Source organism: Aeromonas sp. ASNIH1 (assembly GCF_002934285.1).
In the GTDB taxonomy this organism is placed as follows: Bacteria; Pseudomonadota; Gammaproteobacteria; order Enterobacterales; family Aeromonadaceae; genus Aeromonas; species Aeromonas caviae.
On record NZ_CP026228.1, the window covers coordinates 57672 to 171524 of the forward strand.

General features: G+C 62.9%; 99 protein-coding genes, 5 tRNA genes, 1 pseudogene, 1 riboswitch and 1 other annotated feature (2 of these 107 running past the window's edge). Of the genes and pseudogenes, 57 read left to right on the top strand and 48 right to left on the bottom strand.

Going from position 1 to position 113853, the window contains the following annotated elements:
- The 11 genes from C2U37_RS00235 to pgl all read left to right on the top strand — a co-directional run.
- A protein-coding gene (locus C2U37_RS00235; RefSeq protein WP_102948715.1) for a GNAT family N-acetyltransferase crosses the window boundary here: on the top strand, positions 1-171 show its 3' portion. The gene continues 297 nt to the left of window position 1, outside the view; the window shows 171 of its 468 coding nt (coding positions 298-468); its start codon lies beyond the left edge, outside the window; its stop codon occupies positions 169-171.
- An 83-nt stretch (positions 172-254) separates the two neighbouring features.
- Complete coding sequence (locus C2U37_RS00240) at positions 255-1163, top strand: pseudouridine synthase (protein WP_104451705.1); 909 nt, start codon at positions 255-257, stop codon at positions 1161-1163.
- A 64-nt stretch (positions 1164-1227) separates the two neighbouring features.
- Complete coding sequence (locus C2U37_RS00245; protein ID WP_039039255.1) at positions 1228-1695, top strand: NUDIX hydrolase; 468 nt, start codon at positions 1228-1230, stop codon at positions 1693-1695.
- Positions 1696-1853: 158 nt separating this feature from the next.
- Positions 1854-2960, top strand: a complete 1107-nt coding sequence (gene mnmA / locus C2U37_RS00250) for a tRNA 2-thiouridine(34) synthase MnmA (protein ID WP_102948717.1) — start codon at positions 1854-1856, stop codon at positions 2958-2960.
- Positions 2961-3063: 103 nt separating this feature from the next.
- The gene (gene hflD, locus C2U37_RS00255; RefSeq protein WP_010673618.1) at positions 3064-3675 is read left to right on the top strand and encodes a high frequency lysogenization protein HflD; all 612 of its coding nucleotides are present in this window, start codon (positions 3064-3066) and stop codon (positions 3673-3675) included.
- A 30-nt stretch (positions 3676-3705) separates the two neighbouring features.
- Positions 3706-5076: an adenylosuccinate lyase gene (gene purB / locus C2U37_RS00260; RefSeq protein WP_042014264.1), complete on the top strand. Its 1371-nt coding sequence runs from the start codon at positions 3706-3708 to the stop codon at positions 5074-5076.
- Positions 5077-5228: 152 nt separating this feature from the next.
- Positions 5229-6359: a ribosomal protein uL16 3-hydroxylase gene (locus tag C2U37_RS00265; RefSeq protein WP_102948718.1), complete on the top strand. Its 1131-nt coding sequence runs from the start codon at positions 5229-5231 to the stop codon at positions 6357-6359.
- 404 nt (positions 6360-6763) lie between these two features.
- The gene (gene pykF / locus C2U37_RS00270) at positions 6764-8176 is read left to right on the top strand and encodes a pyruvate kinase PykF (protein ID WP_010673615.1); all 1413 of its coding nucleotides are present in this window, start codon (positions 6764-6766) and stop codon (positions 8174-8176) included.
- A gap of 149 nt (positions 8177-8325) precedes the next feature.
- Positions 8326-11643, top strand: coding sequence for a mechanosensitive channel MscK (gene mscK / locus C2U37_RS00275; protein WP_102948719.1), 3318 nt, complete (start codon positions 8326-8328; stop codon positions 11641-11643).
- Between the two features lie 121 nt (positions 11644-11764).
- Positions 11765-12373 (top strand): LysE family translocator, encoded by a 609-nt coding sequence (locus C2U37_RS00280; protein WP_102948720.1) that lies wholly within the window; start codon positions 11765-11767, stop codon positions 12371-12373.
- Positions 12374-12430: 57 nt separating this feature from the next.
- Complete coding sequence (gene pgl, locus C2U37_RS00285; protein WP_102948721.1) at positions 12431-13429, top strand: 6-phosphogluconolactonase; 999 nt, start codon at positions 12431-12433, stop codon at positions 13427-13429.
- Positions 13430-13492: 63 nt separating this feature from the next.
- On the opposite strand, the gene C2U37_RS00290 is transcribed toward pgl, so the two are convergent.
- Positions 13493-14233 (bottom strand): dienelactone hydrolase family protein, encoded by a 741-nt coding sequence (locus C2U37_RS00290; RefSeq protein WP_049636645.1) that lies wholly within the window; start codon positions 14231-14233, stop codon positions 13493-13495.
- 144 nt (positions 14234-14377) lie between these two features.
- Complete coding sequence (locus C2U37_RS00295; RefSeq protein ID WP_041213272.1) at positions 14378-15616, bottom strand: uracil-xanthine permease family protein; 1239 nt, start codon at positions 15614-15616, stop codon at positions 14378-14380.
- A 317-nt stretch (positions 15617-15933) separates the two neighbouring features.
- Between C2U37_RS00295 and C2U37_RS00300 the strand changes: the two genes are divergently transcribed.
- Complete coding sequence (locus C2U37_RS00300; RefSeq protein WP_049636644.1) at positions 15934-17133, top strand: Hint domain-containing homing endonuclease; 1200 nt, start codon at positions 15934-15936, stop codon at positions 17131-17133.
- A gap of 117 nt (positions 17134-17250) precedes the next feature.
- Here the strand turns inward: C2U37_RS00300 and C2U37_RS00305 are convergent, their stop codons facing one another.
- Positions 17251-18960: an NAD-dependent malic enzyme gene (locus tag C2U37_RS00305; protein ID WP_102948722.1), complete on the bottom strand. Its 1710-nt coding sequence runs from the start codon at positions 18958-18960 to the stop codon at positions 17251-17253.
- A gap of 221 nt (positions 18961-19181) precedes the next feature.
- On the opposite strand from C2U37_RS00305, the gene mobA reads away from it, so the two are divergent.
- From mobA to C2U37_RS00320, 3 genes are all read left to right on the top strand, one after another.
- Positions 19182-19796, top strand: a complete 615-nt coding sequence (gene mobA / locus C2U37_RS00310) for a molybdenum cofactor guanylyltransferase MobA (RefSeq protein ID WP_045523963.1) — start codon at positions 19182-19184, stop codon at positions 19794-19796.
- Positions 19793-20542: a molybdopterin-guanine dinucleotide biosynthesis protein B gene (gene mobB, locus C2U37_RS25320; protein ID WP_102948723.1), complete on the top strand. Its 750-nt coding sequence runs from the start codon at positions 19793-19795 to the stop codon at positions 20540-20542. The genes mobA and mobB overlap by 4 nt, the downstream gene beginning before the upstream one ends.
- An 81-nt stretch (positions 20543-20623) precedes the next feature.
- The gene (locus tag C2U37_RS00320) at positions 20624-21703 is read left to right on the top strand and encodes an FUSC family protein (RefSeq protein ID WP_045523960.1); all 1080 of its coding nucleotides are present in this window, start codon (positions 20624-20626) and stop codon (positions 21701-21703) included.
- Positions 21704-21772: 69 nt separating this feature from the next.
- Here C2U37_RS00320 and C2U37_RS00325 read toward each other — a convergent pair whose 3' ends face one another.
- The 8 genes from C2U37_RS00325 to C2U37_RS00360 all read right to left on the bottom strand — a co-directional run bounded on the left by C2U37_RS00325 (position 21773) and on the right by C2U37_RS00360 (position 28440).
- A complete protein-coding gene (locus C2U37_RS00325; protein ID WP_104451706.1) occupies positions 21773-23146 on the bottom strand; it encodes an HD-GYP domain-containing protein in 1374 nt (457 codons plus the stop codon).
- 84 nt (positions 23147-23230) lie between these two features.
- Entirely contained in the window at positions 23231-23788 is a 558-nt protein-coding gene (locus C2U37_RS00330; RefSeq protein WP_102948725.1) for a DUF3332 domain-containing protein, read from the bottom strand.
- Positions 23789-23932: 144 nt separating this feature from the next.
- The gene (locus tag C2U37_RS00335; RefSeq protein ID WP_104451707.1) at positions 23933-25228 is read right to left on the bottom strand and encodes a methyl-accepting chemotaxis protein; all 1296 of its coding nucleotides are present in this window, start codon (positions 25226-25228) and stop codon (positions 23933-23935) included.
- Between the two features lie 202 nt (positions 25229-25430).
- The gene (locus C2U37_RS00340) at positions 25431-25895 is read right to left on the bottom strand and encodes a GNAT family N-acetyltransferase (protein WP_010673599.1); all 465 of its coding nucleotides are present in this window, start codon (positions 25893-25895) and stop codon (positions 25431-25433) included.
- A 60-nt stretch (positions 25896-25955) separates the two neighbouring features.
- Positions 25956-26411 carry a DoxX family protein gene (locus tag C2U37_RS00345; protein ID WP_102948728.1) on the bottom strand — a complete coding sequence of 152 codons (456 nt, stop codon included), beginning with the start codon at positions 26409-26411 and terminating at the stop codon, positions 25956-25958.
- On the bottom strand, positions 26408-27160 hold the full coding sequence (locus tag C2U37_RS00350; protein ID WP_102948729.1) for an HvfC/BufC N-terminal domain-containing protein: 753 nt from the start codon (positions 27158-27160) through the stop codon (positions 26408-26410). Before C2U37_RS00350 ends, C2U37_RS00345 begins: the two co-directional genes overlap by 4 nt.
- A gap of 114 nt (positions 27161-27274) precedes the next feature.
- Positions 27275-28117 carry an MNIO family bufferin maturase gene (bufB, locus tag C2U37_RS00355; RefSeq protein WP_102948730.1) on the bottom strand — a complete coding sequence of 281 codons (843 nt, stop codon included), beginning with the start codon at positions 28115-28117 and terminating at the stop codon, positions 27275-27277.
- 59 nt (positions 28118-28176) lie between these two features.
- Entirely contained in the window at positions 28177-28440 is a 264-nt protein-coding gene (locus C2U37_RS00360) for a BufA1 family periplasmic bufferin-type metallophore (RefSeq protein ID WP_041213284.1), read from the bottom strand.
- A 446-nt stretch (positions 28441-28886) separates the two neighbouring features.
- On the opposite strand from C2U37_RS00360, the gene C2U37_RS00365 reads away from it, so the two are divergent.
- On the top strand, positions 28887-30911 hold the full coding sequence (locus tag C2U37_RS00365; protein WP_104451708.1) for a BCCT family transporter: 2025 nt from the start codon (positions 28887-28889) through the stop codon (positions 30909-30911).
- 160 nt (positions 30912-31071) lie between these two features.
- Here the strand turns inward: C2U37_RS00365 and C2U37_RS00370 are convergent, their stop codons facing one another.
- On the bottom strand, positions 31072-31452 hold the full coding sequence (locus tag C2U37_RS00370) for a hypothetical protein (protein WP_049636634.1): 381 nt from the start codon (positions 31450-31452) through the stop codon (positions 31072-31074).
- Positions 31453-31895: 443 nt separating this feature from the next.
- Between C2U37_RS00370 and C2U37_RS00380 the strand changes: the two genes are divergently transcribed.
- Positions 31896-32876 carry an IS5-like element IS5 family transposase gene (locus C2U37_RS00380; protein ID WP_026141915.1) on the top strand — a complete coding sequence of 327 codons (981 nt, stop codon included), beginning with the start codon at positions 31896-31898 and terminating at the stop codon, positions 32874-32876.
- A 487-nt stretch (positions 32877-33363) separates the two neighbouring features.
- Here C2U37_RS00380 and C2U37_RS00390 read toward each other — a convergent pair whose 3' ends face one another.
- The 6 genes from C2U37_RS00390 to C2U37_RS00420 all read right to left on the bottom strand — a co-directional run bounded on the left by C2U37_RS00390 (position 33364) and on the right by C2U37_RS00420 (position 40370).
- The gene (locus C2U37_RS00390; protein ID WP_042015800.1) at positions 33364-33630 is read right to left on the bottom strand and encodes a hypothetical protein; all 267 of its coding nucleotides are present in this window, start codon (positions 33628-33630) and stop codon (positions 33364-33366) included.
- Positions 33631-34129: 499 nt separating this feature from the next.
- A complete protein-coding gene (locus C2U37_RS00395; RefSeq protein WP_102948732.1) occupies positions 34130-34552 on the bottom strand; it encodes a YybH family protein in 423 nt (140 codons plus the stop codon).
- Between the two features lie 125 nt (positions 34553-34677).
- The gene (thrC, locus tag C2U37_RS00400) at positions 34678-35952 is read right to left on the bottom strand and encodes a threonine synthase (protein ID WP_104451709.1); all 1275 of its coding nucleotides are present in this window, start codon (positions 35950-35952) and stop codon (positions 34678-34680) included.
- Complete coding sequence (gene thrB / locus C2U37_RS00405) at positions 35949-36929, bottom strand: homoserine kinase (RefSeq protein WP_010673589.1); 981 nt, start codon at positions 36927-36929, stop codon at positions 35949-35951. The genes thrC and thrB overlap by 4 nt, the downstream gene beginning before the upstream one ends.
- Positions 36930-36942: 13 nt before the next feature.
- Entirely contained in the window at positions 36943-39402 is a 2460-nt protein-coding gene (gene thrA, locus C2U37_RS00410; RefSeq protein WP_104451710.1) for a bifunctional aspartate kinase/homoserine dehydrogenase I, read from the bottom strand.
- 57 nt (positions 39403-39459) lie between these two features.
- Positions 39460-39593 (bottom strand) — a sequence feature (Thr leader region).
- Between the two features lie 69 nt (positions 39594-39662).
- On the bottom strand, positions 39663-40370 hold the full coding sequence (locus C2U37_RS00420; RefSeq protein WP_039039357.1) for a tRNA/rRNA methyltransferase: 708 nt from the start codon (positions 40368-40370) through the stop codon (positions 39663-39665).
- Between the two features lie 195 nt (positions 40371-40565).
- On the opposite strand from C2U37_RS00420, the gene aceK reads away from it, so the two are divergent.
- On the top strand, positions 40566-42293 hold the full coding sequence (gene aceK, locus C2U37_RS00425) for a bifunctional isocitrate dehydrogenase kinase/phosphatase (RefSeq protein WP_010673586.1): 1728 nt from the start codon (positions 40566-40568) through the stop codon (positions 42291-42293).
- 101 nt (positions 42294-42394) lie between these two features.
- Here aceK and C2U37_RS00430 read toward each other — a convergent pair whose 3' ends face one another.
- Positions 42395-42784 carry an META domain-containing protein gene (locus tag C2U37_RS00430; RefSeq protein ID WP_039039356.1) on the bottom strand — a complete coding sequence of 130 codons (390 nt, stop codon included), beginning with the start codon at positions 42782-42784 and terminating at the stop codon, positions 42395-42397.
- Positions 42785-42950: 166 nt separating this feature from the next.
- On the opposite strand from C2U37_RS00430, the gene C2U37_RS00435 reads away from it, so the two are divergent.
- A complete protein-coding gene (locus tag C2U37_RS00435) occupies positions 42951-43427 on the top strand; it encodes a hypothetical protein (protein ID WP_102948736.1) in 477 nt (158 codons plus the stop codon).
- Between the two features lie 3 nt (positions 43428-43430).
- On the opposite strand, the gene C2U37_RS00440 is transcribed toward C2U37_RS00435, so the two are convergent.
- Positions 43431-43910, bottom strand: coding sequence for a putative 4-hydroxy-4-methyl-2-oxoglutarate aldolase (locus C2U37_RS00440; RefSeq protein ID WP_102949235.1), 480 nt, complete (start codon positions 43908-43910; stop codon positions 43431-43433).
- A 107-nt stretch (positions 43911-44017) separates the two neighbouring features.
- The gene (locus C2U37_RS00445; RefSeq protein WP_102948737.1) at positions 44018-44416 is read right to left on the bottom strand and encodes a DUF3293 domain-containing protein; all 399 of its coding nucleotides are present in this window, start codon (positions 44414-44416) and stop codon (positions 44018-44020) included.
- 385 nt (positions 44417-44801) lie between these two features.
- Between C2U37_RS00445 and arcA the strand changes: the two genes are divergently transcribed.
- A complete protein-coding gene (gene arcA / locus C2U37_RS00450) occupies positions 44802-45521 on the top strand; it encodes a two-component system response regulator ArcA (RefSeq protein ID WP_010673581.1) in 720 nt (239 codons plus the stop codon).
- Between the two features lie 147 nt (positions 45522-45668).
- On the opposite strand, the gene C2U37_RS00455 is transcribed toward arcA, so the two are convergent.
- Positions 45669-45743 (bottom strand) — tRNA-Gly (locus C2U37_RS00455).
- Between the two features lie 94 nt (positions 45744-45837).
- A tRNA-Gly gene (locus C2U37_RS00460) sits at positions 45838-45911 on the bottom strand.
- 201 nt (positions 45912-46112) lie between these two features.
- Here C2U37_RS00460 and cydD point away from each other — a divergent pair.
- From cydD to C2U37_RS00480, 4 genes are all read left to right on the top strand, one after another.
- The gene (gene cydD, locus C2U37_RS00465) at positions 46113-47888 is read left to right on the top strand and encodes a heme ABC transporter permease/ATP-binding protein CydD (RefSeq protein WP_104451711.1); all 1776 of its coding nucleotides are present in this window, start codon (positions 46113-46115) and stop codon (positions 47886-47888) included.
- Complete coding sequence (gene cydC / locus C2U37_RS00470) at positions 47881-49626, top strand: heme ABC transporter ATP-binding protein/permease CydC (protein WP_104451712.1); 1746 nt, start codon at positions 47881-47883, stop codon at positions 49624-49626. Before cydD ends, cydC begins: the two co-directional genes overlap by 8 nt.
- A 107-nt stretch (positions 49627-49733) precedes the next feature.
- Complete coding sequence (gene rcsF / locus C2U37_RS00475; RefSeq protein WP_010673578.1) at positions 49734-50105, top strand: Rcs stress response system protein RcsF; 372 nt, start codon at positions 49734-49736, stop codon at positions 50103-50105.
- Between the two features lie 8 nt (positions 50106-50113).
- Positions 50114-50500: a DUF488 domain-containing protein gene (locus C2U37_RS00480; protein ID WP_039039351.1), complete on the top strand. Its 387-nt coding sequence runs from the start codon at positions 50114-50116 to the stop codon at positions 50498-50500.
- Between the two features lie 71 nt (positions 50501-50571).
- Here C2U37_RS00480 and C2U37_RS00485 read toward each other — a convergent pair whose 3' ends face one another.
- Positions 50572-51567, bottom strand: coding sequence for an NAD-dependent epimerase/dehydratase family protein (locus C2U37_RS00485; protein ID WP_104451713.1), 996 nt, complete (start codon positions 51565-51567; stop codon positions 50572-50574).
- Between the two features lie 316 nt (positions 51568-51883).
- Here C2U37_RS00485 and tsaA point away from each other — a divergent pair, with 316 nt between their 5' ends.
- On the top strand, positions 51884-52588 hold the full coding sequence (gene tsaA, locus C2U37_RS00490) for a tRNA (N6-threonylcarbamoyladenosine(37)-N6)-methyltransferase TrmO (RefSeq protein ID WP_104451714.1): 705 nt from the start codon (positions 51884-51886) through the stop codon (positions 52586-52588).
- Positions 52589-52659: 71 nt separating this feature from the next.
- Here the strand turns inward: tsaA and C2U37_RS00495 are convergent, their stop codons facing one another.
- Genes C2U37_RS00495 through C2U37_RS00505 form a run of 3 tightly spaced genes read right to left on the bottom strand, consistent with a single transcriptional unit; the run spans position 52660 to position 55843 of the window.
- A complete protein-coding gene (locus tag C2U37_RS00495) occupies positions 52660-53781 on the bottom strand; it encodes a beta-ketoacyl-ACP synthase III (protein WP_102948743.1) in 1122 nt (373 codons plus the stop codon).
- A 55-nt stretch (positions 53782-53836) separates the two neighbouring features.
- Positions 53837-55000 carry a vWA domain-containing protein gene (locus tag C2U37_RS00500; RefSeq protein WP_102948744.1) on the bottom strand — a complete coding sequence of 388 codons (1164 nt, stop codon included), beginning with the start codon at positions 54998-55000 and terminating at the stop codon, positions 53837-53839.
- Positions 55001-55843 carry an AAA family ATPase gene (locus tag C2U37_RS00505; RefSeq protein WP_045523915.1) on the bottom strand — a complete coding sequence of 281 codons (843 nt, stop codon included), beginning with the start codon at positions 55841-55843 and terminating at the stop codon, positions 55001-55003.
- Positions 55844-56006: 163 nt separating this feature from the next.
- Between C2U37_RS00505 and cysK the strand changes: the two genes are divergently transcribed.
- From cysK to C2U37_RS00530, 5 genes and pseudogenes are all read left to right on the top strand, one after another.
- Positions 56007-56975, top strand: a complete 969-nt coding sequence (gene cysK / locus C2U37_RS00510; RefSeq protein WP_010673571.1) for a cysteine synthase A — start codon at positions 56007-56009, stop codon at positions 56973-56975.
- Between the two features lie 443 nt (positions 56976-57418).
- The gene (locus C2U37_RS00515; protein ID WP_005303128.1) at positions 57419-57676 is read left to right on the top strand and encodes an HPr family phosphocarrier protein; all 258 of its coding nucleotides are present in this window, start codon (positions 57419-57421) and stop codon (positions 57674-57676) included.
- 44 nt (positions 57677-57720) lie between these two features.
- The gene (ptsI, locus tag C2U37_RS00520) at positions 57721-59448 is read left to right on the top strand and encodes a phosphoenolpyruvate-protein phosphotransferase PtsI (RefSeq protein ID WP_102948745.1); all 1728 of its coding nucleotides are present in this window, start codon (positions 57721-57723) and stop codon (positions 59446-59448) included.
- A gap of 43 nt (positions 59449-59491) precedes the next feature.
- A complete protein-coding gene (crr, locus tag C2U37_RS00525) occupies positions 59492-60001 on the top strand; it encodes a PTS glucose transporter subunit IIA (RefSeq protein ID WP_010673569.1) in 510 nt (169 codons plus the stop codon).
- A 254-nt stretch (positions 60002-60255) separates the two neighbouring features.
- Positions 60256-60800, top strand: a pseudogene (locus tag C2U37_RS00530) (cytochrome b).
- Positions 60801-60881: 81 nt separating this feature from the next.
- On the opposite strand, the gene C2U37_RS00535 reads toward C2U37_RS00530, so the two are convergent.
- The 3 genes from C2U37_RS00535 to C2U37_RS00545 all read right to left on the bottom strand — a co-directional run bounded on the left by C2U37_RS00535 (position 60882) and on the right by C2U37_RS00545 (position 66399).
- Entirely contained in the window at positions 60882-64637 is a 3756-nt protein-coding gene (locus C2U37_RS00535) for an AAA family ATPase (RefSeq protein WP_102948746.1), read from the bottom strand.
- On the bottom strand, positions 64634-65860 hold the full coding sequence (locus C2U37_RS00540) for an exonuclease SbcCD subunit D C-terminal domain-containing protein (RefSeq protein ID WP_102948747.1): 1227 nt from the start codon (positions 65858-65860) through the stop codon (positions 64634-64636). The genes C2U37_RS00535 and C2U37_RS00540 overlap by 4 nt, the downstream gene beginning before the upstream one ends.
- 110 nt (positions 65861-65970) lie before the next feature.
- Positions 65971-66399, bottom strand: coding sequence for a GNAT family N-acetyltransferase (locus tag C2U37_RS00545; protein ID WP_010673565.1), 429 nt, complete (start codon positions 66397-66399; stop codon positions 65971-65973).
- Positions 66400-66578: 179 nt separating this feature from the next.
- On the opposite strand from C2U37_RS00545, the gene rdgC reads away from it, so the two are divergent.
- Complete coding sequence (gene rdgC / locus C2U37_RS00550) at positions 66579-67490, top strand: recombination-associated protein RdgC (protein ID WP_102948748.1); 912 nt, start codon at positions 66579-66581, stop codon at positions 67488-67490.
- A 168-nt stretch (positions 67491-67658) separates the two neighbouring features.
- On the opposite strand, the gene C2U37_RS24960 is transcribed toward rdgC, so the two are convergent.
- Positions 67659-68015, bottom strand: a complete 357-nt coding sequence (locus C2U37_RS24960; RefSeq protein WP_223920367.1) for a GDSL-type esterase/lipase family protein — start codon at positions 68013-68015, stop codon at positions 67659-67661.
- A gap of 9 nt (positions 68016-68024) precedes the next feature.
- Complete coding sequence (locus C2U37_RS24965) at positions 68025-68276, bottom strand: hypothetical protein (protein ID WP_223920366.1); 252 nt, start codon at positions 68274-68276, stop codon at positions 68025-68027.
- 112 nt (positions 68277-68388) lie between these two features.
- On the opposite strand from C2U37_RS24965, the gene ggt reads away from it, so the two are divergent.
- The gene (gene ggt, locus C2U37_RS00560) at positions 68389-70170 is read left to right on the top strand and encodes a gamma-glutamyltransferase (RefSeq protein WP_102948749.1); all 1782 of its coding nucleotides are present in this window, start codon (positions 68389-68391) and stop codon (positions 70168-70170) included.
- A 374-nt stretch (positions 70171-70544) separates the two neighbouring features.
- On the top strand, positions 70545-72176 hold the full coding sequence (gene ybaL, locus C2U37_RS00565) for a YbaL family putative K(+) efflux transporter (RefSeq protein ID WP_039039338.1): 1632 nt from the start codon (positions 70545-70547) through the stop codon (positions 72174-72176).
- 98 nt (positions 72177-72274) lie between these two features.
- On the opposite strand, the gene C2U37_RS00570 is transcribed toward ybaL, so the two are convergent.
- The gene (locus C2U37_RS00570; protein ID WP_042864209.1) at positions 72275-73576 is read right to left on the bottom strand and encodes a sigma-54 dependent transcriptional regulator; all 1302 of its coding nucleotides are present in this window, start codon (positions 73574-73576) and stop codon (positions 72275-72277) included.
- Positions 73577-73922: 346 nt separating this feature from the next.
- On the opposite strand from C2U37_RS00570, the gene C2U37_RS00575 reads away from it, so the two are divergent.
- From C2U37_RS00575 to C2U37_RS00595, 5 genes are all read left to right on the top strand, one after another.
- The gene (locus C2U37_RS00575) at positions 73923-74501 is read left to right on the top strand and encodes a hypothetical protein (RefSeq protein WP_223924172.1); all 579 of its coding nucleotides are present in this window, start codon (positions 73923-73925) and stop codon (positions 74499-74501) included.
- A 187-nt stretch (positions 74502-74688) separates the two neighbouring features.
- The gene (locus C2U37_RS00580) at positions 74689-75648 is read left to right on the top strand and encodes a hypothetical protein (protein WP_010673558.1); all 960 of its coding nucleotides are present in this window, start codon (positions 74689-74691) and stop codon (positions 75646-75648) included.
- 52 nt (positions 75649-75700) lie between these two features.
- The gene (locus C2U37_RS00585) at positions 75701-76378 is read left to right on the top strand and encodes a C39 family peptidase (RefSeq protein WP_039039335.1); all 678 of its coding nucleotides are present in this window, start codon (positions 75701-75703) and stop codon (positions 76376-76378) included.
- A 7-nt stretch (positions 76379-76385) separates the two neighbouring features.
- Positions 76386-77045 carry a hypothetical protein gene (locus C2U37_RS00590; protein ID WP_039039334.1) on the top strand — a complete coding sequence of 220 codons (660 nt, stop codon included), beginning with the start codon at positions 76386-76388 and terminating at the stop codon, positions 77043-77045.
- Positions 77046-77108: 63 nt separating this feature from the next.
- Entirely contained in the window at positions 77109-78302 is a 1194-nt protein-coding gene (locus C2U37_RS00595) for a transporter (RefSeq protein WP_102948750.1), read from the top strand.
- Between the two features lie 101 nt (positions 78303-78403).
- Here C2U37_RS00595 and C2U37_RS00600 read toward each other — a convergent pair whose 3' ends face one another.
- Positions 78404-79681, bottom strand: a complete 1278-nt coding sequence (locus tag C2U37_RS00600; protein WP_102948751.1) for an NAD(P)/FAD-dependent oxidoreductase — start codon at positions 79679-79681, stop codon at positions 78404-78406.
- A gap of 49 nt (positions 79682-79730) precedes the next feature.
- Positions 79731-80339, bottom strand: coding sequence for an HTH-type transcriptional regulator PuuR (gene puuR / locus C2U37_RS00605; RefSeq protein WP_102948752.1), 609 nt, complete (start codon positions 80337-80339; stop codon positions 79731-79733).
- Positions 80340-80648: 309 nt separating this feature from the next.
- On the opposite strand from puuR, the gene C2U37_RS00610 reads away from it, so the two are divergent.
- The 5 genes from C2U37_RS00610 (at position 80649) to C2U37_RS00630 (ending at position 87162) form a co-directional block, all read left to right on the top strand.
- On the top strand, positions 80649-82112 hold the full coding sequence (locus tag C2U37_RS00610; protein ID WP_102948753.1) for an NAD-dependent succinate-semialdehyde dehydrogenase: 1464 nt from the start codon (positions 80649-80651) through the stop codon (positions 82110-82112).
- Positions 82113-82344: 232 nt separating this feature from the next.
- Complete coding sequence (gene gabT, locus C2U37_RS00620) at positions 82345-83634, top strand: 4-aminobutyrate--2-oxoglutarate transaminase (protein ID WP_010673550.1); 1290 nt, start codon at positions 82345-82347, stop codon at positions 83632-83634.
- A gap of 233 nt (positions 83635-83867) precedes the next feature.
- Complete coding sequence (locus C2U37_RS24820) at positions 83868-84005, top strand: hypothetical protein (protein WP_164882979.1); 138 nt, start codon at positions 83868-83870, stop codon at positions 84003-84005.
- Positions 84005-85348: an APC family permease gene (locus tag C2U37_RS00625; RefSeq protein WP_039039329.1), complete on the top strand. Its 1344-nt coding sequence runs from the start codon at positions 84005-84007 to the stop codon at positions 85346-85348. The genes C2U37_RS24820 and C2U37_RS00625 overlap by 1 nt, the downstream gene beginning before the upstream one ends.
- Positions 85349-85818: 470 nt before the next feature.
- Entirely contained in the window at positions 85819-87162 is a 1344-nt protein-coding gene (locus tag C2U37_RS00630) for an APC family permease (RefSeq protein WP_039039328.1), read from the top strand.
- Between the two features lie 88 nt (positions 87163-87250).
- Here C2U37_RS00630 and C2U37_RS00635 read toward each other — a convergent pair whose 3' ends face one another.
- Positions 87251-87700 (bottom strand): hypothetical protein, encoded by a 450-nt coding sequence (locus tag C2U37_RS00635; protein WP_127904525.1) that lies wholly within the window; start codon positions 87698-87700, stop codon positions 87251-87253.
- Positions 87701-88006: 306 nt separating this feature from the next.
- Here C2U37_RS00635 and C2U37_RS00640 point away from each other — a divergent pair, with 306 nt between their 5' ends.
- The 5 genes from C2U37_RS00640 (at position 88007) to C2U37_RS24970 (ending at position 94200) form a co-directional block, all read left to right on the top strand.
- On the top strand, positions 88007-89161 hold the full coding sequence (locus tag C2U37_RS00640; RefSeq protein ID WP_102948756.1) for a sodium:phosphate symporter: 1155 nt from the start codon (positions 88007-88009) through the stop codon (positions 89159-89161).
- A gap of 140 nt (positions 89162-89301) precedes the next feature.
- Positions 89302-89772: an FKBP-type peptidyl-prolyl cis-trans isomerase gene (locus tag C2U37_RS00645; RefSeq protein ID WP_010673545.1), complete on the top strand. Its 471-nt coding sequence runs from the start codon at positions 89302-89304 to the stop codon at positions 89770-89772.
- A 296-nt stretch (positions 89773-90068) separates the two neighbouring features.
- On the top strand, positions 90069-90836 hold the full coding sequence (locus tag C2U37_RS00650; RefSeq protein ID WP_104451715.1) for a DODA-type extradiol aromatic ring-opening family dioxygenase: 768 nt from the start codon (positions 90069-90071) through the stop codon (positions 90834-90836).
- A gap of 143 nt (positions 90837-90979) precedes the next feature.
- Positions 90980-93706: an ATP-binding protein gene (locus C2U37_RS00655; protein ID WP_223925385.1), complete on the top strand. Its 2727-nt coding sequence runs from the start codon at positions 90980-90982 to the stop codon at positions 93704-93706.
- Positions 93682-94200 (top strand): response regulator, encoded by a 519-nt coding sequence (locus C2U37_RS24970; RefSeq protein ID WP_223940162.1) that lies wholly within the window; start codon positions 93682-93684, stop codon positions 94198-94200. The genes C2U37_RS00655 and C2U37_RS24970 overlap by 25 nt, the downstream gene beginning before the upstream one ends.
- Positions 94201-94472: 272 nt before the next feature.
- Here the strand turns inward: C2U37_RS24970 and C2U37_RS00660 are convergent, their stop codons facing one another.
- Positions 94473-94673, bottom strand: a complete 201-nt coding sequence (locus C2U37_RS00660; RefSeq protein ID WP_045523888.1) for a YbfA family protein — start codon at positions 94671-94673, stop codon at positions 94473-94475.
- Between the two features lie 214 nt (positions 94674-94887).
- Between C2U37_RS00660 and C2U37_RS00665 the strand changes: the two genes are divergently transcribed.
- Positions 94888-95175 carry a hypothetical protein gene (locus C2U37_RS00665; protein ID WP_049636605.1) on the top strand — a complete coding sequence of 96 codons (288 nt, stop codon included), beginning with the start codon at positions 94888-94890 and terminating at the stop codon, positions 95173-95175.
- 63 nt (positions 95176-95238) lie between these two features.
- Here C2U37_RS00665 and C2U37_RS00670 read toward each other — a convergent pair.
- Positions 95239-95312, bottom strand: a tRNA-Cys gene (locus tag C2U37_RS00670).
- A 55-nt stretch (positions 95313-95367) separates the two neighbouring features.
- Positions 95368-95443: transfer RNA gene (locus C2U37_RS00675), tRNA-Gly, on the bottom strand.
- 249 nt (positions 95444-95692) lie between these two features.
- Between C2U37_RS00675 and C2U37_RS00680 the strand changes: the two genes are divergently transcribed.
- On the top strand, positions 95693-99130 hold the full coding sequence (locus tag C2U37_RS00680; RefSeq protein ID WP_104451716.1) for an ATP-binding protein: 3438 nt from the start codon (positions 95693-95695) through the stop codon (positions 99128-99130).
- Positions 99131-99510: 380 nt separating this feature from the next.
- Here the strand turns inward: C2U37_RS00680 and C2U37_RS00685 are convergent.
- Positions 99511-99600, bottom strand: a tRNA-Ser gene (locus tag C2U37_RS00685).
- Positions 99601-99939: 339 nt separating this feature from the next.
- Here C2U37_RS00685 and C2U37_RS00690 point away from each other — a divergent pair.
- Together C2U37_RS00690 and C2U37_RS00695 are read left to right on the top strand one after the other, a co-directional pair.
- Positions 99940-100857 carry a L,D-transpeptidase family protein gene (locus tag C2U37_RS00690; RefSeq protein ID WP_042878776.1) on the top strand — a complete coding sequence of 306 codons (918 nt, stop codon included), beginning with the start codon at positions 99940-99942 and terminating at the stop codon, positions 100855-100857.
- 13 nt (positions 100858-100870) lie between these two features.
- Positions 100871-101863: a DUF481 domain-containing protein gene (locus tag C2U37_RS00695; protein ID WP_102948760.1), complete on the top strand. Its 993-nt coding sequence runs from the start codon at positions 100871-100873 to the stop codon at positions 101861-101863.
- 63 nt (positions 101864-101926) lie between these two features.
- Here the strand turns inward: C2U37_RS00695 and C2U37_RS00700 are convergent, their stop codons facing one another.
- From C2U37_RS00700 to C2U37_RS00710, 3 genes are all read right to left on the bottom strand, one after another.
- The gene (locus C2U37_RS00700; RefSeq protein WP_010673529.1) at positions 101927-102652 is read right to left on the bottom strand and encodes a MaoC family dehydratase; all 726 of its coding nucleotides are present in this window, start codon (positions 102650-102652) and stop codon (positions 101927-101929) included.
- Between the two features lie 233 nt (positions 102653-102885).
- A complete protein-coding gene (gene rlmF / locus C2U37_RS00705) occupies positions 102886-103839 on the bottom strand; it encodes a 23S rRNA (adenine(1618)-N(6))-methyltransferase RlmF (RefSeq protein WP_102948762.1) in 954 nt (317 codons plus the stop codon).
- A gap of 151 nt (positions 103840-103990) precedes the next feature.
- Positions 103991-104479 carry a C40 family peptidase gene (locus C2U37_RS00710; protein WP_010673526.1) on the bottom strand — a complete coding sequence of 163 codons (489 nt, stop codon included), beginning with the start codon at positions 104477-104479 and terminating at the stop codon, positions 103991-103993.
- Positions 104480-104756: 277 nt separating this feature from the next.
- Between C2U37_RS00710 and C2U37_RS00715 the strand changes: the two genes are divergently transcribed.
- Together C2U37_RS00715 and C2U37_RS00720 are read left to right on the top strand one after the other, a co-directional pair.
- The gene (locus C2U37_RS00715; protein WP_104451717.1) at positions 104757-105479 is read left to right on the top strand and encodes a 4'-phosphopantetheinyl transferase family protein; all 723 of its coding nucleotides are present in this window, start codon (positions 104757-104759) and stop codon (positions 105477-105479) included.
- Positions 105476-106324 (top strand): tetratricopeptide repeat protein, encoded by an 849-nt coding sequence (locus C2U37_RS00720; RefSeq protein ID WP_102948764.1) that lies wholly within the window; start codon positions 105476-105478, stop codon positions 106322-106324. Before C2U37_RS00715 ends, C2U37_RS00720 begins: the two co-directional genes overlap by 4 nt.
- Positions 106325-106458: 134 nt before the next feature.
- On the opposite strand, the gene C2U37_RS00725 is transcribed toward C2U37_RS00720, so the two are convergent.
- Positions 106459-106701: an Lpp/OprI family alanine-zipper lipoprotein gene (locus C2U37_RS00725; protein WP_010634682.1), complete on the bottom strand. Its 243-nt coding sequence runs from the start codon at positions 106699-106701 to the stop codon at positions 106459-106461.
- Between the two features lie 225 nt (positions 106702-106926).
- The gene (ribB, locus tag C2U37_RS00730; RefSeq protein ID WP_010673523.1) at positions 106927-107580 is read right to left on the bottom strand and encodes a 3,4-dihydroxy-2-butanone-4-phosphate synthase; all 654 of its coding nucleotides are present in this window, start codon (positions 107578-107580) and stop codon (positions 106927-106929) included.
- A 104-nt stretch (positions 107581-107684) separates the two neighbouring features.
- Positions 107685-107842: riboswitch (FMN riboswitch) on the bottom strand.
- Between the two features lie 209 nt (positions 107843-108051).
- Here ribB and purU point away from each other — a divergent pair.
- Positions 108052-108888 carry a formyltetrahydrofolate deformylase gene (gene purU / locus C2U37_RS00735; protein WP_102948766.1) on the top strand — a complete coding sequence of 279 codons (837 nt, stop codon included), beginning with the start codon at positions 108052-108054 and terminating at the stop codon, positions 108886-108888.
- Positions 108889-108946: 58 nt separating this feature from the next.
- Here purU and C2U37_RS00740 read toward each other — a convergent pair whose 3' ends face one another.
- Both C2U37_RS00740 and cls read right to left on the bottom strand, forming a co-directional pair.
- Positions 108947-110215, bottom strand: a complete 1269-nt coding sequence (locus C2U37_RS00740; RefSeq protein ID WP_102948767.1) for a DUF945 family protein — start codon at positions 110213-110215, stop codon at positions 108947-108949.
- Between the two features lie 109 nt (positions 110216-110324).
- Positions 110325-111806 (bottom strand): cardiolipin synthase, encoded by a 1482-nt coding sequence (gene cls / locus C2U37_RS00745; RefSeq protein WP_010673520.1) that lies wholly within the window; start codon positions 111804-111806, stop codon positions 110325-110327.
- A gap of 96 nt (positions 111807-111902) precedes the next feature.
- Between cls and C2U37_RS00750 the strand changes: the two genes are divergently transcribed.
- Positions 111903-112445 carry a DUF1439 domain-containing protein gene (locus C2U37_RS00750; RefSeq protein WP_049636692.1) on the top strand — a complete coding sequence of 181 codons (543 nt, stop codon included), beginning with the start codon at positions 111903-111905 and terminating at the stop codon, positions 112443-112445.
- Between the two features lie 4 nt (positions 112446-112449).
- On the opposite strand, the gene C2U37_RS00755 is transcribed toward C2U37_RS00750, so the two are convergent.
- Entirely contained in the window at positions 112450-112890 is a 441-nt protein-coding gene (locus C2U37_RS00755; RefSeq protein ID WP_010673518.1) for a GNAT family N-acetyltransferase, read from the bottom strand.
- 364 nt (positions 112891-113254) lie between these two features.
- Between C2U37_RS00755 and C2U37_RS00760 the strand changes: the two genes are divergently transcribed.
- Positions 113255-113853, top strand: the 5' portion of a protein-coding gene (locus tag C2U37_RS00760; RefSeq protein WP_041213327.1) for a lytic transglycosylase domain-containing protein. Its footprint extends 142 nt past the window's final position; only the first 599 of its 741 coding nucleotides appear in the window; it begins with the start codon at positions 113255-113257; its stop codon lies off the right edge, out of view.

A 113853-nucleotide genomic window follows, 5' to 3' on the forward strand; every position in this document is an offset into this window, starting at 1 on the left:
AGCTTCGGCCACCAGCTCACCTATTACCAGCGCCACGGCTTTCGCGTCCATGCCGTCGTGAAGGATCACTTCCTCATCCACTATCCCGAGCCCCTGATGGAGCACGGCATCCAGCACAAGGACATGCTGCGCCTCTCCCTCGCACTGGCGCCGGACACCGCCTCCCCCTGACCCGAGAGGGTGAGCCCCGCTCTCCCCCTGATGGCCGCCCCCTGTGGTACACTCCGCCATCCCCTGTTTTTGGTAGGCATGCGATGAAATCAGCCCGTCCCCGTCTCTCCCTCTCCGCCCGCCCTGACGCAGGCAGCACGGCAAGCGGGCCCACCACGGCGCCCCCATCCCAACGCCGGGAGGCCCGGCACCCAGGGAGCGTCAACGAGCGCAAACCGGCCACCGCCCCGGTGGATCGCAAGCTGCTGCTCCTGAACAAGCCCTACATGGTGCTCTGCCAGTTCACCGACGAAGGGGGCCGCGAGACCCTCAAGGATTACATCACCGAGCCCGGCATCTATGCCGCGGGCAGGCTGGATCGAGACAGCGAAGGGCTCTTGCTGCTCACCAACGACGGCAAGTTGCAGGCACGCCTCACCCAGCCGGGAGAGAAGACCCCCAAGACCTACTGGGTGCAGGTGGAAGGCATCCCGAGCGAGGAGAAACTGGCGGCCCTTCGCGCCGGTGTGGAACTCAACGACGGCATGACCCTGCCCGCCGGGGCGCGCATCATGGATGACCCTGCGGTGTGGCCACGCAATCCGCCCATACGCGAGCGCAGGGAGATCCCCACCTGCTGGCTCGAGATAACAATCGTGGAGGGGCGCAACCGCCAGGTGCGGCGCATGACCGCCCACATCGGCCACCCCACCTTGCGCCTCATCCGCTACGCCATCGGGGAGTGGACCCTCGATGGTCTGGCGCCGGGAGAGAGCCGCGCCCTGCTCGCCCCCGAGCTGGCACCCGCGCCACGACCAGCCGCCACGCAAGGCAAAGCACGGGCATCCGCCGCAGCCGGGGGCACTGGCCGCAGCGCCCCCCGCACCGCCCGGCCAACAGATCAGGAGCCACCCCGGGGGCGGGACCGCCGCGGGGCAGACCCGCGCCAGGCCAATCGCAGCGGCGGGCGCACCACCGCCCGCCGTCCGTCTCGCACCAAGCCCTCTGAATGAAGGCGACTGCGGATCTGCATCGAGCGCCCCCGCCGGGGCACAGCCAACAAGACAAGGAGTCCTTATGAGCGATCACCCACCGCTGCCCACCCGCCTCACCGTGGCCGCTCTGGTGCACTGGCAGGGGCGTTTCTTGCTGGTGGAAGAGGAGATTGCGGGCCAGCGCCGCTTCAACCAGCCCGCCGGCCACGTGGAGCCGGGAGAAGATCTCATCCAGGCGGCCTGCCGCGAGCTGAAGGAGGAGACCGGACTCACCGCCGCGCCCACCGGCTGGCTTGGGGTCTACCTCTTCAAACCGGCGGACAGCGAGGCCACCTTTGTGCGCACCGCCGTCATCTTCGACCTTGAAAAGTCGCCCGGTCAGCACCATCCAGAGGATCCCGACGGTGACGTACTGGCCTGTCACTGGCTTAGCCTGGAGGAGATTGCCGAGTGCAAGCCCGCCCTGCGAAGCCCCCTGGTGTGGCAGTGCATCCAGGACTATCTGGCAGGCACCCGCCTGCCGCTGTCGGCCCTTAAGGCCTTCATCTAAGCGCCATTGGACGCTCTTTTTGACGCTATGGGGCCGAGACTAGAAAAACGATTTCCCGCCGCCGGGCTTCCAAGGGGAACGGCGGCAGGGAGATGTGACCGGGGGCGCAAAACTCTGGTAGAATACGCCCCGTTTAAACGAACTGGTAACTTCGACTAATGACAGACAACAGCCAAATCAAGGTGATCGTCGGCATGTCCGGCGGCGTGGATTCTTCCGTCTCGGCCTACCTGCTCCAGCAGCAGGGCTATCAGGTCGAAGGCTTGTTCATGAAGAACTGGGAAGAAGACGACACGGACGAGTACTGCTCTGCCGCCCAGGATTTGGCTGATGCCAAGGCCGTCTGCGACAAGCTGGGGATGAAACTCCACACCATCAACTTCGCCGCCGAATACTGGGACAACGTGTTCGAGCACTTCCTGGAAGAGTACAAGGCGGGGCGCACCCCGAACCCGGACATCCTGTGCAACAAGGAGATCAAGTTCAAGGCGTTCCTGGAATTCGCCGCCGAAGAGCTGGGGGCCACCTACATCGCCACCGGCCACTATGTGCGCCGTGACGACAGCACCGGCCGCCCGCGCCTGCTGCGCGGTCTGGATACCAACAAGGATCAGAGCTACTTCCTCTATACCCTGAGCGAAGCCCAGGTGGGTCAGAGCCTGTTCCCGGTCGGGGATCTGGAAAAACCCGAGGTGCGCCGCATCGCCGAGCAGCTGGATCTCATCACCGCCAAGAAGAAAGACTCCACCGGCATCTGCTTCATCGGTGAGCGCAAGTTCAAGGACTTCCTGGCCAAGTTCCTGCCCGCCCAGCCCGGTCCCATCGAAACCGTGGACGGCAAGATCATCGGCGAGCATCAGGGGCTGATGTACCACACCCTGGGCCAGCGCAAGGGGCTTGGCATTGGCGGTCGCAAAGATGCCACCGAAGAGGCCTGGTACGTGGTGGACAAAGAGGTGGAACGCAACACCCTCGTGGTGGCGCAAGGGGAACACCCCCGCCTCTACTCCGACGGCCTGGTCGCGAGCCAGCTGCACTGGGTGGATCGCACCCCCATTCGCGCGCCGCGCCGCTGCACCGTCAAGACCCGCTATCGGCAGGAAGATATCCCCTGCCTGATCCAGCCCATCGACGATGAGACCATCCGGGTCATCTTCGACGAGAAGCAGGCTGCGGTGACCCCGGGCCAGTCCGCCGTCTTCTACGACGGGGAAGTGTGTCTGGGCGGCGGCATCATCGAACAACGTTTCAGCCATCCGATTTGAGCCAATAGCAGAAGGCAGCCTACGTGAGCGATACATTCCAAGGCCGGATCATGACCTGCTGCGGGCATCTGCCAGTGAATGAACAGAACAGGGCCGTGAAGATATGAGCGACAAATTCCAAGACAGAACCATGGCCTTCGCAGGCATCTGCCAGGCCGCCTATCTGGTGCAGAAAGTGGCCCGTGACGGCTCCTGCGACGAAGCCTCCCTGCGCGAGAGCCTGCAAAGCATTCTGGTCACCAACCCCACGCAGCCGCTGGAAGTGTTCGGCAGCCACCTGGCCATTCGCGACGGCTATCGCGCCCTGGTGGAACAGCTGGGGGCCGACGGCAGCCAGAAGAATGCCGAGCTGACCCGCTACGTGGTGAGCCTGATCGCGCTGGAGCGCAAGCTCGCCAAGCGCAAGGACATCCTCAACATGCTGGGGGAGCGGATCAGCCAGATCGGCCGCCAGCAACAGCATTTCGATCTGCTCGACGAGCAGATCCTGGCCAACATGGCGAGCATCTACAGCGACCTTATCAGCCCCATCGGGCCGCGCATCCAGGTGGCGGGCACCCCGCTCTTCCTGCAGCAGCCCCTGGTGCAGCACAAGGTGCGCGCCCTGCTGCTCGCAGGCATCCGCGCCGTGGTGCTGTGGCGCCAGCTCGGCGGCAGCCGTACCCAGATCATCTTCGCCCGCAAGAAGATGGTGGAACTGGCCAAACGATTTTAACCCCCACACCAATCATCAGGAGTTCACCCCATGGAGCTGTCCGCGCTGACTGCCGTTTCCCCGATTGACGGTCGTTATGGCGACAAGGCCGATGCCCTGCGCCCTATCTTCTCCGAATTCGGTCTGCTGCGTTTTCGCGTCGAAGTCGAGGTGCGCTGGTTGCAAAAACTGGCCAGCCACGCCGGGATCCCGGAAGTCCCTGCCCTGAGCGAGGCAGCCAATGCCGTGCTTGACGGCATCGTCAGCAACTTCAACGAGCAGGATGCCGCCCGCATCAAACAGATCGAGCGCACCACCAACCATGATGTGAAAGCGGTGGAGTACTTCCTGAAAGAGAAGGTGGAAGTGAACCCGGAGCTGGCCGCCGTCAGCGAATTCATTCACTTCGCCTGCACCTCGGAAGACATCAACAACAACTCCCACGGCCTGATGCTGAAGACCGCCCGGGAAGAGGTGATCAAGCCTTATTGCGAAAAGCTCATCGGCGAGATCAAGCGCCTGGCCGTCGAGTACCGCGACATGCCGCTGCTCTCCCGTACCCACGGTCAGCCGGCGACCCCGAGCACCATGGGCAAGGAGATGGCCAACGTCGCCTACCGTCTGGAGCGCCAGCTCAAGCAGATCATGGCGGTGGAGCTGCTGGGCAAGATCAACGGTGCCGTGGGCAACTACAACGCCCACATCAGCGCCTACCCGGATGTGGACTGGCACCAGTTCTCCGAGGAGTTCGTCACTTCTCTCGGCCTGACCTGGAACCCCTACACCACCCAGATCGAGCCCCACGACTACATCGCCGAGCTGTTCGACGCCCTGGCCCGCTTCAACACCATCCTGATCGACTTTGACCGTGACGTCTGGGGTTACATCTCCCTGGGCCACTTCAAGCAGCGCACCATCGCCGGCGAAATCGGCTCCTCCACCATGCCCCACAAGGTCAACCCCATCGACTTCGAGAACTCCGAAGGCAACCTGGGTCTGGCCAACGCCGTGTTCCAGCACCTGGCGAGCAAACTGCCCATCTCCCGCTGGCAGCGTGATCTCACCGACTCGACCGTGCTGCGCAACCTGGGTGTGGCGGTGGGTTACTCCCTGATTGCCTATCAGGCGACCCTGAAGGGCATCTCCAAGCTGGAAGCCAACGCGGACGCCATGGCCGCCGATCTGGACGCCAACTGGGAAGTGCTGGCGGAACCCATCCAGACCGTGATGCGCCGCTACGGCATCGAGAAGCCCTACGAGAAGCTCAAAGAGCTGACCCGTGGTCGCCGCGTCGACGCCGAAGGGATGCGCACCTTCATCGACACCCTGGCACTGCCGGAAGCGGTCAAGGTCGAACTCAAGAAGCTGACCCCGGCCAACTACATCGGCGACGCCCAGCGTCTGGTCGATCTGCTGAAATAAGTGATGTAACCGAACCGGCGGGGGCTCTGTCATGACGGCAGGGCCCCCGTTGATTTTGGCCCATTTGATATGATCACCCTCTATCGGGCCATTTCAGAGCCCTTGCCCAAGCCCGCCTTGGGCAAGCCCTCTCACAAGATACGAGAAGCACCATGTACCAACTCAATCTGGATATCGCTCACTTCCTCGAGCACTACTGGCAGAAGCGCCCGCTCCTCATCAAGGGCGGTTTCACCGACTTTCAGGATCCCATCAGCCCGGACGAGCTGGCGGGTCTGGCCATGGAAGAGGTGATCGAATCGCGCCTGGTCACCCGCTTCAACAACAAGTGGGAGGCGGCCCACGGCCCCTTCGAATCCTACGATCACCTGGGGGAAGAGAACTGGACCGTGCTGGTGCAGGCGTGCAACCACTGGGTACCCGAGGTGCACGAGCTGGCGGTGCCCTTCCAGTTCATCCCGGGCTGGCGCTTTGACGATGTGATGGTGAGCTTCTCCACCCCTCACGGCGGGGTCGGCCCCCACATCGACAACTACGACGTCTTCATCACCCAGGGTCAGGGCAAGCGTCACTGGCGGGTCGGCGATGCCAAGCCCTTGAACGAGTTCGCCGCCCACGCGGCCCTGCTGCACTGCGAGCCGTTCGAGGCGATCATCGACGTCATCATGGAGCCGGGCGACATCCTCTACATCCCGCCCGGATTCCCCCACGAGGGCTACGCCATCGAGCCCTCCCTGAACTTCTCGGTGGGTTTCCGCGCACCGGACGCCAAGGCCCTTGTCTCCTCCTTTGCCGATCACCTGATCGACAACGAGATCCGCACCGACCGTTACGGCGACCCGGACCTCCAGCCCCGCGCCCGCCACGGGGAAATCCAGCCCCATGAGCTGCACCGCCTGCGGGAGCTGATGCAACAGGCCCTCGACGACGAGACCCTGTTCAAGGAGTGGTTCGGCACCATGATCTCCGAGGCCAAGCACGATCTGGACGTCAATCCGGTGGAGCCGGACTACAGCGCCGACGAGGTGGCCGACCTGCTGAGCCAGGGGGAGCCCGCCATCAAGGTGCCGGGGTTGCGCAGCGTCTGGTTCAGCGGCGAGAGCCGCACCTGCTACATCGACGGCGAAGCCTGGACCCTGCCAAGCGAGGATCCGGCCGCCATCGCACTCCTGTGCGACAAGGACATCATCACCCAGGACGCGCTGGTGGAACTGGCCGATCAGGCGGGCTTCCTGCAACTGCTGACCCGGCTGGTCAACCGCGGCTACTGGTTCTTCGGCTGATCCAGAGGGCTGCCGCCCCTCCCGGCGTGCCGGGAGGGGCGGCGTTTTTTTCCGCTGTAGGCCTACCGGCTCCAGCCTTGCGTTGCTTCGTCCTGACGCCGCGGGAGGGAGTGACTACACTGGATGGCGGCCAACGGCATCGGGCCGGATCGCCCCCGCAATGGGGCCCTGTTGTTTGTCATTTAACAACATGGGATCGGGCAGGATGCGGGGCCAGAAATGGGAACCAAATGGCCTCAGTTGCGGAAAATCAATTATTTTAGCCCCTAAAATGAGCTGTGATCGAAAACGTTATCTTTCAAATTGAGGCCGTTTTCGCTCAAAACGTTGTTTCTGGATCATAAAAAGTATCCAAAAACTGGTGTATATTGCACGGCGGAAATTCCTTAACCATGAAGACTGACATGAAAAAGACCAAAATCGTCTGCACCATCGGTCCCAAGACCGAATCCAAAGAAATGCTGGGCAAGATGCTGGATGCCGGCATGAACGTCATGCGCCTGAACTTCTCCCACGGCGACTACGCCGAACACGGTGGCCGCATCAGCAACCTGCGCGCTGTCATGGCCGAAACCGGCAAGCACGCAGCCATCCTGCTGGACACCAAGGGTCCGGAAATCCGCACCATCAAGCTCGAAGGCGGCAACGACGTCTCCCTGGTCGCCGGCCAGACCTTCACCTTCACCACCGACCAGACCGTGGTGGGCAACAAAGACAAAGTCGCCGTCACCTATGCCGGTTTTGCCAGCGACCTGCGCGTCGGCAACCGCATCCTGGTTGACGACGGCCTGATTGGCCTGGACGTCATCGAAATCACCGAGCGCGAAGTGATCTGTAAAGTGCTCAACAACGGTGACCTGGGCGAGAACAAGGGCATCAACCTGCCGGGCGTCTCCATCAAGCTGCCGGCCCTGGCCGAGAAAGACAAGCGCGACCTCATCTTCGGTTGCGAGCAAGGCGTTGATTTCGTTGCCGCCTCCTTCATTCGCAAGAAAGAAGACGTGCTGGAAATCCGTGAGCACCTGAAAGCCCACGGCGGCGAGAACATCCAGATCATCTCCAAGATCGAAAACCAGGAAGGCCTGGACAACTTCGACGAGATCCTGGCTGTCTCCGACGGCATCATGGTTGCCCGTGGCGACATGGGTGTCGAGATCCCGGTAGAAGAAGTGATCTTCGCCCAGAAGATGATCATCGAGAAGTGCAACAAAGCCCGCAAAGTGGTCATCACCGCCACCCAGATGCTGGACTCCATGATCAAGAACCCGCGTCCGACTCGCGCCGAAGCTGGCGACGTGGCCAACGCCATCCTGGACGGTACCGACGCAGTCATGCTGTCCGGTGAGTCCGCCAAGGGCAAGTACCCGCTGGAAGCCGTGACCATCATGGCCACCATCTGCGAGCGTACCGATGCCGTGATGCCGTCCAACCTGTCTGCTGCCAACGACAGCAACAAGCTGCGCATCACCGAAGCGGTCTGCAAAGGCGCGGTAGAGACCTCCGAGAAGCTGGACGCCCCGCTGATCGTGGTTGCCACCGAAGGCGGCAAGTCTGCCAAGGCCATCCGCAAGTACTTCCCGAAAGCCTGGATCCTGGCCATCACCACCAACAAGAAGACCGCTGCCCAGCTGGTGCTGACCAAGGGCGTGGTTGCTCACGTGGTTGACTCCATCGCCTCCACCGACGACTTCTATCGCATCGGCAAAGAAGCCGCGCTGGAAATCGGCATGGGCGTGAAGGGTGACGTGGTTGTCATGGTCTCCGGTGCCCTGGTACCGAGCGGTACCACCAACACCGCCTCCGTTCACGTACTGTAATCAGTCCTGAACCGATGAAAGCGGCGCCTGCGGGCGCCGTTTTTTTTTATCTCTCCCCCTGCTGCCCCTCTTGCGCCGGTGCTAGAATCCACGCGGATTTTACCCTGGTGGAAAATCCCCCGAACATCGCATAATCACCCGGACGCTTTATGCTCTCAACACGCTTCAAAAGAGCCTCGGCCACCCTGCTGCCGCTGCTCTGTTTACTCATCACCTTCTGGACCCCGAGCACCCTGGCGCAGGATCTGCCCCAGCGCGCCACCGTGCAGCGGGCGCTCGATGCCCTCGGCAAATCGGACACCCCCACGGCCAGCCAGCAGGCGGACCAGAAGTTCCTGACTGACACCCTCTCCCTCCTCGACAGCATCGACAAGGAGAAGAGCAAGGCCAAAACCCAGAGCGAACGCCTGCGCACCCTGCCGACAGAGCTCAAGGAGATCGGCGCCAAGCTCGACGCCCTGACCCAGGGCAAGAGCCCGGAGCAGCTCAAGAGCGAATACGCCACCATGAGCCTGGCAGAGCTCGATGCCCGCCAACCCGAGATCATGGCCAACATGCAGGCGGCCCAGGAGGCCCTTGGCACCATCGGCAGCCAGATCACCAACCTGCAGACCCTGCCGGAGCGGGCCCAGGCCAGCATGAGCCGCGCCTATCAGCGCAGCCAGGAGATCCGCACCCGCCTCAACGCCGGGGACGGGGTGAGCAGCGCCGAGAAGATGAAGCTGGGCGCCGAGCTGGCCCTGCTGGATCTGCAACTGGCCAACCTGCAAAAGGAGCTGGACAACCGCACCAGCATGCAGGATCTGGTGGTCAAGCAACGGGACTACCAGAGTGCCCGCCTCGCCAGTGAAGAGCAGAAACTGCAGGCATTGCAGGAGCAGAGCAGCGCCAAGCGCCTGGGGGATACCGAGAAGACCGCCGAAGAGACCGGCGAGCTGGTGGCCGCCGAAGACAACCCCCTGGTGCAAAAAGAGCAGGAGCTCAACTACCAGCTCAGCCAGCAGCTCATCAGCTCCACCAACAGCCTCAACACCCTGGCCCAGAAGAACCTGCAGGCGAAGAGCATGCTGGAGCGCGGCACCCAGACCGAGCGCAACCTCAACGAACAGGTGCAGATGCTCAAGGGCAACCTGCTGCTCTCGCGCATCCTCTATCAGCTCTACCAGCAACTGGAAGCGGCCCCCTCCACCCTGGTGAAGAACCTGGAGGAGCAGATCGCCGACCTGCACCTGGCCCAGTTCGAACTGAGCCAGCAGCGTGACCAGCTGTTCCAGAAGAACCAGTATCTGGACAACCTCATCGCCAGCAGCGGCGAGTCGGTGAGCGACGAAGACAGGGCCAGCCTTGCCAAGCTCATCGACACCCGCATCGGCCTGCTGGATCAGCTCAACCGCCAGATGGATGCCCAGCTCACCAACGCCATCAGCCTGCAACTGACCCAGCAGCAGCTGACCCGGGTCTATGCCTCCATCGAGTTCACCCTGCAACAGCACATCTTCTGGGTGAGCAGCAACAAGCCCATCGACGCCAAGTGGTTCATCACCTGGCCGGCCCAGGCCTTCAAGCAGGCCTCCGACTGGGTGCTGAAACCGGACTGGAGCGGCTGGGGCGACATGCTGCTGGCGGTCTCCCTGCTCTCCCTGCCACTGCTGCTGGTGGGGGGCCTGCTGCTGTGGAAGCGCGGCACCCTGCTCGAGCGCCAGAAGAAAATCGTCAAGGATCTGGGACGTTTTCGTCAGGACAGCCAGTGGCACACCCCCCGTGCCCTACTGTTCACCGTGCTGCAACGCCTGCCGGGCACCCTCTTCATCCTGGCCGCCGGCCTGCTGCTCGCCTATTGCGGTCTGCTGAGCCCGAAACTCATCTTCCAGATCACCCTGAACCTGGCCCTCGGCTACCTGGTGTTCAGCGTCTACTTGTCGGTGATGCGACCGGGGGGCATCGGCGAGACCCACTTCCGCATGCCGCGGGACGAGCTGCAGGCCAAGCGCAACAGCATGCGCTACCTCTGGCTGCCCCTGCTGCCCCTCATCATGCTGTCGACCAAGGCGGTGGTGGAACCCTCCTCCCTTGGCAACGACGTCATCGGCCAGGGCATGACCATGCTGCTGCTGGGGCTGACCGCCTACCTAGTGCTGCCCATCTCCCGCGCCCGCATCAAGGGCGAGGCGAGCATGTTGCAGACCCTGACCGCCGTCGCCCTGGCGCTGGCGCCGGTGGCCCTGATGGTGCTGGCAGCCCTTGGCTACTACTACACGGCCCTGAAACTCACCGGCAGGCTCATCGAGTCCTTCTACCTCATCATCATCTGGGGTCTGGTCTATCGCACCGCCCTGCGCGGTCTTGAGCTGGCGGCCCGTCGTCTGGCCTATCGCCGCGCGGTCGCCAAGCGGGAGCACAAGACCCAGGAGGATGCAGAAGGGGGCGAAGCCATCGAAGAGCAGCCCATGGATCTGGAAGAGGTCAGCCAGCAGTCCCTGCGTCTGACCCGCATCATGCTGCTGCTGGTGTTCGGCGTCGCCTTCTACTGGCTCTGGTCTGATCTGGTGGCGGTCTTCACCTACCTCGACAGCGTGGTGCTGTGGCACAAGAGCGAGGGGACCGGGGCCAACGCCGTGCTCTATCCCATCAGCCTGAGCGACGTACTGACCGGCCTCTTCGTGTTTGGTGCGGCTCTGTCGCTGGCCCGCAACCTGCCGGGCCTGCTGGAGGTGCTGGTGCTCTCCAAGCTGCGCCTTGCCCAGGGCACGGCCTACGCCTTCACCACCATGCTCAACTACGCCCTGATCGGGGTGGGCAGCCTGACGGCGCTGGCCATGCTCGGGGTCCAGTGGGAGAAGCTGCAGTGGCTGGCCGCCGGTCTCTCGGTCGGTATCGGTTTCGGCATGCAGCAGATCGTCTCCAACTTCATCTCGGGCATCATCATCCTGTTCGAGCGCCCGGTGCGGATCGGCGACACCGTCACCATCGGCACCATCTCGGGCACGGTCAACAAGATCAGGATCCGCTCCACCACCCTCACCGACTTCGACCGCAAGGAGGTGATCATCCCGAACCAGCAGCTGATGATAGAGCGGCTCATCAACTGGTCCCTGTCCGACACCGTCACCCGGGTCATCGCCCGGGTCGGAGTGGCCTATGGCTCGGATCTGGATCTGACCCGCAAGCTGTTGATGCAGGCCGCCATGGAGAACAGCCGGGTGCTGAAAGACCCGGCCCCCATCGTCTACTTCCTCACCTTCGGGCCCAGCACCCTGGATCACGAGCTGCGCTTCTTCGTGAGCGAGCTGGGGGATCGCAACCCGGCCATCGACGAGCTGAACCGCCGCATCGACGTGCTGTTCCGCGAGCATGGCATCGAGATCGCGTTCAACCAGATGGACGTCTACATCAAGAACATGCAGGGAGACGAACAGAAGGTGGAATCCCGCCCGGCGCTGCCGCCGGCGGGGAACCAGCCCGTCTGATCCCGCCCGCTTCACAGGCCCCGTCACGGGGCCTGTTTTTTTTCTGCCCGCCCCCCGCCTTGGAAAGCGCAGATCGCCCCCAATATAGGGAAGACAACGGACTGTCTGCACGAGGAACCCAATGGACTCGCTCTACGCCGTGGTGCTCTTTGCCATCTCGGCATCGGTCACCCCCGGCCCCAACAACATCATGGTGATGAGCGCCGGCGCCAGCGTCGGGATACGCAAGAGCCTGCCCCTGCTCATGGGGATCTGCGTCGGCTTCACCCTGATGCTGTTGCTGGTGGGGCTGGGCTTTGGCCAGCTCTTTACCCGCTTCCCCGAACTCCACTTGTTCATCAAGTGCGCGGGCACCCTCTATCTGCTCTATCTTGCCTGGCTCATCGCCCGCCCGACGGACGGGATGGCTGACAGCAACGGGACCCGCCCGTTCGGCTTTTTCAAGGGAGCCCTGTTCCAGTGGGTCAATGCCAAGGCCTGGGTGGTCGCCACCGGCGCCATCGCCGCCTTCACCAGCGCGGGGAGCGACCCTTTTGAACAGCACCTCGTCATCGCCCTGACCTTCTTCATCGTCTCTTTCCCCTGTGTCGGACTCTGGCTCCTGTGCGGTTCCCTGCTCAAGCGCTGGCTGGCAAACGATCTTGCCCGTCGCCGCTTCAACCAGGTGATGGCAGCCCTGCTGGCACTGTCAGTGGTGCCCGTCATTCGCGAGATCCTGATCCCCGCCTGAGACGCCGGGACTCCCCTTTCCCTTGACCCGACGGACGGCCGTCGCAAAGGAGATACAATGCAACAAGTGGTCTATGTGGCCAACCCGGTGAGCGGGTTGATCCATGTGTTTCGCCTCGAGGCAGGCACCCTCGCCCCGCTGCAGGAAGTGCAGACCGGCGGCGAGGTGCAGCCCCTGGTCATCAGCCCGGACCGGCGCTGGCTCCATGCGGGGGTGCGCCCCGATTTTCGGGTGCTGAGCTTCCCCATCTCCGCCGATGGGCGGCTCGGCGCGCCGACCTCGGCGCCGCTGCTCGGCAGCGCCTCCCACACCTGCACCGATGGGAGCGGCCGCCTCTTCTTTGCCGCCTCCTACGCCTTCAACCACGTCACCGTCTCCCGCCAGGATCAGGCGGGCCGGATGCAGCCCCCTCACCAGCGTCTCGACCACCTGATGGCGGCCCACTCGGTCACCTGGCTTGCGGGGCAAAACGGGGAGCAGGAGCTGCTGGTGGCCTGCCTGAAGGAGGACAGGGTGCGCCGCTTTGCCCTGGTGGACGAGAAGCTGGTTCCCCATCCCTTGGGGGACATTCACACCGCCCCCGGCGCCGGGCCCCGCCATCTGGCCCTGCACCCGGACAACGGCGATCTCTATTGCCTCAACGAACTCGATGCCACCCTCAATCGCTACCACAGGGAGGCGGACGGACAGATAGTGGCGCGCGAGAGCCTGGACATGCTGCCCCCAGGCTATGAGGGGGAGCGCTGGGGCGCCGACCTGCACCTGACCCCGGATGGACGTTTTCTCTACACCAGCGAACGGGCCAGCAGCCTGCTCACCCTGTTCGGCGTCTCCCCCCAAGATGGCGCCCTCACCCCCCTCGGCCACTTCCCGACCGAGGCCTGTCCCCGGGGCTTTGCCATCGACCACAGCGGCCACTGGCTCATCGCGACCGGGCAGCACTCCCATGAGGTGGCGCTGCATGCCATCGACCCCGAAAGCGGCCAGCTCACCCCGGGCCCACGGAGCGAGGTGGGCAAGGGGGCCATGTGGGTGAGGGTGCTCGCCCTCCCCTGAGATGGCGAAAAACGGGCATAAAAAAAGCCATGGCACTGCCATGGCCTGCGTGAGCCGGCCCCCTCAGGAGCCGGTCACCTCCTTCAGGAAACCGGTGAAACGCTGCCAGGACTTGGCATCGGCATCGGCGCGGTAGTTGTCCGAGCCAAAGACGCTGAACGCGTGGGGAGCACCGCTGTAGCTGGTCGCCTCGTGCTTCACCCCGGCGCTCTCCAGCTCGGCCACCAGCGCTGCAAACTGACCCAGAGAGACCGCCTCGTCGGCGCTGCCGTGCTGGACAAGCAACTCTCCCTTCACCTCTTTGTAGTCCTGCCCGGCCGGGGTCTCCAGCCCGCCGTGCACGCTCACCACCCCTTTGAGATCCGCCCCGCTGCGGGCCAGCTCCAGCACGGCGGCGCCGCCGAAGCAGTAACCGAGGGCCACCGCATTGTCGAGCCGCCCCCCCTGCCTGCCCGCCTCCGCCAATCCCCCTTGCAGCAGGGTGCGCATCCTGGTCCTGTCCTGATAAAGGGCCCCGGTGAGGCGCTTCTTGTCTTCCACCGTGATCGGCCTGACCCCGGCACCGAACAAATCTACGGCAAAGACACTGTAGCCCAGGGCCACCAGCATCTCGGCCCGCTTGATCTCGTAACCGTTGAGCCCGTCCCAGTCGTGCACCAGCACCACCAGAGGGGCATCCTTGTCGGTACCCGCCAGGTAATAGCCCTCGAACGGCTTGCCTTCGACCTCGTAGCGCACCGCACCGGCCTCGGCCGCGCCGCTCCCCATCAGCCCCAGCAGGGCCAGGATCCATGCCCTCTTCATCCTTTCGTCCTCTCCCGTCAATGGTGCCCCTGAGTGTAGCCGCTTCACATGGGAGGCCGGGTTCAGTGGTACGCAGGCAAAGAAAGAGAGGCCACCCGAAGGTGGCCTCTTTTTCATCATCTCAACGTACAGCAAGCCAGGCGCTTAATCCTTGGCGCTCTCCATGGCACCCGTTTCGGAGTGCTGGGGCAGGATGAGGTTCAGCAGGATGGCCGCCACCGAGGCCAGCCCCACGCCCGCCAGGGCGAAGTCACCGATCTTCATCTCCAGGGCGCCGACACCCACGGTCAGGGTCACCGCCACGATGGCGATGTTGCGGGACAGCCCCAGATCCACCTTGGACTCAACCAGGGTCTTGAGACCGATGGCGGCGATGGATCCGAACAGCAGCAGCATGATGCCGCCCATCACCGGCATGGGGATGGAGGTGAGCAGGGCGTTGAACTTGCCGAAGAAGGCCAGAATGATGGCGAACACCGCGGCCCAGGTCATGGTGACCGGGTTGAAGTTGCGGGTGATCATCACGGCGCCGGTCACTTCCGCATAGGTGGTGACGGGGGGACCACCGATGAAACCGGCGAAGCAGACGCCGATGCCGTCACCGGCCAGGGTGCGGTGCAGGCCCGGATCCTTGGTGTAGTCCTTGCCGGTCACGCCGCCGATGGCGAGCACGCCGCCGATGTGCTCGATGCAGGGGGCGATGGCCACCGGCAGCATGAAGAGGGCCGCGGCCCAGTTGATCTCCGGGGTCTCGAAATGGGGCAGCGCCAGCCAGGGGGCGTTGACCATGCCATCGAAACTCACCTGGCCCATCAGCACGGCAGAGACATAACCGGCGATGACACCGCACAGGATGGGGATGAGCTTGATCCAGCCCTTGCAGAACACGGCGGCAATCAGGGTGACCGCCAGCGAGATGCCCGCCAGGGTCAGCGCCGTGGTGGCAGGCACCACCTGCTCACCGCCGGCACGGCCCATGGCCATGTTGCAGGCTACCTGGGCCACCGACAGGCCGATCACCATGATGACGGGACCGATGACCACGGGGGGCAGCAGCTTGTGCACGAAGCCCATGCCACGAGCGCGAATGATGGCCGCCAGGATGAAATACATGAAGCCCGCGGCAAACAGACCGAACATGGTGGAGGGCAGGCCCCAGGTCTGGGTGGCATAGATGATGGGGGCGATGAAGGCGAAGCTGGAGCCGAGGAAGATCGGCACCTGACGACGGGTGCAGAGCTGGAACAGCAGGGTGCCTACACCGGCGCCAAGCAGGGCCATGGAGGGGTTCAGACCGGTGAGCAGGGGCACCAGCACCATGGCACCGAAGGCGACAAACAGAATTTGCAGCCCGGCGACGCTTTGCTTGACCAAGGAAAACATGGGTATCCTTAATTTTTTGATAACTGACAGGGATATTTGACACTTTTCAGTCATCACAAGACGTTTTCAAGGCAGCCAACAGGCCAAACGGCGTCATTTGTTGCCTTTTACTGCTTGGGGAGGGCATGAAACTGGCTTTTTAGGCGGGATTCGCTGCTACAAGCATCGAGGAAGCGATTTTACGCACTTTTATGGCCAACGCCAATCGTTTTTCCGGCGAGTTGACATGATAAGGCTTTCAACTGGTCGACGCAGATATCGCCCCAATCCCCTCTCTATACTCGAAGGCGTGACCCCACACCGACAAGGAGTTCCCCATGTCACTGCCCTCGTTCAAACCCAGCCAGCGCCGACTGCTGCTGGGTTCGGCCATCGCCCTGGCCCTGTTCGCCACCCCGCTGAGCTATGACTTCGACCACCACCAGTGGCAGGTAAACCAGGCCCATGCCAAGTCCTGCTTCATTGCCGGTACCCGCATCCTGATGGCCGATGGCTGCGAACGCCCCATCGAGACCCTGCGGATCGGCGATCGGGTGCGGGGCAGGCACGGGCAGAGCAACCGCATCCAGGCCATCGAGCGGGTGGCGCTGGGGGCGCGCAGGCTCTACGGGCTCAATCATCTGCCCCCCTTCTTTACCGCCGAGCACCCCTTCCTCACCACCCGGGGCTGGGCGGCCATCGCACCGGCCATGACTCGCACCGAAAACCCGGCCCTCGCCGTGCTGCCGCTCTTTACCGGCATGCACCTGCTGGGTTGGTCAGAGGGGGGCAGCGCGGGCAACCTGGCGCTGGCGCCGCACCCTGTCGAACTGCCGGTGACCTCCCTCTCCTGGGTTGATGCCCCGCCCGCCACGGCGCTGTTCAACCTGATCCTCGATGGCAGCCACAGCTATGTGGCCAATGGGCTGATCGTGCACAACAAAGGGGGGGAAGGCGGCGGCAACAGTGGTAGCGGAGGCAGCAACAGCGGCGGCGGAGGCAGCAACAGCAGCGGCGGAGGCAGCAACAGCAGCGGTGGGGGCAATAGTAGCCACAGTGGAAACAATAGCGGAAATGGAGGCGATAGTAGCCATAACGGAAACAATGGCGGGGACGACAGCGGCCACGGCGGCGATGACCGTGGTCAGGGCGAACATGCCGGTGGCGACCAGCACGCTGGCGGCGATCGCCACGGCGGTGGCGACAAGCATGCAGGCGGGGAGCGTCATGCCGGTGGCCGGGTGGACGACAACGGTGTGGACGCCGTCGACGCCAATGGCAACAAGCTTCGAGGCGATGGCAGCGTGGATGACAACGGTGTGGACGGTGTGGACGCCGTCGACGCCAATGGCAACAAGCTTCGGGGCGATGGCAGCGTGGATGACAACGGTGTGGACGCCGTCGACGCCAATGGCAACAAGCTTCGAGGTGATGGCAGCGTGGATGACAACGGCGTGGACGCCGTCGACGCCAATGGCAACAAGCTTCGGGGCGATGGCAGCGTCGATGACCGCCTGGTGCCCCCGCCCACTCAATAGGTGGCAGCGTCCTGCCCCGCACACACAGCAGGGCGGAAAACAGAGAGGGTGGCCTGGGCCACCCTCTCTGTTTCTATGGCATCGTCATGCCCGCGACACATGCGGGCAGGTCGCACCTCAGACCCGGCGATAGGGCAGGTAGACCGGCTCCCACATATGGCTCAGGATGTGCTCTTGCAGATCCTGACCGATGAGCGGGTGGGAGGGATCCCGGCGCACGATATCCTTGAGCACTGCGGTCGCCACGTGCACCGAGATGTTGCGCAGCTCGCTGATCCTCGGGTAGACGGTGCCCCGGGCGAGATCCGCCTCGCTCACGCACTCCGCGAGCGCAAAGGCGGCGGTGGTGAAGATGTCCGGGCTTATCTCGCGGATCTGGCTGACGATGGCCGCCAGCCCCACCCCGGGGAAGATGAAGACGTTGTTGCCCTGACCGATGCGATAATCCTGCCCCTCATGGTGCACGTCCTTGAACGGGCTGCCGGTGGCGACGATGGCGCGCCCCTGGCTCCAGCGGAAGATGTCTTCCGGCAGGGCCTCGCAGTTGGCGGTGGGGTTGGAGAGGGGGAACACCATGGGGCGCTCGCAGTGGGTCAGCATCAGCTGGATGTGCTCCTCCTGGAAGGCGCCACCGGCGCCGCTGGTGCCGAGCAGCACGGTGATGGGCACGTGGCGCAGCACCTCGGTCAGCCCCGCCTTGCCCTGCAGATCCCACTGGGCCAGCAAGAGGCCCGGCTTGGCGTAGCGGCGCTTGTACTCATCCAGCCCCTCGCGGTTGTCACACACCAGCCCCTGGGTATCCAGGATGTAGATGCGATCCCGCGCCGCCTGCGGGTCAAGCCCCTCGCGGATCATCCCCGCGCAGATCTGATCCGCCACCCCAACTCCGCCGGCTCCGGCCCCGTAGACCAGGTAGTGCTGCTGGCCCAGGGTTTCCCCCTTGGATTTGACAGCCCCTATGATGCCCGCCAGCACCACGGCCCCGGTGCCCTGGATGTCGTCGTTGAACGACGGCAGCGCCTGCTGGTAGCGGGCCAGGTTGTTGAAGGCGTTGGACTTGCTGAAGTCCTCCCACTGCAGCACGGCGTTGGGGAAGTGGCGCTTGACTCCGGCCACGAACTTGTCGATGAAGTCGTCGTACTCCTTGCCGCGAATGCGCCTGTGGGGCTGACCCAGGTACATGGGGTCATCCAGCAGCGCCTGGTTGTCGGTGCCCACGTCCAGCGCGATGGGCAGGCAGCAGGCGGGGTGAATGCCGGCCCCCAGGGTGTAGAGGGCGAGTTTGCCAATGGGAATGCCCATGCCCCCCACCCCCTGATCGCCGATGCCGAGGATCCCCTGGCTGTCGGTCACCACTATGATGCGCACCGATTTGGCGTCCATGTGACGGGCGAGGGAGCCCATGTCATCGACGTTCTTCGGGGTGATGTAGAGGCCGCGCGGCTTCTGGAAGCGGTGGCTGAACTCCTGGCACGCCTTGCCCACGGTCGGGGTGTAGATGTAGGGAGTCATCTCCTCCACGTGGCGGGACAGGAGGGCGTAGAACAGGGTTTCGTTGCGATCCTGCAGGGCTCGCAGGTTCTGGTACTTCTCGATGTCGCTACAGGCGCTCAGGAAGGCCTCATAGACCCGCTCCAGCTGGGCTTCGAAGGTCTGCACCTGAGGCGGCAAGAGGCCGCCCAGCTCAAAATCGGCCCGTTCCTGTTCGGTGAAGGCGGTACCCTTGTTGAGGTTGCGATCGTTGAGCAGATTGGTGCCCGTCAGTGCAACGGGGCGAAAATCGTGACCCTGTGCATCTTTCCACAGCAGATATTGTCCGGTAGCCATAGTCATTCTCTTTGATTTACATGAAGTTGCCATCAGGCAGGAGAGCAAGACTCAGAATGCTGGGGATCATATGACGTTTGCCGATCCGGTTTTGTGAGCTTGGACAAACCCTGCGGCCAAAGGCGCCTTTGCCGGGGCAGCCGAAGGTTGCTCCCGCGCCCGCATTGGCGCAAGATCCCGACACGCCCCTGTGGGCATCCCTTTGCGAGCAACGGAGCACCATGACCCCTTCCTCTTCCCCCGCTTTTCTCGTCAGCGGCGTCATCCTCGCGGGCGGTCGCGCCACCCGCATGGGGGGCGATGACAAGGGCTGGGTGCCCCTCGCGGGCACTCCCCTGATCGAACACGTGCTGACCCGCCTGCGCCCCCAGGTGGACGAGGTGCTGATCAACGCCAACCGCAGCCAGGCTCGCTACCGGCAGCTTGCCCCCGTCATCGGGGACGCGCAGGCCGACTTCCAAGGGCCGCTGGCCGGCATGCTGGCGGGGCTGACGGCGGCCCGTCACGACTGGGTGCTGTTCGTCCCCTGTGACGGCCCCGCCCTGCCCCTTGATCTGATGACCCGCTTTCGCGCCGCCATCACCCCGGACACCGATCTGGTGGTGGCCCACGACGGGGAGCACCTCCAGCCCGTGGTCGCCCTGCTGCGCCGCGCCCTGCGCCCCTCCCTGAGCCAGGCGCTGGCGGACGGGGAGCGCAAGACCGGGGCCTGGTTTGCCCGCCACCGGATGGCGGTGGTGCCCTTTGCCGATCTGCCCGACGCCTTCGTCAACCTCAACAGCCCGGCCGAACTCGCCGCCTGGGAGGCGAGGCTGCGGGAAGGGGGCGCGCCATGAGCCCCCTGCCCCTGCTCGGCTTCGTCGCCTGGAGCGGCACCGGCAAGACCACCCTGCTGGAGCGCCTCATCCCGCGCCTGGTGGCGCGCGGTCTGCGCCTCGGGGTGCTCAAGCACACCCACCACGCCTTTGACATGGACCAGCCCGGCAAGGACAGCCACCGCCTGCGCCAGGCGGGCGCCACCCAGGTGATGGCGGCCTCCGACCGGCGCCACGCCCTGATCCGGGAGACCCCGGAGGGGGAGCCCCCCTTCGAGGCGCTGCTGGCCCGCTTCGATACGAGCGCCCTGGATCTGCTGTTGGTCGAGGGGTTCAAGCACAGGCGCTTTCCCAAGGTGGAGCTGTATCGCGCCGCCATCGGCCGGCCCCTGCTCTTCCCCGATGATCCTGACATCGTCGCCCTCGTGAGCGACGCTCCCCAGGCCACGACCCTGCCCCGATTCCCCTTCGAGGATCTGGAGGCCATCGCCGACTTCATCTGCGCCCGGTTGCCCCCGCACGCCCCCCGTCAGGCCCCGCCGCCTCTTCGCCTCTGCGCCCGGCTGCTGGCGGCCCTGCCCCCATCGGCAGAGCAGGGCGTTGTGCCCGGCTTGCTCAGTCAGGACGAGGCGGGCACCCTGCTGGTGCGCCCGGTGGATGGGGGCCACGACGGTGCCAACTGCCGCATCGAACGGGCGCCGGGTAGCGCGGCCCTTCCCCCCGGCGAGCGGGTCATGGTGCGCCTGCCGACAGGTGCGCCCCCATGAACCGGAGAAACGACGCAGGTCAAGGCGAATGCCGTCCCCCTTGCTATCCTCACAACCCTGACCCGAGATAAGAGAACGCCCTTGCGCCTCAATGCCCCGCTCTCCCGCTTCGATCTGCTCATCTATGGCCGCTACCGCCTGGTCCACGGCCTGCGCATCGCCCTGGCCTTCACCCTCACCTTCCTGCTGACCCGGGAGCTCAAGCTGCCGGAGAGCACCTGGCCCCTCATCACCCTGGTGGTGGTGATGGGCCCCATCTCGTTCTGGGGCAACGTGCTGTCGCGCGCCCTGCAACGGGTGGTGGGCACCGTCTTTGGCGCCGCCTGCGGGGTGGTGGCCCTCTATCTGGAGCTCTACTCCCTGCCCCTGATGCTGGCCTGGTGCTGCGCCATCATGTTCCTGTGCGGCTACCTGGCGCTCGGCAAGCGCCCCTATGTGGGGCTGCTCATCGGCATCACCCTGGGGGTCATCGTCGGCGGGGTGCCCGGGGACATCGAGACCGCGCTCTGGCGCAGCGGCGACGTCATCCTGGGATCGGTGCTGGCACTGCTGTTTTGCAGCATCTACCCCCAGCGGGCCTATACCCACTGGCGTCTGCAGATGCACGACACCCTGCAGCAGGCCGGGCGGCTCTACCACACCCACCTCTCCCCCAACGTGCTGGAGCGCCCCAAGCTCACCCGAAGCCATGCCCGCCTGCTCGCCAAAATAGTCAGCCTGCGCCCCCTGCTGGCCCCGGCGGTCAAGGAGACCCGCCTTGGCAGCCCGCTGTTCGAGGCGACCCAGACCACCCTTCGCAACAGCGTCTGCACCCTGGAGATGCTGGCCAACACCTACTGGCGGGATCGCCAGAGCCACTTCCTGATGCAGAGCCACCCGGGGCTTCGCGCCTGCCAGCAGGCGACGGAGTCGGTGCTCACCGAACTCGCCCTCATGCTCAAGAGCGGTGATACCACGGCGGCCGACCAGGCCATCGGCCGCCTGCAAGAGGCCGCCGCCCGGCTCGATGGGGACGCAAGCCAGGCGCCAGGCCAGGGACACGACCCCACCCTTGGCGGCTACCTCTGGCTCAATCTCCATCTCATCGAGCAGCTCGCCCACCTCCATCGCCTGCTGGGGCTGGTGCTGCAACCCTATGCCAAGCCCTCGGCCCGCCCCTGATCGCGCCGCCTGCAACCGCCCACAAAAAAGCCCCGCCGATGCGGGGCTTGTTTGTCTCGGGCTCGCGCCTTAGCTTGCACGAGCCAGGGGCTGCTCCGGAGTGAGGTAGAGGGAGAAGTCCTCTATCCCCGCCTTCAGGGCGGCAAAGCAGTCGGGGTCGATGGCCGTGCCCAGGTTTTCCGCCATCATCTCCAGGGCCCGCGGCACCGGGATGGCATCCCGATAGGGGCGCTTGGCGGTGATGGCATCGAAGATGTCTGCGGTGGTGATGATGCGCGTCTCCAGGGTGATCGCCTCCCCCTTGAGCCCCTTGGGGTAGCCCTTGCCATCGAGTCGCTCATGGTGGGCACCAGCCACTAGGGCCAGCTCCTCGAAGGCGCCGATGCGGCTCAGGATCTCCTCGGTGTAGGCGGCATGCATCTGCACCGCCGCCCATTCCTGCTCGTCAAGCTTGCCCGGCTTGTCGAGGATGGCGTTGCTCACCCCGAGCTTGCCCACGTCGTGGAGCAGGGCACCCCGCTTGAGCCAGCGTCGCCGCGCCTCGGACAGCCCCATCTGGGCGGCGAGGATGTCGGTATAGAGCGCCACCCTGCCGCTGTGCCCCGCGGTATAGGGGCTCTTGGAGTCCACCACCTGGCCGAAGGCCGCCGCTATCTCGTCCAGATAATCCTCATCCAGCGCCACCTCCCCCTGCCCCGCCGGGTGGGCGAAGACCCGCTCCGCCAACGCGGGATCCGCCAGCCCTTGCCAGAAGGCGTCGTCGGCCAGCGCCTCGAAGGCCCTGACCAGGGCGGGATCAAACCAGTTGCCGCTGCGCTCGCGCAGCTCCCTCATCGCCGCGTCCGGCCCGGCGGCGGCGTGAAACACGTCCACCACCTGACAGAGCAGGGCGATGCGGGAGAAGAGCGGGATGGCCTCCCCCGCCAGTTGTTGCGGCCGCCCTTTGCCGCTCCAGTGCTCATCCAGGGAGAGGATCCCCTGGGCCACCTCGTCGCTGAAACGCAACTGGCGGGCGATGTCCGCCCCCCGGTGGCAGCGGGTCAGGATCAGCTCGTTGGCTATCTGATCCCCGTTGCGAAAGATGTGGAACAGGCTGCGAAAACGGCCCAGCAGATCCGCCTGCAAGCCGGTGTGGCCCAGCACGAAGTTGACCACCTCGGAGAGGGAGCCATCCACCAGCTTGAAGTCGCGCTTGAAGTGAAGATCGTCGGTGAGATAGAGCTCGCAGATGCGGGCGGCATTGCTGCTGCACCCCAGATCCTTGAGCAACAGGGTGTAGTAGAGGTCGTGGCGCTGCCGGGCATCCAGTCCCAGTTGCTCCCCCAGACGAGAGCCTATCCAGCAGCAGCGGATGCAGTGGCCTCTCGGCTGCCCTTCCGTCATGTCCAGGGCATGGCTGAGAGAACCAATCAGCTCTGCCAAACGCAATCCATTTACCGTCATAGCCCACTCCCTCTACATCGGGGCGTACTTGCCCGCAGGCATGTATAGCATTTGTCGGGAGTAAAGGATCAGGGGCGCGACAAATTATACCTGCCCCGCTCCCCGACTTGCCGCCGCATCGCGCTGCTCGCGGCTCAGGGTCGAGACCAGTCTGTCGTCCAGATAGAGATCCAGTCGCTCCCCGCGCATCTCTCCCCGCATCAGGCTGCGCTGACCGTCGATGTAGTGGATCTCCATCTGGGCGGTGCGCTCGTCCGGGTAGCTCACCTGCACCTCGCGCACCCCTTGAGGCAGCAGGGCCAGCGGCACCTGGTTGAGGGCGGGATCCAGGTGCTGGTTCACCTTGATGATCGCATCGCTCTTCTGATCCACCAGGGCGGGCGCCTTGCCGGTGATGGGGTTCTTGCCGGACCAGAATTCGATGGTGTTGAACACGAAGAGATCCGCCGTGGCCGCCAGGCCATAGACGGGGGAGAGCAGCACGAAGACGCCGGCACGGCCGTAGCGGTTGTCCACCACGCTGAGGTTGCCCTTGGTCACCATGGAAGAGAGGCCCATCTGACCCATGCAACCACCGAGCCCCAGGCTCGCCCCCATTCCCAGCAGCAGGGCCAGTGCCCTGCCTCTCTGTCGTACTGCCATTGTTGTCTACCTGCTCAATAAAAAGGAGGCGGCAGCCTAAACAAGGGGGCCGGGCGGCACAATGACGAAGGGGGGCATCATACAGCCAGGGTTCAGCCTGGCCGTCCGATCGCTCACTCTGTTGGCAATCTTGCGGTCAGCCCCTCAGATGGAGAGGGCCGACACCGTCTGGGAGACCCTGTCCGCCTCCTGGTGGATCTCGCTCATCAGCTTGTCCACTCCGGCGATCTGCTGCTTGCCGAGTTCGGCGCTGCCCGCCACCCCGGCCATGTCGTCGGTCACCCTGGCGGTCAGCTCGCGGTTCTTCTGCACCACCCTGGCGATCTCGTCGGTAGAGAGCGACGTGCGGGCGGCCAGCTGGCGCACCTCGTCCGCCACCACCGCAAACCCGCGCCCCTGCTCACCCGCCCGCGCCGCCTCGATGGCGGCGTTCAGGGCCAGCAGATTGGTCTGATCGGCGATGGCGCTGATGGTCGAGACGATGGCCTCGATGCTTCTGGACTGCTCGTTGAGTTGGCCGATGAGGGCGATGGCCTCATCCACCTGGGAGGCGATGAGGGAAGAGGTCTGCACCACGGCGCGCAGCAAGCCCGCCCCCTCCTCTGCGCTGTGCAGGGTCTCCTGGGCGGTGCTGTGGGCCAGGCGGGCGGCCTCCCGGGTGGCGTGGTTCTGCTCGATGCGCGCGGTGATGTCGCTGGCGAACTTCACCACCCGCACCACCTTGCCGCTGCCATCCCGGATGGGGTTGTAGGTCGCCTCCAGCCAGACGGCCTGCCCCCGGCTGTCGTGGCGCATGAAGAGGCCGGATTTGAACTGGCCCCGGGCCAGCTCCTCCCAGAAACGGGGCTGCTCGCGCAGGAAGGTTTCGTCACAGAAGATCCTGTGGTGCCTGCCCGCGATCTCCCCCAGGGTGTAACCCATGACGCTCAGGAAGTTGGCATTGGCATGGATAATGTCGCCGTTCGGGGTGAACTCGATCATGGCCCGGGAGCGGTCCAACGCCTCGGTCAGCGCCTCGAGCCGCCCAAGCCGCTGGTGCTGTTCGGTGACGTCGCTGGCAATCTTGAGTACCCGGGTCACCCGGCCCTGGTGCTTCACCGGGAAATAGGTCGCCTCCAGCCAGCGCGTCTCCCCCTGCCGGTTCACGCGCTCGAAGGTGCCTGACTGCACCTCCCCCTGAGCGAGACGCCGCCAGAACTGGCGATAGTCACCGGACTCCCCCCAGGCCCTCGGACAGAGCTGGCTGTGGGGCTGCCCAATCAGTTCGGCGGCCCCATATCCCATCAGGGCCAGGAAAGGGGTGCTCGCCTCCTGGATGATCCCCTCCGGGCTGAAGATGACGGTGGCGGCGCCCGCCTTGATCGCCTCTATGATGCCCTGCTCCTCGTCGAGCCGGGTCTGACATGCCTGCAACTGCGCTTTGAGCTTCTGATTGAACATGACACTCCTTCCTCGTTGACCATCCCCATGGGCACCACGGCCTCACCCACAGAGGGTATCGGCACCGCCAGCGCCGACATAAGTGGTCGGACGACTGAAACGAATGGAGCGCGCAGTGTATAGAAAAGCGGCGATGCCGCCAAGGGCTCCCAGTACGCAGCCCTTGTGAAAGAGGATCAACTCGGTGCAGAAAAAGAGGAGGCTAACGGCCAGGTACGCACTCGAGGCAGGCGGGATTGCCGGCAAAGCCGAACCGTTCGTAGATAGCGCGCCCATCACTGCTGGCATGGAGCCACAGCTTGCCCAGTTGCTGCTCGCGGGCATACGCCACCATGGCCACCAGCAGGGCATTCGCCATTCCCCGTCTGCGCCAGGCCGGCCGGGTGTAGATGTTGAGCAGGTACCCTTCCCGCCCCGCCAGATTGCCCGGGTAGGGCGGGCGCACGAAGAGTGCCAGGGTGGCGCACGCCACCACCTCGCCCTCCTCCTCCACCACCCAGCTACGGGCGCTGCCCTCTTCCTGCGCCTGAATGAAGTAGGCCTGCGTCGCCTCCCTGAGGACCGGATCCTCATCGGGCCGGGCAAGTTCCCCCACCTCGCAAAAGAGCGCCATGCGCAGTGTCGTCAGGGCAGGAATATCGGCCGCCAGGGCCTCGCGTACCTTCATCTCTTCTCCTTTGCATTCCTTGCCCACCCGTCAGTCAGGCAGGGCTCGTGTGCGGCCACCTTACGCCGGAGGCGAGCGACGGGCAAGGCGCCAGCTATCCAGCCCCAGGGGGCCCGCCCCCCACACGGCCAGGGTCAGCAGCATCCAGCCCCACAACTGGTGATCGTGAAAGCCCCCCGCCCAGAGGGCCGGGTAGGAGATGACCGCCATGGCGTTGAAGCCAAACAGCAGCAAGGCGACCGGACGGGTGAAGAGGCCCGCCAGCAGGAAGAGGGGCAGCAACAGCTCGGTCGCCGTGCCCGCATAGGCCGCCCACTGCCAGGACAGCAGGGGCACCTGATATTCGAACTCGAACAGATAGAGGGTGCTGTCCCAGGCCGTGAACTTGAGCCAGCCGGATCGCAGAAAAATGGTGGCGACCCAGAGCCTGGCAAGCAGCAACAGGCCACCGCTGCACCAGGGCAAGATGCGTTCAACAAGGGGGCCAAGGGGCCTGGCAAGGGTTTGCGTTGTCATGGGGCAAGCTCCAGATCGACCAGCAGGTCGAGGGTGATGAGGGGGGCCAGGTGTTCGGCCATGGCGGGATCCTGAGCCAGCAGGCTGGCCAGCGGCCTGCCCTGCAGGCAGCCTTGCAGCAGACGCCAGGCGGCGGCATCCAGGGGAATGGGGTCGACCCGGTGTCCGGGGCGTTTCTTGAGTGCCAGGGAGCAGACAGCATCCAGCTCCCTGACCGTCTCACCGCCGTGCAGGGCCATCTGCCAGAGCGCCAGCACCGGATGGGGGCTCTCCAGGAGCTGCAGATCGCAGGCAGGATGCAGCACCAGCCGCTCCCAGTGCTCAGGGGTCATGGCGGCAAGCCGCTCGGCGGGCCAGCGCCGCGTCTCTGGCGCAAGCAGCGAGACCCGCTCCAGCCCCCACTCGAAGCGGGCCAGATCCCCGAGCCAGGGCAACGCGGCCGTGGTGGGCAAGCGTACCAACCAGTCGCCAAAGCCCTCCCCGTAGTCCATGACGCTCCCCTCCTCCAGAGGAGCCGCCAGCACGAACCCTCGTGCCGCCGCCTCAAAGAAAGTCTCGCCAACCATGGCGCGTACCGCGGGGTAGCTGCTGGCGAGCACCTCGGTGAGGCCGAGGATGAAGTTGTTGCGATAGATCTGCAACAGGGCGTCGGGGGCAAAGCGCCCCGGCTGGATGTGCCCGAGGATGGCATCATCCTGGCCGAGCAGACCGCTCGCAAAAGCGCGTTGCAGGGAAGCAAGCTCACACATGCGCGGCCTCCCCGAGCAGACCGCTCACAAAAGTACCTTGCGGGAAAACAAGCTCAGACATGGGCGGCCTCCCCGAGCAGCCCGCTCACAAAAGTACCTTGCGGGGAAACAAGCTCAGACATGGGCGGCCTCCCTGGATGTTTGCTGCGCCGCGCTCAGGATCTCGCTGGCACGCTGCGCCTCTCCCAGCAGCACCGGCAGCGGGGGGATCGCCAGATCCCATTCAATCAGGGTGGGGATGGCGCGCTGCTGGCAGACCTGCTCGTAGAGCGCCCAGACGGGCTCGGCCACGGGGGTGCTGTGGGTGTCGATATAGAGGGGCCCCTGAGGCAGGTGCTTCTCGGTAAAACCGGCCAGGTGAATTTCGCCGACCGTGTCGAGGTCGATAGTCGCCAGATAGTCGTCCACCTCCAGGCCGTGATTGACTGCGCTCACATGGAGGTTGTTGAGATCGAGCAGGACGCCGCAACCGCTGCGCCCAGCCAGCTCGGCCAGAAACTCGGCCTCCCCCATCTCCCCCGCCAGTTGCAGGTAGGAGGAGGGATTCTCGATGAGCAGTTGTCTGCCCAGTGTCTGCTGCACCCGATCTATCTTGTCGCTCATGTGCAAAAGAGCGGCCCGGGTGTAGGGCATGGGCAGCAGATCGTTGAAATAGCGCCCGCCGATGCTGCCCCAGCTCAGGTGCTCCGACACCCGCACCGGCGAGATGGCCGCCACCAGGGCTGCCAGCTGGCGCAGGTGCCCGGCATCGAGAGGATCGGCGGAGCCCAGCGACATGCCGACTCCGTGAAGGCTCACGGGGTAGTGCCTCGCAAGCTCCGCCAGTACCTCGAAGCCCTGGCTGTGGCGCTCGAAGTAGTTTTCGCTGTGTACCTCAAGCCAGCCCACTCGGGGCAGGGTGTGGCGGATCTCGTCGTAGTGCGGGGGGCGTAAACCGATACCGATCAAGGGGTTCATGGCTGGGCTCTCAATAGATAGGGCCATGATGTGGCGGGCGCCACACCATGGCATGCGGCTTACTTGGGTTGCAGGGACCCGCCAGCGAGCTTCTCGCACAGCCCCTTGGGCACCACCACGAAGGCATCCCCCTGGGCATCCATCTTGGCGGTGCCGGCGCAGGATCCGCCCTTGGTGGCGCAGTCGTTCTTTCCCGCCTTGACCACGCCGTAGCACTTCTCTTTTTCCTCCGCCGCCATGGCCGGCGCGGCGATCATCTGGGCCCCCAGGGCCAGCAGACCCGTCATGGCAGAGGCGATGGCAGTACTCTTTTTCACGTTCATGTCTCTATTCCTTGTTGTCGTGAGGGATGTATCCGGCCCGTGTCGTCCGGCTACGTTCAATAGAACCGGACGAGGGGCGAAAAGATTTCCCCAAAAGGCGGATTCGCTCGCTATTAACAAAAAAGAAAGTGACAAGCCATTGTTTTATAAAAGATGTTACGTGTGAATGAAAACGGTCAACGAAGGGCCCTGGCCTCCGCGCCACCTTCCATCCCCTCCTGCGTCCATCAGGAGGGCCGCGAGTTGGATGGGCCCTCCCCCGCCTCTCCTTCCCCGATGGGCCGTCAATTGCCTGCCAATCATCTGCCCGCCCTCAGCGCCCGGGCCGCTTGAACGTGAGCGGCTTCACATGCGCCTTGCAAGGTACGTAAAAATCCCGCTGAGGTAGTCTGTTTTGCAAACAATGGCCCTATAGTGTCATGAGTCCCTCTACCCAAAGGTGTCCCATGAACGCCCCTCGCCCCCCCAGATGCACCCTGTCGCTGCCCATCTTCATCCCCGGCCTGCTCTTCATCCTGGCGTTGCTGGCCATCTGCTCCCTGGCCCCCGAGGCCGCCGCCCGCTTCTTCGGCAACGGCCAGAGCTGGATCGCCGAGCACTTCAGCTGGTTCTACGTGCTGGTGGTCGGCATGTTCCTGATCCTGCTGCTGGTGATCGCCTTCAGCCACTACGGCAACATTCGCCTGGGGCCGGACGACGCCCGCCCCGAGTTCAGCTTCACCTCCTGGCTCGCCATGCTGTTCGCCGCCGGCATGGGTATCGGGCTCATGTATTTCGGGGTGGGCGAGCCCATGAGCCACTACGTCTCGCCACCCCAGGCGACGCCCCTGACGCCGGTGGCCGCCCGCGAGGCCATGGTCACCACCTTCTTCCACTGGGGCTTTCATGCCTGGGCCGTCTACGCCATCGTCGGCCTGGTGCTGGCCTACTTCGGCTTTCGCTACAACCTGCCCCTGACCATCCGCTCCGGCCTCTACCCCATCTTCAAGGAGAAGATCCACGGGCCGCTCGGCCACGCGGTGGACGTCTTCGCCCTGGTGGGCACCATCTTCGGTATCGCCACCACCCTGGGCTATGGCGTGATGCAGCTCTCGGCGGGGATCACCCGGCTCACCGGCATGGACACCTCGGGGGAGCTGTTCCGCTTCGGCCTCATCGGGGCCGTCATCGCCCTGGCCGGCGTCTCTGCGGTCACCGGGCTCGACAAGGGGGTCAAGCGCCTCTCCGAACTCAACCTCTTCCTCGCCATCGTGCTCCTGCTGTTCGTGCTGGTGGCCGGCCCCACCCAGTACCTGCTGGGGGCCCTCTCCGAGAACATAGGCAACTATGTCTCCTCTTTAAGCCAGCTCACCTTCCGCACCTTCACCTACAGCGAGACCCGCCAGGCGGGCTGGTTCGGCAACTGGACCCTGCTCTACTGGGCCTGGTGGATCTCCTGGTCCCCCTTCGTCGGCCTCTTCATCGCCCGCATCTCCCGCGGGCGCACCCTGCGCGAATTCATCCTGGGCGTCCTGTTCGTGCCCACCGCCTTCAACCTGCTGTGGATGACGGTGTTCGGCAACGCCGCCATCTGGGCCAGCCAGCATGAGGGGGGCCAGAGCCTCATCGACTCGGTCGGCAACATCGACACCCTGCTGTTCAACTTCTTCGACCTCTTGCCGGGGGCCGACATCACCTCGGCCCTCGCGGTGATCCTCATCAGCGTCTTCTTCGTCACCTCCGCCGACTCCGGGGCCTTCGTCATCGACAACATCGCCACCCAGGGCAAGGAGGGCTCCCCGGTCTGGCAGCGCCTGTTCTGGGCCCTGCTGCTCGGTGTCACCGCGGGCACCCTGATGAGCACCGGGGGGCTGGCGGCGCTCCAGTCCATGACGCTTATCGCCGCCCTGCCGTTCGCCTTCATCATGGTGCTGCTCTGCCTCGGCCTAGTGCGCGGCCTGATTGCGGACCGGGAGCACTCGGCCAGACGCCTCTCCCCCGCCACTGACTTCTGGAACGGCAAGCAGTGGCGCACCCGGATGGATCACCTGCTGCGCCCCTCCACCGAGCAGGAGGCCCACGCCTTTGTGGACAAAATCGCCCTGCCCGCCCTGACGGCCCTGAGTCAGGAGTTCGCTGCCCGGGGCATCACCAGCCGGGTCGAAGAGGATGGGCCGGATCAGTGCCATCTGCTGGTGCCCCAGCAAGGTCGCCGGGACTTCTGCTACGGGGTGCGCATCGAGGCCCGCCCCGCCCCCGCCTTCAACCCCCTGGAGGCGGCCCACAACCACGATCCCGAGGCCCGCATCTTCGAGCCCATCACCTTCTTTGCCGACGGCCGCGCCGGCTACGACGTTCAGTACCTGACCCGGGACGAGCTGAGCGCCGACGTCTTGCGCCAGTACGAGCGCTATCTGGTGCTGAGCCAGGACGAGGGGCAGGATCTGCTGAGCAGCGCCCCCGAACATACCCAGCCAACCCAGGGAGAGTGATGACCAGGCAGGGATCAAGTCAGCTCCCCGCCCGGAGCTTATGGCCGGGCACACTGGCGGCGAGAGCTGCCCCCACCACCCATCACAACAGAGAAAGGGGCCCCAGGGCCCCTTTCTCGTCACTGCCTCAACCTGCGTTGATTTCAGAGCCTCAACCGGCTCAGGCGGTTTTCACGCACTTCTGGATAAAGCTGTTCTTGGCCGCCCCGGCGAGCTTCTTGTCCGCTGCCGCCTTCTCGCACTGGGTCGCCTTGTCGGCGGCCCCGTCCGTCTTCAGGCACTTTTGCACGAAGCTGTTCTTGGCAGCCCCGGCCAGCTTCTTGTCGGCGGCCGCTTTCTCACACTGACTCGCCTTGGCACTGGCGGAGGCATCCTTGACGCACTTGCCCACAAAGCTGGTCTTGGCGGCGCCCGCCAGCTTCTTCACCGCCGCCTGGGCCTCGCACTCTTGCTGCGCGCCAGAGGTCGCGCTCTGGGCTACCCCCATCCCCATGCCCATGACCGTCACACACAGACTCAATACCATCAGGATCCGCTTCATATGTCACACTTCCATCGTTCTATCCATTGTGGTTGGCCCCCACTCACGCGGGCCAAACGAGGCACCCTTGCCTCGCTGCACTATAGTCCCCCTGCCCCGTGACAACAAAATGCCCCTTCCTTCTCGACAACCCCCTCCTTGCCCCCGCTCCGGCCACCCGGCGCCTTCACTTCAATTGTTGAGCTGGCGCAAAAATCCAGCGCTTCCTTGCGGTTGCGTCAACTTTTGACTGGTTTGCGTATGAGGCTTGAGGCTATGCTGGCCATTCGGCGCCTACTGCACCATTCGGGCCCCGCCCGCTGGTCGATGGAGCGCATTGGAAGCTGTAATCCACGGGCGGTAGCGTGGGATTATCACTGTGATTGATGAAGTTAGGGAAGGTGCGAACAAGTCCCTGATATGAGATCATGTTTGTCATCTGGAGCCATGGAACAGGGTTCATCATGAGTCATCAACTTACCTTCGCCGACAGTGAATTCAGCAGTAAGCGCCGTCAGACCAGAAAAGAGATTTTCTTGTCCCGCATGGAGCAGATTCTGCCATGGCAAAACATGGTGGAAGTCATCGAGCCGTTTTACCCCAAGGCTGGTAATGGCCGGCGACCTTATCCGCTGGAAACCATGCTACGCATTCACTGCATGCAGCATTGGTACAACCTGAGCGATGGCGCGATGGAAGATGCTCTGTACGAAATCGCCTCCATGCGTCTGTTTGCCCGGTTATCCCTGGATAGCGCCTTGCCGGACCGCACCACCATCATGAACTTCCGCCACCTGCTGGAGCAGCATCAACTGGCCCGCCAATTGTTCAAGACCATCAATCGCTGGCTGGCCGAAGCAGGCGTCATGATGACTCAAGGCACCTTGGTCGATGCCACCATCATTGAGGCACCCAGCTCGACCAAGAACAAAGAGCAGCAACGCGATCCGCAGATGCATCAGACCAAGAAAGGCAATCAGTGGCACTTTGGCATGAAGGCCCACATTGGTGTCGATGCCAAGAGTGGCCTGACCCACAGCCTAGTCACCACCGCGGCCAACGAGCATGACCTCAATCAGCTGGGTAATCTGCTGCATGGAGAGGAGCAATTTGTCTCAGCCGATGCCGGCTACCAAGGGGCGCCACAGCGCGAGGAGCTGGCCGAGGTGGATGTGGACTGGCTGATCGCCGAGCGCCCCGGCAAGGTAAGAACCTTGAAACAGCATCCACGCAAGAACAAAACGGCCATCAACATCGAATACATGAAAGCCAGCATCCGGGCCAAGGTGGAGCACCCGTTTCGCATCATCAAGCGACAGTTCGGCTTCGTGAAAGCCAGATACAAGGGGTTGCTGAAAAACGATAACCAACTGGCGATGTTATTCACGCTGGCCAACCTGTTTCGGGCGGACCAAATGATACGTCAGTGGGAGAGATCTCACTAAAAACTGGGGATAACGCCTTAAATGGCGAAGAAACGGTCTAAATAGGCTGATTCAAGGCATTTACGGGAGAAAAAATCGGCTCAAACATGAAGAAATGAAATGACTGAGTCAGCCGAGAAGAATTTCCCCGCTTATTCGCACCTTCCCTAGGGAAATCTAGGACACTCACCTTTTTGAGCCAACCGTTAACTAGCTGGCTATATCTCTCATCACACATTGATCTTTCTGGAACCCGATAAATATCTTGTACACAAGTGACATTTACCCAGCGGGGTCGCGTGTTCAGACATGGCAATGCCTGACACCAAACAAATGCCAAGGGAGTAAAACGGGATCTATCGGATTAACAAGGTGGCTGATGGCATCGCCGCTGACCACAGTGCCGGGCGAATTGCTGGCAAAAAGGTGGGAGTCCCAATTTGGAAGTCCAAAAACCATCCCGTCCGGGATGGTTTTTTATTGGATGGCTTGAAAGGCAAGGACCTTCTTACCACCGTCCCTGGGGTGGCTGCTGGTTGCGCGACTCCACCATGGCAATGAGGATGGCCATCAGGCTCGATATCAGCATCAGCACCATGGCGATGGGCAATGAGAACAGGGCGTAATAAGTGCGCCCGATTTCTGCCAGGACGGTGTCTGCAGACACCATAAACGGCAGCGGCAACAGTAATATCAGGGCGAAGTAAAAGATGATCCTGGCGATCATCAAGGGGGTTTTGAGGGACTGGGTCACTATTTTTCGGTACGGCCACATGATGGTTTGCTCCCTGCACTGTGGTGTTGTTGTTGTTGTCGATAAGCCGCGCCGTCGAGGCATCTGCGGCTCTGCTCGTCCATGAAGGGTGTCAAGCAGTCCCCTGATTAGCAGCCACGGCAGACCGGGTCAACGGGCCACGGGGGGCCGGAAATGACCCACAGACAGGGTTGTGCTGCCAGGGGCGAACATAACAACGAGAGTGCAAACCAGATTCGTAAAAATGTCGCAGCAATCACTGTCGGTGCACTTTCTGACAGCAGGTTGTGAGGCACAACCAAAACGGGGAGTTGCGCCGTGGGCTGCGCTGTGATGCCCCCTCCCAGGCAGAGCGGTGCCCTGCGTGCGGCTCGGGTTCCCCGACCTGGATGGCTTGGCTCTTGCTACTCGATCTGGCTACTCAATCTGACTAACCGGTCTGGCTGCACGGCCTTGATGGTGAGCCTTGATTACGCACGCTATACACGCACTCTGGCTACGTCGAGCCAGTGTGACTGCGCTAGTCAGTTGCAGGCCGAATGCCGGGCTGCTGCGCCCCCAGCAGCGTGGTGCCGTAGGAGTTGTCCACCGTGCAGCGCCACTGCCCGCCGGGCTCTTTGCGAAACACATAGGTAGCGCGCCGGGTCTCGTCGATCCACCCCTCGCCGCCCGGGTAGCGCAGCCGGGTCTCCATGATCACCAGGGCATTGTCGGCCCCCTCGATCACCTCCATGGCCCCCTGGGTCACCTCAAGCTGACCGTCAAAGTAATCGGAGATGGCCGTGAAGGCGCGGCGGATGGCGGGAATGCCGCGCACCACCATGCCGGGTTTGACCACCAGGGCGGCGTCTTCGGCGTAGAAGGCCATCAGGGCGTCGAAGTCGCGCCGGGAGATGGCGGCGTCACAGGTCTCGATCAGGGTGCGAAGGGGATGCGGGCTCATGCCGTGCTCCTTGTTTCAGGGGTATAGGGCGGGTTCCCCCACCCTATACCGGACATCAATACCGGACATAAAAAAATCCCCCGCTCTCGTGAAAAAGCGGGGGATCGTCAGCGTCTCATGACGGCTTAACCGAGCAGGAAGGCCTTGAGGCGGCCAAAGTCAGCGGGCAGATCGTGAGACAGGAGCGGCAGCGCGGCGTGCTTGGCGAGCGGACCCGGCAGCGGCACATCCAGATTCAGGATCTCGTCCACCGACTCCTTGAACTTGGCCGGATGGGCGGTGCAGAGGAACACACCGACCTCGTCTTGCCCAAGCTGCTCGTTCAGCAGATCCCAGGCAATCGCCCCGTGGGGCTCGCACAGGTAATCCAGCTGATGCAGGCGCTGCAACGCATCCCGGGTCTGGGCATCGTCGCGCATCCCTGAGCCCAGGGTTTCCAGCGCCCAGCCCTTGCGACGGCACAGCTCTTCCACCCGCGGCCAGTTGTTGGGGCGGCTCACGTCCATGGCGTTCGACAGGGTCGCGACTGTCTGGTGCGGCTCCCACTGGCCGGTTTTCAGGTAACGCGGCACGGTGTCGTTGGCGTTGGTGGCGGCGATAAAGCGCTTCACCGGCAGCCCCAGCGCCTTGGCGATGAGACCCGCGGTGAGGTTGCCGAAGTTGCCGGACGGCACGCTGATGACCGCCTTGGCGCGTTCGGCTTTCGGCAACTGGGCCACGGCTTCGAAGTAGTAGCAAACCTGGGCCAGCAGGCGGCTGATGTTGATGGAGTTGGCGGAGTTGAGGCCGATGGCGGTCTTGAGCCCTTCATCGTCGAAGGCATCTTTGACCAGCGCCTGGCAGGCATCGAAGTCACCGTCGATGGCGAGGGTGCGGATGTTGCCGCCTAAGGTGCAGAAGAGTGCCTCCTGCAAGGGGCTTATCTTGCCCTTGGGGTAGAGGATCACCACTTCAATCCCCTCCAGGCCGTAGAAGGCGTGGGCCACGGCGGCGCCGGTGTCGCCGGAGGTGGCGGTGAGAATGGTGATCTTGTCATTGGTTCTGAACGCAGCCAGACACTGGGCCATGAAGCGGCCGCCGAAATCCTTGAACGCCAGGGTCGGGCCGTGGAACAGCTCCAGGGCATAGGTGCCATCTTTGAGCTTCACCAGGGGCGCCGGGAAGGTGAAAGCGGCGTCGATAAGCTCGCTCACCTTGGCAGCCGGTACTTCGTCACCCAGCAGGTGGCTCAGGATGCGGGCCGAGCGCTCGGCCAGCAGCAGATCCAGCAGGGCATCCACATCGGCCAGCGGCTCCAGGGTCTCTGGGAAGAACAGCCCCTGCTCGCGGCCCAGACCCTGACGCACCGCCTGGGCGAAGCTCACCTGTTCACTCTTGTCCTTGATGTTGTAAAGATTCATAGCTCGCTTCCTGTTACCCGTGCCCCGGCCATGTCCAGTTTGCAGACCCGGGCAAATCCATCTTCATTGCGCACGAAGTGCGCTTCCATCCACTCTTTCATGCGTTCAGCCTGGGCCAGATCCTTCATCACCACGAACACGGTGGGACCGGACCCCGAGATGCCGGTGGCGAGCGCCCCGTTCTGGGCCCCCTGGGCCCGCACCTCGTTGAAGCCTTCAATCAGGGCCGCGCGATAAGGCTCGGCGATCACGTCTTTCAGGACGCTGGCGGCCAGCCCTTCCTGGCGGCTGTAGCTGGCATGCACGAAGGCGGCCAGCCGGCGGCCATAGGTGAGGCAGTCCTGGCGGCGATACTGGGCCGGCAGGATGGCGCGGGCGGCGGCGGTGGAGACCACGGTGCCCGGGTAGCAGACCACCCAGTACCACTCGTCAAACACCGGGATGCCCTGGCTGATGACGCCCCCCTCCTCCAGCACCAGCTGCATGCCGCCCAGATAACAGGGCGCCACGTTGTCGTAATGGACGGAGCCGGAGATCTTCCCTTCCATCTCCCCCATCAACAGCAGCAGGTCGTGTTCATTCAGGGGCGCGCCGTGGAAGGCGTTGAGCCCTTCCAGCGCCGCCACCACGCTGCAGGCACTCGATCCCAGGCCCGAGCCCACCGGCAGGTTCTTCTCCAGCACCATTTCCAGCGGCTTGAGACCCAGGCCGCGCTTCTCAAGCGCCTCGCCATAGGCGACCCAGCAGTCATGGAGGATGTTCTTTTTCGGATCGTCCGGCAACTTGTGGGCATAACGGCCCACGGAAGAGAGAGCGAAAGGCACCTCTGCCGATTTGACCTGGACGCGGTCCCCCAGCAGGGAGCCATCCACGGGGGCGAGCGCCGCCCCCAGGACGTCAAAGCCCACGCTCAGGTTGGCGCTGGAGGCCGGGGCATAGGCCACCACGCTGCCGCCGATTTCTACATTCGGGTTCATCTCTGAACTCATGTTACAGCTCCTGCTTCCAGTTCTGGGTGCGCAGCACGTCGGCGAAGACACCGGCGGCGGTCACTTCGGTCCCTGCGCCATAGCCGCGCAGTACCAGGGGGATGGGCTGGTAGTAGGTGGAGAAGAAGGCGAGCGCGTTCTCCCCGTCTTTTACCTTGAACAGGGGCTCGTCGCCACCCACCGCCTTGATGGCCACCTTGCACTTGCCACCCTCGATGGAGCCGACATAACGCAGCACCTTGCCTTCACGCTGGGCCGCCGCGAACTGGTCGCGGAACCAGCCGTCGGCCTCGGGCAGGCGGGCCATGAAGGCTTCCACGTCGCCGCTCACATCAAAGCCCGGCGGCAATGCCTGCTCCACCTCCACATCGGAGAGCTCCAACGCCATGCCGGCCTCGCGGGCCAGGATCAGGAGCTTGCGAGCCACGTCCATGCCGTTCAGGTCATCGCGGGGATCCGGCTCGGTGAAGCCGTTGCCGCGGGCGATCTGGGTAGCCTCGGAGAAGGCCATCCCCTCGTCCAGCTTGCCGAAGATGAAGGAGAGCGACCCGGACAGGATGCCGTCGAAGGCGCGCAGCTTGTCGCCGGCCTTGATGAGGTTTTGCAGGTTCTCGATGACCGGCAGGCCCGCGCCCACGTTGGTCTCGTACAGGAACTTGCGACGGGTCTGGCGGGCGGTGCGACGCAGCGCCTTGTAGTAATCCAGCGACCCGGTGTTGGCCTTCTTGTTCGGGGTGACCACGTGGAAGCCGGCCCCGAGGAAGTCGGCGTACTGGACGGCCACGGCTTCACTCGAGGTGCAATCCACGATCACCGGGTTGATGAGGTGGCTCTCTTCCACCAGCTTCTTCACCGCCTCCAGGCTGAAACTGCCTTGTGCTTCCACCAACTGTTCACGCCAGTTGGCGAGGGCCAGGCCATCCTTGTTGACCGCCATCTGACGGCTGTTGGCGATGCCGACCACCCGCAGGCCGGTGCCCTGCTCGGCCAGTACCGGCTGCTGACGGGCAATCTGATCCACCAGGGCCGCACCGACGCCGCCCACCCCGACCACGAAGAGATCGATGAACTGCTGACTGCCAAAGAAGTTCTGGTGGCACGCCTTGATGGCTTCCGCCACCTTGCCGGAGCGCACGACCGCGGAGATGGAGCGCTCGCTCGACCCTTGCGCGATGGCGACGATGTTGATGGAGGCCTGGGCCAGGGAGGTGAAGAAGCGCGCCGCCATCCCCTTGGAGGTGCGCATGCCGTCACCGATGAGGGAGATGATGGCCAGATCGGTCATGATCTCGAGCGGGTCCAGCAACTGGTTCTTGAACTCCAGCTCGAACTCGCGCTCCAGCACCTTGCGGGTCTTGTCGCTGTCGTAGCTGTGGATACAGAAGCTGACGCTGTACTCGGAGGACGACTGGGTGATCAGCACGATGCTGACCCCGGCGCGGGAGACGGCGGAGAAGATGCGACCGGCCATGCCCACCATGCCCTTCATGCCGGGACCGGAGACGTTGAACATGCACATGCCGGAGAGATCCGAGATGGCCTTCACCTTCAGATCGTCATCCCCCTGATCGACCCCGATGAGGGTACCCGGACCCTGGGGGTTGAAGCTGTTCTTGATGAGGCAGGGAATGTGGAACTGGGCCACGGGGGCGATGGTCTTCGGGTGCAACACCTTGGCACCGAAGTAGGAGAGCTCCATCGCCTCTTTATAGGAGAGGGTTTTGAGCAGGTAGGCATCCGGTACCAGGCGCGGGTCGCAGTTGTAGCAGCCCTCCACGTCGGTCCAGATCTCGCAGCACTCGGCATCGACGCAGGCGGCCAAGACGGCGGCGGAATAGTCGGAGCCGTTGCGGCCCAGCAGCACGGTCTCGCCCTTGTCGCTGCCACCGGTGAAGCCCGGCATCAGGTAGAGACAATCAGAGCGCAGGCCCTTGGCGGCGAAGCGCACCCGGGAGGCTTCGATATCCACATGGGCTTCGAGGTAGCCGCCATCGGTGACCAGCAACTGCTCGGGCACGATGAGATCCAGCTCGATGCCGCGCACCCGCAAGAGCTCGTGCATGAAGGCGATGGAGAGGTTCTCGCCACGGCTCAGGATGCGGGCCTGGACGTTGTCCGGGCACAGCCCCAGCAAACGGATACCCTGCATCAGCCGCTCGACCTGATCCAGCTCGGCGGTGAGACGGGCCTGCAGCGCCTTGTCATCCAGCGCGGGATAGGCGGCCTTCAAGCCGGCCAGCAGGCGGGAGAAGATGCCGTTGATCTCGAACAGGGTACTGCTTGCATCCATGCCGCGACTGGTCTGTTCCACCAGGGCGACCAGGTGATTGGTCACCTTGGCCGGTGCCGACAGCACCAGGGCCACCTGGGATTGGCCGTGGGTATTCACCGCGATATCGGCAACCCGCAAGAAACGCTCTGCGTCGGCCAGTGACGACCCGCCAAATTTCAACACTCTCATCGCTATCTCCCTGTATTCCCTGCAAATTGATCTGCTAATTGGTCTAAAAACAATCCAACAAAAAAGGCCCGTACTGGGTGGGTACGGGCCTTTTTCTGATTTCTGTGCTTGTTCGTCAGCGCATCAACCGGCCCCAGTGCCACCTGTGGTGGTACCGGTAATAATGGTGGTGGTGATGATGTTGGTGAATAGCTGCATGACGAACACTCTTGAACGAATCTGGTTGTTAGCAATACCGCGCCCGGCGAGGGGCTGTCAACCTAAACCTCCTTGCCAAACTTGCGGGCAAGGTCTTTGCAGAGCAGATGGAGCATATTGAGATCCCGCTGCGGCAGCATGGGCACTCGGTCCATCACCCATTGATGCAGTTTTTCATCCTGCGAAACTCCGAGTTCACCAAGCAATTCTGCTGTTTTTGATTTCAGCACGCGAACCTGCCCGGCACTCTCGAAATTTTCTGCTACGTCCTGCTCGTCGCTCACTTTCTGGTCATCGAGCAGCGGACTCAGCTCATAGGCATACAGCATGATCGCCTGCCCCAGGTTCAGGGACGGGTATGAGACCTTGAGAGGCAGGTAGCTGATGAGATCCACCTGGGCGAGCTGTTCGTTGGAGAGTCCGGACTCCTCGCAGCCAAACACGATGGCCACCTTCTCGAGGGAGGGCTTGGCCCGGATCTGGTCGCGAATGTCCGCCGGGGTGAGGTAGTGCTGGTAGCGGCCGCGCTGCCGGGCGGTGGTGGCGACCACCAGATCCATGTCCGCCAGGGCCTCTTCCAGGGTGTCGAAGGCTTGCGCATCCGTCAGGATCTCCTGCGCCCCGTGGGCAACCCAGCTCGCCTCCTCCTCTTCGTGCACCCGGCTCCCCACCAGTCGCATGGCATCGAAGCCCATGGTCTTCATGGCGCGGGCAGCAGCCCCCACGTTGGCGGCACGGGCGGGCGACACCAGCACAAAATAGAGTTTCATCGGGTTCTCTCCAGGATGGGGCCGACGCCGCGAACTGCAGCAAACCGCCGGCAAAACAGGGGCGCAATCTACCGTTTATCCCGAAATATTGCCACTTGAACAGATGTTTGGATGTTGCCATAGTGGCCTTGGACGCGAGTCCGCCGCCTCAGGGCACTGACGCCATGGGCCCGACAGATCACAAGGAAGAGAGAGATGCAGCAGCCATTGGAGCAGGCGGTCGCCGAGACGATCCTGCAACGTTTTGAGTCGTTTTACAGCCGCTTTCTCGAGATAACCCAGGGCAGCAAGAGCCGTTTCGAGAACAGCGACTGGCTGGGGGTGCAGCTCGCCGGTCGAGAGCGCATCCGCCTCTATGATCACCATGTCGGCGCCACCACGGCGCAGATCAAACAGATGATGGGGGAGCAGCTGCCGACCCAGGCCCTGCTCAAGCAGGTGAAAGGCGCCTTCAGCGATCTCCTGCCCCGCTGCGAGAACTTCGAGGTGGCGGAGTCCTTCTTCAATTCCGTCTATCGCCGCATCTTCCGCCATCGCAACATCCGCGACGAGAACCTTTATATCCACCCCTTCGTGAGCCGGGGTGACAAGCCTGACCTGGGATCCTTGCTGCGTATCTATCGCACCGATCTCTCCCACCTGCCCCAGACCCTGAGCCAGCTGCTCGGGGATTACAGCTTCACCCTCCCTTTCGAAGACAAGCAGCGGGACATCATGGACATCCACCGCCATCTGGCAGAGAGCGGCCCGGCCATCCTGCACGAGGAGCCCTTCGCCATCGAGCTGCTCAGGGAAGTGTTCTATCGCAACAAGGGAGCCTATCTGGTGGGGCTCATCCGGGTGAAGGGCGAAGTCTATCCCTTCATCCTGCCCTTGCTCAGCACCGGTCAGAGCATCTATGTGGACACCGTCATCTTCGAGCCGGAGCTGGCTTCCATCGTGTTCGGCTTCGCCCGCGCCTACTTCATGGTCTATGCCCCGGTGCCGGCGCTCTTTGTGGCCTTCCTTCGCCAGATCATGCCCCGCAAGCCGGACTATGAAATCTACAACGCCATCGGCTGCCAGAAACACGGCAAGACCGAGCTCTATCGCCACTACCAGCAGCACCTGGCCCAGAGCCGGGAGCAGTTCGTCATCGCGCCCGGCATCAAGGGGATGGTGATGAGCGTGTTCACCCTCCCCTCCTACGATGTGGTGTTCAAGGTGATAAAAGACGAGTTCACCCCGCCCAAGGAGGTGAGCCACGAGCAGGTGAAGGAGAAATACCGCCTGGTAAAACAGCACGATAGAGTGGGCCGCATGGCAGATACCCAGGAGTTCACCAACTTCGAGTTTCCCCTCGATCGCATCTCGCCGGAGCTGTTGACCGAGCTCAAGGCGGTGGCACCCTCTGCGCTTACCCTCACCGCCGACAAGCTGGTGATCAAACACCTCTACACCGAGCGCAAGATGATCCCCCTGAACCTCTATCTGGATCAGGCGGACGAACAGCAGACCCGCCTCGCCCTGGAGGAGTACGGCAACGCCATCCGCCAGCTCGCGGCGGCCAACATCTTCCCCGGCGACATGCTGTTCAAGAACTTCGGGGTGACTCGCCACGGCAGGGTGGTCTTCTATGACTACGACGAGATCTGCTACATGACGGAGTGCAACTTCCGCCAGATCCCGCCGCCGCGCTACCCGGAGGACGAGTGGAGCGCCGAACCCTGGTATTCGGTGGCACCCAACGACATCTTCCCGGAGGAGTTCGCCACCTTCCTGCTGCAAAAACCCCAGGTGCGGGAGATCATGATGCAGTTGCACAAGGAGCTCTTCGACGCCAACTACTGGAAGATGCTGCAGAGCAACATCAAGGAGGGGATGTTCGAGGATGTCTATCCCTACCGGCGCAAGAAGCGGTTTCGCTTCCAGCGAGGGGGATGACCCGACATCAGGCACAAAAAGGGACGCCATTGCGTCCCTTTTCACATTCTTCTGCACACTGGCGCAGGGTTGCCTGCGACAGCCTTTGACGAGATTCCGGCTTATTTCACGGCGTCAAAGGTCAGCAAGGTGGCCTTGTCGGCATCCTTGAGTACCAGCTGTTTGCCGCTGATCTGGAAGCTCGCCACCTTCTCCAGGGTCTGCAGGTAGTTCATCTCCTTGCCGGCCAGATCCCCCGCACACATCATGCGCGTCGAACCCATGGCGCCCAGCGTCAACACGCCGTCACCCTGCTCTGTGATGCCGCCAAAGTAGCGGTTGCAGCCGCCCTTGCCCGCCACCTTGTCACCGGCGACCTGCAGGGTGAAGGTATCACCGCTCGCCCCTTGCAGTTGCCAGGTCGATGCCTGCAATTGTGCCAGCGTGGAACCCGTAGTCATGGCGCAGCCTCCCAGGGCCAGAGCGGCCAGCAGGATCAGTTTGTTGTTCATCAGTTCACCTCGTGATGGAGCGTGTCGTAACGACACGGAGTGAGGGGCCTGTGTACCATGGCTGCGGCGTCAATCAAAACTCTTTTATTGTGATCGGGGTTCCCTTTACTCCCCGCTGGCATGTGCCATGCTTGTAGTCCTGTTCGGACCCAGGGAGGGGAAACGAATGGTCAAGTCTCTCGTCATCGCAATGGCATCCAGCCTCGTCTTTTCGGCTCAGGCCGCCGACTGGAGTTTTCTCCAAACCGAATCGGACAACCCGCTCTACGTCAAAAGCTATTCAGGCGTACTGCTCGGCAACCAGAGCCATCTTGGCGACAACTTCGACCTCTGGCTCATCAATGCCGGCTACCAATACCCGCTTCAGGATGACATCAGCCTCTACATGGAGGCCGGCCCCGCCATCGGCCCCCAAAGTGGGCAGGCCGGGTTCAATATCAGCTCTGGGGTGCGCTATCGCCTCTCCCCGTCACTCAACATCGGCAGCCAGCTCAAGCAGCTGGAGGTGAGCAAGGCCAGCACTCTGGTTGAGCTCAACAGCAGCCTGCTGGTGACACCCTCCCTGGCCATCACAGCCAATTACGGACTCAGTGCCTTCAGCACGGAACACTTTCTCACTCTGGGCGTGGGCTTCAACTTCTGAGGTTCAGAGGAGCCTGGCGCCGCTCACCAGCACACCGTTGAGGTCGGCGTAGACATAGTCGCCGGGCGCTATGGTCACACCGGCAAAAGAGACCACGGCATCCAGCGTGCCCAGGCCCCGTTTCTCTGTCTTGACCGGGCAGGGGGCCAGGGCCTTGACCCCCAGCGCCAGGGTCGCCAGTGTCCCCACATCCCGCACGGCCCCGTTGATGAGGATCCCCTCCCACCCCTGCTCCACCGCCTTGATGGCCAGCTGATCCCCGAGCAGCGCCCGACGCAGGGAGCCGCCCCCGTCGATCACCATCACCTTGCCATGGCCGGGACGATTGACCAGATCACGCACCAGGCTGTTGTCTTCAAAGCAGGAGAGGGTCACGGCCTCGCCGTAAAACAGCGCCTTGCCGCCATAGTCCTGAAACAGGGGGTCAGCGATCCTAAGGGCGTCGCCATGTTCATCGCAAAGGTCGGGCAGCAGGTCCAGCATGATCATCATCCTTCCATGGAGTGAAATGTGTCCGCTCATTCTTTCATCATGTCGGGGCGCTGACAATCCACCGGCCGGGTGCCCTGTGCGGATGGCGGGGGGCCATGTCAGCCCGAAGGCCTGAGCCGCCAGCGGGACGCAAGCGCCCCCAGATGACAGGGCGGCCCTTCCAGCAACACGGGCACCAGCCAGAGCTCTCCTTCACGCACCCAATAGAGAGCATTCTGGCCAAAGCGGGCGGCCAGCCGGATCGCCTCTGGCAGCGAAAGCGGCAACAACAGCGACGCCTCCTGCCAGCGCTCATCCTCATCGCTCCCCCAGACCTCTCCCATGACGGGACAGTCGCCCACTTGCCGGACAAGGGCTCGCTGGCGACGGGCATTGCGGCGCAGCCCCACCCACCGGCTGGCCGGGTTCCAGGCCGTGACAATGGCATAGGCTGGGCAGCTGGGAGGCGCAAAGGGGGCGATGAAGCACACTTTTCTGTAGTTTTCCCACAAAGTCATGTCAACCACATGTTACATCCCATTACATTTATTAAGGGCGAAAAAGCGGGTCAGCCCAAGTATGATGCAGCGAACTCGGGGATTGACTTATATCAAAGCTGAGTTAAAAAGTTGCTATCTGACGGCAAAGAGTGTTGTTATGCGCCTGTTAACTGATAAAATGCAGCAACTTTTGTAATGGACTACCTCTCCGGGCTTCTCTTGTTCAGACTTGTTGAGAGCCCATGTACGGCACAGGGATGCTTGCCGACATAGTTACCAAATTCGCGATGATTCGACCTGATATTCATACCCAGGATGACGTAATAAATTTTCAGGACCGGTCGGATAACGCCAAAGAGTGTTAAAATTTCGATAATTAACTGATAAGAATCTGGGAATACTCATGCAAACACCACATATTCTGATCGTCGAAGACGAGCTGGTCACCCGCAACACCCTCAAGAGCATCTTCGAAGCCGAAGGCTACATCGTGCTCGAAGCCAACAACGGTGACGAGATGCACCAGGCCCTGACCAGCCACACCATCAACCTGGTGATCATGGACATCAACCTACCGGGCAAGAACGGCCTGCTGCTGGCGCGCGAGTTGCGTGAAGATGACAACATCGCCCTGATGTTCCTGACCGGTCGCGACAACGAAGTGGACAAGATCCTGGGGCTGGAGATTGGCGCAGATGACTACATCACCAAGCCGTTCAACCCCCGTGAACTGACCATCCGTGCCCGCAACCTGCTGAGCCGCACCATGAACGTGGCCGCCGGTGGCGAAGAGAAGAAGCTGGTGGAACGTTATCTGTTCAATGGCTGGGCCCTAGACATCAACAGCCGCGCCCTGGTCAGCCCGGCAGGGGACATGTTCAAGCTGCCCCGCTCCGAGTTCCGCGCCATGCTGCATTTCTGCGAGAACCCCGGCCAGATCCAGACCCGTGCCGAGCTGCTCAAGAAGATGACGGGCCGCGAACTCAAGCCCCACGACCGCACCGTGGACGTGACCATCCGCCGTATTCGCAAGCACTTCGAGAGCGTGGGCGACACCCCGGAGATCATCGCCACCATCCATGGCGAAGGCTATCGCTTCTGCGGCGAGCTGGAGCAGGAGTAATCCTTCCCACTCCCGAGTTGAAAAGGCGCCCTGTGGCGCCTTTTCCATGTCTGCGCCTTTCAGCTTGGCCGCTCTGGCACTCTCGCCGGCATCAAAAAACAGACAACAAAAAGCCCACTCGCAGGAGTGGGCTTTTTGTGTGAAGACTGGAGCGGGCAGCGGGAATCGAACCCGCATCATCAGCTTGGAAGGCTGAGGTAATAGCCATTATACGATGCCCGCTAGGCATCAAAACGTACTTGGTGTGATGGGGAATCCCCACTACAGACAGCCATCTGGCTGATATGGACAACGGCGCGTGCCGCTATCTGGAATGTGGAGCGGGTGATGGGAATCGAACCCACGTATGCAGCTTGGGAAGCTACCGTTCTACCATTGAACTACACCCGCGTCAGTGGCCTCTACTATATGCATTTTGCCGCCGAGCGCAATCACCGACCTCGCATTTTTTGCCATAAATCAAGCTGTTCGGCCAACTAATGAGCATGAAGCCGATTTTTCACACAATGATGTTCCTCCGCCCGGTTCTGCAAGGTTGCCAAGCCGTGGGGGCGACGATAGTCTTGCGCCACTCGTTTGAGGAGGGTGGTAATGGACAAGAACAGACAGAAACATCTCTATGGCTGGTTGCGCAAACAATCGGGCCATGGTCGGCGCTGGATCGGCATCTCCATCGCCTTCGGGCTGGGTCAGGGCGTCCTGATGGTGATGCAGGCCTGGTTGCTGGCGAGCCTGCTTCACGGTTTCATCATCGAAGGCTCCACGCCGGAGCACTCCGCCCCCCTCTTCATCAGTCTGTTGCTGGTGACCCTGACCAAGGCGGCCCTGGCCTATGGCCGCGAGGTGGCGAGTTTCAAGGCGGGCAGTGCGGTGCGCCAGGCCATCCGCGAGCTGGTACTCACCCGCCTCGCCAGGCTCGGCCCTGCATATATCCAGCGTCGCCCCGCCGGTAGCTGGGCCAGCCTGCTGCTCGAGCAGATCGAAGAGATGCAGGACTTCTTCTCCCGTTATCTGCCCCAGATGGCCATCGCCGTCTTTATTCCCCTGGTGATCCTGGTCTCCGTGTTCCCGGTCAACTGGGCGGCGGGCCTCATTCTGCTCGGTACCGCCCCCCTCATTCCTCTCTTCATGATCCTGGTGGGGGTGGGCGCCGCCGATGCCAACCGCCGCAACTTCCAGTCGCTGGCGCGCCTCTCAGGCCACTTCCTCGATCGCCTCAAGGGGCTGCGCACCCTGCAGCTTTTCATGCGCACCCGGGCGGAAGGGGAGGCCATCCGCGATGCATCGGAAGATTTTCGCGAGCGCACCATGGAGGTGCTGCGCCTCGCCTTCCTGAGCACGGCCGTGCTGGAGTTCTTCGCCGCCATCGCGGTGGCCCTAGTGGCCGTCTACTTCGGTTTCTCCTACATCGATCACCTCAACTTTGGCAGCTATGGCGTCAAGGTCACCCTCTTTACCGGCCTGTTCGTGCTCTTCCTCGCCCCCGAGTTCTACGCGCCGCTGCGGGAACTCGGTGCCCACTATCACGCCAAGGCACAGGCCATTGGCGCCGCCGAACAACTGCTGGAATTTCTCGAGGCCGACGTGAGCGAACCCGCCTCCGGGACGCTCCCCTTCCATGCGGATGGCCCCGTCAAGGTAGAAGCCCGCAGCCTGGAAGTGCTGAGCGCCGAGGGCAAGGTGCTGGTCGGTCCCCTCGATTTCACGCTGGAAGCCGGCACGCGCACCGCCCTGGTCGGCATCAGCGGCGCGGGCAAGAGCTCCCTGGTCAATGCCCTGCTCGGTTTTGCCCCCTATCGCGGTTCCCTGTGCGTCAACGGAGTGGAACTTCGTACCCTGGACATCAGCCAGTGGCGCCAGCAGCTAGGCTGGCTCTCCCAGAATCCCCAACTCTTCCACAGCTCCCTGCGGGACAACCTGCTTCTGGCCAGACCATCCGCCAGCGACGCCGAGCTGGAATCCGCGCTCAAGCGCGCCCAGGCTTGGGAGTTCGTCAATGAGAAAGGGCTGGACTATCGGGTCGGGGATCAGGCGGGCGGCCTCTCCGTCGGCCAGGCCCAGCGCATCGCCCTTGCCCGTACCCTGCTCAAGACGACCCAGATGATGGTGCTGGATGAACCCACTGCCAGCCTGGATCGCCATTCTGAGCGAGCTGTCATGAGCGCCCTCGAACAGGCCGCACAAGGTCAGACCCTGCTGATGATCACCCACCGCCTCGATCAGCTCAGCCAGATGGACAACATCCTGGTGCTGGCGCACGGCAAGCTGGTGGAGCAGGGACGTTTTGCCGCACTCGGCGAGGCCCAGGGCCCCTTCGCCCGCCTCCTGTCGCAATCCCAAGGTTTCGGAGACTCTCTCGATGACTGATCTATTGCCGTTCCTGCGCCTTTATCGCCAGCACTGGCTCAGCCTCTCCATCGGCCTGCTGCTGGCCCTGGTCACCCTGGTGGCCGGCATGGGCCTGCTCTCCCTCTCCGGCTGGTTCCTCTCCGCCGCCGCCGTCGCCGGGCTGGCGGTCGCCACCCGAGACACCTTCAACTACATGACCCCTGCGGGGGGCGTGCGTTTCTTCTCCATCGTGCGCACCGCCAGTCGCTGGGGCGAGCGGGTCGTGAGCCACGACGCCACCTTCCGGGTGCTGACCCGGCTGCGGGTCTGGTTCTGGCAAAAGCTCTCCCCTCTCTCCCCCGGCTCCCTTGCCGGTTTTCGCCAGGCTGACCTGCTCAACCGTCTGGTGGCCGACATCGACGCCATGGATCACGTCTATCTGCGCCTCATCACCCCCATTGGGGCGGCACTGCTGAGCTGCGCCGGGCTGGTATTCTTCCTCTCCTTCTTCGATGGTCGCCTGGCGCTGACGCTGGGAGCCATTCTGCTCTTTGGCATGCTGGCTTTGCCCCTGGTCTTCTATTTTGCCGGGCGCGCGCCGGGCCGCCAGCTCATCGCCGAGAAGTCCAACCTGCGTACCCGCATGGTGGACTATCTGGATGGCCAGGCCGAACTGCAGATGTTCGCCGCCGCTCCCGAGGCGCTCACCGGATTGCAGCAGGCGGAGCAGGCCCTGATCCGGGCCCAGGCCCGCATGGCCCGCGTCAGCGGCCTGGCCGCCTTCTCGGTGCAGTTGCTGAGCGGCTGGACTCTGACCCTGATGCTCTGGCTGGCCGGTCACGGCGTCGGTGGCAGTGCCCCTGACCCCATCACGGCACTCATGGTGTTCGCTACCCTGGCGAGCTTCGAGGCGCTGCTGCCGCTGGCCGGTGCCTTCCAGCACCTCTCCACCAGCCTCACCTCCGCCCGCCGTCTCAACGAGATCCTGCAAGAGGCCAAGGCGCCGGAGTGGGGAGCACAGCAAGCCCCCGCTGCCCGGGGTGCCGTGCAGATAAGCGATCTGCATTTCACCTATCCAGGCCAGGATGCTCCCGTGCTGCAAGGGTGCACCCTGCAACTGCATGCCGGGGAGAAGCTGGCGCTGCTGGGGCAGACCGGCTGTGGCAAGTCCACCCTGATGGGGTTGCTGACCCGGGAGTGGACGGCCCTATCGGGGAAGATCCTGCTCGATGGCAAGCCCCTCACCGATTACAGCGAAGAGGCGCTGCGCGCCTCCTGCTCCGTGGTGAGCCAGCGGGTCCACCTGTTTGCCGATACCCTGCGTGGCAACCTCACCCTGGCCGCCCCCGGAGCCAGCGACGAACGGCTCATCGAGGTGCTCACCCAGGTGGGGCTCGGAACTCTGCTCCACGATGAGGGTGAGCAGGCCGAACAGGGACTGGATGCCTGGCTCGGGGATGGCGGGCGTCCGCTCTCCGGCGGGGAGCGCCGCCGCATCGGCATCGCCCGCGCCCTGCTCCACGATGCACCGCTCTGGCTGCTGGACGAGCCCACCGAAGGGCTCGATACCCAGACCGAACGGGAGATCATGGATCTGCTGCTGACCCTGGGGGCGGATCGCACCCTGCTGCTCATCTCCCACCGCCTGCTGGGGCTGGAACGGATGGACAGGGTAGCCCTGATGGAAGAGGGTCGCATCCGTCTGTGTGCCCCCCACCAGGAGCTGCTGGAAGATGATCACTACCGCAGCCTGCACCGGCGACTGGCCCCCGCCTGATCCGGGGTCGTCTCGCTACAATCCATTGATATGGCTAAAAATGGGGCTGGTCGCCATCGGCGACTGCCCCCTATAATGGCCCACTCGCCACCCAACAAGATGCCGATATGAAACGCCTGATCCTGATGATGCCCCTGATTGCCTCCGGTTGCGCCGACTTCGCCTTCAACAGCAATCTGGACAAGGAAAACTTCGACGAGTACTTCAAGCCGGGGAGCGTGCGGATCTACGAGCAGAGCGAGCTCGCCGACCTCAACTACCTCTACCTCGGCACCGTCGAGGGGGAATCCTGCCAGAGCGATGCCAACCAGGCGGTGCCCAATGCCGGTGAAGCCCGCACCCTGGCCCGCCGCCGCGTGGCGGACATGGGGGGCAACGGCGTCAGCTTCGACAAGTGCGCCGAGTTCAGCGACGTGCCCGGCTGCCTGAAGCAGGTGATCTGCTACGGTCAGGCGCTGAAAGTGGCCGAAGAGAAGTAAGTCCTGCCATGGCGATCGCCATCGTGCGACTCGGCAGCCCCCGCCTCGAGGATGAGGGGCTTCGCATCGGCACCGTGCGTCGCCCCCCTCGCGGCGTGCCCAAAGCGGCGTTCGCCAGCCAGGATTGGTACGACGTCTGGTTCCCCAATCTGGCCCCCAGCGCCGAGACCATGAAACTCGGTCAGACTGCCGACACCCCGGCCCGGTGGACCGCCTTCTGCAAGCAGTACAAGGCCGAGATGGCCGCCCCGGCCGCGAAGCACGATCTGGCCCTGCTGGCCGCCCTCTCCCACACCACCCATTTCTCGGTGGGATGCTACTGCGAACAGGAGTCCCGCTGTCATCGCAGTGTGCTGAGGACCCTGCTGGCCGACGCGGGTGCATTGCTGCGCTGAGCGCCCGTCATGGATGAACACCCCACATGAGAAGAGGGCACCCCGGGGTGCCCTCTTCTTTATGATGTCGGCTAGTACGCATTCGATGACAAGGAAACCTCCACTCGTCGTCGCAAGGCCTGTTCCTCGTCATGGGTCATGCCCGGCAGCGGCCCCCGGGGGTTGCTGGCAAGCCATACCACCAGATCGTCAACCGTCTCCTCCAGGGGGCGAAAGTTCAGCCCATGGACGATGGCGGCCTCGGCGCTGATGGTGCCATACCCAGCATACTCGGGCAGCTCGTTTGGCAGCAGCGTGGGATAGCTTTGCCAGGGCGCCACCCCTGCCGCCATCAGGTCACGCCAGGGAGCCCACTCGAGCTGCAAGGGGGTCGCTGGCGTCAGCCGGGCAGCAAGACGCTCCACCCAGTCGTTCAGTGCGATGCCGGGCTTGATCAGGTTGAAGCACCCAGCGAGTCGCTGCTCGGCAGCCCGCAGCACGAACTCGGCGCAGTCGCGCACATCCAGGTATTGCAGCCTGTCCTCCCCCAGCCCCGGCAAGAGCCAGGGCCCGCCCCGCTGCACCCGCCTCACCCACCAGGCAAGACGAGCGGTCGGGTCAAAGGGGCCGCAGAGCACGCCGGGGCGCAGGGTGCACAGGCGATCTCCCCAGCGGGCGCGATACACCGACTCGCACAGCACCTTGAGGGGGCCGTAGTCGGTGGGCGCTCCTGCCATCTCGTGCAAGGGGGCCGACTCATCCATGCCGGGTTGGGAAAAATCGCGATAGACACTGATGGTGGAGATGAAGATGAGCCGATCACAGCGCCCCAGCAGAGCGTCAGAGAGTCCTTCGGCCTGTTCGGGGCGATAGCAGCAGGTGTCGATGACCAGATCCCAGTGCCGCCCCTCGCCCCGCAAGGGGGCCAGGTCCCCGTCTCTGTCCCCGTGAAGCTGGGTCAGCTCCCGCCAATCCGGGTGCTGGCGGTGGCCGCGGTTGAACAGCGTCACCTCGTGCCCCCAATCCAGGGCCAGCGTGGTCAGGTGGCGACCCAGAAAGCCGGTGCCGCCGATAATCAACAATTTCATCCCTGTCTCTCCTCTATGGCGCCCTCTCCTTGCAGCCCCTCCACGGGCAGCCGAAACGGCCATGGCCTGGCATGGTGAGCACACGTCCCAGGCACGCCCTGATGCCGCCAGGCATATCGTCATGGTGCGGGCAGCAGGCTCCTTGCCCGCTCCCCCGCCACCCCTTTTGCCGCCCCACCCTACGCAAGTTGGCACCAGGACACAGCCCCCGGGCACCGGGTCTGGGATCGGGATCACAGGGGCTGCGTCCTGGTGCTCCCCCTGCGTTTTCGGCGTGCCTGTGCTACATTGCCCGGGTTTTCAGCCAGGATCCGCCATGAAGTTCGATATCGATACCCTAGGGATCATCCGCTCTCCCTACAAGGAGAAGTTCGCCATACCCCGCCAGCCCGGTCTGGTCAGCGCGGCTCGCGCCCGCCTCGAACTGCTTCCTCCCTACGATCAGCCCGATGTGCTGCGCGGCATCGAGCAATTCTCCCATCTCTGGATCAGCTTCGTGTTTCACCAGACCATGGATCAGGGCTGGCACCCGACGGTGCGCCCGCCGCGACTCGGCGGCAACGAGCGGGTCGGGGTCTTTGCCACCCGCTCCACCTTCCGCCCCAACCCCCTTGGCCTCTCCGTGGTCGAGCTGCACGGGGTGGGACGTGAGCGCGGCAAACTCTGGCTCGAGCTGGGCGCCGTGGACTTGCTCGACGGCACCCCCGTCGTCGACATCAAGCCCTATGTCCCCTATGCCGACAGCCTGCCCCACGCCCGTGGCGGTTTCGCCCCCGATGCCCCCACCCCGCCGCTGGCGGTGAGCTTCAGCGCCCAGGCCGAGCAGCAGCTCACCCCCTGGCTCAAGGCCCACCCGGAGCTGCGTGAACTGGTGAGGGAGGTGCTGGCTCAGGATCCCCGCCCTGCTTACAAGAAGGGCAAGCCGGATGACAAGGTGTACGGTGTCAGATTGTTCGATGTGAACGTGCGATTTCAGATAAAAGAACCGCAATGTCAGGTACTGGCCATCGAACCCGCTTGAAAAAAGCCTCTCGGGCAGCATGAAAAAAGCCACCCTCTCGGGTGGCTTTTTTTATGGGCAAAACAGGGTGCTCAGCGCCGCTGCAGCAGCAGGCTGCCGATGGAGTAACCGGCCCCAAAGGAGCAGAGCACCCCGCGAGCCCCGCTCGGCAGATCCTGGTTGAAGAGGTGGAAGGCGATGATGGAACCCGCCGAGCTGGTGTTGCCGTAGCGGTCGAGGATGACAGGTGCCTCCTGCTGGCTGGCGTCATGGCCCAGCAACTTGCGACCGATGAACTGGTTCATGGTGAGGTTGGCCTGATGAAGCCAGAGCCGGCTCAAGCCATCGGCCGCCCATCCCTGCTCCGCCAGCTGGGAGGCTATCTGATCGCACACCAGGGGCAGCACCTCCTTGAACACCTTGCGCCCCTGCTGGCGAAACAGCTTGTCATCGCCGTAGCGGGTGCGCGGGCTGAGCCGGTTCAGGAAGCCGAAGTTGTTGCGGATGTTGTTGGAGTACTGGGTCACCAGCTTGCTGGCCACCAGTTGCCAGGGGTTGGCCACCTGGCAATCGGCCTCCCGCTCCAGCAGCACGGCGGTACAGGCGTCGCCGAAGATGAAGTGACTGTCCCGATCGCGGAAGTTGAGGTGACCAGAGCAGATCTCCGGATTGACCACCAGCGCCAGCCGGGCGGTGCCTGCCGCCAGCATGTCTGCGGCGGTCTTGATCCCGAAGGTGGCGGAAGAGCAGGCCACGTTCATGTCGAATGCCAGGCCGCTGGCGCCGAGATAGTTCTGCAATTCAATGGCCAGCGCCGGGTAGGGGCGCGGCATGTTGGAGGCGGCGACGATGACAAGATCGATCTCCCCCGGTTCACGACCGGCGGCGATCAGCGCCTGCTCGGCGGCCGCCACCGCCATCTCCACCATGATGGAGGGCTGATCGTCCGGGCGCTCCGCCATGAGCGGTTGCATGATGTCGGGATCCAGCACCCCCTCGCTGCTCACCAGATAGCGGCTCTTGATGCCGGAGGCCTTCTCGATGAACTCGCAGCTCGAGTGCTGCTTGGCAGGCAGCTGCCCTGCATCGATGGCGGAGGCGTTCTCCTCGTTGTAGAGATCCACGTACTGGTTGAAGGCCTCCACCAGCGCTTCATTGCTGACGGCAAAGGGAGGGGTATAGAGGCCTGAGCCACTGATTACGATAGAGGTCATCTTTGCTCCTGGCCGGGTGCAATCCCGGCTTGTCTGTTTTTTAGGGTTCAGAGGGTCACAGCTGGTCGATGGCCGCAGCCAGACCCGCCAGGGTCAGCGGGTGCATCCGCCCGCCGATCAATTCGTTCATCAACTTGATGGAGGGGTGCCACAGCCACTCCTGCCTTGGCAGCGGATTGACCCACACCATCTTGGGGAAATGTTGTTGCAGGCGCCCGAGCCACACCTGGCCGGGCTCCTCGTTCCAGTACTCTACGCTGCCACCTGGCCAGGTGATTTCATAGGGGCCCATCTTCGCATCCCCCACCACCATCACCCTGTAGTCGCTGCCGTAGGTGCGCAGCAGCCGCAAGGTATCGAACCGATCATCATGGCGCCTGGCATTGTCCTGCCAGACGAAGTCGTAGAGGCAGTTGTGAAAATAGAAGAACACCAGGTGCTTGAACTCGTGGCGCAGGGCCGAAAAGAGGCGCTGCACCTCGGCCACGTGGGCATCCATGGAGCCCCCTACGTCGAAGAAGACCAGCAGTTTGACCCCGTTGTGGCGCTCGGGCCGCAGCTTCACATCGAGCCAGCCTTGCCTGGCCGAGCTTTGGATGGTGTCGTCGAGATCCAACTCGTCGGGATTGCCCCGGCGCACCCAGCGCCTGAGCTTGCGCAGGGCGAGCTGGATGGCGCGCTGCCCCAGGGGCGAGTCGTCACTGAAGTTGCGAAAGTGACGCGCCTCCCACACCTTGGTCGCCCGCCCGTGCTGGCCCTCTCCCCCCATGCGGATCCCTTCCGGGTGATAGCCACCGTGACCGAACGGGCTGCTGCCCCCGGTGCCGACCCACTTGTTGCCGCCCGCGTGGCGCGCTTTCTGCTCGCTTAACCGCTGATTGAGGGTCTCTAGCAGTTTGTCCAGCCCGCCAAGGGATTGGAGCAACGCCTTCTCCTCCGGGCTTAACAGTCGCTCGAACTCCTTGCGCAGCCAGTCGTCAGGCAGGCTCTCCGGCAACAGGGGGATGGCGGCCAACCCTTCGTAATACTCGGCGAAGGCGCGATCGAAGCGATCGTAGTGCGCCTCATCCTTCACCAGCAGGCAGCGGGATAGCTGGTAGAACTCATCCATGTCGAGGCTGGCCAGTCTGGCTGCCAGCGCCCCGTGCAGGTCGAGCAACTCCCGCAGGCTGCAAGGAAGCTTGTGGCGGCGCAGGTGAAGGAAGAAGTCGATGAGCATTCAGCCGCCGCGGCGCGCCAGGAAGGCGAGCTTCTCGAAGAGGTGCAAGTCCTGCTCCGTCTTGAGCAGGGCACCGTAGAGTGCGGGCACCAGCTTGCCGGGCTCACGGGTGCGCAGGGCTTCGGGGGCGATATCGTCCGCCAACAGCAGCCGGATCCAGTCCAGCAGCTCGGAGGTGGACGGCTTCTTGCGCAGCCCCTCTACCGCACGCAACTCAAAGAAAAGCGTCATCGCCTCGTCCAGCAGCCGCTCCTTGAGGTCGGGGTAATGGAGCTTGACAATGGCCTGCATCTCGGCCTTGTCGGGAAAGCGGATGTAGTGGAAGAAACAGCGGCGCAGGAAGGCGTCCGGCAGCTCTTTTTCGTTGTTGGAGGTGATGATGACCACGGGGCGCTGGCGCGCCTTCACGCGCTCACCGGTCTCGTAGACATCGAACTCCATCCGATCCAGCTCCAGCAGCAGATCGTTGGGAAACTCGATGTCCGCCTTGTCGATTTCATCGATGAGCAGCACTGGCCGCTGCTCTGCGCTGAAGGCCTGCCACAGCTTGCCCCGGCGGATGTAGTGGCCTATCTCCCCGACCCTGGGATCACCGAGCTGGGAGTCTCGCAGCCGGGCGACGGCATCGTATTCGTAGAGCCCCTGCTGGGCCTTGGTGGTGGACTTGATGTGCCAGCTGATGAGCTCGGCACCCAGGGATTCGGCTACCGCCTCCGCCAGCACTGTCTTGCCCGTACCGGGCTCACCCTTGATGAGCAGCGGCTTCTCCAGCACGATGGCGGCATCGACGGCCATCTTCAGTGCCTGTGATGCGAGATAGCGATCGCTTCCTGCAAATCCCATGAGATCCCTTCCATTGGATGCCCAGGCAGCGGGAGCCCCCTCGGCAAGAGAGAATAAGTTCTATATGTTGTAATAACATATTGTTATAACGATTCGTCACTTCTCATTCAGAAACCACAGGGTAATCTTGTTTCATCGCCTTAACAAACACAGGGATAGCACCATGAGCAAAATTTTTGAGGACAACAGCCAGACCATAGGCAACACCCCGCTTGTTCGTCTCAACCGTGTTACCAAGGGCCGCGTGCTGGCCAAGATCGAGAGCCGCAACCCGAGCTTCAGCGTCAAGTGCCGGATCGGTGCCAACCTCATCTGGGATGCCGAGAAACGCGGCGTGCTGACCAAGGGCAAGGAGATCATCGAGCCCACCAGCGGCAACACGGGCATTGCCCTGGCATTCGTGGCTGCGGCCCGCGGCTATCCCATCACCCTGACCATGCCAGCCACCATGAGCCTGGAGCGCCGCAAACTGCTCAAGGCCCTGGGTGCCAACCTGGTGCTGACCGAAGGCCCCCTCGGCATGAAGGGCGCCATTGCCAAGGCCAACGAGATCCTCGAATCCGAGCCGGGCAAGTACGTGCTGCTGCAACAGTTTGAAAACCCGGCCAACCCGGAAATCCACGAGCAGACCACTGGTCCCGAGATCTGGGACGCCACCGATGGCGAAGTGGATGTGTTCGTGGCGGGCGTCGGCACCGGCGGCACCATCACCGGGGTCTCCCGCTACATCAAGAAGACCAAGGGCAAGGCCATCGTCTCCGTGGCGGTCGAGCCCAGCGAATCCCCCGTCATCAGCCAGAAACTGGCGGGTGAAGAGATAAAGCCCGGTCCCCACAAGATCCAGGGCATCGGCGCCGGCTTCATCCCGGGCAACCTGGATTTGAGCCTGCTGGACCGCGTCGAGCAGGTGAGCAGTGACGAAGCCATCGAGATGGCCCGCCGCCTGATGGAAGAGGAAGGGATCCTGGCCGGTATCAGCTCCGGCGCTGCCGTGGTCGCAGCCAACCGTCTGGCCGAGCAGCCGGAGTTCGAAGGGAAAACGATTGTTGTCATCCTGCCGAGCGCCGCCGAGCGTTACCTCTCCAGCGCCCTCTTCGCCGGTGTTTTCAGCGAGCAGGAATTGCAGCAGTAGTTGATCAGCCAACACCAAAACGACGGCGCTCCTCGGAGCGCCGTTTTCATTATGCGCTAAACTCTCTAGCCACCAGTGCCACTCGGCCCCTTATTTTTTGGGGTAAAATAACAAACTTGGATATGACAAAAAAAGCAGACATTCTGTGATAAATCTCATATCCTGTGCGGCGTCACGAGGTGTTTGCTGGCAAGGTATCACAAGGTAACAAAGTGTTATTTTTCGTTATAAAATAATTTCAGGCCAGGCCTGACGCGGCTTGCAGCCTGATAGCGAAAAAATACCTGGCCACGACGCCGAATACTGCACAGAAAATTGACCTGGATTAAACCATTGCAGGTCTGATTTCGTTACTTTACAACATATCCATACTGACACGGTGAGACAGGAAGCCTCATTGGCGACCATCTCTCCAAACAATATCAATAATATGGGGTGAAACCATGTACGAGAAGTCTGTTGTTATTACTGCTGAAAACGGCCTGCACACCCGTCCTGCAGCTCAGTTCGTGAAAGAAGCCAAAGAATTCCAAAGCGAGATCACTGTGGTCTCCGGTGGCAAATCCGCCAGCGCCAAGAGCCTGTTCAAGCTCCAGACCCTGGGTCTGACCAAAGGCACCAACGTGACCATCCAGGCTGACGGCCCGGACGCTCAGAAAGCCGTTGAGAAGCTGGTTGCCCTGATGGACGAGCTGGAGTAATCCAGCTTTATTCCTCCCCCACAGTCGTTTTAATAGGAAGGATTATGATATCTGGCATTCTTGCGTCCCCCGGTATCGCATTCGGCAAGGCGCTTCTTCTGAAAGAAGATGAAATCGTTATCAATCAGGGCAAGATTCCCGCCGAACAGATTGATGCCGAGATCAACCGCTTCCTCGAAGCCCGCACCAAGTCAGCCGCACAGCTGGAAGCCATCAAAGAGATGGCCGGTCGCACCTTCGGTGAAGAAAAAGAGGCCATCTTCGAAGGCCACATCATGCTGCTCGAAGATGAAGAGCTGGAAGGGGATATCAGATCCTTCATCAAAGAACACAAGGCCTCTGCCGACAGAGCCGTTCACGAGGTGATCGAACAGTACGCCAAGATGATGGCCGATCTGGATGACCCCTATCTGCGTGAGCGCGCCACCGACTTCCGTGACATCGGCACCCGTCTGGTCAAGAACGTACTGGGCATCGCCGTTGTCAACCTGAGCACCATCGACGAAGAGGTCATCCTGGTCGCCAAAGACCTGACCCCGTCTGAAACCGCTCAGATCAATCTGAAATACGTGCTGGGCTTCGTCACCGACATCGGTGGCCGTACCTCCCACACCTCCATCATGGCCCGCTCCCTGGAGCTGCCGGCCGTTGTGGGCACCAACGACATCACCGAGCGCGTCAAGAACGGTGACATGCTGGTGCTGGATGCGATCAACAACCAGGTCATCATCAATCCGACCGCAGAACAGCTGGCCGAGGCCAAGAAGTTCCAGGCCCAGTTCCAGGCCGAGAAGGATGAGCTGGCCAAGCTCAAAGACCTGCCTGCCATCACCCTGGACGGCCATCAGGTCGAAGTGTGCGCCAACATCGGGACCGTCAAGGATACCGAGGGTGCCATCCGCAACGGCGCCGAGGGCGTGGGTCTGTACCGTACCGAGTTCCTCTTCATGGACCGTGACGCGCTGCCGACCGAAGACGAGCAGTTCAAGGCCTACAAAGAAGTGGCAGAGGCCATGCCGGACCAGCCGATCATCGTCCGCACCATGGACATCGGCGGCGACAAAGAACTGCCCTACATGAATTTCCCGAAGGAGATGAACCCCTTCCTGGGCTGGCGTGCCGTGCGGATCTTCTTCGATCGTGCCGACATCATGCACGCCCAGCTGCGGGCCATCCTGCGCGCCTCCGCCTTTGGCAAGCTGCGCATCATGTTCCCGATGATCATCTCCGTCGAAGAGTTCCGCAGCCTGAAGGCTACCGTGGAGACGCTGAAAGCCGAACTGCGTGCCGAAGGCAAAGCCTTTGATGAATCCATCGAAGTGGGTATCATGATCGAGACCCCGGCCGCGGCCGTGATGGCTCATCATCTGGCCAAGGAAGTGGATTTCTTCAGTATCGGTACCAACGACCTGACCCAGTACACCCTGGCTGTCGACCGTGGTAACGAGATGATTTCCGCCATGTACAACCCGCTGTCACCCTCCGTCCTGACCCTGATCAAGATGGTGATCGACGCTTCCCATGACAATGGCAAGTGGACCGGTATGTGCGGTGAACTGGCTGGTGACGAACGCGCCACCCTGCTGCTGCTGGGTATGGGTCTGGATGAGTTCTCCATGAGCGCCATCTCTGTACCGCGTATCAAGAAGCTTATCCGCAACACCAACTTCGAAGATGTGAAGGCCATGGCCGACCAGGCGCTGAGCTTTGCCACCGCCGCCGAAATCGAAGCGTGCGTAGATAACTTTATTAAGCAGAAGGCAGTCTGCTAAGATCGGCTGCAAACAGCGACAATCATCTCTAGGAGCTTTTACTATGGGTCTGTTCGACAAACTGAAGAAACTGGTTTCCGACGACAGTTCTGACACTGGCGGCATCGAAATCTTTGCCCCGCTGTCCGGCGAAATCGTCCCCATCGAAGATGTGCCTGACGTCGTCTTCGCCGAGAAGATCGTCGGCGACGGCATCGCCATCAAACCGGCCGGCAACAAGATGGTTGCTCCGTGCGACGGCACCATCGGCAAAATCTTCGAGACCAACCACGCGTTCTCTCTGGAGTCCGACTCTGGTATCGAGCTATTCGTTCACTTCGGTATCGACACCGTCGAGCTGAAGGGTGAAGGTTTCACCCGTATCGCTCAGGAAGGTCAACAGGTCAAGCGCGGTGACACTATCATCGAGTTCGATCTGGCCGTTCTGGAAGCCAAAGCCAAGTCTACCCTGACGCCTGTGGTCATCTCCAACATGGACGAGATCAAAGAGCTGGTGAAGATGACTGGCGCCGTGACCGTGGGCGAAACCCCGGTGATCCGCATCAAGAAATAATGCGCCCTGGCCTGACGCCAGCGACCGCCAAAAACCGAAGCCTGGTGCTTCGGTTTTTTTTTGCCCCTTCCATCCCCCGATACTCCATGGGCTCCCGCACAGGTCAGCATGACGGCAAACAGGCAGAAATGTTATCGAGATCAACACGGGCATAAGCAAGCCGAGTACCCTCAAGAGGGATACCTGCGGGTCCTTTGGCTCGATATGAGACGGGATGAAAAGAGATAAGCCGCTTAAGTGGCGAGGAGACAACGATGCTGAGAAATTCCGAACAACGTTATGGCAGCCTGAGCATAGGGCTGCACTGGTTGACCCTGCTGCTGATGATCGCCGTCTATGCGCTGATGGAGTTCAGGGACATCTTCCCCAAAGGGTCGGCCGGCCGCGACCTGATGAAGGAGTTTCACTTCATGGTGGGTCTGCTGATCCTGGCGCTGGTGGTCGTGCGCCTGCTGGTGCGCGTGGGTAGCCCTTCACCGCGTATCGTGCCCGAGCTCTCCCCCCTGATGCTCACGCTGGCCAAGCTCGCCCACCTGGCGCTCTATGGCTTCCTGATCCTCACCCCGCTGCTGGGCTGGCTGCTGTTGAGCGCAGGGGCAAGCCCATTCCCTTCTTCGGCCTGGCGCTCCCCGCCCTCATCGCCCCCGACGACGGCCTGAAGGGTACCATCAAGGAGCTGCACGAGACGCTGGCCAACATTGGCTATGCCCTGATTGCCCTGCACGCGGCGGCAGCCATCTACCACCACCATGTGCTCAAGGACAACACCCTGACCAATATGCTGCCCGAGCGCAAATAACCGGCGACGGGTTGCACACCAACAGAAAGGCCCCTGTGACAGGGGCCTTTCTGTTCATGGAGGGTCATGGGCGACACATCGTCAGCCGGGCAACACCACCCGGCTTTCGCCTCCGCCGAGGGCCTCCACCCGCACCTGCACGCCGATCCGCTCCACCAGGGTCTGCACGTGGGAGATGACCCCGATCTGGCGGCCGGCCGCCTGCAGGGAGTCAAGGCTTGAGAGCGCCAGATCCAGACTGTCGGGATCGAGGGTGCCGAAGCCCTCATCGATAAAGAGCGATTCGACCTGGGTCTGGCGCGACGACAGGCTGGAGAGGGCCAGCGCCAGCGCCAGCGACACCAGGAAGCTCTCGCCACCGGAGAGGGAATCTACCGAGCGCACCTCGTCCCCCATGTCGAGATCCACCACCTGCAGCGCCAGATCGGTGCCGGGCACCCGCTCCAGCCGATAGCGGGGGGAGAGCTCGGCGAGCTGGGCGTTGGCCTCCAGCAGCAGCCGCTCCAGCGTGAGGCTCTGGGCGAAGGTACGCAGCTTGGCGCCGCTGGCCGAACCGATAAGGTCACAGAGCCGCTGCCAGTGATCCGCCACCGCCTGCTGGGCGGCCAGCTCCTCCTGCAAGGTGCCCGCCTTGAGGGCCGCCGCCGCCGCCTGTGCCAGCGTGCTCTTGCACTGGAACAGCTGCTCGTCGAGGGCGCGGCAGTGCGCCTCCAGCGCCGTCAGCCGGCTGTCGAGTTCCTGGGGCGCCAACGCGGCCAGCTCGGGGTGATGCTCGCGGTAACGATCCCGCTTGCTCTCCTCCAGCGCCAGCGCCCGCTGCCGCTCGGTCAAACGGGTACGCGCCTCGGCGCGGGCATCCTCCAGCGCCTGCAAGGCGGCGCGGCGCCCCTTGAGCTCATCCGGGCTCATGGCCAGCAGGCGGTGCAGATCATATTCGGCGATGCCGAGGCTGCTGGCGTGGGCAGCCCAGCGCCCCAGCACCTCCCGTCGCCGCCGGCTGCTCACCTGCTTCTCCTGCTCCAGATGGCTGAGACGGGTCTTGAGCTCGGTCTGGCGCTCGCGCAGGGTGCGGGCCGCCCCCTGCATCGTCTCCAGCTCGCTGGCCAGTTGCTGCAGCCGCTGCTGCCAGCGGCTCTCGACCAGGGCAATCTCCTCCCCCCCCAGACAGGCAGAACGGCTTGTGACCAGCCCCTGCCGTTGCTGTTCATGCTCCTTGTAGTCGCGCTCGAGCTTGTGCAGCAGCTCACGCTGAGTCTGCAGACGCGCCTCCTGAGCACTCAGGGCCGGGGTGAGGCTGGCAATCTCGCCGGTCAGTCGCTCCCACTCGCTCTGGCCGTGCAGCCAGGCCTCGCAAGCCCGCTGCCACTCGCGCCACTGCTGGCTGCCCAGCCACTGACGCCAGGGCTGGCCTCCCATCTGCTCGTCGAGCCGGCTGCTCCCCTGCTCAAGGCGCTGGCGCAGGGTCGTTTCCTGCTCGCCCATCCCCTTCACCTCCCCTTCCAGGGCGATGCGCTGGCGATCGGCCTCCTGCCACTGCTGCTCGAACTGCTGGTGCTGGCTGGCCAGCTGGCTCAGTTGCTGGCGCACGGCCTGCAACTGCTGCTGCCCCTGCTGGGCCTCGCGCAGTTGCTGCTGGCTGCGGGCCAGCCCCTGCTCCAGACTCTGGCCGCGGCCGAGCAGGGTACTCATCAACTCGTTCCACTCGATTGGGCTCTGACGCAGCGGCAACGGATGGCCCAGCAGCTCGGCACCGCCCAGCTGCTGCCAACGCTGGGTCAGCTGCTCGGCGCGCGTCTCCAGCTCAGGTAGATGCTGCTGACGCACTGCCAGCTGGCGGGCCAGCTCCTGGCGTTCGCTCTCGCACTGAATGTATTGGTGATTGAGCCGCTCCCACTCGAGCTCCAGGCTGCGGACGCGCTCCGCCAGCTGGCCGAGAATACCGGCCACCTGCGGCTGGCTCTGGTGATAGGGGTGCTCCTCGGCGCCGCAGAGCGGGCAAGGTTCACCGTCGCGCAGGATGTGGCGATGCTGCTCGAAACTGGCGATGGCGCGGGACTGCTCCAGTGCGTGACGCGCCTCGTCCCGTTGCAGGGCGAGCCGCTCGCGGGCCGGCGTCAGCTCGTCGCCGAGGATGGCCAGCTTGCCGAGCGCCTGCTCCAGCTGGACGATCTCCTGCTGCAGGCGACCATGCTGCTCACCGTGATTGCGGCCATAGTCCGCCAGCTCCAACAGCTGGCGCAGCTGGCCCAGCTGCTCAGTCTGCCCTTGCCACTGCTCCTGCGCCTTGGCCAGGCGCCCCTCCCATTGCTGTTCCTGCAGCTCGTGCTGTTGCTGCTGCAGTCGCTCCTGCTCGCGCTGCCAATAGTCGCGCTCCTGCTGCCCCTGTTCCAGCTGATGTTGCAACTGCCTGAGGGCGCGCAGCTTGTGCTCGCGCAGGGTAAGGAGCTGCTGCAGCCTGTCGGCATCCTCGGCCCAATCCTGCATGGCGGTGAGCAGGGGCTGCCACTGGCGGGCCACCGGCGCCAGCTCCTTGTGCTCCTCAAGCCAGGCACCCCACTGCTGGTGCTGGCCCTTGAGCTGCTCCACCTGCTGGCACTGCTGGCGCCAGCCCTGCTCCAGGGTGAGCTGCACCTCCCGCTCCTGCGCCCCCTCCTGCTGGATCTTCTGCAGTTGCTGCTGCTTTTCCCGAATGCGGGTGTCGAACTCCTGCGCCCGTTTGAGTTCAGGCTGCAGGGCGCCCCACTCGCGCTCGGCGGCGATCTTCTCCGCCAGCAGCTGCTGTTCGGTGAGGGCGCTCTGCTGGGTCTGCTCCTCCAGCTTGCCAAGTTCAGGGCCAAGCTCGGCCAGCGCCTTCTCCTGCTGCTGCACCTCCAGGGTGAGGCGAGCCAGTTCGTCGTGATCCGCGCGGGCCACCTGGGCCTGCTCGGCGCGGACGAACTCCTCGCGCTCGGGAGCGGCCGCAGCGTGGGCAGCCTCGGCCGCGGCAAGGGCCTCCTCTCCCTCCTGACAGGCCTGCAACTGGGCAGCGATACGGCCGTTGAGATCGCGCAAGTCCTGCATCAGCTGCTGTTGCTGCTGCTCGTGCTTGAGGCTGGTGGCGAGGCTGACCTGCTGGCTCACCCACTGCTCGCGGGTCGCCTCGTCCATCAGCGCCACGTCACCGAGCCGCTGGCTGATGGCAGCCAGTTTCTGCTGCTCCTCCCGCGCCCGCTCATGGGTCTGGACCGAAATAGCGGAGTAGAGCTCGGTGCCGGTCATCCGTTCGAGCAGGGCCGAACGCTCGTCGGCGCTCGACTTGAGGAAGGCGGCAAACTCCCCCTGCGGCAGGATGACGGCGCGGCGAAACTGCTCCCAGGAGAGTCCCACCAGCTCGTCGATGCGATCCTGCAGCTCCCGCTTGCTGCCACTGAACACCTGGCCCGACGCCACGTCGGTCAGGCTGCGCTCCTGGGCCTGAAAGCGCCCCTCGGCGCGGTTGCGAGCCCGGCGCACCGCCCAGCGGGCCAGCCAGATGCGGCCGTCACAGCCGCGAAACTGCACCTCGGCAAAACCGCTGGCATGGCCGCGGCTGAGGATGCCGCGCACGTCGTTGGCCTTGAGCTTCTCCTCGTCATCCATGCGGCCCACTTCGGCCACGTTCTTGCGATTGGCGATAAAGCGCGGCATCTCGTCGTAGAGCGCCAGACAGATGGCATCGAGCAGGGTGCTCTTGCCGGCGCCGGTATTGCCGGTGATGGCAAACAGGCCGGCAGCCCCCAGGGCGCCACCGGCAAAATCGATGGTGAATTGACCGGTCAGGCTGGCCAGATTCTCCCCTGACAGCGACAAGATTTTCATGCATTTGCCTCCTTCACCTGCTCCAGGATCTCTTCAAACGACGCCACCAGTTCGGCCTCCGGCTCCCCGTCGAACTGACGCTGATAGCAGAGGCGAAACACCTCGGTGGGGGAGAGCTCATCGAGCCGGCGCTGGCCGGCACCGTCCGCCAGCCCCTGGCCCGAGCCCTGATAACTGGTCGTGATGCGGGCAAGGCGCACCGGCTTGTCGCCGATGGCGGCCAGCACGCGCTCGCGGATGCGGGCCTCGGGTTTGGGCAACAGCAGCCGCACCTCGAGGAAGGGCTGGGCCTGCTGCGGGCAAGCGGGCAGGTCCAGCGCCTCGATGGCCTGGAGCGCCTCGTCAAGGCCGCTCTGGGGCAGCCGGATCATCTCCACCGCACGGGGCACCGGGATCCGCTCAAGCCGGGCCAGCTTGCCCCCCTCAAACGTCACCTCCAGCACCTGATGGTTGTAATTCGCCTCGGCCAGTGAGAGCGGCAGCGGCGAGCCGCTGTAGTGCACCCCCTCGGCCGGGCTCTGAGCCAGGTGCAGATGACCCAGCGCCGTGTAGTCGGCGGTAGCAAACAGCTCGGCGGGCAGGGCATGCTGGTTGCCACCGAGCACCCGCCGCTCGGAGAGCTCGGAGAGCTGGCCCGCCGCCAGATAGGCGTGACCCATGGCGATGAGGGCCTGATCCGGATGGCAGCGCGCACGCCCCTCGCTCAGCACCGCCTCATAGACCTGGCGTACCCCTTCGATGAGTCTGTCCTGCCCCTCGCCGAGCCCGTCGGGGCGCAGATCGCTGCTGCGCAGAAACGGCACGGCGGCGCACCAGGCGGCCACCTCGCCGTTCTTGCCTCGCAGCGGCACCAGCAGGCGCTCGGTCTCGAGGCGCCCCTCGTCGTCCCGGCTGATGCTGCCCACCAGATGGAGGTCGAAAGCGCGCAGCAGCTCGTGGGGGGCATCCAGCTTGGAGGGAGAGTCGTGGTTGCCGCCGATGAGCACCATCTCCAGAGCCGGGTGCTCGGCGCGCAGCCGCGCCAGGAAGCGGTAGAGCTGCTGCCAGGCACTGGCGGGAGGGTTGGCGGTGTCGAACAGATCGCCCGCCACCAGCAGGGCGTCGATGTCGCGGGTCTTGATGGTGTCGGCCAGCCAATCGAGGAAGGCGTCGTGTTCGAAGCGGCGGTCGTGGCCGTGAAGCTGATGACCGAGGTGCCAGTCGGCGGTGTGCAGGATCTTCATGGAAAACGGCTCGATAAGGAGAAGAGAGCGGGGGCGAAGGCGCCCCGGGATGGAGACAAGATGAGGATGGAGCTCCCCGTTTTCAACCGGGGCAGCCCCAGACGTCAGATTCAGACGGCTTGGTAATGCATCTGGTACTGAAGATGACCGGTGAGGGGATCGGGCACCTCCCCCCCGATTTCAAAGCCGTGGCGGCGGTAGAAACGCACCGCCGGCTCGTTCTCCACGAAGACCCGGGTATGCAGCTCGGCACATCTGGATCTGGCTTCCTGCAACAGGGCGTGCCCCACCCCCCGCCCCTGCCTATCGGGGCGCACGAAGAGTGCAGCCAGGTAATCATCCACCAGTGCCATGAAGCCGAGCAGGTCCCCTCGCTCCTCGAACACCCAGATGCGGGCGTGATCGAGGTAGCGGGTACGCAGCTCCTCCTGAGCCTGCCACCAGCAGGAGGCATCGACGAAATCGTGGGCCTGCAGGGAGGCCAGGAGCCAGATTTCGACGATCTCTTCCATGTCTTCCGGCCGACTCTGTCTCAACATGGTCGCCTCCTTGTCAGCAATGTGAACACTCGCAGTCTAGGGGAGTTGGGCCCGCTCCCGGGGGATCAAGATGGGGCCCTGTGAGGTCGATCGCCCTTTATTTAGCGAGAATGATTGGCTGATCACAAAGCGCCTCTCTAGTACAATGCCCGCCGGACAATCTAGAGACCGAGGACGCCATGTGGTTTAAAAACCTGCAGATTTACCGCTTTACCCGCCCCTTCGACCTGACCGTTGAGCAGCTGGAAACCCAGCTGAAAGCCTGCGCCTTCACCCCCTGCGGCAGTCAGGACATCTCCCGGTTCGGGTGGGTCAAGCCCCTTGGCAAATTCGGCTCCACCCTGACCCACTCCGCCGCCGGCCACATCCTGCTGTGCGCTCGCAAGGAAGAGAAGATGCTGCCCGGCACCGTGGTCAAGGAGATGCTGGCGGAGAAGGTAGAGGCGATCGAGTTCGAACAGGGCCGCGCCCTCAAGAAGAAAGAGAAGGAGGCGCTGAAAGAGGAGATCATGCACACCCTGCTGCCCCGCGCCTTCAGCCGCACCAGCCAGACCTTCGCCTGGATAAACCCTGCCGACAACCTGATGGTGGTGGATGCAGGCTCCGCCAAGAAGGCGGACGATCTGCTGGCGCTCTTGCGCAAATCCATCGGCTCCCTGCCGGTAGTGCCGGTGGCCCTCAAGAACCCGCCCGAGATCACCATGACCGAGTGGCTCAACGAGGGCAACCTGCCCGCCGCCTTCACCCTGGAGGACGAAGCCGAGCTGCGCAGCGCCATGGAGCACGGCGGCATCATCCGCTGCAAGCAGCAGGATCTGATGAGCGAGGAGATCAAGAACCACCTGGCCAACGACAAGCTGGTGACCAAGCTGGCCCTCAACTGGGGCGAAACCCTGAGCTTCGTGCTGGGGGATGATCTCTCCATCAAGCGCCTCAAGTTCAGCGAAGAGCTGCGCGAGCAGAACGACGACGTCACCAGTGAAGATCCCGCCGCCCGCCTGGACGCCGACTTCGCCCTGGTCACCGCCGAGCTCTCCCAGTTCATCCCGGCCCTGTTTGCCGCCCTGGGCGGTGAAGAGCAGTCCATCTAAGCAAATTGGCTCAGCCTGATTGCAAAAAACCGCCTTCACGGCGGTTTTTTCATCTCCATCGGCATCATCGCCACGGGCTGGACGCCTCCGGGGTAGCGCCGCCGCGCAATACCCTGACCCCATTGATTGCGGCAGCATGGCGCACTGCCCCGGCAGCATGACACCTCGCTAGAGTGCCCCCCTTTCCTGCAACAGTCGATGAAGTCGCTGCGCCAGGGTGCGGTAACCCTCGGCATTGAAATGCACCGCATCGGACTTCAGGGCCGGGTCTCGCAGCAACTCGCCGATGCTGTCGTTGTCCAGCACCAGCCCGTACTGATCTGCCAGCTCTTCGTAGAGGGGAGCGCCATCGGCAAACAGGGATTTTCGGGGCACCCCGACAAGCAGGATCTGGGCCCCGCTCCCCTGCACCGCCTCTATCATGGCGGCGAGATTGGCCTTGAGGGCCGCCTCCCCGCTGCCACGCAGGATGTCGTTGCCCCCCTCCAGCAGGATGACCAGAGCGGGTCTGTACCGGGCCAGCAACCCGGGCAGTCAGACCCTGCCGGCCTGGCTCAGCTCTCCGGACACCCCGCCATTGACCACGGGATGGCCGCTCAGGTTCGCCAGCACGCTGGGGTAGCTTTGGGACGGGCTCACCCCGCGCCCCTCGGTCAGACTGTCCCCGAAGGCGAGCAGGGTCTCCCCCTGGGCCAGCGGTCTGAAGGTCGGCTCCCCGCAGGCCGTCAGCAACAGGCAGAGCAGCCCCGCCATGCAAGGTTTCGCCAGCGTCCCTCGGTGTGTCATGAGCGCCTCCTTGATAGTTTTGTAACCATATGAGTATTAAGACAAACTTTTAATCAAGCTCCAAGTGTGACACATTTCGGCAGGTGAACAAGAAACCGACAAGGAGCCTGTCATGTCCCTCAAACCCCTCGGCCTGCTGGTCGCCCTCGGCCTGCTTGGCGGCTGCGCCTCCCAGGATGGCTTTCACTATGTCCCTCCTCCCCAGACCCTGATCGCCCCGGAGGCGGCCAGCGGCTGGATTGACAAACCGGGCTGGCAGGGCCGTGACTTCATGGTGGCGGCGGCCAACCCGCTGGCGGTGGACGCGGGCTACCAGATCATCAAGGCGGGGGGCAGCGCCGTCGATGCAGCCATCGCCGTCCAGCTGGTGCTGACCCTGGTGGAGCCCCAATCCTCGGGCATCGGTGGCGGCTCCCTCATGCTGGTGTGGGACGGCAAGCAGGTGGCGGCGGTGGATGGCCGGGAGACAGCCCCCGCCGCTGCCACCGATCAGCTCTTCATGAAGGAGGGCAAACCCATGACCTTCTATGAGGGGGTGGTGGGCGGGCGCTCCGTCGGCGCCCCCGGCACGGTGCGTGCCCTGGCCCTGGCGCACGAGCGCTATGGCAAGCTGCCCTGGGCCACGCTGTTCGAACCCGCCATCACCCTCGCGGAACAAGGGTTCGTGATAAGCCCCCGCCTCGCCACCCTGCTGGCAAAAGATCCCTATCTGGCCGGGGATCCGGACGCCCGTGCCTACTTCTATCAGGCGGACGGTACTCCCAAGACGGCAGGTACCCGGCTCACCAACCCGGCCCTGGCCAGGGTGCTGCGTACCCTGGCAAGCGATGGCCCCGACGCCTTCTATCACGGCCCGCTGGCCGAGGCCATGGTGGCCAAGGTGCACGCCCACCCGACCAACCCCGGGGTGCTGAGCGCCGCCGATCTCGCCAGCTACCGGGCCAAGCTGCGGGACGGGCTCTGCTTTGACTATCGCCAGAGCGAGATCTGCGGCTTCCCGACCCCCTCCTCCGGCACCATCGCCCTTGGCCAGATTTTCGGCATGCTGGAGAGCCGGGACATGGCCGCCCTCAAACCGGTACAGGGGGAGCAGGGCCAACTGGCCGCCTCCAGCGAGGCCATTCACCTCTACAGCGAGGCGGCACGCCTCGCCTTCGCCGATCGCAACCAGTACGTGGCCGACGGCGACGTCGTCGACGTGCCGGTGACCGGCCTGCTGGACAAGGGCTATCTGGCGCAGCGGGGACACCTTATCGGCAACCGCTCCATGGGCGTCGCCCAGCCCGGCAACCCGCCCCGGGCGCTGGCCAGGGGCCGGGACGCCACCCCGGAGCTGCCCTCCACCAGCCACATCTCCATCGTGGACAAGAGCGGCATGGCGGTGGCCATGACCAGCTCCATCGAGGATGGCTTCGGCTCGCGGCTGATGGTCAACGGCTACCTGCTGAACAACCAGCTCACCGACTTCTCCTTCACCTCGGTGGACGCCGCCGGCCTGCCGGTGGCCAATCGGGTGGAGCCCGGCAAGCGCCCCCGCTCCTCCATGTCGCCCCTGCTGGTGTTTGACAAGGCAAGCGGCGAGCTCGAGATGAGCCTGGGCTCCCCGGGAGGCTCGGCCATCATCAACTACGTGGGCAAGGCGCTGCTCGGCACCCAGGATTGGGGGCTCGACCTGCAGCAGGCCATCAACCTGCCCAATTTCGGCAGTCGCAACGGCCCCACCGAGCTGGAGCAGGGGCGCACGCCCGACGCCGTGGTTCAGGGGCTCAAGGCCAGAGGGCACGAGGTCCTGCTTAACGAGCAGACCTCCGGGCTGCAGGGCGTCCAGCGCCATGCCGGCGGCTGGCTGGGAGCCGCAGACCCCAGACGTGAGGGGGTCGCCAGGGGAGAGTGATGCCCCTTCAGCACCCTCGTTCACCATGGAGGAGGCCCGCCTCCTCCATGCCGTGTGCTCATAGGTGTTCTCCCTTGCCTCCCAATATCATCATCGATTGATTATTCCTGCCAATTTTTCTTTAACTGCACACTCTTTTCACCCAATCGCAATGCATTAAAGATGCTTTTCATCAAAATCAATGAAAAAACTGGAACAGTGTTGCTCATGGCATATAAATGCATTACTTTTCAATAGAAACGGCATCTGTTGCCCTCAAGATTTCCCCTTGATACGGCCAACTTCTGTCTCTTTCGCCCCCTGCTCATTGACAGCTGCCCTCTTCGCCTTCGGGTGATCTGGTAGCCCCTGACTGCCATTAGCGAGGTGACGACATGGACCACTCACTCCCCCTTATCACCACCCTGGTAGGCGGCCTCGTGCTGGCCTACCTCTTCGGCATGCTGGCAAGCCGCCTGCGCATCTCCCCCATGGTGGGCTACCTCGCGGCCGGCGTGGTATGCGGCCCCTTTACGCCGGGCTATGTCGCCGACCTGCGGCTCGCCCCCGAGCTGGCCGAAATCGGCGTCATCCTGCTGATGTTTGGTGTCGGCCTGCACTTTTCCGTGAAAGACCTGCTGTCGGTGAAACACATCGCCATCCCGGGAGCCATCGTCCAGATAACCCTTGCGACCCTACTCGGCCTTGGCCTCTCCCAACTGCTCGACTGGACCGTGACCGCCGGCCTGGTGTTTGGCCTGGCCCTCTCCACCGCCAGTACCGTGGTGCTGCTGCGTGCCCTGGAGAGTCGCGGCCAGCTCGACACCAACGAGGGACGCATCGCCATCGGCTGGCTCATCGTGGAGGATCTGGTGATGGTGCTGGCCCTGGTACTGCTCCCCATCCTCGCCAACCTGCAGCAGGGGGGCGAGGCACTGACCCCGGCCCAGGTGATGGCGGATATCGGCCTGACCCTGGCCAAGGTGGCTGCCTTCATCGCCCTGATGGTCATCGGCGGGCGACGCCTCATCCCCTGGCTGCTGGCCCGCACCGCCGCCACCGGCTCCCGCGAGCTGTTCACCCTGGCCGTCCTCTCCTGTTCCCTGGGCATCGCTTTTGGCGCCGTCAAGCTGTTTGGCGTCTCCTTTGCCCTCGGCGCCTTCTTCGCCGGCGTCGTGATGAACAGCTCCCATCTGAGCCACAAGGCGGCCAACGACACCCTGCCCCTGCAGGACGCCTTTGCCGTGCTCTTCTTCGTCTCCGTGGGCATGCTGTTCGACCCCGTCATCCTGCTGCGCGAGCCCCTGGCCGTGCTGGCCACCCTGTTCGTCATCGTGATCGGCAAATCGGTGGCCGCCTTCGCCATCGTGCGACTCTTTGGCCACAGCCAGCGCACGGCGCTGACCATCTCCGCCAGCCTGGCCCAGGTGGGGGAGTTCTCCTTTATCCTGATGGGTCTCGGGGTCATGCTCGAACTGGTCCCCGGGGTCGCCCGGGATCTGGTGCTGGTCGGCGCCTGTTTCTCCATCGTGCTCAATCCGCTGGTCTTCAACCAGGTGGAGCGCTGGCTGAGGCGCCATCCCGAGCCACGCACCGATGAGTCACCTCACCTCTGCCCCTTGCAGGGCCATGTGGTGGTAGTGGGCGCCGACGAGATAGGTCAGCACCTCATCTGGCAGTTGCATGAACAAGGCAGGGAGATGGTGGTGATCGACACCGATGAGCGACTGCTGGCCCCCTGGCGCGCCATGGGGATCACCTGTCTGGCGGGCCATCCCATCCAGCAGGATCTGCTGACGGCGGCGCTGCCCAATGCCAGCTGGCTGCTGATCACCCTGGATGACAGCCTGCTGGCCGGTGAGATAGCCATCAGGGCGCAGGAATACGGCGCCCTGATGCGCATCGCCGCCTGTGCCCACCAGCACGAGGAGGTGCATCATCTGCGCGTGCGCGGCGTGCATCAGGTGGTCAAGAGCGAGGAGGAGGCTGCGCGGCGACTCTGTCACCTCGCCATGGAGATGGCCTGAAGCTCATCGGAAGTCACGAGTCCCGGCGACGGGACCAGACAAGCAGCCCGGGCCTGCTGCCCGGGCTTTTTGCATGACGGGGCGATACGGCCGTCCCCTCACAGCAGATCGTGCTTGTCCAGCAGGCGATAGAGGGTGGCCCGGGAGATATCGAGCGTGCGGGCCACCTCCTCGAGCTGATCGGGGAAGCGGGCCAGCGTCCGTTGCAAGGCCTGACGCTCCGCCGCTTCGCGCACCGCCTTGAGCGAGCCGTCGAGCAGCAGGCTGTCCATGTTGGTCAGCTCCATGTCATCGGCTTCGATGAAGGGGCCGCTGCACATGACCGCCGCCCGCTGCACCCGGTTGCGCAGCTCCCTCACATTCCCCGGCCAGCCATAGGACTGCATGGCCTGGCGTGCCTTGCGGGTGAAGCTGAGCACCCGCCCGCCCCGCACTTCCGCCAGAATGTCATCGGCAAGGAGCTGGATGTCTTCCGCCCGCTCGCACAAGGCCGGGGTACGCAGGCGCACCACGTTGAGCCGGTAGTAGAGATCCATGCGAAAGCCGCCGCTGGCCACCGCCTGCTCCACATCGATATTGGTGGCCGCGATGATACGCACATCCACACGACGCGACAGGTGGCTGCCCACCGCCTCTATGCACTGCTCCTGCAAGAAGCGCAGCAGGGTTGCCTGATCCTCCAGCGGCAGCTCCCCTATCTCGTCGAGAAACAGGGTGCCGCCATCGGCGGCCTCTATCTTGCCTATCTTGTGGTGCTGTGCCCCGGTGAAGGCCCCCTTGACGTGGCCGAACAGCTCGGACTGGATGAGCTGATGGGGCATGGCCCCGCAATTGACCGCCACGAAGGGGCTCTCCTCCCCGAACGTGCTGTAGTGCAGCTCCCGGGCCACCAGCTCCTTGCCCGTGCCGCTCGGTCCCGTCACCAGTACGGGCAGGCGGCAATGCTGCAACCGCACGATCTGGTCGCGCAACTGGCGGATGGGGGCGCTCTCCCCCTGGATGAAACGCAGTTGGGGTTGCAGTCTGGGGCGGTGTCGCCGGATGAGGCGCGCCATCCCCAGGGCATGTCCCAGGCTGTGGGAGAGCCTGTCTCTGTCCAGGGGAAAGGTGTGAAAATCATGAAAACAGGCTGCCAGCAAATTGCGAAGGGCTTCGCTGGCGAGACAGTCCCGCTGGATGAGGCCGATCCACAAGGCGCCGGAGTGCTGCGCAATCAGGTTGTAGAGGGCTTCGTGCTGCTGATGCTCGATCACCACCAGCACCAGGGGATAGTCCTTTTCCTGCAGTTTTTTCTCTGCCACCACCAGGGAACTTGCCTGCTCCACCTGCCACTCGCCTTGTTCCAGCAGGCTTTCCAGTACGGCACATGAATTGATGAGCAACAATGCCGTTTCTGTCATAGGGACAACTCCTTGTTATCGCCACTGCATGAAGGAGTCTGACGACTTGTCCAGATAACTCCCTTTATCATCAAATGGCGCCATTTAATATGGCCAGACGATGATAACTATAAACCATCCCGCCTTTAGATTGATGGCACCACAATATTGAGACAGCCAAATTATCCGTGAGAAAAAATAAATCCATTGATAAATAAGCGCTTACTTCACGACATAATATGTCGCTCTCAATATTGAGACGTAAAAACAATTATATCAAATAAAAAACAACTAAAAATCATATGGTTGTAAATTGGCATGGTCGTTGCTCTCTCCAATAAGCCCTCCTGGCATATGGAGACAGAACATGAAAATATATATTGCATTGGCAGCATTTCCTTTTCTGGCATTTGCCACCCCCTCAATGGCACAAAACCGGGTCGATCTCGGTGCTCAGGCATTGAGCAATATTCGTGGTTCCATGGGCGTCAATATGGTTGCCGGCAATAACAACCAACAAGGCAATCTTGCCGCCATCGCCATTTCGGGTCCGGCCGTCATTCAATTTGGTCAGCTGAATCAATCCACCACCAATCTGAACGGCAGCCAGAGCGTCGCCATCCTGGGCTCGGCCCTGAGCCAGAACCGGGGACTGGTCGGCATCAATCAGGGGGCGGGTGAGGGCAACCAGCAACTGAACGCCTTCGCCCTGTCCCTCGATGACAGCGGCCTGGGTGTCGTGACCGACATCAATCTCAGCTCCAGCGTCGCGAAGACCCCGGGGGGAAAGCCCCCCGCCAACACAACTACCAGCATCTATCTGGATGACACCGCCCTCACGGGCAGCAAGGGGGTCATTCAGGTGAACCAGGTCACGGGACAGGGAAACCAGTCAGTCAACATGGTTTCCCTGCCCCTGGCTGGCGCAGTAACGGCATCCCCATGATGCCGCAGGGATAGGAAGCCAGGCCCGGGGGTATCAGCCGATGGGCATATCTTCCGCTGAAAGTTCAATGGAGAGACTCATTATGCGTGGACTTATTTATAGCTCATTAGCCGCCGCGGTCATCATGGCCATGTCGGGCACTGCATCCGCCGATTACCGCGGTGACAGAGATGAGACAGGGGCAACCTTGACCAAGAAGGTCAAGGCAGAAGTCGATGTGGAATACGAAGGCAGGGTCAATGTCGGCGGCTACATCAACGTCAACAAACTCGGCATGGCCGTCGTGGACAACCAGCAGTCCAGTTCCATGATAGGCACCGCCAATACAAGAACGGAGAACACGAGCAAGATCGACGGCTCGTTCAAGGGTGCATCCGGTAACATCGGCGCCAACGTCGCAGCCGGTGACTCCAACGTACAGGGCAACAGCGCTTCCCTGGCCGCCTATGACGAGGTCGATGCCGAGTTCATCATGGGTCGTGGTCAACAACAACATGGCGCCCCTGGCGGATCGTCGGATGCCGAGGTCTTCTCCACCCAGAGCGCCAGCAACAACTGGACGACCAATCACGGCCATCAGAACAAGGCCGGTGTGGGCGATGGGGCCTTCAAGGATGCCGCAGGCAACATCGGGGTCAACGTGACCTCGGGCTCGGGTAACGTCCAGGCCAACAACATGGCAGCCTCCGTGTCCACCGGCAACATGGCCGTGGCCACCGTGGCCAACAGCCAGAGCGTCTCCAAGAACATGACCGAAAACCAAAGCCTGAGCGCAACCAAGACGGTTGACAAGGCAGGTGTGTTCCTCGGTCTCAAGGCTTGGGGCGATTACGAGGGGGGCGGTACCGGCCATGATGTCAAGAAAGGACATGGCCACGACAATGACAACGACAGGTACGGCAACAACAACCCGAAAGATGATGGCAAGTTCGAGTTCAAGGAAGAGGGTGACATCAAGCTCAGTGGGTACGCCGTCGGGTATATTCCCGTGGTCAACACCTACACCAGCCGCGAAACCTTCAACCGGGCAACCATCGATGGCGGCGCCTTCAACGGTGCCGTGGGCAACATCGGGGTGAACGTCTCCTCGGGGACCAACAACCTGCAAGCGAACAATCTCTCGCTGGCCGCAGGGTTTGCCAAGTAAGTCGATGCGAGGGGGCCCAGTGCCCCCTTTTTCCCTGACACTGGAGGTCTGAATGCGCTGGCTGTTGCTGTTGCTGTGCTGTCCTGCCGTCTGGGCAGGCTCGGTGCCACTGGGGGAGCATCTCCCGGCGCTGGGGGATCTCAACAAACCGGTGCAGAGCATTCTGGAGCGCCGGTACGCCAACATCGAGCGCCAACATACGGATTTCAGCTGCGGGGCCGCCGCCGTCGCCACCATCTTGCGCTACGCCTACGGCCATGCAACCAATGAACGCTGGGTCATGGATGGCATGCTTGCCATGGCAGACCCGGAGCAGGTCAAGCACTACGGCTTCTCCATGCTCGACATGAAGCAGTACCTGCAAATGCTCGGCATGCGGGTCAGAGGGTATCGACTGGGCGATGAAAAACTGCGCCAGGTGAGGGTGCCCACCATCGTCCTGCTCAACATTCGCGGCTATCAGCACTTTGCCGTGCTGCGGGCCATCGATCGCCACGATCGCGTCTATCTGGCAGACCCGGCCCTCGGCAACCGGGTGATCACGTTCAAGGAGTTCAAGGAGAGCTGGAACGGCATCCTCCTCGCCGTCATCGGCGCGGGCTATCGTCCCGATGCCCCCCTTGCCAACCCCTCTCCCCCGCTCTCTGTCAGAGGCAAGGATGGGCTCTTCGCCCCGGTCAATGAAACATCCCTGCTGGAATTCGGTTTTCAGCACAAAGAGCTAATGTGAGGTCATCATGAATACCCGACCCGCCCTATGCCTCCTCTGCAGCCTGGGTGGCATCGCCTCTCCGCTGCTGGCAGCACCGGACCCGCTGGCCCATCTGTCAGACCACTTTGCGCCCGAACTGGCGGACGGGGAGCTGGCCCACCTGCGCGGCCGCTATGTCAGCAGCCATGGCATCAGCTACTTCGGCATCGAGTTCATCTCGTCACTGACCACGGCCCAGGCCCAGCAGACGGCGGCCATGAACCTGGCGCTGAGCATTGTGCAAAACAAACCCAAGCTGGATGTGCGCGTCAAGGATGAGGTCAAGCCCGCGGCCACGCCCGCCAAGGAGGCCCAGGTGCAGGGGGCCGGGCTGGTGCAGGTCGTTCAACTGGAGGGGAGTGGCAACAGCTCGGTCAACCAGGCCGGTATTGAACTGACCACCCCGACCATGACGGGACACCTGGTTCAGGCGGGCAGCTACGAGCACCAGGGCGATCTTGGCACCGCCACCTACCGGGTCTCGGGGAATTATGCCGGCTTGCAACTACACTCTTCCGACGGTCGGGTCCTGCTGGAGCAGAGCCTGCGCGGTACCGACTTCAGCCGGGGGCTGCTGCAGTTCAACAAGGTCAGGGGGGACGGTTTGCAGACGCTCAATCAGACCCGCATCTGGTTTTCGCGCTGAGATCAGGTGAGTTCCCGGGGCTGAACTATAAGAAAGGATGATAAACAACAAGGACGTATCCCGATGAAACAGTCTCGCATGCTGTTGATTGCCCTCGCCCCCTTCGCCTGCTGGGGGGCCACGGCCGAAGAGGAGGCCCTGCAACAACAGCTGGATCTCCTGCGCCAGCAACTGATCCAGCAAAATCAGGCCCTTCATCAGCTCCAGGCCCGCCTGGAGGCCGTCAAGGCCGCCGGTGCCACGACGGCAACCGCCGGAGCCGGGGCCGCCGTCGCCTCCACCCAGCAGGACGCCTCACGGCGCACGCCGGAAGTCGGCCGCAGCACCGAAGACCTGATGATCGAACAGCACAATGTGTTCGATCGCGCTCTGACCGTCGATGTGGGCCTCTCCTACCAGCACTACAACCGCAAGGATCTCGCCCTGCGCGGCTTCCTCGCCCTGGACGCCATCTTCCTTGGCGAAATCAACCTGGATCGGGTTCGCTCCGATCAGTGGACAGCGGATGTCATCACCCGCTACACCCTCAACGATCGCTGGCAACTGGAGCTGGCCCTCCCCTACATGTTCCGCAACACCAACTACCAGAGCACCGGCAAGGAGAACTCCAGCCGCGACTTCGAGGAGCAGAGCGTCAGCGATGGCGGTCTGGGGGATCTCAGCCTCGCCATCTACTACAGGGTCATGGCAGAGAGCGAGGATTGGCCGGATCTGGTGTGGAACTTCCGGGCCAAGGCGCCGACCGGCAAGGATCCTTACGGCATCGAGATCAACACCTCGGAATCGGGCAACCTGGTGACCCCCAAGGAGCTCGCCACCGGCAACGGGCTCTGGCAGCTCTCCACCGGCTTCTCCCTGGTCAAGACCATGGATCCCGCCATCCTGTTTGCCAGCCTCAACTATGGTCACAGCCTCAAGCAGGACTTTGACGATATCTCCTACCAGCCCGGCAACCAGCCCGGCAGCATCCAGCTGGGTGACTGGTATGAATATGGCCTGGGGGTCGCATTCGCCCTCAACGAACGCTTCAGCCTCTCCTTCAACATCAACCAGCGCGTCACCATGGAGTCCGAGCAGGGGTCCGAAGGCTTTGCCATGGATAAGGTCACCGGCTCCGATGCCAACGCCGCCAGCTTTGGCATGGGGTCGACCTGGGCCATCACCGACAACCTCTCCATGGCGGTCAACTGGTCTGCCGGGCTCACCACGGATGCACCGGACTACACCATCGGGATCCGCTTCCCCTACCGCTTCTAGCCCCGTCAGGGCCCGGGCAGGTTGACGACAAAAAAACGAGGGAGGCATAACGCCTCCCTCTTCTTGTTGACGCCAGCCTGCCTGGCGGGCCACCGGTGTCATCACACCCCCAGGCGATCGCGCAGGGTGTACCAGGCAGCACCGGCGGCGGTGAAGGGGATGCGCAGCAGGCGGCCACCCGGGAAGGGGTAGTGCGGCAGCCTGGCGAACGCATCGAAGCGCTCCGCCTGACCGCTCAGCACTTCGGAGAACAGCTTGCCCGCCAGATGGGTACAGGTGACGCCGTGACCGCTGTAGCCCTGCATGTAGTAGATGTTGTGACCGATGCGGCCAAACTGCGGCAGGCGCGACAGGGTGAGCAGGAAGTTGCCGGTCCAGGTGTACTCCACCTTGACGTCGGCCAGCTGCGGGAAAGTCTTGAGCATCTTGGGGATGATCAGCCGCTCGATGTCCGCCGGATCCCGCGCCCCGTAGACCACGCCGCCGCCATAGATGAGCCGGTGATCGCCGGAGGTGCGGTAGTAGTCGAGCAGGTAGTTGCAATCCTCCAGACAGTAGTTCTGTGGCAAGAGTGAACGGGCCCGCTCCTCTCCCAGCACTTCGGTGGCGATCACCTGGGTGCCGCAAGGCATGCTCTTGCTGGCCAGTTCCGGCACCAGATTGCCGAGGTAGGCGTTGCCGGCCACCACGATAAAGCGTGCCTTCACCGCCCCTTTGGCGGTCTTGACCAACGCCGGCTGACCCGGAGTAATGCTGGTGACGGCGGACTGCTCGAAGATAAGCCCCCCCTGCATGCGGATGGCTTCCGCCTCCCCCAGCGCCAGATTGAGAGGGTGAATATGGCCGCCGCTCTTGTCCAGCAGGGCGCCGACGTAGCGATCGCTCGCGACCACCTCGCGCACCCCCTTGGCATCGAGCAGCTCCAGCTGGTCGTTGCCCCACTTCTCCCAGCGCGCCTTCTGCGCCTTGAGTTCGTGAAGCTGCTTCTCGGTCTCGGCGGCAAAGACCCCGCCCTCCTGCAGATCGCACTGGATGTTGTAGCGTTTGATCCGCTCGCGGATGATCTGGCCCCCCTCAAACAACATGGAGCCGAGCAGCCTGGCCTGATCCGGCGGGCAGTTCGCTTCGATGGTGTCGATGTCGCGGCTGTAGGAGTTGACGATCTGGCCGCCGTTGCGACCGCTGGCGCCAAAGCCGACCCTGGCCGCCTCCAGCACCACCACCTTGTACCCCTTCTCCACCAGATGCAGCGCACTGGAGAGGCCGGTGTAGCCTGCGCCTATGACGCAGACGTCGCACTCCAGCTGCTCGGTGAGCGTGGGATAGGGCGCGTGTTTGTTGGCACTGGCTGCGTAGTAACTCTTTACATGTTCGGTCATGATCCCTGTTTCCTTACCGGTTCGTTTCCAACACAACGGGTTGTTCACATTAAAAGCTGGCCGGGGTGTGGGCGCTGACGATGCGGCAGACCTGCCCCGAGGGATTGCTGAAACTGTGGGGCTCGCCGGTGTCGATGACATAGCTGTCCCCGGCGCACAGTTCATAGGTCTGGCCGGCCAGGGTCAGCAGCACCGACCCTTCCAGCACGGTGCCCACCTCCTCCCCCTGATGCTTCACCACGCCGCCGGTGTCGGTGCCGGGGGCATAGGTCTCCAGCATGAAGCCGAGCTGGCGCCGATTGTTGCCGTTGTGCACCAGCTTCATGGAGACTCCCTGGCTGCCAAGCTCGATGAGCTGCTCCGCCTTGATCACCACGCTGGGCGTGCTCACCACCTCCTCTTCGGCGAAGAAGCGCGACAACGGCAGCTCGTAGACGCTCAGCAGCTTTTGCAGGGAGGCCACCGAGGGGCTCACCTTGTTCTGCTCTATCATGCAGATGGCGCCGTGGGTCAGGCCGCTCAGCTCCGCCACCCGGCGCTGGGAGAGCCCGAGCTCCCTGCGGATCCGGGCAAGCCGCTCCCCCATGTTTCTCTCGTGCTCCGCCAGGGGGTTGTCCGTCATGGTCCGCCACCGGACCTCGCCACGGGATTGCTCCATCGCCCACCTCCTTCCATGGTCATTCGAATACCTGGGGCCGACTGGTCAATATAGTGAGTCAGGCACGTCAGCCCCGTTCACTATCCTGCACAACCCAGAGCGTTCATTATTTTGCACACCCTGCGCGATGAAACCCGCTACAATCGCGCTCACAGCCCCATTTCTAGCATGTGACGCCCCGTCCACTCAAATATATTTAACACTTGAAAAACATTTCGGCTCATTTTATGGTCGTTACGTGCTTATTATTCTATACGGCGGTGCCCACATAAACGCGCCACCCAGACCCACTATCGAGGCCCCTTACTTATGTCAGCATCACAATCTGCTCTCTCCCTGATCAAATCCCTGGCCTATGTCGACGGCCGCTGGTGCGAGTCCCTGGGCGGGCGCCGGTTCAAGGTCCTGAACCCGGCCACCGGCCAGGTCATCACCCAGGTGCCCGACATGGACGGGGAGGATACCCGCCTCGCCATCGCGGCCGCCCACGCGGCGCAACCCGCCTGGGCGGCCCTCACCGCCAAGGAGCGCAGCAGCAAACTCTACGCCTGGTTCGAGCGCATCATGGCCAACCAGGAGGAGCTCGCCCATATCATGACCTGCGAACAGGGCAAGCCGCTGGCGGAAGCCAAAGGAGAGGTGGCCTACGGCGCCAGCTTCATCCAGTGGTTCGCGGAAGAGGGCAAGCGTGCTTATGGCCGCACCATCCCCGGCTTCTCCGCCGATCGGCGCCTGGCCACCATCAAGCAGCCGGTGGGGGTCGTGGCCGCCATCACCCCCTGGAACTTCCCCATCGCCATGATCACCCGCAAGGCGGGTCCGGCGCTGGCCGCTGGTTGCACCATCGTCATCAAGCCCGCCGCCGAAACGCCCCTCTGCGCCCTGGCGTTGGCGGTACTGGCGGAGCAGGCGGGCATTCCCGCCGGGGTCATCAACATCGTCACCTCCCATCAGGCGAGCGCGGTGGGCAACGAGCTGTGCAGCAACCCCGTGGTGCGCAAGCTCTCCTTCACCGGCTCCACCCGCATCGGCAAACTGCTGATGCGCCAGTGCGCCGACACCATGAAGCGCCTCTCCCTGGAGCTTGGCGGCAACGCCCCCTTCATCGTCTTTGACGACGCCGACCTCGACGCCGCCGTGGCCGGGGCCCTGGCGTCCAAATACCGCAACGCCGGCCAGACCTGCGTCTGCGCCAACCGCATCCTGGTGCAGGCCAGCGTCTATGACGCCTTCGCCGAGAAGCTCGCCGCCGCGGTCAAGGCCTTCAAGGTGGGGGACGGCATGGGCGAAGGCGTCCAGATCGGGCCCCTCATCAACCCGGCCGCCGCCAGCAAGGTGGCCGAGCTGGTGCAGCAATCGGTCGCCGCCGGTGCCCGGGTGCTGGTGGGGGGCGACGCCCACCCCGCCGGTCCCCTCTTCTATCACCCCACCATCCTGACCGGGGTCACCCGGGGCAACCCCATTCTGGACGAGGAGATCTTCGGGCCCGTCGCCCCTCTGGTGCGCTTCGAGACGGAAGCCGAGGCCATTGCGCTTGCCAACGACACCCCCTATGGCCTGGCCGCCTACTTCTATGGCCGCGACATCGCCCGGGTGTGGCGAGTGGCCGAGGGGCTCGAATACGGCATGGTGGGGATCAACGAGGGGATCATCTCCACCGAACTGGCCCCCTTTGGCGGGATCAAGGAGTCGGGACTGGGCCGGGAAGGGGCGGCCGAAGGGCTGGAGGAGTACCTGGAGACCAAATACCTCTGCTTTGGCGGCATTCGCTGAGGGGAGTGAAAGGGCAATCGCATCGTTAAAACAGATGCGTTATGACGCAGCCCATCGTTTTTACAGATAGAAAGAGGGGGTCGCCGGTCACGACCGAGCGCCTTGTGGGTCCTGAGGGCACACCCGGGGCCCCCTTTTGCGAACAGGCCGCCCTGCCCGAGGGCAGTTGGCGGCACACATATGGCCAGATGGCACAGGAACAGCGGGGGCCCATGCCCCTCAGGGAGGAAAAATGAGTCATTCAAGCAACAACCAGCAGTGGCAGGCCCGCCGCGAAGCGGCCGTGGTCCAGGGGGTCGGCACCCTGCTGCCGGTCTTCATCGACCGGGCGCACAACGCCGAGCTGTGGGACGTGGAGGGCAACCGCTACATCGACTTTGCCTCCGGCATCGCCGTGCTCAACACCGGCCACAACCACCCCAAGGTGGTGGCGGCGGTGCGCGAGCAGCTCGAGAAGTTCAGCCACACCTGCTTCCAGGTCACCCCCTACCCCGGCTATATCGAGCTGGCGGAAAAATTGAATGCCCTGGTGCCCGGCCCCACCCCCAAGCGCACCCTCTTCCTCTCCACCGGCGCCGAGGCGGTGGAGAACGCCATCAAGATCGCCCGCGCCCACACCGGTCGCAGCGGCACCATCGCCTTCAAGGGGGGCTTCCACGGCCGCACCATGATGGGCATGGCCCTCACCGGCAAGGTGGTGCCCTACAAGACCGGCTTCGGCCCCTTCCCGGGGGAGGTCTATCACCTCCCCTTCCCCGCCGACTACCTGGGAGTGAGTGAAGACGATGCCCTGGCCGCGCTGGATCTCTGCTTCAGCGCCGACATTGAACCCACCCGGGTGGCCGCCATCATCATCGAGCCGGTGCAGGGGGAAGGGGGCTTCTACCCCGCCTCCGCCAGCTTCATGCAGCGCCTGCGCCAGGTGTGCGACCAGCACGGCATCCTGCTCATCTGCGACGAGATCCAGACCGGTTTCTGTCGCACCGGCAAGACCTTCGCCACCGAATACAGCGGTGTCGAACCCGACATCATGACGCTGGCCAAGAGCCTGGCCGGCGGCTTCCCGCTCTCTGCCGTGGTGGGCAAGAGCGAGGTGATGAACGCCGCCAAGCCCGGTGGCCTGGGGGGCACCTATGCGGGCTCCCCCATCGCCTGCGCCGCCGCCCTGGCGGTGCTGGAGGTGATCGAGGAGGAGCGCCTGAACCAGAAGGCCCTGGCCCAGGGGGAGCAGATCAAGGCACGCCTGCACCAGCTGGCGACACGGTTTGACTGCATCGGCAACATCCGAGGCCCCGGCGCCATGGTGGCCATGGAGCTGGTGAAGGAGGGGGATGCTGCCAGACCGGACCCGGATCTCACCAAGCGGCTGGTGGCCGAGGCGGGCAAGCGGGGGCTGGTGCTGCTGGCCTGCGGCGTGCGTGGCAACGTGATCCGTTTCCTCGCCCCCCTGACCGCCCCGGCAGCCATCGTCGACGAGGGGCTGGACCTGCTGGAGCAGGCCCTGTCCGCCTCCCTGGCCTGATCCGGAAGACCGCGTTCGCCCACGTGCAAAAAAATGCGTTTTCGCTCCCTTGATATGCTTGTCAAGGGGGCATCACGAATGCACAATGCGCCGCCGTATTCAAGGACCGTCCGCTCATCGGAGCCCGGTTCTTTTTTTGCGCCAAACAAATCCATAACGAGGCCGGAACAGACCGGAAATGATAACGAGGTGGTACGCCATCTCACGACACCCGCTTCTTAGTGAGGAACTCCATGGGGCATATCATCGCTTTCCTGCCGGCCCGCGCCGGTCTGCGCCATCCGTCCGCATCCCGGACTGGCGCCCCCACCGTGCAGGATGACCTCACCGTCAGCCTGATCCCATCAGCCAGCCTGCGGGGGATCGCCTGATGCACCCGCACCCCGCCGGTCTGAAAAAAAGCCTGAAACTCTGGCACGTGGTCATCATGGGGCTGGCCTATCTCACCCCCATGGCGGTGTTCGACACCTTCGGCATCGTCACCGAGATCACCGAAGGCCATGTGCCGACCGCCTACCTGCTCGCCCTCATCGGCATGCTGTTCACCGCCATGAGCTACGGCCACCTGGTGCGCAAGTTCCCCTCGGCAGGCTCCGCCTACACCTATGCCCAGAAGGTGTTCCACCCCTATGTGGGTTTCATGGTGGGCTGGGTCTCCCTGCTCGACTACATGTTCATGCCCATGATCAACATGCTGCTGGCCAAGATCTACATGGAGGCCCTCTTCCCCGGCGTGGCCCCCTGGACCTACATCCTGGCCCTGGCCGCCGTCATGACCTTCCTGAACCTGCGGGGCATCAAGCTGGTGGCGAACTTCAACAGCCTGATCGTCATCATGCAGTTCAGCATCATCGCCGTCTTCATCGGCCTCATCGCCTGGGGCGTGAGCCACGGCGAGGGGCTGGGCACGGTGGCGAGCAGCCGCCCCTTCTTCTCCGAGCAGATGCACATCAATCCCCTGCTGACCGGCGCCTCCATCCTCTGCCTGTCGTTCCTCGGGTTTGACGCCATCACCACCCTGTCGGAGGAGACCCCGAACGCGGATCGGGTGATCCCCCGGGCCATCGTGCTCACCGCCCTCATCGGCGGCGTGCTCTTCATCTCCGTCTCCTACTTCCTGCAGCTCTTCTTCCCGGACATCTCCCGCTTCCAGCAGCCGGATGCGGTGCTGCCGGAGATCGCCCTCTATGTGGGCGGCAAGCTGTTCCAGGCGGTGGTGCTGGTCTGCACCACGGTGGCGGTGCTCGCCTCGGGGCTCGCCTCCCACGCCGGGGTATCGCGCCTGCTCTACGTGATGGGCCGGGATCGCGCCCTGCCGAGCCGCGTCTTCGGCTACATCCACCCCACCTGGCAGACCCCGGCTCTCAACGTGCTGCTGGTGGGCATGCTGGCCCTCTCGGCGGTGGTCTTCGATCTGGAGATGGCGCTGGCGCTCATCAACTTCGGCGCCCTGGTGGCCTTCACCTTCGTCAACCTGGCGGTGATTGCCCACTTCTATCTCAGGCTGGGTCACAACAAGACCCTGAAGGATCACCTGCTGTTCCTCGCCCTGCCTCTGTGCGGTGCCGCCTGCATCGGGGTGCTCTGGCTCAACCTGGAGCCCGCCTCCTTCGAGCTGGGGCTGATCTGGGCCGCCCTCGGTGCCATCTACCTGCTGCTGCGCCTCACCGTGTTCCGGGTCCGCCTCGGCCGCCCCGAGCAGGACGCCTCCTGAGCGAAACCGGCGCCCCCAGGGCGCCGGTTTCACATGGCGGCAAAGCAGGGCCCCGCCTGATGACAAGGTTGTCATCGACTTTCCGGCAGCGGTGGCGAAGTGATCGCTCACGGGGGGAACAAATTCCCCGCTGGCGGCCTTTTTCGCTTGTCTCCTCCCCCCCCTGAGGGCACAATACGGCGCCCCTTGAGAGCCGATGTTTCAACAACATCGGTTCTTTGCTTTTCTGGGGCACACCACCATTCACCAAGAGGCCGGCCATGTGCCGGAATTGATACCCAGATTGCCAAGCAATCTCCCGACGTTGTGAGGAAAAACATGGGGCATTTCACTGCTTTCCTGCCGGTCCCCGCCGGCGTGCGCCACGCATCTGTGCCACAGATGGGCGCCCCCTGTGTCCAGCGACGCGTTCCCGCGTCCCTGATCCCGTCCCATCTCGCCCACGGGGCCTGTGCAGAGGAGAAAGCGTGATGGCCGGTGCCAAGCTGCTCAAGACCCTCACCCTGTTCCAGGTCGTGGTGATGGGTCTGGCTTACCTCACGCCCATGGCGGTATTCGATACCTTCGCCATCGTCGGTGACATCACGGATGGTCGCGTGGCCACCGCCTACCTGCTGGCGCTCGGCGGCATCCTGCTGACCGCGTTCAGCTACGGCCACCTGGTGCGCCGCTTCCCGTCCGCAGGCTCCGCCTACACCTATGCCCAGAAGGTGTTCCACCCCTATGTGGGCTTCATGGTGGGCTGGTCTTCCCTGCTTGACTACATGTTCATGCCGATGATCAACATCCTGCTGGCCAAGATCTACCTGACCGCCATGTTCCCCACCGTGGAGCCCTGGATCTTCATCTTCGGTCTGGTGACCGTGATGACCTTCCTGAACCTGCGCGGCATCAAGCTGGTGGCGAACCTCAACGGCTTCATCGTCTTCATCCAGATCGCCATCATCGTCACCTTCCTCGGCCTCATCGCCTGGGGCCTGAGTCACGGTGAAGGGGCCGGCACCCTGATGAGCAGCCGTCCGTTCCATGTGGAGTCTGCCAGCATGCTGCCGCTGTTCACCGGCGCCACCATCCTCTGCTTCTCGTTCCTGGGCTTCGACGGCCTGAGCTCCCTCTCCGAAGAGACCCCGAATGCCGGCAAGGTGATCCCCCGCGCCATCGTGCTGACGGCCCTCATCGGCGGCATCATCTTCGTCACCGTCTCCTACAGCCTGCAGCTCTTCTTCCCGGATCTGGCCCGCTTCAAGGAACCGGACGCCGTGCTGCCGGAGATCGCCCTCTACGTGGGCGGCACCCTGTTCCAGAGCGTGGTGCTGGTGTGCACCACCGCGGCCGTGCTCGCCTCCGGCATGGCGGCCCACGCCGGCGTGTCGCGCATCCTCTACGTGATGGGGCGCGATCGCATGATCCCGGAGCGGGTGTTCGGCTATATCCACCCCACCTGGCGCACCCCGGCCATCAACGTGCTGCTGGTGGGGGCCCTGGCCCTCTCCGCGGTCTCCTTCGATCTGGACATGGCCCTGGCCCTGGTGAACTTCGGCGCCCTGGTGGCCTTCACCTTCGTCAACCTCTCGGTGATCGGCCAGTTCTGGGTGCGCGAGAAGCGCAACAAGAGCCTCAAGGAACACCTGCTGTTCCTGGTGCTGCCGCTGCTGGGGGCCGCCACCATCGGCGCCCTCTGGATCAACCTGGAGCAGAGCTCTCTGGAGCTTGGCCTCATCTGGGCGGGGATCGGGGTCACCTACCTCTTCCTGCGCCTCGCCGTGTTCCGCATCCCCTTCCGTCAGTACGAGGAAGCGGCCGACGGCCAGTAAGGCATCTCGATCGCAAGATGCAAAGAGGGGAGCCCACGGGCTCCCCTCTCTTGTTTGCACGACGCATCGCCTTCTGCCGGGTTTCCCCTCAGTAGGTGCCCGTCTTGCGCAGCACGGCGCGGCCCGCCGCCTTGGCGGGATCGTCCACCACGTTCTCGACTCGCTTCTGGGTGTTCTTCGCCTTGTTGTAGGTCTCGCCCACACCGGCAGCCTCGGCGGCCTTGCGCTTGGCGTAGTCACCGGGATTGTCCACCGCATTCTCGACCCGCTGCTGGGTGTTCTTGGCCTTGTAGTAGGCGTCATCCACGCCGGTGGCCTGGGCCGCCTTGCGCTTGGCATAGCCAGCGGGATCGTTGACCGCGTTGTCCACACGCTGTTTGGCGCTCTGCGCGGAGCAATGGCTGTTGACCCCGGTCGCGCTGTTGACGGCCGAGCCGATCGCCACGTCTTTGGAGCTGCAATCGGAGGGCAGCACGGCGGCATGAGAGGAGAGAGAGGCCATCGCCAGGGGCAGGAGAAGAAGGGACCAATGTTTCATGACAGACTCGCAATTACTGATGAAATGACGAGGCAGTCTACTCCCATTGACTGAGTGGCGGCACAGGATCCACCAGTGGATGGCACCCCGTCCGTCAGTTTCTAACGCATCCCTACATTCGACAGACCAATTCACTTAAAACAACAAAACAATCAGAGTTAATCACTACCCTCCCATCTGGCCCGCCAATCCCGAGCCCCCCGTCATCAAATCATCATCAAAGTGTCACTTTGTCATATTTCTGTCATAGAGCACTGCTGTAATGCGCCCGTCCATTTTCAACGCAGAACGACCCCAAGAGGCCATATGCACAGCACCGCATCTTCCGCACCCCAGCAGACCCGCCGTCCCGGCCCCCTGTTCAACTGGCTTGCGGTGATCACGCTGATCTACCTGATCCTGGTCGCCGTTGGCGCCGTCTCCCACGGCTTCAAGGGCTTCTCCGGCGGCGCCGAGGGCGCGGCCCAGATCTTCGCCTTCGCCAACAACCCCTTCGTTGCGCTGCTGCTCGGCATCCTGGCCACCGCCCTGGTGCAATCCTCCAGCACCGTCACCTCGGTGATCGTCGGCCTGGTGGCAGGGGGCCTGCCCATGGGCATGGCCATCCCCATGGTGATGGGGGCCAACCTCGGTACCACCATCACCAACACCATCGTCTCCCTCGGCCATATCCGTGACAGGGGCGAGTTTCGCCGCGCCTTCGCCGCCGCCACCGTGCACGACTTCTTCAACCTGCTGGCGGTCTTCATCTTCCTGCCGCTGGAATTGATGTTCGGTCTGCTGCAACAGAGTGCCGAGTGGCTGTCCGGTCTGCTACTGGGCTCCGCCGACATGTCCATGAAGGGCATGGACTTCATGAAGCCCCTCATCTCCCCCTCCCTGGATCTCATCGACAGCGCCGTCGCCTTCCTGCCGGGCAAGGGCCCCGCCATCGCCACCATCGTCATCGGCATTCTGCTGATCCTCGGCTGCGTCACCGCCCTCGGCAAGGTGCTGCAACGGGTCATGGTGGGCCGTGCCAAGGAGCTGCTGCACAAGGCGCTGGGCCGTGGTCCGCTCACCGGCATCGCCTCCGGCACCCTGGTGACCGTCATGGTACAGTCCTCCTCCACCACCACCAGCCTGATGATCCCCCTGGCGGGCGGCGGCGTGTTCAACACCCGTCAGCTCTACCCCTTCACCCTGGGGGCCAACATCGGCACCACCATCACCGCCCTGCTGGCCGCCACCGCCATCAGCGGTGCCGGTGCCCAGCTGGCCCTGACCATCGCCCTGGTCCACGTGCTGTTCAACCTCTTCGCCGTGGTGCTCATCTACGGGGTGCCCTTCCTGCGGGAGCTGCCCATCAAGGCCGCCGAAGCCCTGGCCCGGGTCGGCAGCGAGAACAAGCTGCTGGCGCTGGGTTACGTGGCCGGGCTCTTCTTCGCCCTGCCCGCCCTGATGATGGTGGCCGTCAAGTAACCCCGCGCGGGGGCACTCAGCTGCCCCCGCCCCCTTGCCCGCCAGGTCACATCCCGGGGCGCCTCCCCTCGCCCTCTCCCCCTGGCTGGGATAAGATGCCCCCTCACTCGCACTCTGATTTCAAGGAACAGGAAAACCCGATGAAATTCATTCTGATAGCCCTGCTGATCGCCGGCGCCGCCTACTACTTCTACTCCAGCAGCAACAACCGGAAGCTGGCGGAAGAGAACGTGCGCAAGGGGGCCGAGTTCCTCGCCAGCAACCAGGAAAAACCCCTGGTGACCACCACCGCCTCCGGCCTGCAGTACGAAGTGCTGACCCCGGGCACCGGCACCGTTCACCCCACCGCCACCAGCAAGGTGAAGGTGCACTACGAGGGCAAGCTGCTGGACGGCACCGTGTTCGACAGCTCCGTCGCCCGTGGCGAGCCCATCGAGTTCGGCCTCAACCAGGTGATCAAGGGGTGGACCGAAGGGGTGCAACTGATGGTGGAAGGGGAGAAGACCCGCTTCTACATCCCCGCCAACCTGGCCTATGGCGATCGTGCCGCCGGCAAGATCCCGCCGGGCTCAGTCCTCATCTTCGACGTGGAGCTGCTGGGCATTCAATAAACCCGCCCGGGGCCCGCGTTGATCTTGGCGGTGGCGCTGCGGGGCATCCCGTCAGAGGCCACGTCCGACGGACCCTGATCACAACGCCGGCGCACTGCGCCGGCGTTGTCGTTTCTGCCCCGGTCTCCCTCGCCCTGATGCCATACTATCAACCAAAAGTGAAGAGTGCTTATCCATAAAGCCTGATTGTTAACCCATTAATAGGGGCAGATAATGACCACATCGTCAGCGGCATGTCGCCCTGGCCTCGGGTTGTCGGTGCGCCGCGCATCGGCACAACGCATATGGAGTCTGTCATGTCTATCGCCCCTGTCTGGTTCATCTCCCACGGCGCCCCGGATCTGGTCCTGCGCGATCAGCCCGCGACCCGGTTCCTGAAGCAACTGTGCCTCGAGGGTGCCAGAGGGCTGGTGGTGATCTCGGCCCACTGGTTCAGCCGAAGCGAGCTGCAGATCAACGTCGAGCCCAGCCCGGCCCTGATGTACGACTTCTACGGCTTCCCCGAGCCCCTCTACCAGATCCGCTGGCCCGCGACGAGCCCGCAATGGTTGCAGGAAGCGGTGAGCGATCAGCTGCTGCTGGCCGGCCTGCCCGCCACCCCGGTGCGCCGCGAGCTCGATCACGGAGTCTGGTCCCCCCTCTCCCTGATGGATCCGGACAGTGAACTCCCCCTGGTGCAGATCGCCATCCCGGCCAGCTTCACCCCGGCCCAGCTGTGGCAACTGGGGGAGGCATTGCAGGGGCTGCGCGAGCAAGGGATCGGCATCCTCGCCTCCGGCGCCATCACCCACAACCTGCGTGCCCTCGGGCCGGACGGCTCGCCGGTTCCCCAGTGGGCGAGCCAGTTTGCCCGCTGGCTGGAGCAGACCATGGCAGAGGGAGACAGGGGGGCGCTGGAAGATTACCGGGCCCGGGCGCCGGGCGCGGTGGAATCCCATCCCCACGACGATCACCTGCGCCCCCTGTTTGTGGCGCTCGGCGCGGCGGGGGCCGACAGACCCCGAAAGCTGCACGACAGCTGGGATTACGGCAGCCTCTACATGGGGGCCTACCAGTTCGGTTGAGGGCGGGGCGGCCAGGCCGCCCTGCTTGCCGTGCTCTCGCCGACGCGCGTGGAGAAATAGCGGACTCGTTATAGCCATTTTCCGGTAGAATGGCCGCCATTGGATGAGGCTTGGCAGGGATGGCTGTCGCGTCGGGTGGCTAGATGAACCTATATCGAACACTGATCCTGCTCTGTCTGCTCTGCCTTCAACCTGTGCAGGCCCTGACCCTGCACAGCCGCTACGATCCCGCCCCGCTGCCTCCCCGCTGGTCGGAGGCGGAGCTCGGATGGCTGCGCCAGCAGTCCCAACTGCGGGTCGGCATCCTGCAAGAGGACTACCGCCCCTTCACCATGATCGCTCGCCAGCGCGTCGAGGGGCTCAGTGCCGACTACATCGACCTGCTGGCCCGGATGCTGGACAAACCCGTTGCCCTGAGCGCCTTCCCCGACAAGGCGCACCTGCTCCGGGCCCTGGCACGGGGGGAGATACACCTCGCCAGCCTCGGCAATCTCACCCTGGCGGACAGTGACACCCGGGCGATCCGCCTGAGCACCCCCTATTTCAGCAGCCCCCTCGTCTTCTCCGTGCCCAGACGTTATCGGGGGGCACTGCTCACACCGGGACAGCGGGTGGCCGCCGTCCGGGATCAGATAGACAGGGCACGCTTTGGCCGCTACTACCCCACTCTCACCCTGGTGACCTATCCCTCCAACATGGAGGCGTTCGATGCGGTCTTCTTCGGCCGCGACGACATCCTGCTGGGGGATGCCCACGCCACCCACTACCTCAACAGCGAGCGCTTCGACAACCTTCGCCAGCGGGGCGAGGCCCCGCCCGAGCTTGCGCCTGCCGAGTTCCGCTTTGCCGTCCCGGCCACCGAGCCCGCCCTGCTCAGCCTGGTCAACCGGGGGCTGGCGGCCATCGACGACCGGGCGCGCAATACCCTCTTCACCCAGTGGAACGGGCCCATCCGCGACATGAGCGAGCGAAGCGCCGATCTCTATGATGCCGCCGAGCGGGCCTGGATGCGGCAAGCGCCCCCCATCAGGGTGTGGCTGATGGACAACCTCTACCCCTATGGCGCCCTGGATCATGACGGCCAGCTGGTCGGCATGACGGTGGACATGCTGGACAAGATCCGCACACGCACCGGCCTCACCTTCGAGTTTGTGCGGGCAGACTCCGAGCGTCAGCTGGCAAAAGCCATGCAGTCAGGCGCCATCGACCTCATCGGCGCCATCTCCCAGCAGGTGGCCGAACACTACGGGCTGCGCACCTCGGTGCCCTACGCCACCGACAACATCTATGTGATCCTCACCCGCCAGGAGGAACAAGGGATCGACACCCTCCGGCGTCTGGCGGGCAAGACGGTGGCGATGACGCACCATGTGCCCCTCGCACAGAGACTGGAGGGCAACCGCATCACCCAGGTGGAGAGTGCAGCAGAAGCGATGGAGGTGCTCGCCCAGGGACGGGTGGATGCCGCCATCGTGCCCCTCTATTTTGCCCGCCATGCGCTGGACAATGATCCCCAGAGCCCGCTGCGCATCGCCGGCCCCGCCGATGACGAGCCGATCCGGATGGGGTTTGCCAGCCTGCCCGGACAGGGGATGCTGATGGGGATCCTCGACAAGACCATCCTCGCCATCCCCCCCAACGAGCTCGCCATGATGAGTTACGAGTGGCGCAACCGCAAACTGCCGGTGCCCGGCTTCATGGATCGCCACGCCCACATCGTCTATCTGGTGTTCGTGGGGCTCCTCACCCTGGCGCTGGTGCTGCTCTATCGCAACCGCATGTTCAAGCGGATGGCCAGCGCCGAGCAGGCTTCCCGCCAGCAACTGGAGGCCCATGTCAGGTTCATCCGGGCACTGGGGGAGAGCCTGCCCCACCCCATCGTCGTGCGGGACAAGAGCGGCAAGGTGCTGCTGTGCAACAGCAAATACCTGACCCAGCTCGGCGCCGAGCCAAAGGCCATCCTGGGTCAACCCTTCGCCCAGGGGCTGTCAGGGGTGCTCGATGCAGGCAGCATCGCCGTGCTGGAGCAGGACTTTGCCAGGGTATTGCAGGAGGGGCAGCCCATCTTTGCGGATCGCCTCTTCCATCACAGGGGAACCCAGAGCGACATCTATCACTGGATGGTGCCCTATTTCGACGGGGAGGGGGCCATCAGCGGGGTGATCGACGGCTGGATAGACATCACGGACCGCAAGCGGCTGGAAGAGGCGCTGCGCGAGGCCAAACAGCAGGCCGACAGCGCCAGCCGCGCCAAGAGCGACTTCCTCGCCACCATGAGCCACGAGATCCGCACCCCCATGAACGCCATCCTCGGCATGCTGGAGCTGGCCACCGAGGATCCCGCTCTCAGCCGTCACAGCGGCGAGCTGCTGCGCATCGCCGCCGACTCCGCCAACGGCCTGCTGGATCTGCTGGGGGACAGCCTGGATATCGCCTCCATAGAGGCGGGCCAGATGACCCTGACTCCCACCCCCTGCGATCTCGCCCCCCTGCTCTCGTCCGTCACCCGGGTCTTTGCGGGCATGGCCGAGCAGAAGGGGCTGATCTATGAGGTCAGGCTGCCCGACACCCCCATGCCAAGGGTGCTGATCGATCCCCTTCGCCTGCGCCAGATCCTCTTCAATCTCATCGGCAACGCCATCAAGTTCACCGAGCAGGGCCGGGTCGCCATCACCGCCACCCTGACCGGGGGCGAGCAGCCTCCTGTGCTGCACCTCACCATCACCGACACCGGAGCCGGCATTCCCGCGGACAAGCTGCCCCGGCTCTTCACCCCCTTCTATCGCGCCCACGGCCAGGGCCAGTTCCCCGGCAGCGGGCTGGGCCTCAACATCGCCCGCATCCTGTGCCAGATGATGGGGGGGAGATAGCCGTTCACAGCCAGGTCGGCGAAGGCACCCGGCTCGAGATAAGGCTGCCCCTCACGCTCGCCCAGCAACCCTCCGCCCCGATCACGGCAATGCCGGCGCCCCAGCCCCACCAGGCTCAACCCCTCCCCCATCGGCTGCATATCCTGGTGGTCGATGACAATCACGCCAACCAGATCCTGCTGCGCCAGCAGCTCAAGCACCTGGGACACGACGTCAGTGTACGCAGCAATGGCCTGGAGGCCCTGCGCGCTCTCGCCAGCCACCCCTTCGATCTGGTCATCACCGACTGCCAGATGCCGGTGATGGACGGCTTCGAGCTGACACGCAGCCTGCGTGCCCTTGGCCATGACCTGCCCGTCTGGGGCTTCACCGCCCATGCCCAGCCTCGCGAGCGGGAGCTTTGCCTCGCCGCCGGCATGAACGACTGCCTGTTCAAGCCCATCGGCCTCGCCCGTCTGCGTGCGGCGCTGGCCACCATTGGGCCTGCGCCCTGAGTACCGCCAGCCTTTCCTCCCGTCATGTCGCACGGGCGCGGCTGAGAATGCGGCTGAGAGTGCGACTGAGAGTGCGGCATAAAGGGTCGCCCACAGAAACAAGAGACAAGAGACAAGAGACAACGTGGACCGGCCATGGATACAAGGCCGGTGGCGGTTCGAGACCCATAAAAAAACCGACACCAGGGTGTCGGTTTTTTATATCGGGAGGTGCGCCCTGCCTTCCTGTCACGCCAGTCTGGCGCCGGGTGAAGCGGGCGTCACGGGGAGGATCAGTAGAAGATCCGCTCCCCTCGCTCGCTCATCTTGAGCCAGACCGGCTTGGTGCTGGTCTTGCTCCAGATGCGGTGCAGGTAACTGTAGAAACGGGCGCGATCCCGGCGAAACAGCATCACCGGGAAGGCGAGCAAACCCGCCACCAAGACGAAGATGCGGCGAAGGATTATCTGAGTCAGGGAGAAGGGATGAAACATGATGTAACGCCTCACTGGTAAGACCACTGAACAAAGATTACGCCAATCATTGTAGGATTACTACACCGACAGCGCCATTTTTTGATAAAAAATGGGGCTAAAAGCCTAAAAATGAAACCGGGTTACATTCTTTAACTAAAAAACAACAAAGGTGGCAAAACGCGGCCCCTGTTCCAGAGTTAACGAGGACTGGACCAGATCGGGGGAACACAGGATGAAACTTGCAGATGCGGCGCTGCTGGGGGCATTGGGCGTGCTCGCCTGGAGCCAGTGGCAGGAGTGGCGGCTCAATCGTGACGATGCCATCGACATCCCCTATCACGGGGTCCCCACCGCCAGCCTGTGGCAATGCGGTTTGCTGATAAAGGAGATGGCCGCGCTGGCAGAACAGGGGGGCGAAGAGAGGTCCGGATCCAGGGGCGAGGCATTGGCCGAGATGGATCTACATCTGCACAAAACGTGGCAACGGGAAGGTTGTTCACGGCTGACTGACATCCAATGAAGCATCATCCTGGGCCGCCATGGCGGATGTACAACGTCAGTGACGTGGAAAACAGGGAGAAGATGGAGGCACGTTCCGGAGTCGAACCGGACTAAACGGATTTGCAATCCGCTGCATAACCGCTTTGCTAACGCGCCATGCTGAAAAGGCATTGCCTTGAGAGTGATGTCCATGGTTGGTGCCATGGAGTATTGGAGCGGGAAACGAGACTCGAACTCGCGACCCCGACCTTGGCAAGGTCGTGCTCTACCAACTGAGCTATTCCCGCATGACTGCTTGCGTGCCAGTTGCCTGACAACGAGGCGCATTATACGTACCCCGAGCCCGGGCACAACCCTTTTTTCTCACTTTGAGCCCTTTCCCGTGCTGTTTGCTCACCCTTTAAACGCCTTGGTCGAAAATCCCCCCGCTCCCTGTGACCCGACGAGCGAATTTAAGATAAAGCCATTGAAATAGTTAGCCTTTAGTCAGAAACTCATCGCGCTTAGTAACTGGATTCTCAATTGAAAATCATGCGATGAAATGGAACTTCAGGCCTCGGGGGCTCAGACCGCAGCTGATGCTGGCTTTTTTCATGTTGGGCCTGGTGCCCTTCCTGGTCGTCACCCTGTTTTTCCTCTATAGCCACGGCAAGGATCTCACCACCCAGACCTCCAACCATCTGGTCTCGGTGCGCAACATCAAGAAAAACCAGCTGCAAGACTACTTCGGCAACCTCAAGGAGCAGATCATCAACTTCTCCCAGCAGGACTTTGCCGGCAACAGTATCGGTCGCTTCTACGGTTTCACCGGTGCCTTCGAGAAGCTCGGCACCACGCCGCAGGAGGCCCGTGCCCGCGCCCAGGCCCGCTATGTGCCGGGCTCCTGGGACAAGCTGCAACAACCTGACAGTCAGGTGGAGATAGAGCCCTCCATCAGTGCCCTCATCCTGGCGGACGAGATGTATGGCCGCGTCCACCAGCGCTTCCATCGCGGCTACGCCGACATGGTGCGCAAATCCAACTATAGCGACATCTTCCTGGTCGACCTCAACGGTGACGTGGTCTACTCGGTCACCAAGCAGGCCAACTTCGCCACCAACCTGCTCTCGGGCCCCTACCAGTCGAGCGGCCTTGGCAACACCTTCGCCAAGATCAAGCGCCGCCTCGATGGCGGCCAGAAGCCCCAGCAGATCTTCGAATTCACCGATTTTGGCCGCAACGAGCTGACCGGCCAGGTGGTCGCCTACCTCGCCGCCCCCGTGATGCAATACGACTATGTGCGCGGCGTGGTCATCTTCGAGCTGCTGCCGGACAAGCTCAACCAGATCATGGCGGAGCGGGAGGGGCTCGGCGCAACCGGCGAGACCATTCTCATCGGCCCGGACAAGCGGATGCGCGCCAACGCCTGGCTCGCCCCCGAATTCAGCGTGGAGAACAGCTTCAGCCCCGACTTCCGACCGCTGCAGACCCCCCTCATCATCAAGGCCCTCTCCGGGGAGCAGGGGGTCGGCCCCTTCCTCTCCTACCACGATGACGAGGTGCTGGCCGCCTATACCCAGGTGAAGGTGTTCGATACCGAGTGGGCCTTCATCGCCGAGATCTCCACCAGCGAGGCCTATGCCCCCATCCGCCAGCTCGAGACGCTGGTGATCCTGCTGGGGGCAGGCTCACTGCTGCTGCTGATCCTCTTCTCCCGCTGGCTCTCCCACTCCATCACGGCGCCCCTGCGATCCCTCACCGCCGCCGCCGAACAGGTGGCGGACGGCGCCCTGGATCACCCCATCACCATCCCCCGCACCGACGATGACATCGACCGGCTGGCCCAGGCGTTTCGCCACATGCAGCGCTCGGTGAAGGACAAGATCGAGCTCATCGAACGCCAGACCCAGGAGCTGCAACAGCAGGTCAAGCTGACCCACAAGCAGAACCTCAGTCTGCAACAGGCGGACAAGCTCAAAGACGAGCTTCTGGCCAACACCTCCCACGAGCTGCGCACCCCCATCCACGGCATCAAGGGGATGGCCGAGTCAATGCTCGCCAGCCAGCAGGACCTGACCGAAGGGCAGCAGAAACAGCTCGGCCTCATCATCAAGAGCGCCGACGGTCTGGCGCGCCTCGTGGACGACTTGCTCGACTACCACCAGATGCGCTACGGCCAGCTGGAGATCCACCCCCAGCCGGTCTCCTCCAAGGGGGTCATCCGGCTGGTGCTGGATCTCTGCCAGCATCTGGTACAGGCCAAGCCCCTCACCCTGGTGGACAAGAGCCCCGCCGAGCTGCCCCCTGTGCTGGCGGACGAGCAGCGCCTCGAGCAGGTGCTCTACAACCTGGTGGGCAACGCCATCAAGTACACCCCCCAGGGCAAGGTGGTGCTGAGCGCCCTGGTGGAGGGCAACTTCCTGCGCATCAAGGTGACCGACACCGGCATCGGCATCGCCAGGGACCATCTGGAGCACATCTTCGAGCCCCTGGTGCAGATGAGCCCGGAAGTGAGCAAGCAGGGAGCGGGGCTCGGTCTCTCCATCACCCGCCAGCTGGTGCACCTGATGGGGGGGGAGCTGTTCGTGGAGAGCGAGCCGAGCGTCGGCTCCACCTTCGCCTTCACCTTGCCGCTGGCCAGCGGCAAGGCGGGCAGTCTGACCCTCGACAGCCGCCAGATAGAGCACCAGCTGGTGCGCCAGCAACCCGTCATCCTGCCGGACTGGGAGAGCGAGGATCTGCCGCCCCCGCCGCAAGATGCCCCCGTCATCCTGGTGGTGGATGACGAGCCCATCAATTTGCACATACTGCGCCACCTGCTGCAGCCCTGCGGTTATCGCATCCTGCCCAGCAGCGACGGTCACGACGCCCTGACCAAGCTGGCTCAGGAGCCGGTGGATCTCATCCTGCTTGACGTGATGATGCCCACCCTCTCGGGCTTCGACGTCTGCCGCCGTCTGCGCCAGCAGCACCCCAAGGAGAAGCGGCCGGTGCTGCTGCTCACCGCCCTCAACCAGCCCAAGGAGATTGAAGAGGGTTTCAACGCCGGGGCCAACGACTATCTGGTGAAACCCTTCTGCAAGGAGGAGCTGTTCGCCCGGGTGAGAGCCCTGCTGGAGGCCAGCGCCGGGCGCGCCTCCCTGGTGGAGAACCGCCTGCTCAAACAGGAGATAGAGCACCGTCTGCTGCTCCAGGAGCAACTGCACCAGGATCAGGAACGGCTCCTCGCCCTGCTTGGCGAGGGGGCCGACCCCATGGTCTTCCTCGATGAGCAAGGAGGGGTGCTGTTTGCCTCCCGGGCCCTGGCGCGCCTGCTGGGTCAGGAGCCGGAAGCCATGGAGGGGCAGATGCTGGACGAGTGGCTGGCCGCCCCGCTGGCAAGCCAGTGGCCCGACATGACCGCGCAGCCGGAGCGGGAGCTGGACTTCCTGGTGGCGGGCCAGCGAGACACCCTCAACGCCTGCGCCCTGCCCATCAACCTAGGGGGGCAGCACGCCTATGCGCTGACCCTTGGCACAGAACCGCGTCAGGACGACAATCGCATGGCTGCACTGGAGAACGCCCTCAAGAGCCTCTCTCGCCAGGCCATCATCGAGGATGGCCAGTTGCTGGGGGAACTGAGCCGGCTGGGAGGGGAGTTCAGGTCGCTGGCGGACGATCTCATTCGCCAGCAGGATGACGAACCTCTGCGCCGCGCCCTGGTGGACACCATGCGTCTCACCCTGGAGACCTGGCAGCAGAGCACCGGCAAGGGCAAGATAGTGCTGGCGGAGAAGAGCAAGCTGTGGCGGGTCTACATGGACCGCTCCAGTCCCCAGACCCGCACCCTCGACAAGTACCTGAACCTCGACACCCTGCCCAAGGCACCGCGCTGGAAGACGGTGGTGGCCAGCGCCGAGTACGTGCTCAAGCACTGCGCCCTGAACGAGGTGCAGCACCAGAGTCTGCACCAGAGCACCCAGCGCCTTCGCCAGCTGGCCAGCCGCAAGGCATGAGTCTCCAACCCGCAGCCACGTTGCTCTGATGATGGCTGCGGGATAGAAAACCAAGCACCAATAGCCAACTCTGGACACATCTACTCGCAGGCTTTCTGCGCCTATCAGGGGGATCGCGATGGCTGAGCTCGCGGGGTCGGCCAGATGACCCTGCAGGTGCGGGCCCATTCCCCATCACCATGTTGGTGATGACCCCGGGAGACCTGTCTGGGCCGGCAAGTGGCTAATCAGGTGAATGGACATTCGAGAGAATGGGGTAAGACTTCGCGACCCCGTGACCACAGGCCCCAAATCGGGAAAGACATTGGGAGATGGCTGAGCCGGGGGATGGACAGTAGAAATGACAAACCCGCGACGGGCGCGGGCTTGAGGGGAATAAATGGCGGAGAGACAGGGATTCGAACCCTGGGTGGCATTGCTGCCACAATTGATTTCGAGTCAATCCCGTTCGGCCACTCCGGCATCTCTCCACGGGCACTCATATTGACCCAACCCTAGCCGGGAAATCAATGTAAATCTCGTTGCAGATCAGACGACTGGCGATAAAACCGCCATCCGGCGATCCCGCCCCTCCCAACGCCAGTGACTTTCACCGGCAGCGCCTCCTCGCTCACTGTCTCCACCCTGTACCCGGTTCCCGGCGGGTGAATACGGCGAGCCTGATGGGCCAGTGACACCCTGTGACGCGCTCGCCACCGCCCTCCCGGCAGTCATGGTGCCGGACTGGTAATCCCCGCGGGATTCGTTGACAATCTCTGCTCATTTTTTGGAAGGGAACCCGTCCCTCGCCCCAGCCGATAGGAACAACCATGCTCAACACTCGTATCGTCTCACTGTTGCTGGCCGCCGCCAGCCTCTGGGCCGCACCTGTCTGGTCCAACACCTATCCCCTGCCGCCAGCGGACAGTCGTCTCATCGGCGCCCTGGAAGATTACATCGTACAACCTGGCGATCATCTGGAACTGGTCGGCAAGCATACCCGGACAGGCTTTCTGGCACTGCTCGAAGCCAATCCCGGCGTAGACCCCTATCTGCCCACCCCGGGCACCCGGCTCACTCTGCCGACCCAGATGCTGCTGCCCGACGTGCCGCGAGAAGGCATCGTCATCAACCTGCCTGAACTTCGCCTCTACTACTTCCCCAAGGGCAAGCAGGAGGTGATGGTGCTGCCCATCGGGATCGGTGACATCGGCCGCGAGACGCCGGAGATGACCACCACCGTCATTGCGAAAAATCCCAACCCGACCTGGGTGCCCGGCCCCATGGTCCGCAAGTCCTGGCTGGAGCAGAAGGGGATCGATCTGCCCGCCGTGGTCCCCCCCGGCCCCGACAATCCCCTCGGCAAGTTCGCCATGCGTCTTGGCTATGGCAACAAGGACTACCTCATCCACGGCACCAACAAGGATTTCGGGGTCGGTCTGCGAGTCAGCGCGGGTTGTATCCGGCTGCGCCCGGATGACATCGAAACCCTGTTTGGTCTTGTTCCCGTCGGCACCCCGGTCCGGGTCATCAACCAGCCGGTCAAGATGGCGGTGGAACCCGACGGTCGTCGCTGGCTGGAGGTACACTCCCCCCTCTCCCGCACCGAAGCGGAGATGGCACAGGGGGCGCCGCTGGTGCTCTCCCCCGAAGCCGAGCAGTTCATCGCTGCCCCCGACATCGACAGTGCCCGGGTGACCGCCCTGCTCGAGCGCAAGAGCGGGCTGCCCAAGCCCGTGAGCGGCTGAAGGCCTGACCAACATGAACAGAACGGGTCATGTGGTTTGCCTGTTGCTTCTGCTGCCTGGCTCCGCGGCGATGGCGGACATCCTCTGGATGCGCAACGGCGATCGTCTGAGCGGGACCATAGAGGAGATCACGGACGAGCAGATCCGCATCAAGCCCGCCTACAGTCAGGCCATGACGGTCCCGCGCCACGCCATCAAACGATGGCGTCTGGACAAGCAGGAGAAACCCAAGCCGCTTACCAAGACGGGGATCCCCCTGCTGGACTCTCCTGACGAGGCCAATGCCTGGCTGCTGACAGGGAACGGGGATCTCAACATCAAGCTCAAGGAGAACACCAAGAAGACCAACAACGTCAATCTCAAGGTCTCCACCGAGTTTGCCAATCTGGACTGGCGTTACAGCCTGGATGGCGAGTACATCTACGAAACGGCGAACAACATCACCGACAGCCACGAATACAAGCTCAAACCCAAGCTCGACTTCTTCTTCGACGATCACTGGTTCCTGCGATCTTCCGTCGACATCGATTACAACATGATCGATGCCGGTTATCTGGAGATTGACTATGCTTCCGGCCCCGGCTACCGCTTCTGGAATGACAGGCAACGCCGGCTGGAGCTCATTACCCAGCTCGGTCTGGAACGTGCCTATTTCAGGCCGGAGGTGTGGAGCAACTCAGACCTGTTTGACGACAGGATCATCAATTACCCCTACGTCAGCCTGGGGTGGGACTACCGGCAGCCCTTGGCACTCTGGGAAGAGAAGTTCGAGCTGTTTGGCAAGGGCAGTTATGAAAAATTCGTCGATCAACCCTCCCCCTACCTGACCAGAAAGCAGTCCGTCAGCGGCAGCCTGGGCCTCAGGTACTATTTCAACGATCACCTGCGCCTCTCCTGGTCAAGCGAACTGGATTGGGACGATGCCTGGCTCGACTACCACGGCCTGCACAGGGATGTGAGCGAGAAAGAGTGGCGTCACCTCATCACCCTGGGAGCGAGTTTCTGACCCGCCAGAAACGACACAGGCCCACCAAAGTGGGCCTGTGTTCATGGGTGCAAGACGAGCGCGTCAGAAATAGATCCGGGTGACCGACTCGATGACGCAGCCAGGGCGACGGATCCCCTCGATCTCTATCTTGATCTCCTTGAGGAGCTCGATGCCTCCCTTGATGGGCGTGACACGCGACAGCTTGGTGCGGGCGCGGATATTGCTGTCCACCTTGATAGGATAAGGGAAGCGGACCTGTTCCAGGCCGAAATTCACCACCATGCGGGCGGTCGGGAACTCCGGCGTGCTCTCGTCCACCGAACCGGTCAACTGGGGCAGCAGGGCCAGAGTCAGGAAGCCATGGGCAATGGTGGTCTTGAAGGGAGACTCGGCTGCCGCGCGCTCGGGATCGGTGTGGATCCACTGATGATCGCCGGTCACGGTCGCGAACTGGTTGATCAACGCCTGGGTGACCTGTAACCACTCACCTACATGGGTCTCTTCACCGATGCGGGTCTGCAACTCGGCATAGAGTGCCGCCGCTTCACCTTCGAGCTCCACCACGGGATCCTGCGCCAGGGCAGGCTGGCCATTCGCGACCTGGGTGACTCTGGCAGCCTCTTGCTGGCGGGCATCCTGGGACTCCCCTTGCAGATCCAGCACTCGCCCCAGCAAGGGGTGAAGGTGTGCCTTTTGCTGAAACTCACGCCAGTAGTCGCGGATAGCCGGGGAGAGCCAATCCTTGAGCTCAAAGGGGTGCTGCGCCAGAATTTCGCGCTTGTGCTTCAGAAAATCGACAACTTTCATTTACCGATCCCTATTCGATTAACAGCCTGTGAAGAGGTCTAACCAGTCCCATTTTATGAAAGTTTCAGCAGTAAGTACAAAAAAATCTCGGCGTACAACTGTACCAAGGGCGGGAGTGATCACTAACATGCTGGAAAAATCAGGTGGGAAAACGATTGAAACGAGGGCTGCAAGCGGGAATCAATCAGTCCGGAAAAAGGGATCCGGGGCCCTTGCCAGTGCCCCGGTCTTGCTCATCTGCCCATGGCAGACCACCAGGCTGCCCGCTTCTCCTCATCCAGGAAACTCCAGGCCAGGATCCGGCTCACCTTGTTGCCTTGCGCCATATCGAGTACACGAACCTCCCGCGCCCCCGCCCGGGTCAGCGCCTTGCGGGCGGCCGGCAGGTTCTCCTTCTTCGACACCAGCGAACTGAACCAGAGGCACTGGGCGGCAAATTCCCTGCTCTGCTCTATCATGCCGGCCAGAAATGCCGCCTCGCCCCCTTCGCACCAGAGCTCGGCCTTCTGCCCGCCGAAATTGAGCACGGGCGCCCCCGTCACCGCCTTGCCCTCCCCCTTGCCCAGGTTGCGCAGCTTGCGCTCCGTCCCCTTGCTAGCCTCGGCCAGGGATGCATGAAACGGCGGGTTGCACAGGGTCAGGGCGAAGTGCTCCTTCGGCCCCAGAATGCCACGAAAGATGTGTTTCGGGTTGCCTTGATGGCGGCACGCAATCTGGCTCCCCAGGCCATTGCTGGCGGCCAGCAAGGTCGCCGCCTTGACCGACACCGGGTCGATGTCTGACCCCACAAAGCGCCAGCCATACTCGCGGGCTCCCAGCAGGGGGTAGATGCAGTTTGCCCCGACGCCGATATCCAGCACTCGCACGCCCTTGCCCGTCGGCACCTTGCCCGCGCTCTCCGCCAGCAGATCCGCGACGCGATGCAGATAATCGACCCGCCCCGGGATGGGCGGGCATAGGTAGCCAGGCGGCAGATCCCAGTGTTCGATGCCATAGTGCAGCGCCAGCAGCGCCCGGTTGAGCGCCTTGACGGCGGCCGGATCGGCGAAATCCAGGGTCCGGGTGCCGTGCTCGTTGACGAACACGAAAGGCGACAGCGCCGGGGTGCGCTGGCAGAGCGCGTCAAAGTCGTAGGGGGCCTGATGGCGATTGCGCGGGTGCAATCCGGTTTTCTGCTGGGGTGTCATGCTGGACCTGCCGAGGATCAAGGGGGCCACACTATAGAGAGTCGGCCAGGGAAAGTCTAAAAGAGGGCCATAAAAAAACCGGACCCTGAGGGTCCGGTTCAAGTGAGGTTGGAAAAACAGTCCGTACTGCGAGCCGTTTGTCCAGCCTGACTCAGATATCGATCCGGCGTGCCTGCCAGAACTTGTTGCGCCAATACACATTGTCGAGCTTGGAGCGCGTGACGCCGGCACGGAAGGAGACGTGGATGAATTCACCGTTGCCGACATAGATGCCGACATGGTTCAGACGCGGGTTGATCTTGAAGAAGACCAGGTCCCCCTCGACCAGATCCTGCTTGGAGACGCGAGAGCCTTCGTGGACCTGGGAGCGGGTATCGCGGGGCAATTCGATGCCGATGGCATTGCGGAACACTTCACGGGTAAACGCCGAGCAATCGATGCCTCGTTCTGTGGTACCGCCATAACGATAGGGGGTACCACGCCACTCTTTGTATACGGTCAGGATTTCGTTGACATCCGGGGTAGGCGAAACTTCGGGTTCAATCACGGGTTCCATCATGGAAACCTCGATCTTACTCGCGACCTCGGGTTGGGGTGCCGAAGCACAACCTACCATTCCGAGCGCGACCAGCAGTAGCATCAGGTGGCGCAATCCTTTATCCCCACAAAAAAGAGTGAAACTTGTTAAAATGCAGCCCGACAGGGCAATTTATAAGGCAACAGCACCCGACTATATCCAAGAATTCTATCGAGGCAAGCGAAAATCCCAATCGAACTCACATTTTTGCAAGGAAATGCTCTGTTTAGCGCAATTTATGTGATCATGGCCAAACAATATACAATCTTGAAAGCATCGGTTTCGGCCTCTCCAAACTGATTGTTATCGCTACTTCGACCCCATTTTTAAGTGAAATATTATGCTTTCTGCGGATCTCTATTTGTTAAATACCGCGCTCGTCGATACTGAACAGCTGATCGGGCTGTCATCCGGGCTCTCCCCGGAGGAATACCGCCACTGGCACGAGATCCGCCAACCAGGCCGCCAGCGGGAGTACCTGCTGGGACGCGTGTTGCTTCGCCGCCTGCTGGCCGAGCGACTCCATTGCCGGGCCGATGCCCTGACTTTTGGCATCGGTACGCATGGCAAACCGACACTGCTCAGTCATCGCTGGCAGTTCAACCTCAGCCACAGCGGAGAGTGGCTGGTGATCGCCCTCTGTGAGGAGGGTCCCCTTGGGGTGGACATCGAGATGGGATTGCGTCACCGCCCCATACTGCCGCTGGCCAAACGCTTCTATGCGCCAAGCGAATACCAATGGTTGAACGCCCTGCCCCGAGAGGAGCAACATTCGGCCTTCTATCGGCTATGGTCTCGCAAGGAAGCTGTGCTCAAGGCGCATGGCGATGGTATTTCCGCCGGACTCGACAAAATCTGCTTCCTTCCGGAGCAGGCATGGCAGCTCAAAAATCATCTCGACAATCGCCACTATGAAATCCGCGACTGGCCCGCGGGCAGCGGATGGCTCAGCCTCGCCGCCCCGACCCGCCAGGTCGATGCCTATCTGCTGGACGGGAGCTTGAAATCCACTCCGCTGGACCCCATGTTGATCCACACCATTTTCCGAGAGTCAGCCTCATGATCGTCGACATCACTCCCCAGAATTTTCACGCCGAACTGATCGATGCGTCCCTGAAAAAGCCGGTCGTCATCTACTTCCACGCCCCGCAGATGCCGGAGTGTCAGGCCATGACCCCCCTGGTGGAAGCCCTGGTTGGTCAGGCCAATCCTGGCGTCACCCTGGCCAAAGTCGACATGAACGATCCCCAGCTGCAGCCGCTGGCGAGCCAGCTGGCCCTGCGTGCGTTACCCGCCCTGGTGCTGTTCCATCAGGGTCGTCCGGACGAGCAGGCCATTCTGGAAGGGCCGCAGGATGAAGCGACCCTGCGCCAGTATTTCGCTGCTTTCGCCCCCAAGGAAGAAGAGCTGCTGCTGGAGCAGGCCAAGCAGGCACTGGCCGCAGAGCAGGCCGATGTGGCGCACGCCCACCTGAGCAAGGCCCATCGCCTCGCCCCCGAGCGTCACGACATCAGCCTCTGGCTGGTACAGGCGGCCCTGGATCTGAACCTGCTGGACGAGGCGCAAGCCCTGCTCGCCGCCATCCCCATGGTGGCACAGGACGATCACTATCAGACCCTGAGCTCTCGCCTCTCGCTGGCGCTGCAGGCCAGTGACAGCCCTGAACTGCGCGCCCTGGAGCTGCGTCACGCCGAACAACCGGCAGATGACACCCTCGCCCAGGAGCTGGCTGTACTCTACAGCCAGGTCGGTCGACAGGAAGAGGCTCTGGCCTTGCTGTTCACCATTCTCAAGCGGGATCTGGCCTTTGGGGATGCCAAGAAGATCTATCTCGATGTGCTGGCCACCATGGGCGCACATCCGGCAGCGCAGAATTACCGCCGCAAGCTCTACAGCCTGCTTTATTGATCGAAGGGATATTCAGGACGGGGAATGCCGCTCAGTCGGCATTGCCTTGTTCAGGCGGGAGTCAAACTCGGGTAATTGCCAGATTTCAGGCAAAAAAAAATGGCGCATTAAAATGCGCCATTTTTTCGCATGGATTACTTCTTGTAGGAAGTAGCCATGTTGTCGATGCGCTGGTTAGCACGCATAGCTTCTTGCTTGGCTTCTGCAACATCAGCAGCGATCTTGGACTGATCAGCACGAACAGCGCTAACATCTTGAGCCAGTTGGTCAACTTTGTTAGACAGATTCTGAACGGAAGTTTCCAGTTCGCTGGTGTTTGCACAACCGCCCAGCAGAGCGGACAGACCAACAACACCTACCAACAACATTTTTTTCATTTTTAAAAGCTCCCTTTAACTCGCCAGACGTTTAGCAAGCGGCGTGATTATGGCACAAAAAAATCATACTTTGGATAGGCCCCATCACAGATAAATGCGTTAAAACCCTCATTTTTTTTTAGCTGCACACTTTCCGTACAAACTTTAAGCAAAAATGAGTGTCCCTGGATGAGGTTCGCACAAAGCGTAACCAAAATTTGGGCTTATTACAATTTCGTATGAGGCTCAGGCTGAACGTTCTGACAGCAATTGACGATATTGCACCAGATCTTCGATGGTCAGGACCGGCATCCGGTGCTGGCGACCGAAGGCCACCAGGTCCGGCAACCTGGCCATGGAGCCATCTTCCTTGGTCAACTCGCACAATACTCCGTAAGGTTTGAGCCCGGCGAGCTGCATCAGATCGACGGTCGCTTCGGTGTGACCACGGCGGGTCAGCACCCCACCCGTGCGGGCGCGCAGCGGGAAGACATGGCCGGGTCGATGCAGATCGGAGGGCCGGGCACCGTCGGCGATGGCCGCACGGATGGTGGTGATGCGATCGGCGGCGGACACCCCGGTGGTCACCCCCTGCGCCGCTTCGATGGTCACAGTGAAGGCAGTCTGATAGTGGCTGGAGTTGGCCTCCACCATCATCGGCAGCTCGAGCTGGCGAACCCGCTCGTCGGTCAGACAGAGGCAGACGATGCCGGAGCACTCGCGGATCATCATGGCCATCTGCTCGTTGGTCATGGTTTCTGCGGCAAAGATGAGATCGCCTTCGTTCTCGCGATCTTCATCATCGGCCACCAGCACACCCTGACCGGCACGCAGGGCGGCCAGCGCGGCTTCGACGCGAGCAATGGGATCACCGAATTCACTGAGTAGAGACTGATTCATGGTAAGACTCCTAAAAAAGACAAGGACCAGAATCAGGGCATGGAAAGGCAGACAGAAGTAGCCATGCGGCGGCCAACCCGGCAGGGTCTGGCCAGCAATATCTGTCTTATCCTCTTTCATCCGGACTATGACCGTCGGCTCCGGCATCTCACCGGATCTGCTGACCCCGTCCCGGATGAATGCCGGGTCGGGCGCTCGCGGGCTCCCCGAGTCACATCGGGATACCGCCGGTGGGGAATTTCGCCCCGCCCTGAGAATAAGCGCAGACAGCCTAAAGAAAAAAGACGCAGGATGCCAGCCAAAAACCCATCAAAGACAAACCGGGAGCTGGCTGCACTGCAATTTTCGCGCGAGCACCACCCGATACACGGCGCGCTGTCCTTTCTGATTTCGTTTGTGGCATAGTGCCAGCAAAAACGCGCGCGCCCGCGCAGACCGGGTGCCAACATCACAAACGGAATCATGACAGAGATGGAAAAGAAAATACTGCTGACCGATTGCCCCGACGCCAAGGGTCTCATCGCCAAGATCACCAACATCTGCTACAAGCACCAGCTCAACATCAACAAGAACGACGAGTTCGTGGATCACGAAAACGGCCGCTTCTTCATGCGCACCGAGCTGGAAGGGCGCTTCAACGACGAGACCCTGCTGGCCGACCTCGATGATGCCCTGCCTGTCGGCGCCCAGCGTCGTCTCGTCAAGGCGGGCAAGAAGCGCATCGTCATCCTGGTGACCAAGGAGACCCACTGCCTCGGCGACATCCTGATGAAGAACTATGCCGGCGCCCTGGACATGGACATCGTCGCGGTCATCGGCAACTACGACACCCTCGCCGAGCTGACCGGCAAGTTCGACATCCCCTTCCACTGCGTGAGCCACGAGGATCTCAGCCGCACCGAGCATGAGGAGCAAGTGCGCACGCTCATCGATGGCTACCAGCCGGATTACGTCATTCTGGCCAAATACATGCGTGTGCTGACCCCAAGCTTCGTGGAAGCCTATCCGCGCAAGATCATCAATATCCACCACTCCTTCCTGCCAGCCTTCATCGGTGCCCGCCCCTATCGTCAGGCCTTCGACCGCGGGGTCAAGCTGATTGGTGCCACCGCCCACTTCGTCACCGACGATCTGGATGAAGGCCCCATCGTCGAGCAGGACGTGATCCACGTCGATCACACCTTCAGTGCCGATGACATGGCCAAGGCCGGACGCGACGTGGAGAAATCCGTGCTGAGCCGGGCGCTGGAACTGGTGCTGAACGAGCGGGTCTTCGTCTACGGCAACAAGACAGTCGTGTTCAAATAAGCGGCTGCGCGCCCCCAGAAAAAAGGCTCCCGAGGGAGCCTTTTTCATTGCGCGGCACTCACGGGTGCAGCGGCAGACCATTGACGGTCACGGCCCCTTTGTCGAGCTTGAGCTCGGCCTGAAGCTGTGACTCCTGCGCCTTCAGATATCCCATGGCAGTGAATTGCTCCAGCATAGGGGCCAACTGGGGAACGGCCTGGCCCAGCTTCTCCCCAAGGTGGGCATGAAGCAGACCGGAGAGTGCCTGCATCCCCTCCTCGCTGCCCATCAACTGTGCCAGGGTGGTGGGCGCCAGCTTGGCCTCCCCTTGCAGGCTGACAGGCTCACCGTTCAATCGCGCACTCAGATCCGCCAGTTCCAGCGTGGCCCCTCTCTGGAGCATCTTGTCCAGCGCTTCCTGGATGGCCGCTTCGTCCACCCGTTTGCTGCTGGCCTCTTGCAGCGTCTGATACCCCTCGAGATCCAGCCCCTTGAGGGAGAGATCCAGATTTCCCTGGGTCAGCGCGAGCCGGTCTTCCTCGCTCTCCATGTTGAGGGTCGCCACCTTCATCTGATAGCGAGTGGAGAGCGTCTGAAGATCGTCCCCCGCCAGCTCGGTGGCCGTGGTCAGCCCCTCCAGCGTGATCTTGACGTTCCCCGGCTGGGTCAGGGTGAAGGCCGTGAGGGTCGCATCGCTGCGGGGAGAGAGCCAGAGCCCGCTGATCTCGGCCATGTCGGCACTGCCCTTGAGATCCGCCAAGGCCAGATCTGTCTTGCTCTGGGCATCGTGGACCGTCATCCCCAACCAGTGGGCGGTGAGATGGCCATTGCCGTCGAGATCCCCGCGATAGTCGCCGTTCAAGGGCAGGAAGGTGAACTCGTTGAGCCCCTCCTTGACCTTGAAGTCACTCACCCAGAAGCGGGAACTGTTGCTCATGGTCCAGAGGCTGCTCGCCGATTCTGCCCCCAGTTGCCACTGCTGCATCCCCAGAGAGGTCAGGATGGGCGCCAGCGTGCCCTGTGCGGTATCAAGCTGGAGGTGGCTCTTGATATAGAGCGGCAACAGGCGGCTGTTGAACGCGAACTGCATCTCGATGGGTTCGCTTCCCGCCAGCTGGGGATCAAAACTCGCCAGCGTCTGGGGCGGCACCACCACCTTGAGCACGCCGTCGCGGGTGAACAGATTCTCCGTCTCCGGGCTCCAGGTGACCTCGATCCCGCTCTCCTGCTGCGCCCTGGCGATCTGCTCGGCCAGGATCCGGTCGAACGTATTGCCCGTGTACCAGCAGGCGCCAAGCCCTCCCACCACCAACACGGCTCCGACGGCCAAGGCCACTTTTTTCTTCATCAGTTCTGTTTCTCCACAATGGTTCAATGGCGGGTGCATGGGCGCACTCTACGGGGAGGATGGGCATCAACACAAGCCAGACAACGGCTTGGGGCCCACGCTCTGGCTGTCACAGCAGGGGGCTGAACAGGTAGAAAATGTTCTCAAGCAATTTTTTGTACCAGGGGCGGGCACGCCACCTGGTCAGTGACATGGGGGTCGCCTCCAGCATGTAGCCCTGCACCAGCTGGTTCATCTCGGCGACAAACACCGGGTTGTCGATGAGCAGGGTGATCTCGAAATTGAGCCAGAGACTGCGCCGGTCGAGGTTGACCGTGCCCACCAGGGCGAAATCATCGTCCACCAGCACGCTCTTGGTGTGCAGCAGTCCGGCATCATAGCGGTATATCTCCACTCCTGCCGCCAGCAGATCCTCCATGAAGGAGTTGCTGGCGTGGTTGGCCATCAGTGAGTCGTTGCGCGCAGGCAGAACTAACTGCACCAGCACGCCGCGGGCCGCCGCCGAAGAGAGGGCCGCAGCCAGCGGATCGTCCGGCACGAAATAGGGGGTGGTCAGCACCAAATGATGACGAGCCTGGTAGATGGCGAGCAGCAGGCTCTGCTGGATGCAGTCACCGCCGACGAAGGGGCCGGAGGGAATGAGCTGGGCCCGATAGTTGGTCTGTGGCCAGGCTTCCGGCTCATGTTGCAGACTGTCGAGCAGCCGTTCGCCGGTCTCCATCTCCCAGTCCCAGACGAAGGTGGACCACATCAACGGCACCACGGGGCCCTGCACCCGGATCATGATGTCGACCCACTGGCCGACCCCGGCATCCTGCTTGAAGAAACGGGGATCCACCATGTTCATGGAGCCGGTGTAACCAACCTTGTCATCGATCACCACCAGCTTGCGGTGCATGCGCAAGTCCTGGCGCTGAAACGGGATACGCCAGGCGCCGACCGGCAACACTTCCACGACTTTGACACCAGCGGCACGCAAGGTTTTGGGCCAGGAGGAGCGGAAGAAGGTCTTGCTGCCGATGGAGTCGAGCAAGACACGACAATCCACGCCGCGTGCAGCCACCTCCATCAACGCCTCGCACACCTCGTCCACATCCCCGCCGGGGTGCCAGATGTAGAACTCCAGATAACAGGATTGGGAGGAGCCCCGGATGTCGCGCACTATCTCCTCTACGATGCTCTTGGGCTTGTGCAGCAGGGTCATCCGGTTGCCCGAGAGCATGGGCATGGCCAAGCGCCCCTGGATCAGATCGTGGAGCGGGCGTGCCTTGCTGCCCACCTCGCAGCAGTGCTGGGGGAAGAGGCGCGCGAGCTGGCGGATCCAGATGGCGTAAGGACGGTACATGGCCTGGGCCCGCTCCGCCCGCTTGCGACCAAGGCGTATCTCGCCAAACAGCACGTAGAAACCGACCCCGGCGAAGGGGATGGCATAGATGAGGGCCAACCAGGCAAGAGATACCCCGATGGGACGTCGCTTCATCACCACCCGCAGGGAGATCCCTGCCACGATCACGGTGTGAAACAACAGCAACAACCAGCCGAGAAAGCGGGAAAACAGCAACTGAATGTCGTATTCCAGACCGTCGAGCAAGGCGACTCCTTGGTGTATTGGACAGATGGCACGGGCAGACCCCACAGGGTCGGGATGGTATGCTATGGGGCACACCCATTCTATCAGGTCGTTAGCATGATCCTGCAATCTATGCTGCTGAGTCTGGCCATGCTAGGTCAAGGCTCATATGACATCAATGAGCAGCAGATAAATCAGTACCTGCAGTCCCAGGTGCAAGTGGACAAACAGCTGGAATTGCCCGGCATCATCAAGGCCCATGTGCTACTCGAGCAGAGCGATGTGCAGATTGGTCGCCAGAGCCCGGATACCGCCAGGGTGTTTGGCAAAGGCAAGTTGAAAATCGCGCTCCCGGATCAGACCGAGTACGACGCGCGCCTCAACATGACCTATGAGGCGAGGCCCCGCTACGACAAGGCCAAGAGTGCGCTCTTCCTCGACAACATGAAGCTCATCGATTACAAGCTGGAGCCTGCCGCGGCGGAACAGAAGTTTGGTTTCATGCTGAGGATGCTGCTGCAGAGCATGGAGAAACGGCTGGAGACCCAGCCTGTCTACAAGCTGGATGACAAGGACCCCAATCAGGCCTGGCTCAAGGAAAATCTGCTGGGGCTGGAGCTGTCACCAGGCAAGATCCACCTGCTGACCAAACCCCAATAAGATCTCAGTTGAAAACAGGCGCCTTCGCCTGGCGCACCAGCAGCTCGATCTGGTAACCCTGTTCGTGCTGCTGGTGATAGAGGGAGTGAAGGGGCCCGTCGAGTTCATGCAGGGGAAGGTGGTCAAATCCCGCCTTGAGGTAGAAGGGTTTCTCGAACGGCAGGGCGTGACAGATCACGGGCTTGTCGGAAAGATCGCGGCAGGCATGCTGCAGCAGGCGGGACCCCAGCCCCAGGGACTGGTAGTGCGGGAGCAGACGAAAGCCGCACAAGTGGTAATAATCCTGTTCATCGCGCAGGCGCACAGCCCCCACCAGCCAGTGCGCGTCACGGACCACAAAAATCCGTTCTGCCAAATCCGGCACATAGTGGGAAAACGTCGTCTCGTAATAGTCTCTGATGAGGGAAAGATCCGCATCACAGTACTCTTCGAATCTGAGCTCCATCGCTCGCCTGCTTGTCATGCCCATTTCGCTCTGGCCATACCGGCCCTCTCCTGCTCGCTCGCTGGCTCCACGAAGAGATCTGACCAGAGTGGAGCAACAGCAAGATAACACGCCTTTAACTTACAAAAAAGCCAATAACTCGATGGAAAAGACGAGGTTGCGATTATCCGCCCCTTGACGCCATGAGCCGCGCCCCTTGACGCCATGAGCCGCGCCCCTTGTCCTGAGTGAGCCCACAGGTGGGACGTCCCTCTGCCATCACATTTCCAGCCTCCCCTGTTCACGGGCACTTGTTCTGCGCCATCCCGAATGCTTTACTCAACGTGGCTAACGAGGCTTAAGGAGCAAGCCGTTGAAAGCATGGATGTTGCTGGGCATGATGCCGCTGTTTTCCCACGCAGCCCCGGCTCAGATACCGCCGCCGGCAGAGGTGGTGATCCTGACCCCGGAGACGGCTGTCTCCTCCCCGGTTCCCACGCCGCGTACCGTGGCACTCACCACGGCGCCGCTCCCCTCCCCTGAACCCGCTAAGCCTGCAAGCCGTCAGATCCAGGTCTACAAGTCGGTACAAAAGAACGGGGTCATACGCTATTCCGACATGATGCCGGAGCAGGGTCACTACGAACTGCTGTTGTTCAACGACTGCTATGCCTGCGATCCGGCGTCCAAGGTCAACTGGCGCACGACAGGCCTCTTCCTCTATGACTACGCCAGCACCATACAGGCGGCAGCCAAGGCTTATCAGGTCGAGCCTGCCCTCATCCGGGCACTTATCCATGCCGAGTCCGCTTTCAATCCTCTGGCCGTCTCCCGCAAGGGCGCCATGGGACTGACCCAGCTGATGCCCGCCACGGCGCGCGAGCTCGGGGTCGGCAACGCCCTGCTGGCGGAGCAGAACATCTTTGGCGGGGTGAAATACCTAGCGGGTCTGCTCAAGCAGTATGACGGCAATGTGGCCCTGGC

Coding starts and splice junctions, on each gene's coding strand:
- C2U37_RS00240 (WP_104451705.1), top strand. CDS start 255: ATGAAATCAGCCCGTCCCCGTCTCTCCCTCTCCGCCCGCCCTGACGCA.
- C2U37_RS00245 (WP_039039255.1), top strand. CDS start 1,228: ATGAGCGATCACCCACCGCTGCCCACCCGCCTCACCGTGGCCGCTCTG.
- mnmA (WP_102948717.1), top strand. CDS start 1,854: ATGACAGACAACAGCCAAATCAAGGTGATCGTCGGCATGTCCGGCGGC.
- hflD (WP_010673618.1), top strand. CDS start 3,064: ATGAGCGACAAATTCCAAGACAGAACCATGGCCTTCGCAGGCATCTGC.
- purB (WP_042014264.1), top strand. CDS start 3,706: ATGGAGCTGTCCGCGCTGACTGCCGTTTCCCCGATTGACGGTCGTTAT.
- C2U37_RS00265 (WP_102948718.1), top strand. CDS start 5,229: ATGTACCAACTCAATCTGGATATCGCTCACTTCCTCGAGCACTACTGG.
- pykF (WP_010673615.1), top strand. CDS start 6,764: ATGAAAAAGACCAAAATCGTCTGCACCATCGGTCCCAAGACCGAATCC.
- mscK (WP_102948719.1), top strand. CDS start 8,326: ATGCTCTCAACACGCTTCAAAAGAGCCTCGGCCACCCTGCTGCCGCTG.
- C2U37_RS00280 (WP_102948720.1), top strand. CDS start 11,765: ATGGACTCGCTCTACGCCGTGGTGCTCTTTGCCATCTCGGCATCGGTC.
- pgl (WP_102948721.1), top strand. CDS start 12,431: ATGCAACAAGTGGTCTATGTGGCCAACCCGGTGAGCGGGTTGATCCAT.
- C2U37_RS00290 (WP_049636645.1), bottom strand. CDS start 14,233: ATGAAGAGGGCATGGATCCTGGCCCTGCTGGGGCTGATGGGGAGCGGC.
- C2U37_RS00295 (WP_041213272.1), bottom strand. CDS start 15,616: ATGTTTTCCTTGGTCAAGCAAAGCGTCGCCGGGCTGCAAATTCTGTTT.
- C2U37_RS00300 (WP_049636644.1), top strand. CDS start 15,934: ATGTCACTGCCCTCGTTCAAACCCAGCCAGCGCCGACTGCTGCTGGGT.
- C2U37_RS00305 (WP_102948722.1), bottom strand. CDS start 18,960: ATGGCTACCGGACAATATCTGCTGTGGAAAGATGCACAGGGTCACGAT.
- mobA (WP_045523963.1), top strand. CDS start 19,182: ATGACCCCTTCCTCTTCCCCCGCTTTTCTCGTCAGCGGCGTCATCCTC.
- mobB (WP_102948723.1), top strand. CDS start 19,793: ATGAGCCCCCTGCCCCTGCTCGGCTTCGTCGCCTGGAGCGGCACCGGC.
- C2U37_RS00325 (WP_104451706.1), bottom strand. CDS start 23,146: ATGACGGTAAATGGATTGCGTTTGGCAGAGCTGATTGGTTCTCTCAGC.
- C2U37_RS00330 (WP_102948725.1), bottom strand. CDS start 23,788: ATGGCAGTACGACAGAGAGGCAGGGCACTGGCCCTGCTGCTGGGAATG.
- C2U37_RS00335 (WP_104451707.1), bottom strand. CDS start 25,228: ATGTTCAATCAGAAGCTCAAAGCGCAGTTGCAGGCATGTCAGACCCGG.
- C2U37_RS00340 (WP_010673599.1), bottom strand. CDS start 25,895: ATGAAGGTACGCGAGGCCCTGGCGGCCGATATTCCTGCCCTGACGACA.
- C2U37_RS00345 (WP_102948728.1), bottom strand. CDS start 26,411: ATGACAACGCAAACCCTTGCCAGGCCCCTTGGCCCCCTTGTTGAACGC.
- C2U37_RS00350 (WP_102948729.1), bottom strand. CDS start 27,160: ATGTGTGAGCTTGCTTCCCTGCAACGCGCTTTTGCGAGCGGTCTGCTC.
- bufB (WP_102948730.1), bottom strand. CDS start 28,117: ATGAACCCCTTGATCGGTATCGGTTTACGCCCCCCGCACTACGACGAG.
- C2U37_RS00360 (WP_041213284.1), bottom strand. CDS start 28,440: ATGAACGTGAAAAAGAGTACTGCCATCGCCTCTGCCATGACGGGTCTG.
- C2U37_RS00365 (WP_104451708.1), top strand. CDS start 28,887: ATGAACGCCCCTCGCCCCCCCAGATGCACCCTGTCGCTGCCCATCTTC.
- C2U37_RS00370 (WP_049636634.1), bottom strand. CDS start 31,452: ATGAAGCGGATCCTGATGGTATTGAGTCTGTGTGTGACGGTCATGGGC.
- C2U37_RS00380 (WP_026141915.1), top strand. CDS start 31,896: ATGAGTCATCAACTTACCTTCGCCGACAGTGAATTCAGCAGTAAGCGC.
- C2U37_RS00390 (WP_042015800.1), bottom strand. CDS start 33,630: ATGTGGCCGTACCGAAAAATAGTGACCCAGTCCCTCAAAACCCCCTTG.
- C2U37_RS00395 (WP_102948732.1), bottom strand. CDS start 34,552: ATGAGCCCGCATCCCCTTCGCACCCTGATCGAGACCTGTGACGCCGCC.
- thrC (WP_104451709.1), bottom strand. CDS start 35,952: ATGAATCTTTACAACATCAAGGACAAGAGTGAACAGGTGAGCTTCGCC.
- thrB (WP_010673589.1), bottom strand. CDS start 36,929: ATGAACCCGAATGTAGAAATCGGCGGCAGCGTGGTGGCCTATGCCCCG.
- thrA (WP_104451710.1), bottom strand. CDS start 39,402: ATGAGAGTGTTGAAATTTGGCGGGTCGTCACTGGCCGACGCAGAGCGT.
- C2U37_RS00420 (WP_039039357.1), bottom strand. CDS start 40,370: ATGAAACTCTATTTTGTGCTGGTGTCGCCCGCCCGTGCCGCCAACGTG.
- aceK (WP_010673586.1), top strand. CDS start 40,566: ATGCAGCAGCCATTGGAGCAGGCGGTCGCCGAGACGATCCTGCAACGT.
- C2U37_RS00430 (WP_039039356.1), bottom strand. CDS start 42,784: ATGAACAACAAACTGATCCTGCTGGCCGCTCTGGCCCTGGGAGGCTGC.
- C2U37_RS00435 (WP_102948736.1), top strand. CDS start 42,951: ATGGTCAAGTCTCTCGTCATCGCAATGGCATCCAGCCTCGTCTTTTCG.
- C2U37_RS00440 (WP_102949235.1), bottom strand. CDS start 43,910: ATGCTGGACCTGCTGCCCGACCTTTGCGATGAACATGGCGACGCCCTT.
- C2U37_RS00445 (WP_102948737.1), bottom strand. CDS start 44,416: ATGACTTTGTGGGAAAACTACAGAAAAGTGTGCTTCATCGCCCCCTTT.
- arcA (WP_010673581.1), top strand. CDS start 44,802: ATGCAAACACCACATATTCTGATCGTCGAAGACGAGCTGGTCACCCGC.
- cydD (WP_104451711.1), top strand. CDS start 46,113: ATGGACAAGAACAGACAGAAACATCTCTATGGCTGGTTGCGCAAACAA.
- cydC (WP_104451712.1), top strand. CDS start 47,881: ATGACTGATCTATTGCCGTTCCTGCGCCTTTATCGCCAGCACTGGCTC.
- rcsF (WP_010673578.1), top strand. CDS start 49,734: ATGAAACGCCTGATCCTGATGATGCCCCTGATTGCCTCCGGTTGCGCC.
- C2U37_RS00480 (WP_039039351.1), top strand. CDS start 50,114: ATGGCGATCGCCATCGTGCGACTCGGCAGCCCCCGCCTCGAGGATGAG.
- C2U37_RS00485 (WP_104451713.1), bottom strand. CDS start 51,567: ATGAAATTGTTGATTATCGGCGGCACCGGCTTTCTGGGTCGCCACCTG.
- tsaA (WP_104451714.1), top strand. CDS start 51,884: ATGAAGTTCGATATCGATACCCTAGGGATCATCCGCTCTCCCTACAAG.
- C2U37_RS00495 (WP_102948743.1), bottom strand. CDS start 53,781: ATGACCTCTATCGTAATCAGTGGCTCAGGCCTCTATACCCCTCCCTTT.
- C2U37_RS00500 (WP_102948744.1), bottom strand. CDS start 55,000: ATGCTCATCGACTTCTTCCTTCACCTGCGCCGCCACAAGCTTCCTTGC.
- C2U37_RS00505 (WP_045523915.1), bottom strand. CDS start 55,843: ATGGGATTTGCAGGAAGCGATCGCTATCTCGCATCACAGGCACTGAAG.
- cysK (WP_010673571.1), top strand. CDS start 56,007: ATGAGCAAAATTTTTGAGGACAACAGCCAGACCATAGGCAACACCCCG.
- C2U37_RS00515 (WP_005303128.1), top strand. CDS start 57,419: ATGTACGAGAAGTCTGTTGTTATTACTGCTGAAAACGGCCTGCACACC.
- ptsI (WP_102948745.1), top strand. CDS start 57,721: ATGATATCTGGCATTCTTGCGTCCCCCGGTATCGCATTCGGCAAGGCG.
- crr (WP_010673569.1), top strand. CDS start 59,492: ATGGGTCTGTTCGACAAACTGAAGAAACTGGTTTCCGACGACAGTTCT.
- C2U37_RS00535 (WP_102948746.1), bottom strand. CDS start 64,637: ATGAAAATCTTGTCGCTGTCAGGGGAGAATCTGGCCAGCCTGACCGGT.
- C2U37_RS00540 (WP_102948747.1), bottom strand. CDS start 65,860: ATGAAGATCCTGCACACCGCCGACTGGCACCTCGGTCATCAGCTTCAC.
- C2U37_RS00545 (WP_010673565.1), bottom strand. CDS start 66,399: ATGTTGAGACAGAGTCGGCCGGAAGACATGGAAGAGATCGTCGAAATC.
- rdgC (WP_102948748.1), top strand. CDS start 66,579: ATGTGGTTTAAAAACCTGCAGATTTACCGCTTTACCCGCCCCTTCGAC.
- C2U37_RS24965 (WP_223920366.1), bottom strand. CDS start 68,276: ATGACACACCGAGGGACGCTGGCGAAACCTTGCATGGCGGGGCTGCTC.
- ggt (WP_102948749.1), top strand. CDS start 68,389: ATGTCCCTCAAACCCCTCGGCCTGCTGGTCGCCCTCGGCCTGCTTGGC.
- ybaL (WP_039039338.1), top strand. CDS start 70,545: ATGGACCACTCACTCCCCCTTATCACCACCCTGGTAGGCGGCCTCGTG.
- C2U37_RS00570 (WP_042864209.1), bottom strand. CDS start 73,576: ATGACAGAAACGGCATTGTTGCTCATCAATTCATGTGCCGTACTGGAA.
- C2U37_RS00575 (WP_223924172.1), top strand. CDS start 73,923: ATGAAAATATATATTGCATTGGCAGCATTTCCTTTTCTGGCATTTGCC.
- C2U37_RS00585 (WP_039039335.1), top strand. CDS start 75,701: ATGCGCTGGCTGTTGCTGTTGCTGTGCTGTCCTGCCGTCTGGGCAGGC.
- C2U37_RS00590 (WP_039039334.1), top strand. CDS start 76,386: ATGAATACCCGACCCGCCCTATGCCTCCTCTGCAGCCTGGGTGGCATC.
- C2U37_RS00595 (WP_102948750.1), top strand. CDS start 77,109: ATGAAACAGTCTCGCATGCTGTTGATTGCCCTCGCCCCCTTCGCCTGC.
- C2U37_RS00600 (WP_102948751.1), bottom strand. CDS start 79,681: ATGACCGAACATGTAAAGAGTTACTACGCAGCCAGTGCCAACAAACAC.
- puuR (WP_102948752.1), bottom strand. CDS start 80,339: ATGGAGCAATCCCGTGGCGAGGTCCGGTGGCGGACCATGACGGACAAC.
- C2U37_RS00610 (WP_102948753.1), top strand. CDS start 80,649: ATGTCAGCATCACAATCTGCTCTCTCCCTGATCAAATCCCTGGCCTAT.
- gabT (WP_010673550.1), top strand. CDS start 82,345: ATGAGTCATTCAAGCAACAACCAGCAGTGGCAGGCCCGCCGCGAAGCG.
- C2U37_RS24820 (WP_164882979.1), top strand. CDS start 83,868: ATGGGGCATATCATCGCTTTCCTGCCGGCCCGCGCCGGTCTGCGCCAT.
- C2U37_RS00625 (WP_039039329.1), top strand. CDS start 84,005: ATGCACCCGCACCCCGCCGGTCTGAAAAAAAGCCTGAAACTCTGGCAC.
- C2U37_RS00630 (WP_039039328.1), top strand. CDS start 85,819: ATGGCCGGTGCCAAGCTGCTCAAGACCCTCACCCTGTTCCAGGTCGTG.
- C2U37_RS00635 (WP_127904525.1), bottom strand. CDS start 87,700: ATGAAACATTGGTCCCTTCTTCTCCTGCCCCTGGCGATGGCCTCTCTC.
- C2U37_RS00640 (WP_102948756.1), top strand. CDS start 88,007: ATGCACAGCACCGCATCTTCCGCACCCCAGCAGACCCGCCGTCCCGGC.
- C2U37_RS00645 (WP_010673545.1), top strand. CDS start 89,302: ATGAAATTCATTCTGATAGCCCTGCTGATCGCCGGCGCCGCCTACTAC.
- C2U37_RS00650 (WP_104451715.1), top strand. CDS start 90,069: ATGTCTATCGCCCCTGTCTGGTTCATCTCCCACGGCGCCCCGGATCTG.
- C2U37_RS00655 (WP_223925385.1), top strand. CDS start 90,980: ATGAACCTATATCGAACACTGATCCTGCTCTGTCTGCTCTGCCTTCAA.
- C2U37_RS00660 (WP_045523888.1), bottom strand. CDS start 94,673: ATGTTTCATCCCTTCTCCCTGACTCAGATAATCCTTCGCCGCATCTTC.
- C2U37_RS00665 (WP_049636605.1), top strand. CDS start 94,888: ATGAAACTTGCAGATGCGGCGCTGCTGGGGGCATTGGGCGTGCTCGCC.
- C2U37_RS00680 (WP_104451716.1), top strand. CDS start 95,693: ATGAAATGGAACTTCAGGCCTCGGGGGCTCAGACCGCAGCTGATGCTG.
- C2U37_RS00690 (WP_042878776.1), top strand. CDS start 99,940: ATGCTCAACACTCGTATCGTCTCACTGTTGCTGGCCGCCGCCAGCCTC.
- C2U37_RS00695 (WP_102948760.1), top strand. CDS start 100,871: ATGAACAGAACGGGTCATGTGGTTTGCCTGTTGCTTCTGCTGCCTGGC.
- C2U37_RS00700 (WP_010673529.1), bottom strand. CDS start 102,652: ATGAAAGTTGTCGATTTTCTGAAGCACAAGCGCGAAATTCTGGCGCAG.
- rlmF (WP_102948762.1), bottom strand. CDS start 103,839: ATGACACCCCAGCAGAAAACCGGATTGCACCCGCGCAATCGCCATCAG.
- C2U37_RS00710 (WP_010673526.1), bottom strand. CDS start 104,479: ATGCTACTGCTGGTCGCGCTCGGAATGGTAGGTTGTGCTTCGGCACCC.
- C2U37_RS00715 (WP_104451717.1), top strand. CDS start 104,757: ATGCTTTCTGCGGATCTCTATTTGTTAAATACCGCGCTCGTCGATACT.
- C2U37_RS00720 (WP_102948764.1), top strand. CDS start 105,476: ATGATCGTCGACATCACTCCCCAGAATTTTCACGCCGAACTGATCGAT.
- C2U37_RS00725 (WP_010634682.1), bottom strand. CDS start 106,701: ATGAAAAAAATGTTGTTGGTAGGTGTTGTTGGTCTGTCCGCTCTGCTG.
- ribB (WP_010673523.1), bottom strand. CDS start 107,580: ATGAATCAGTCTCTACTCAGTGAATTCGGTGATCCCATTGCTCGCGTC.
- purU (WP_102948766.1), top strand. CDS start 108,052: ATGGAAAAGAAAATACTGCTGACCGATTGCCCCGACGCCAAGGGTCTC.
- C2U37_RS00740 (WP_102948767.1), bottom strand. CDS start 110,215: ATGAAGAAAAAAGTGGCCTTGGCCGTCGGAGCCGTGTTGGTGGTGGGA.
- C2U37_RS00750 (WP_049636692.1), top strand. CDS start 111,903: ATGATCCTGCAATCTATGCTGCTGAGTCTGGCCATGCTAGGTCAAGGC.
- C2U37_RS00755 (WP_010673518.1), bottom strand. CDS start 112,890: ATGGAGCTCAGATTCGAAGAGTACTGTGATGCGGATCTTTCCCTCATC.